The organism is Burkholderia sp. TSV86 (assembly GCF_001522865.1).
GTDB lineage: Bacteria > Pseudomonadota > Gammaproteobacteria > Burkholderiales > Burkholderiaceae > Burkholderia.
The window spans coordinates 1-85,190 of record NZ_LOWB01000039.1 but is presented as its reverse complement, the minus strand read 5'-3'; the positions used below and the strand labels follow the sequence as shown (position 1 = coordinate 85,190).

77 protein-coding genes, 3 tRNA genes and 2 pseudogenes are annotated in these 85,190 nt (G+C 63.1%); 38 read left to right on the top strand and 44 right to left on the bottom strand.

Features of this window, described 5'->3' with window-relative positions; all coding sequences use genetic code 11:
• Positions 1 to 448 precede the first annotated feature (448 nt).
• A complete protein-coding gene (locus WS68_RS06965; protein WP_059570089.1) occupies positions 449 to 922 on the top strand; it encodes an Ivy family c-type lysozyme inhibitor in 474 nt (157 codons plus the stop codon).
• A gap of 38 nt (positions 923 to 960) precedes the next feature.
• On the opposite strand, the gene WS68_RS06960 is transcribed toward WS68_RS06965, so the two are convergent.
• From WS68_RS06960 to WS68_RS06945, 4 genes are read right to left on the bottom strand one after another with little or no spacing between them, the layout of a single operon-like run.
• A complete protein-coding gene (locus tag WS68_RS06960; protein WP_059570088.1) occupies positions 961 to 2,508 on the bottom strand; it encodes a TolC family protein in 1,548 nt (515 codons plus the stop codon).
• On the bottom strand, positions 2,495 to 4,864 hold the full coding sequence (locus tag WS68_RS06955; protein ID WP_059570087.1) for an FUSC family protein: 2,370 nt from the start codon (positions 4,862 to 4,864) through the stop codon (positions 2,495 to 2,497). The genes WS68_RS06960 and WS68_RS06955 overlap by 14 nt, the downstream gene beginning before the upstream one ends.
• Entirely contained in the window at positions 4,845 to 5,894 is a 1,050-nt protein-coding gene (gene mdtN / locus WS68_RS06950; RefSeq protein ID WP_059570086.1) for a multidrug transporter subunit MdtN, read from the bottom strand. Before mdtN ends, WS68_RS06955 begins: the two co-directional genes overlap by 20 nt.
• Positions 5,891 to 6,184 (bottom strand): YtcA family lipoprotein, encoded by a 294-nt coding sequence (locus WS68_RS06945; protein ID WP_059570085.1) that lies wholly within the window; start codon positions 6,182 to 6,184, stop codon positions 5,891 to 5,893. The genes mdtN and WS68_RS06945 overlap by 4 nt, the downstream gene beginning before the upstream one ends.
• A gap of 422 nt (positions 6,185 to 6,606) precedes the next feature.
• Here WS68_RS06945 and WS68_RS06940 point away from each other — a divergent pair, with 422 nt between their 5' ends.
• Positions 6,607 to 6,864, top strand: coding sequence for a GlsB/YeaQ/YmgE family stress response membrane protein (locus WS68_RS06940; RefSeq protein WP_059519845.1), 258 nt, complete (start codon positions 6,607 to 6,609; stop codon positions 6,862 to 6,864).
• A gap of 157 nt (positions 6,865 to 7,021) precedes the next feature.
• On the opposite strand, the gene WS68_RS06935 is transcribed toward WS68_RS06940, so the two are convergent.
• From WS68_RS06935 to WS68_RS06920, 4 genes are all read right to left on the bottom strand, one after another.
• Complete coding sequence (locus tag WS68_RS06935) at positions 7,022 to 7,537, bottom strand: thiol-disulfide isomerase (protein ID WP_082709854.1); 516 nt, start codon at positions 7,535 to 7,537, stop codon at positions 7,022 to 7,024.
• Positions 7,534 to 8,814 carry a sialidase family protein gene (locus WS68_RS06930; protein WP_059570100.1) on the bottom strand — a complete coding sequence of 427 codons (1,281 nt, stop codon included), beginning with the start codon at positions 8,812 to 8,814 and terminating at the stop codon, positions 7,534 to 7,536. The genes WS68_RS06935 and WS68_RS06930 overlap by 4 nt, the downstream gene beginning before the upstream one ends.
• An 11-nt stretch (positions 8,815 to 8,825) precedes the next feature.
• Positions 8,826 to 11,198 carry a TonB-dependent receptor gene (locus tag WS68_RS06925; RefSeq protein WP_059570098.1) on the bottom strand — a complete coding sequence of 791 codons (2,373 nt, stop codon included), beginning with the start codon at positions 11,196 to 11,198 and terminating at the stop codon, positions 8,826 to 8,828.
• A 151-nt stretch (positions 11,199 to 11,349) separates the two neighbouring features.
• Positions 11,350 to 11,739 (bottom strand): DUF2946 domain-containing protein, encoded by a 390-nt coding sequence (locus tag WS68_RS06920; RefSeq protein ID WP_059570084.1) that lies wholly within the window; start codon positions 11,737 to 11,739, stop codon positions 11,350 to 11,352.
• 180 nt (positions 11,740 to 11,919) lie between these two features.
• Between WS68_RS06920 and WS68_RS28250 the strand changes: the two genes are divergently transcribed.
• Positions 11,920 to 12,066, top strand: coding sequence for a hypothetical protein (locus WS68_RS28250; RefSeq protein ID WP_173678657.1), 147 nt, complete (start codon positions 11,920 to 11,922; stop codon positions 12,064 to 12,066).
• Positions 12,067 to 12,327: 261 nt separating this feature from the next.
• On the top strand, positions 12,328 to 12,921 hold the full coding sequence (locus WS68_RS06915) for a chorismate mutase (RefSeq protein ID WP_059570083.1): 594 nt from the start codon (positions 12,328 to 12,330) through the stop codon (positions 12,919 to 12,921).
• On the opposite strand, the gene WS68_RS06910 is transcribed toward WS68_RS06915, so the two are convergent.
• A complete protein-coding gene (locus WS68_RS06910; RefSeq protein ID WP_059570082.1) occupies positions 12,882 to 14,060 on the bottom strand; it encodes an exonuclease domain-containing protein in 1,179 nt (392 codons plus the stop codon). The genes WS68_RS06915 and WS68_RS06910 overlap by 40 nt on opposite strands.
• Before the next feature lie 138 nt (positions 14,061 to 14,198).
• Positions 14,199 to 14,402 carry a cold-shock protein gene (locus tag WS68_RS06905; protein WP_059519850.1) on the bottom strand — a complete coding sequence of 68 codons (204 nt, stop codon included), beginning with the start codon at positions 14,400 to 14,402 and terminating at the stop codon, positions 14,199 to 14,201.
• Between the two features lie 403 nt (positions 14,403 to 14,805).
• Between WS68_RS06905 and WS68_RS06900 the strand changes: the two genes are divergently transcribed.
• Entirely contained in the window at positions 14,806 to 15,075 is a 270-nt protein-coding gene (locus tag WS68_RS06900; RefSeq protein ID WP_059570097.1) for a hypothetical protein, read from the top strand.
• A gap of 518 nt (positions 15,076 to 15,593) precedes the next feature.
• Positions 15,594 to 16,733 (top strand): porin, encoded by a 1,140-nt coding sequence (locus WS68_RS06895; RefSeq protein WP_059570081.1) that lies wholly within the window; start codon positions 15,594 to 15,596, stop codon positions 16,731 to 16,733.
• Positions 16,734 to 16,812: 79 nt separating this feature from the next.
• On the opposite strand, the gene greB is transcribed toward WS68_RS06895, so the two are convergent.
• Positions 16,813 to 17,376, bottom strand: coding sequence for a transcription elongation factor GreB (greB, locus tag WS68_RS06890; RefSeq protein ID WP_059570080.1), 564 nt, complete (start codon positions 17,374 to 17,376; stop codon positions 16,813 to 16,815).
• A 150-nt stretch (positions 17,377 to 17,526) separates the two neighbouring features.
• On the opposite strand from greB, the gene WS68_RS06885 reads away from it, so the two are divergent.
• Both WS68_RS06885 and WS68_RS06880 read left to right on the top strand, forming a co-directional pair.
• Positions 17,527 to 17,603: transfer RNA gene (locus WS68_RS06885), tRNA-Arg, on the top strand.
• Between the two features lie 62 nt (positions 17,604 to 17,665).
• Positions 17,666 to 17,742 (top strand) — tRNA-Arg (locus WS68_RS06880).
• 153 nt (positions 17,743 to 17,895) lie between these two features.
• Here WS68_RS06880 and WS68_RS06875 read toward each other — a convergent pair.
• The 4 genes from WS68_RS06875 to WS68_RS06860 form a co-directional block, all read right to left on the bottom strand.
• Positions 17,896 to 20,262, bottom strand: coding sequence for a RelA/SpoT family protein (locus WS68_RS06875; protein ID WP_059570079.1), 2,367 nt, complete (start codon positions 20,260 to 20,262; stop codon positions 17,896 to 17,898).
• Positions 20,263 to 20,323: 61 nt separating this feature from the next.
• Entirely contained in the window at positions 20,324 to 20,527 is a 204-nt protein-coding gene (gene rpoZ, locus WS68_RS06870) for a DNA-directed RNA polymerase subunit omega (protein WP_006025620.1), read from the bottom strand.
• A gap of 59 nt (positions 20,528 to 20,586) precedes the next feature.
• Positions 20,587 to 21,282, bottom strand: a complete 696-nt coding sequence (gmk, locus tag WS68_RS06865) for a guanylate kinase (RefSeq protein WP_059570078.1) — start codon at positions 21,280 to 21,282, stop codon at positions 20,587 to 20,589.
• Between the two features lie 6 nt (positions 21,283 to 21,288).
• Positions 21,289 to 22,212, bottom strand: a complete 924-nt coding sequence (locus WS68_RS06860; RefSeq protein WP_059570077.1) for a YicC/YloC family endoribonuclease — start codon at positions 22,210 to 22,212, stop codon at positions 21,289 to 21,291.
• 172 nt (positions 22,213 to 22,384) lie between these two features.
• On the opposite strand from WS68_RS06860, the gene rph reads away from it, so the two are divergent.
• The 8 genes from rph (at position 22,385) to WS68_RS06815 (ending at position 30,016) form a co-directional block, all read left to right on the top strand.
• Positions 22,385 to 23,116 (top strand): ribonuclease PH, encoded by a 732-nt coding sequence (gene rph / locus WS68_RS06855; protein ID WP_059570076.1) that lies wholly within the window; start codon positions 22,385 to 22,387, stop codon positions 23,114 to 23,116.
• Positions 23,117 to 23,201: 85 nt separating this feature from the next.
• A complete protein-coding gene (gene rdgB, locus WS68_RS06850; RefSeq protein ID WP_059570096.1) occupies positions 23,202 to 23,816 on the top strand; it encodes an RdgB/HAM1 family non-canonical purine NTP pyrophosphatase in 615 nt (204 codons plus the stop codon).
• Positions 23,813 to 25,030, top strand: coding sequence for a radical SAM family heme chaperone HemW (gene hemW, locus WS68_RS06845; protein WP_059570075.1), 1,218 nt, complete (start codon positions 23,813 to 23,815; stop codon positions 25,028 to 25,030). The genes rdgB and hemW overlap by 4 nt, the downstream gene beginning before the upstream one ends.
• Before the next feature lie 91 nt (positions 25,031 to 25,121).
• Positions 25,122 to 25,209, top strand: a tRNA-Ser gene (locus tag WS68_RS06840).
• A gap of 247 nt (positions 25,210 to 25,456) precedes the next feature.
• Positions 25,457 to 25,939, top strand: a complete 483-nt coding sequence (locus WS68_RS06835; protein ID WP_059570095.1) for a TonB family protein — start codon at positions 25,457 to 25,459, stop codon at positions 25,937 to 25,939.
• Positions 25,940 to 26,387: 448 nt separating this feature from the next.
• The gene (locus tag WS68_RS06825; RefSeq protein WP_231752962.1) at positions 26,388 to 27,737 is read left to right on the top strand and encodes an MFS transporter; all 1,350 of its coding nucleotides are present in this window, start codon (positions 26,388 to 26,390) and stop codon (positions 27,735 to 27,737) included.
• Between the two features lie 234 nt (positions 27,738 to 27,971).
• Positions 27,972 to 28,154 carry a hypothetical protein gene (locus tag WS68_RS06820; RefSeq protein ID WP_059570094.1) on the top strand — a complete coding sequence of 61 codons (183 nt, stop codon included), beginning with the start codon at positions 27,972 to 27,974 and terminating at the stop codon, positions 28,152 to 28,154.
• 188 nt (positions 28,155 to 28,342) lie between these two features.
• Entirely contained in the window at positions 28,343 to 30,016 is a 1,674-nt protein-coding gene (locus WS68_RS06815; RefSeq protein WP_059570072.1) for a chloride channel protein, read from the top strand.
• 117 nt (positions 30,017 to 30,133) lie between these two features.
• Here WS68_RS06815 and WS68_RS06810 read toward each other — a convergent pair.
• The 5 genes and pseudogenes from WS68_RS06810 to WS68_RS06790 form a co-directional block, all read right to left on the bottom strand.
• Positions 30,134 to 30,550 (bottom strand): annotated as a pseudogene (locus tag WS68_RS06810) (YXWGXW repeat-containing protein).
• 130 nt (positions 30,551 to 30,680) lie between these two features.
• Positions 30,681 to 30,935, bottom strand: coding sequence for a cell division topological specificity factor MinE (gene minE, locus WS68_RS06805; protein WP_004186076.1), 255 nt, complete (start codon positions 30,933 to 30,935; stop codon positions 30,681 to 30,683).
• Between the two features lie 12 nt (positions 30,936 to 30,947).
• A complete protein-coding gene (gene minD / locus WS68_RS06800; RefSeq protein WP_059519862.1) occupies positions 30,948 to 31,763 on the bottom strand; it encodes a septum site-determining protein MinD in 816 nt (271 codons plus the stop codon).
• 57 nt (positions 31,764 to 31,820) lie between these two features.
• The gene (gene minC / locus WS68_RS06795) at positions 31,821 to 32,651 is read right to left on the bottom strand and encodes a septum site-determining protein MinC (RefSeq protein ID WP_059570071.1); all 831 of its coding nucleotides are present in this window, start codon (positions 32,649 to 32,651) and stop codon (positions 31,821 to 31,823) included.
• A 149-nt stretch (positions 32,652 to 32,800) separates the two neighbouring features.
• Positions 32,801 to 33,448 (bottom strand): GNAT family N-acetyltransferase, encoded by a 648-nt coding sequence (locus tag WS68_RS06790; RefSeq protein WP_231752961.1) that lies wholly within the window; start codon positions 33,446 to 33,448, stop codon positions 32,801 to 32,803.
• Between the two features lie 1,020 nt (positions 33,449 to 34,468).
• Between WS68_RS06790 and WS68_RS25780 the strand changes: the two genes are divergently transcribed.
• Complete coding sequence (locus WS68_RS25780; RefSeq protein WP_156429382.1) at positions 34,469 to 35,170, top strand: response regulator transcription factor; 702 nt, start codon at positions 34,469 to 34,471, stop codon at positions 35,168 to 35,170.
• 318 nt (positions 35,171 to 35,488) lie between these two features.
• Here WS68_RS25780 and sctC read toward each other — a convergent pair whose 3' ends face one another.
• Together sctC and WS68_RS06775 are read right to left on the bottom strand one after the other, a co-directional pair.
• The gene (gene sctC, locus WS68_RS06780; protein ID WP_059570069.1) at positions 35,489 to 37,258 is read right to left on the bottom strand and encodes a type III secretion system outer membrane ring subunit SctC; all 1,770 of its coding nucleotides are present in this window, start codon (positions 37,256 to 37,258) and stop codon (positions 35,489 to 35,491) included.
• 50 nt (positions 37,259 to 37,308) lie between these two features.
• On the bottom strand, positions 37,309 to 38,733 hold the full coding sequence (locus WS68_RS06775) for a helix-turn-helix domain-containing protein (protein ID WP_082709852.1): 1,425 nt from the start codon (positions 38,731 to 38,733) through the stop codon (positions 37,309 to 37,311).
• Positions 38,734 to 38,990: 257 nt separating this feature from the next.
• On the opposite strand from WS68_RS06775, the gene WS68_RS06770 reads away from it, so the two are divergent.
• The 20 genes from WS68_RS06770 (at position 38,991) to WS68_RS06685 (ending at position 57,461) form a co-directional block, all read left to right on the top strand.
• Positions 38,991 to 39,578: an HrpB1 family type III secretion system apparatus protein gene (locus WS68_RS06770; protein WP_059570067.1), complete on the top strand. Its 588-nt coding sequence runs from the start codon at positions 38,991 to 38,993 to the stop codon at positions 39,576 to 39,578.
• Positions 39,579 to 39,597: 19 nt separating this feature from the next.
• A complete protein-coding gene (locus WS68_RS06765) occupies positions 39,598 to 39,990 on the top strand; it encodes a hypothetical protein (protein WP_059570066.1) in 393 nt (130 codons plus the stop codon).
• 44 nt (positions 39,991 to 40,034) lie between these two features.
• Entirely contained in the window at positions 40,035 to 40,919 is an 885-nt protein-coding gene (sctJ, locus tag WS68_RS06760) for a type III secretion system inner membrane ring lipoprotein SctJ (protein ID WP_082709851.1), read from the top strand.
• Positions 40,920 to 40,964: 45 nt separating this feature from the next.
• On the top strand, positions 40,965 to 41,705 hold the full coding sequence (locus WS68_RS06755) for a type III secretion protein HrpB4 (RefSeq protein WP_082709850.1): 741 nt from the start codon (positions 40,965 to 40,967) through the stop codon (positions 41,703 to 41,705).
• Positions 41,648 to 42,565, top strand: coding sequence for a type III secretion system stator protein SctL (sctL, locus tag WS68_RS06750; protein ID WP_331457842.1), 918 nt, complete (start codon positions 41,648 to 41,650; stop codon positions 42,563 to 42,565). Before WS68_RS06755 ends, sctL begins: the two co-directional genes overlap by 58 nt.
• A 14-nt stretch (positions 42,566 to 42,579) precedes the next feature.
• The gene (gene sctN / locus WS68_RS06745; RefSeq protein WP_197419545.1) at positions 42,580 to 43,908 is read left to right on the top strand and encodes a type III secretion system ATPase SctN; all 1,329 of its coding nucleotides are present in this window, start codon (positions 42,580 to 42,582) and stop codon (positions 43,906 to 43,908) included.
• Positions 43,908 to 44,414, top strand: a complete 507-nt coding sequence (locus WS68_RS06740; RefSeq protein WP_059570062.1) for a hypothetical protein — start codon at positions 43,908 to 43,910, stop codon at positions 44,412 to 44,414. Before sctN ends, WS68_RS06740 begins: the two co-directional genes overlap by 1 nt.
• Positions 44,411 to 45,211 (top strand): type III secretion system export apparatus subunit SctT, encoded by an 801-nt coding sequence (gene sctT / locus WS68_RS06735; protein ID WP_059570061.1) that lies wholly within the window; start codon positions 44,411 to 44,413, stop codon positions 45,209 to 45,211. The genes WS68_RS06740 and sctT overlap by 4 nt, the downstream gene beginning before the upstream one ends.
• Before the next feature lie 208 nt (positions 45,212 to 45,419).
• A complete protein-coding gene (locus tag WS68_RS06730; RefSeq protein WP_059570060.1) occupies positions 45,420 to 46,430 on the top strand; it encodes a hypothetical protein in 1,011 nt (336 codons plus the stop codon).
• 141 nt (positions 46,431 to 46,571) lie between these two features.
• Entirely contained in the window at positions 46,572 to 46,808 is a 237-nt protein-coding gene (locus WS68_RS25775) for a hypothetical protein (protein WP_082709849.1), read from the top strand.
• Positions 46,809 to 46,943: 135 nt separating this feature from the next.
• The gene (locus WS68_RS27320; protein ID WP_156429380.1) at positions 46,944 to 47,201 is read left to right on the top strand and encodes a hypothetical protein; all 258 of its coding nucleotides are present in this window, start codon (positions 46,944 to 46,946) and stop codon (positions 47,199 to 47,201) included.
• A gap of 111 nt (positions 47,202 to 47,312) precedes the next feature.
• Complete coding sequence (locus WS68_RS06725) at positions 47,313 to 47,768, top strand: CesT family type III secretion system chaperone (RefSeq protein ID WP_059570059.1); 456 nt, start codon at positions 47,313 to 47,315, stop codon at positions 47,766 to 47,768.
• 1,486 nt (positions 47,769 to 49,254) lie between these two features.
• Positions 49,255 to 50,325: a hypothetical protein gene (locus WS68_RS06720; RefSeq protein ID WP_059570058.1), complete on the top strand. Its 1,071-nt coding sequence runs from the start codon at positions 49,255 to 49,257 to the stop codon at positions 50,323 to 50,325.
• A 288-nt stretch (positions 50,326 to 50,613) separates the two neighbouring features.
• Positions 50,614 to 51,684: a type III secretion system export apparatus subunit SctU gene (gene sctU / locus WS68_RS06715; protein WP_059570057.1), complete on the top strand. Its 1,071-nt coding sequence runs from the start codon at positions 50,614 to 50,616 to the stop codon at positions 51,682 to 51,684.
• Between the two features lie 23 nt (positions 51,685 to 51,707).
• Entirely contained in the window at positions 51,708 to 53,801 is a 2,094-nt protein-coding gene (gene sctV, locus WS68_RS06710; protein ID WP_059570056.1) for a type III secretion system export apparatus subunit SctV, read from the top strand.
• Positions 53,802 to 53,815: 14 nt separating this feature from the next.
• Entirely contained in the window at positions 53,816 to 54,487 is a 672-nt protein-coding gene (gene sctP / locus WS68_RS25770; RefSeq protein WP_082709848.1) for a type III secretion system protein SctP, read from the top strand.
• Between the two features lie 85 nt (positions 54,488 to 54,572).
• Complete coding sequence (gene sctQ, locus WS68_RS06700) at positions 54,573 to 55,787, top strand: type III secretion system cytoplasmic ring protein SctQ (RefSeq protein WP_197419544.1); 1,215 nt, start codon at positions 54,573 to 54,575, stop codon at positions 55,785 to 55,787.
• The gene (gene sctR / locus WS68_RS06695; RefSeq protein ID WP_059570053.1) at positions 55,771 to 56,421 is read left to right on the top strand and encodes a type III secretion system export apparatus subunit SctR; all 651 of its coding nucleotides are present in this window, start codon (positions 55,771 to 55,773) and stop codon (positions 56,419 to 56,421) included. Before sctQ ends, sctR begins: the two co-directional genes overlap by 17 nt.
• Before the next feature lie 36 nt (positions 56,422 to 56,457).
• A complete protein-coding gene (gene sctS / locus WS68_RS06690) occupies positions 56,458 to 56,721 on the top strand; it encodes a type III secretion system export apparatus subunit SctS (protein ID WP_059570052.1) in 264 nt (87 codons plus the stop codon).
• Positions 56,718 to 57,461 carry a hypothetical protein gene (locus WS68_RS06685; protein ID WP_156429378.1) on the top strand — a complete coding sequence of 248 codons (744 nt, stop codon included), beginning with the start codon at positions 56,718 to 56,720 and terminating at the stop codon, positions 57,459 to 57,461. Before sctS ends, WS68_RS06685 begins: the two co-directional genes overlap by 4 nt.
• Positions 57,462 to 57,700: 239 nt before the next feature.
• Here the strand turns inward: WS68_RS06685 and WS68_RS06680 are convergent, their stop codons facing one another.
• From WS68_RS06680 to WS68_RS06580, 22 genes and pseudogenes are all read right to left on the bottom strand, one after another.
• Entirely contained in the window at positions 57,701 to 58,285 is a 585-nt protein-coding gene (locus WS68_RS06680; RefSeq protein WP_059570050.1) for a hypothetical protein, read from the bottom strand.
• A 284-nt stretch (positions 58,286 to 58,569) separates the two neighbouring features.
• Positions 58,570 to 58,824: a hypothetical protein gene (locus WS68_RS06675; RefSeq protein ID WP_059570049.1), complete on the bottom strand. Its 255-nt coding sequence runs from the start codon at positions 58,822 to 58,824 to the stop codon at positions 58,570 to 58,572.
• 210 nt (positions 58,825 to 59,034) lie between these two features.
• A complete protein-coding gene (locus WS68_RS06670) occupies positions 59,035 to 60,192 on the bottom strand; it encodes a DUF2827 domain-containing protein (RefSeq protein ID WP_059570092.1) in 1,158 nt (385 codons plus the stop codon).
• Positions 60,189 to 61,586: a class I SAM-dependent methyltransferase gene (locus WS68_RS28245; protein ID WP_059570048.1), complete on the bottom strand. Its 1,398-nt coding sequence runs from the start codon at positions 61,584 to 61,586 to the stop codon at positions 60,189 to 60,191. Before WS68_RS28245 ends, WS68_RS06670 begins: the two co-directional genes overlap by 4 nt.
• Positions 61,586 to 62,818, bottom strand: coding sequence for a hypothetical protein (locus WS68_RS28240; RefSeq protein ID WP_059570047.1), 1,233 nt, complete (start codon positions 62,816 to 62,818; stop codon positions 61,586 to 61,588). Before WS68_RS28240 ends, WS68_RS28245 begins: the two co-directional genes overlap by 1 nt.
• A 20-nt stretch (positions 62,819 to 62,838) precedes the next feature.
• On the bottom strand, positions 62,839 to 64,017 hold the full coding sequence (locus WS68_RS06655) for a UDP-galactopyranose/dTDP-fucopyranose mutase family protein (RefSeq protein ID WP_059570046.1): 1,179 nt from the start codon (positions 64,015 to 64,017) through the stop codon (positions 62,839 to 62,841).
• A gap of 128 nt (positions 64,018 to 64,145) precedes the next feature.
• Positions 64,146 to 64,670 (bottom strand): DUF4019 domain-containing protein, encoded by a 525-nt coding sequence (locus WS68_RS06650; RefSeq protein ID WP_231752960.1) that lies wholly within the window; start codon positions 64,668 to 64,670, stop codon positions 64,146 to 64,148.
• Positions 64,671 to 64,747: 77 nt separating this feature from the next.
• Positions 64,748 to 65,266 carry a hypothetical protein gene (locus tag WS68_RS06645; RefSeq protein ID WP_059570044.1) on the bottom strand — a complete coding sequence of 173 codons (519 nt, stop codon included), beginning with the start codon at positions 65,264 to 65,266 and terminating at the stop codon, positions 64,748 to 64,750.
• A 102-nt stretch (positions 65,267 to 65,368) separates the two neighbouring features.
• Positions 65,369 to 66,505, bottom strand: coding sequence for a DUF2827 domain-containing protein (locus WS68_RS06640; protein ID WP_059570043.1), 1,137 nt, complete (start codon positions 66,503 to 66,505; stop codon positions 65,369 to 65,371).
• Positions 66,502 to 67,740, bottom strand: coding sequence for a DUF2827 domain-containing protein (locus WS68_RS06635; protein ID WP_082709847.1), 1,239 nt, complete (start codon positions 67,738 to 67,740; stop codon positions 66,502 to 66,504). Before WS68_RS06635 ends, WS68_RS06640 begins: the two co-directional genes overlap by 4 nt.
• A 4-nt stretch (positions 67,741 to 67,744) precedes the next feature.
• A complete protein-coding gene (gene aqpZ, locus WS68_RS06630; protein WP_082709846.1) occupies positions 67,745 to 68,500 on the bottom strand; it encodes an aquaporin Z in 756 nt (251 codons plus the stop codon).
• A gap of 3 nt (positions 68,501 to 68,503) precedes the next feature.
• On the bottom strand, positions 68,504 to 68,902 hold the full coding sequence (locus WS68_RS06625) for an H-NS histone family protein (RefSeq protein WP_156429377.1): 399 nt from the start codon (positions 68,900 to 68,902) through the stop codon (positions 68,504 to 68,506).
• Between the two features lie 206 nt (positions 68,903 to 69,108).
• The gene (locus tag WS68_RS06620) at positions 69,109 to 69,369 is read right to left on the bottom strand and encodes a hypothetical protein (protein ID WP_156429376.1); all 261 of its coding nucleotides are present in this window, start codon (positions 69,367 to 69,369) and stop codon (positions 69,109 to 69,111) included.
• Between the two features lie 474 nt (positions 69,370 to 69,843).
• A complete protein-coding gene (locus WS68_RS06615) occupies positions 69,844 to 70,047 on the bottom strand; it encodes a hypothetical protein (RefSeq protein WP_059570040.1) in 204 nt (67 codons plus the stop codon).
• Positions 70,044 to 71,903, bottom strand: coding sequence for a tetratricopeptide repeat protein (locus WS68_RS06610; RefSeq protein ID WP_082709845.1), 1,860 nt, complete (start codon positions 71,901 to 71,903; stop codon positions 70,044 to 70,046). The genes WS68_RS06615 and WS68_RS06610 overlap by 4 nt, the downstream gene beginning before the upstream one ends.
• A 3-nt stretch (positions 71,904 to 71,906) precedes the next feature.
• On the bottom strand, positions 71,907 to 72,239 hold the full coding sequence (locus WS68_RS06605) for a hypothetical protein (RefSeq protein ID WP_156429375.1): 333 nt from the start codon (positions 72,237 to 72,239) through the stop codon (positions 71,907 to 71,909).
• The gene (locus WS68_RS06600; protein ID WP_082709844.1) at positions 72,236 to 72,928 is read right to left on the bottom strand and encodes an OmpA family protein; all 693 of its coding nucleotides are present in this window, start codon (positions 72,926 to 72,928) and stop codon (positions 72,236 to 72,238) included. Before WS68_RS06600 ends, WS68_RS06605 begins: the two co-directional genes overlap by 4 nt.
• 122 nt (positions 72,929 to 73,050) lie before the next feature.
• The gene (locus WS68_RS06595) at positions 73,051 to 76,053 is read right to left on the bottom strand and encodes a YadA-like family protein (RefSeq protein ID WP_059570037.1); all 3,003 of its coding nucleotides are present in this window, start codon (positions 76,051 to 76,053) and stop codon (positions 73,051 to 73,053) included.
• A gap of 72 nt (positions 76,054 to 76,125) precedes the next feature.
• Positions 76,126 to 78,687: a YadA family autotransporter adhesin gene (locus WS68_RS06590; protein ID WP_059570036.1), complete on the bottom strand. Its 2,562-nt coding sequence runs from the start codon at positions 78,685 to 78,687 to the stop codon at positions 76,126 to 76,128.
• Positions 78,688 to 79,203: 516 nt separating this feature from the next.
• Positions 79,204 to 79,293, bottom strand: a pseudogene (locus WS68_RS29545) (ESPR domain-containing protein); the annotation flags it as partial.
• A gap of 265 nt (positions 79,294 to 79,558) precedes the next feature.
• Positions 79,559 to 81,607 (bottom strand): YadA family autotransporter adhesin, encoded by a 2,049-nt coding sequence (locus WS68_RS06585; protein ID WP_156429374.1) that lies wholly within the window; start codon positions 81,605 to 81,607, stop codon positions 79,559 to 79,561.
• Positions 81,608 to 81,672: 65 nt separating this feature from the next.
• Positions 81,673 to 84,162, bottom strand: a complete 2,490-nt coding sequence (locus WS68_RS06580) for a YadA family autotransporter adhesin (RefSeq protein WP_059570034.1) — start codon at positions 84,160 to 84,162, stop codon at positions 81,673 to 81,675.
• 791 nt (positions 84,163 to 84,953) lie between these two features.
• Between WS68_RS06580 and WS68_RS06575 the strand changes: the two genes are divergently transcribed.
• On the top strand, positions 84,954 to 85,190 hold a 237-nt coding region (locus tag WS68_RS06575), incomplete at its 3' end, for a transposase (protein ID WP_156429362.1).

Genomic DNA, 85,190 nt, shown 5'->3' with positions numbered 1-85,190 from the left:
ACTATCGGCAGTTTGAGGACGTCGCCAAGGCGGCCTGACTCAAACAAATCGGTCTCCGATGAACCCGGGGCGATTCAAACCGTTGTTTTGTAACGCATAGTCATTTCATACGAGCATTCGTAATGCGAAGGTCGTAGGTTCGACTCCTATCTCCGGCACCATACAGAATCAAGGGGTTACAGCGCTTTGCCTGTAACCCCTTTCTCTTTTCAGAGTCTGCCAGGCCATCGTGTGATCGGACAAGCCGGTTCGCGGCCGACCCGTCCATCGCGCTGCCCGGCTCCCGCCGTTTGCCCGCAGCTGCCACAGCAACGCTCGCTCATCGCCAGGCAGCGGACAATCTCACTGCCCGCCGGGCGCCATCCCGAGTGCCGCCATCAGAACCGGAACTTTGACGCGATTCCCGCCACCAACAAGGCCCTTACACACTCGATGAGCACATACAGACATGCGAATCAGAATGTTGCCGGCCGCCGCGGTCATCGCGTCGTTCATCGCTCCGGCCACATGGGCCGATACCTCCGCCAACGCCAAACAATGGTCATTGAGCGCGATCTTCCATGATCGCGCCGCGAAGTCCGCTATCGACGCGATGCGCAAAGGCCGCGCGCTGCCGGCATGGGTAACGAAAGGCGGCACCGAATCGCCCGCGCATACCGTGTCGTTCGAAGGGCACGACGTCTACGTCATGGGCGCGTGCAAACCGCACGATTGCGGCTCAGAGAGCATCGCCATCCTTTACGATCCGCAGAACAAAGTGATGTACGGCGTGCTTTCCGTGGTCGGCCCGAGAGCCGGCACCGAGCGCCTGACATGGCTCAATATCGGCGGCGGCAACGAATCGATCGACGGCAAAACGATTCTCTATGCGCAGCTGACGGGCAGCTTGGAAAATCATCCCGGCGCGTTCAACTATAAATAACGCGCCGCCCTCGTCGCCCTCCCACGCGGGCCGCCGCGCTACTGCGCCGCTCCGATCGTCCCGGTCGCGAGCGCCAGCGCCGCGGCCGCCGACAACGCGCCGCTATAGCTGTCGACATACGCATTCGTCGCGACGAGCAACTGGCTTTGCGCGAGCGTGGCGTCGGTGATCGAGCCGACCCCGTTGCGATACGCGGTGAGCGCCGCGTCGTAGCTGGTGCGCGCCGCGTCGACGAGCGCCTTCGCCGCCTCGTGCGAGGCCAAGCTCGTCTGCAACGCGTTTTGCGCGGCTACGATCTGACGCACCGCCTCTTCCTTCGTGCGCTCGAGCCGGGCCCGCGCACTCTGCGCGTCGTTGCGCGCCTGCATTAGCACGGCCGAGCGCAACCCGCCGTCGTACAGTGGAATCGACACACCGATGAACACGCTGCCGCCGTAGCGGCTGCCGTTCAGATTGACGGTCGGCGCCTGCTGACCGATTGCAGGCAGCGCGGTGATTGCCGAGCGGCTCGCGTTGTACGACGCCGACGCCGACATGAACACCTTCGGCATGAACTCGGCTTGCGCCGCCCGAATCTTCGCGTCCCTCGCCTTCTCGGCCGCGTAGGTGCTCAGCACGTCGGGGCGGCGCGCGATCGCGGACGACACGATCTCGTCGACCGACGTGTGCAACGCGGGCGACAGCGGCTGCACTGGCAGCTCCGCGAGCGTGGGCTTCGACAGCGGCGAGATGCCGAGCGCGGACACGACGCTCAGATAAGCATCGCTATCGGCGCCCTGCGCCTCAACGAACGCGAGGTTCGCCTGCGCGCGGTTCTGCGTCGCCTGCGCCACTTCGACCACCGTGCCGGTACCCTGCTTGAATCGCGCGCGCGCGGCCGCGACGATCGCATCGGCATTGTCGAGCGCCTGCCGCGCGGAGCGCACGCGCGCGTGCGCGGCCTGATACCGGTAGTACGCCACGGTGACATCGTGGATCACCTGCTGATGAAGCGCGGTGAACGCGATATTCGCGACGATCGAGCCTTGCTTGGCGGCCTCGACGCGCGCCGCGCGCCCGCCGAAGTCGAACAGCAGCCATTGCAACGACAGCGCGGACACCGCGCTGCGCGACGTCGCGTCGACGCCGGAATCGCCTAGCTCGGTCGACGACGAGCTATGGCCGCTCAGATAACGCCCCATCGCGGCCACCGACAACTGCGGCAAATACGCGCTCTTCGCGATTCCCACCGCGAGCGCCGCATTGCGTGCGTCGTTCCACGCGATGCGGGTTAGCGGATTCGCCGATTCGGCGAGATCTATCAGATCGGGCAACGTGTAGGCACGCGCCGGATCGAGTTCGCTCGCCGGTGCGACGCTCCCGAGCGCGTGGTTCGCAGGCAGCGTGTAATCGTGGCGCCCGGTATCCGGCACGGCTTTTTGCGGCGCCGGCACGATCTGGCCGGCGGGCGTCGTCTGCGGCAGCCATGGGCGATCGGCCGCCTGCGGCGCGAGATCGATTGACGACGTCGCGCAACCGGCCAATCCGGCAGCGGCCGCGACGACAGCCGCGACGAACGACAAGGTTGGCGCTTCAGGCAGGCGCATGGGCGATGGACTCCTTCGGTGCGGCTTGACCCGCGTCTGCGGCAATGGCCGCGAGCCGCGCGTCGATCAGATTCAGCAATGCATCGCGCGACGCATCGGCCATGACGGGTTCGCGCATAGGTTGCGCCGGATGCGCGGTGGATGGCGCCGGCACGGCGTCCGGCGGCTGGATCGGGCGTCCTGCCGCATCGGCGTCGCGCCGGCCGCCGACTGCACCCGCATCGTCTTTCGTGGGTTGCGCGATGACGCTCGGCGGCAGCATGTCGGCGGCGGCGCGCGTGCCGCCACCGGGTTGCGCAATGGTCTGCGGCGGCATGCGGCCGGCCATATGCGCGCCGCGCTCCGGCGATGAGCTGAACATCGCGTCAGGTAACGGTGCGCCGTCGAGCGTGCGCGCCTCGCTGCCCGCGCGCGCATCCGCCTGCTGCCGCGCCACCTCCTGCGACAGGCGCAGCAGCCGCGCATCGAGCGTGGCGTCGCCCCGCGAGCGCTCGGCCAGCAGGAATGCCGGCCCCTCGAGCGCAGCCAGCTCCATGAGCCTGCGCCGGCGCTCGGCTATCCATCCGGGCGCGGGCCGCACCCACGCCGGCTCGTAGTGCATCAAACCCAGGTTCTGCGCGAGCGCGCCGCCGCGCGCGAGCGCGTCGGCCGCCAATGTGCGCCGCTGCGCGGGTTCGGCGACGCGCGCGAGCCGCCGCCACTGCTCGACGAGTGCCGCAAGCGCCGCATCCACTTGCTTGGCGATGCTAACCGGCCATACACGCGTGAACACCAGATAAACCACCACGTTGCCGAGCAGAATCCCGATCGTGCGGTCACGCGCGAGCGTCAGATCGAAGCCCGGCCCCGCGCCCTGGATCACGCAAAGGAAAAACGCGAACGCAATCTGAAAACCCGCATATCCGATACGCGGCGAGCCGAACGCCACCCACGCGGACAGCCACGCGCCCGCGAACACGAGCGCCATCAGCTCACCGATCGAAGTGAGCGACGGCACGACGAACACGAGCGCGGCGGTGCCAAGCAACGCGCCAACCATACAGCCCGCGATCCGCAGCGTCAGCTTCTCGACCGTCTCGGCCGTCGTGCCGAGCGACACCATGTAGCACGTGATGAAGCATGTATGAATGCCCGGCCAGTCGAGCTGCGAGTACAGCAGATAGCAGAACATCGCCGCGGCGGTGGTCTTCAGCGCATAGCGGATGTGATCGGGGTTGGTACGCGCATCGGGCAGGAAGAAGCCGCCTTTGCGGCCGGCGGCGGGCGCCGGTTTCGACTGCGGTTCCGACTGCGGCTCTAACTTCGCCTGCGGTTTTGGCTCCGGCGCCGCTTCGGGCGCGGCGCCGCCCGCCGCCCCGCGCTGCGCGGCCGGCAGCGCATCAGCAACGGCAAAGCCGGTGATCGCCGCATGCAGATCCGTCGCAACGATGCGCGCAAGCGGCGGCAATCCATCAACATCAGGCAACGCCAGTTGAATATCGACAGGATAGCCGCCTTGCTCGAGCATCGCGGCCATCTCGTCGAGCGTCGCCGCAAGCGGCGCGGCGAACGACTCCGGCAGCCTCGCATGCGGCTCGCGATCCGCAAGATCGGCCGCGATCAGAATCGCCGTGCTCGCCGCAACCGCATGCTGCAACGCCGCGACATCGGCAAGCGTCGACGAGCCTTCGAGCTTCGACAGCTTGAGCCACGTCGCCAGTTGCTGATCGCCGCCGCGCAAGCACGCGTCGAATTCGGCGCGGCCCGCCCCGGCATCGTTGCCGCGCAACCGTCCGCCCGCAAGCCGCAGTCGCCGCGCGAGTTGCACAGATGCCAAGCGCCGAGGCGAAGGCGCGAGCAGCAGATTGACGACGAGCGACATGCCGGCCGCAATCGCGACCATCAGCCATGCATACAACAGCGCACGCGTCGCGACCTCGCCGAACGGAACCATGCCCAACTTGTCGAGCCCGTAGCCTACGATCATCGCGAGAATCGCGCCGACCGGACGTAGCTTGCTCGCCGAGGTCAAATAGAGGAATCCGATCGAAAGCGCGACCATGCACGCGACGCGCAGCACCGGCGAGTCGACGCAAAAAATCGCGACGGCAATCACGAGCCCGATCACGATCGTGATGAGCAGCACCATCGCCACCGTCGTCAGCACGCTCGACACGCGGTCCGGCTTGATCATGAAGAACACCACGTAGGCCGAGATCGCCGCCTCTGGCGTGCCGTACAGGCTCGTGACGAGCACCGTCAGCGCGCAGATCAGCGCAACGCGCGACGCCATGGCCGCGCGCCCCGCAAACGGCGCGAGCAGCCGCAAAATCTCGCGCGGGCGAGGCGCCGCGACGTCAGCGGCAAGCTGAACCATGCCGGATCTCGATGATCGCGCTCGCGCCCACGCGCACCAGCTTTTCGTCGGGCTCGTCGAGCTTCACGCGAACCGGAAAACGCTGCTCGACACGCACCCAATTCACCGAGCGCTCGACGATCGGCAATGCGCGCGGCAAATCCACGCGGCCGGGGTCCGAGACGCCCGCGCCGATCCCCACCACGTGGCCGCGAATGGCGCGGCTGCGGTCGATCATCGAATAAACCGTCGCACAATCGCCGAGCGCGATCCGCGACAACGCGGTCTCGCGGAAATTGCCGACGGCGAACCATTCGCTCGCATCGACCAGCGTGAAGATAGACTGGTTCGGCCCGACCGTCTCGCCCGCCAGGATCGACAACCCGGTCACGTAGCCGTCGTGCGGCGCGCGCACCACCGTATCGTCGAGCGCATGCTGCGCACGCGCGAGCGCGGCCTCGCGCGCGTGCAGCGTCGCCACCGCGTCGGCGTCGTCACCGATCGTGCGCGACGACGCACGCTGTTGCTCCTGCGCCTGCTTCAGCGACACCGCCGCATCGCGCTGCGACACCTGCGCCTGATCGAACTGCTGCGTTGGCACGTACCCTTGCGCGGCCAGCGGCGCGAGCCGCTCGACGGTGCGCGTGGAGAGTTCGTAATGATGCGCTGCGCGCTTGACCTGCTCGGCCGCAACCGCCGCATTCGAGGTTTCGCCGATGATCGCCTTGTGCCGCGAATCGAGCGACGCGCGCGCAAGCTCGACGTCGGCCTGCGCCTGCGCGACCGAAAGCCGGTACGGCACCGGATCGATCTCGAACAACAGATCGCCTTTCGAGACCCGCTGGTTCTCGTGCACGGCGAGCCGGACGATCCGCCCGCTCACGGGCGTCGCGACGTGCACGACATCTGCGTCGATCGTCGCGGCATCGGTCGACGGATAGCGCACGCTGCGCTCGTATGCGTACCAGATGGCGGCAATGCCGAGCGCGACGATCGCAAGCGCGATCAGGCGGCCTTTCGGCACGCTTTTGCGAACACCTGCAAGCTTCATGACAGTTGCCCCGAACCGATCAACCAGACAAGCACGGCGATCACAAATCCGATCGCGGTACACACGGAGAGTTGAAACGGCACCGTCTGGGCCCAGCCGGTCGAGACGAACACCCGGTGCGCGACGATCGCACCCGCGACCCCGATGAGTGCGCTGACCAGCCAAAGTGGAAAATACGCGCCGAACAGCGCAAATGACGGCGCGCCACGCGCAGCGCAGCCTTCGAGCGGAACAACCAGCACACAGGCGGGCCCGATACGGACAAACGGATTCAGCATTGTTTTTTTCATGTGGATCGTTGAATTCGACGGACCGGGCAAGCACCTCAAACCGGCTCGCCTCGGATCTGTGATGATCGCCTCGGCTGGCATGACTGCGACCATACCCCAGATTCGTAGCAGGCGTCCCATGATAATTTAGCCGCCTGCCGGCCGCTACTCCCGCCGCCTTTAATGCCGGCCGCCGGCAACAAGCTTCGCACTGCTTGCAAAGAATGGTAAATGGAAACTTTCAATTATTTACAAAAAGAAATACGTGCGCTTGGCCACAAAACCCCCTGGCAAATCGGACTCGGGCCGCATAACATTACTTAACGATCCTGACCCGCCTATTGAAGTACATTGCGGGACAGCGCGGCGCGCCCACGCCGAGTCATCCAGCGGGGTGCCCCGTGTCGTTTCACTTGGAGTACTCACCAAAGGAGAGGACCACTATGGCAGCACATGGCTTGATTGCGTGGCTCATCATCGGCGCGATTGCCGGCTGGCTCGCCGGATTGCTCGTCAAGGGCGGCGGCTTTGGCCTGATCGTCGATATCATCGTCGGTATCGTCGGCGCCGTCATCGGCGGCTGGCTGGCTGGTTTGCTTGGCATCAGCTTGGGCGGCGGCCTAATCGGTTCGATCATCGTCGCCGTCATTGGCGCCGTGATCCTGCTGTTCGTCATCCGGCTGTTCAAACGGGGCGCCTGATCCTCCCTTCGCTGTAATCCGGCCCGCGTCCGCGCGGGCCGGCCCTTCGTTATCGTTGCCCTCACCGCGGCGGCGGCACTCTCCGCATACGCTCGGCCCCGCGCCGTTTGCCGGCGTCAGCCGAGCGGCCTGCGCCGAGCGCAACGCAGCAAATAAATCAGTGCGTATCCCGCAACCAGCCGTCGAGCACCGCTGGCGCGAGCAGCCCGCTCTTCGCCCGTCGCGCGCCGTTCGCACCGATCCATAGCGTTCGCGGCAATTCGCCCCGCCAATCGGGATCGAGCGCCACGCGCAAACGCTCCGGCATCGGTTCCGCATTTCCGTATTGCAATACGTCGGCCGGCAATTGCATCTGCGCCAGTGCCCGTTCCAACTGCGACGCCACCTCTTCGAGCGGATCGAGTGCAACGAGCGCGATTCGCACGTGCGGATGTGCGCGCCGCCATTCGACGAGATGCGCGACGTTTTCCCGGCAATATCCGCAATCGAGCGACCAAACTTCGACGACGAGCGGCGCGCCGCGCCCGCTTGCATAAAGCGGCCCGACGTCCGGCACCCGCAGCGGCCACGGCCGAGACGGCGAGACCGGGCGCGGCGGCGGTTCGGCTGCCACGCTCGCATATGCAATGCACCATGCGATGAGCGCCATTGATACGATGGTCGCGCGCCTCATCGTTGCTCCTCCACAGCGATCACGCGATAGCCGTCGTTGCGCGTGCGCCATGACAAATAGACACGCCCGTGATCGAGCAGAAGCTGCGGGTTGTCGCTCGCGCCGGCGGTTTGAGCCAGCGTGCGCGGCGCGCTCCAATGTGCGCCGCCGTCGTCGGAGCGGCGTAGCTTGATACGCATCGTGTCGCCGTCGAGCGCTTTCCATGCGAGCCATAGCGTATCGCGCCGCGCGACGAGCGCTGCATGCGAAGCCTGTTCGCCCGGCGCTGCAGGATCGTCTGCGAATGCGAAAGGCGCGCCGACCGGCACGCCTTTCGCATCGAGCCGCGAATAAAACACGCCGGCGCGGCCGTCGACGACGCCGAACCACGCCAGATGCCGCACGTCGTCCGGCGTAACTGCAAGCGCGGGCCCATGCTCCGGACACGCCTCGACATGCCACTTCGAGAACGTCGCGCGTACCGGTTCGACGGCGTGATCCGCGAGCGCAGGCAACGCCGCAAGCGCGTGATCGCGGATCTGGCCTGGGAACACGCTGCGCCAAACGGCCTGCACGCGCCCGTGCGAATCGACCGTCATCGCGATTCGACAGCATTCGCACGTGTGATCCATCACCTTGCGTTCCGGCTCGAATGTCGCGCCGCCGTCACTCGACACCGCGTAGTAGACGGCCGCGCCGTCATACGGCAGCCCTGCCCGCTGCGCCGCCACCCGGTCGCGCTTGTCGATCCACGCAACGAAGATGCGCCCTTGCGAATCGACCGTCAGCATATCGAAACGATGCGTGATCGCCTGCCGGTCGCGGTGGACGGTAAGCGGCACCGACCAAGTCGCGCCACCGTCGAGCGAGCGCGAAAAACGCACCATGCCGGTATAGGGCGCATCGAGCGGCATCGACCATGTCACATAAATCGCGCGGCCGTCCGGGCTTGCGGCGAGTTTCGGCCGGTTCTCTGCACTCGTGTAGATCGGCTCCGGCAGCGCGTTGACGCTTGAGGGCGCGGACAGCGTGCGGCCGGCGTCGTCCGAATGCGCGACCTGGACATGCTCGCCATCGACCCATGCAACCCACAACCGATGACGCGCATCGAACGCGGCGCCGGTCGCGAGCGGCGTTTTTTGCATGGCGCTCGCGCTCGCGGCATGCATCGCCATATGCGCCGACTGCGCTGCACGAGGCGCGGACGCCTGCTCGGCCGCCGATGCCGCCCCTGCTGCCGGCATCGGCATATCGTGCGCGTGCGCGCCGAACGCGAGCGCAAACGCCGTGCCGAACATCCCCCATCGTTTCAGATCGCCCATTTCAGCTCTCCATAAAACGTCCGCTCCGGATAAGGATGAAACACGTAGTAGCGGCGGTCCGTCACGTTATCGATGCCGAACGATGCAAGCCAGTGCCGATCGAACCGGTATTGCGCTTTCAGATCGACGACCGCATATGAACTCGTGCCGCCGTACACGTTCGGATTCACGTCCCGGTTGTCGAGCGTGTTGAACTGACGCCCCGAATAGCGAACGCCGAGACTCGTCATCCAGTGCTCGTCGAAGCGATACGACGCGAGCAGATTCGCACGCATGCGCGGAATCCGCGGCCAGCGTGCACCCACGTACGCAGCATTGGCCGCATCTGCAAGGATCTGCGCATTCGTCGCCGACACGTTTGCATCAACGTCGAGCCCCCTGAGCCCGACGTTCTGTCCGGAAAACGCCAGCTCGACGCCGCGCACGCGCACGCGGTCCACGTTCGAGATGTTCGTGTACGTCGCCGCGCCGGCAAGCGTCGTCTGGCTATAGATGGCGTTGCGCTGATCGCTCTGGAACACGCTCGCGCGCACGATGCCCACGCCGACGTCACGCTCCGCGGTGAAATCCCAATCGATCGCTTTTTCCGGCCGCAGGCTCGGGTTGTTGTTGACGATCGCGTTATTCGAGATCGTTCCCTGGAACAGTTCGGCGACGGTCGGAAAACGCGTGCCCGTCGCGAATGACAGCCTGAATCGCCACGCACCGGCGGGCGCCCATTGCAACGCAAGCTTCGGCGACAGCGCGTTCGCGCTGCGGCCGGCATAGCCGAGCGTCGAGTTCGCATTGCCGAGCACGCCGCCATAGGCATCCCAGCGCTCGTAACGCAACCCGAGCGTGGCCAGCCAGCCGGGTGCGAAACGCCACGCGTCCTGCGCGTACAGCGCCTGCGTGCGCGTGTTGCCGCGATAGCGACTGGCGAGCGCCGTCGGCACCGCGCTTTGCCAATCCGGCGTGTTGTAGGTCTCGTTGCTCAGGAAGTACGTGTCGAAGTGATAGCCGAACGACAGCCGGTGCCCGCGCACGTCGGCCGATTCCGCGCGCAGATCGACCGTGCGCCAGCCCGTGCCGTCGCCGTGGAACACCGTGCCGGCGCCGGCCGGCGAGACGCCCGACGACGCCCGCAACACGTCGCGCGACACGTCGTACCCAGATGCGACCATCGACAGCCTCCATCCCGATGCGAGCCTTGCGTCGAGCCCAAGCCCATACAGCCAGTTCTCCTGATCGCCGCTTTGCGGAGCGAACGCCGCGGGCGACACCGTAGAGTTGCGCCCGCCGAACGACACGTTGCCGCCGTACACCGGATTGCCTGCCGCATCGCGCAAGAACGTGTCGCCGTGCTGCCGGAAGTGATTCTCCCAATGACCGAGCGTAAGCGTCGCGTCGACATGATCGGTGAACGCATAGCCCAGGCGCAGCAACTCGTTGATCTGCTCGGTGCGCTCGATCGTCTGCGCGCCGACGATGGTGCGCGGCCGGCCGTTCGGATCGATGTCGGCGCGAGCGCCCGTCACCGGCACGCTCGCGCCGAGCTTCGGGTTGTACGCGGCGTTCGGGCTCGCGTACTGCATCGGCTGGCTGTCATTCTCGAGCCGGTCGAGCGACAGCGCATACCAAAAACGTCCGGCTCGATCGGCAATGCGCGCCGTCTGATGGTTGCCGCCGAAGCTGCCGGCATATCCGTAATCGTCGCGATAGCGCTGCGTGAAGAACTGCGTCGACACCGACGCCTCCAGCCGTTCGGGCTTGCGCGTCGTAATCTGCACGGTCGAGCCAACCGAGTTGCCCGGATACAGCGCGGAAAACGGGCCATAGAGCACGTCGACGCGCGCGATATCGTCCGGTTGGATCAGCGACCAGCGCGGCGGATACGAATAGCTCGAACCGAGCAGATTCGACAGCAGCAGGCCGTCCGCGTAGACGAGCCCGCGCGCGCTCTGCAACTCGTTGAAATCGCGGCCGGCGAACACCGAATTGCGATCGCCGATATAGCGCCTGCGCACCATTAGATTCGGCGCATATTTCAGCGCATCCTCGGTCGTCACGTTGACGTGCGAATCGATCCGCTCGCGCGTGAGCGATTCAACGACGCCCGGCGTGTCAATGGCAAACGCCGGCCGCCGCGCCGTGACGGTGACGACGTCGAGGGTGCGCGCGGGCGCCGTGGCCACAACAGTGCTCGGCGGGCGCGGCGAAACGGGCGGAAGGCCGGATGCGGTGGCGGCCGGCGAAGCAGACGACGAAGCCACGGCGGCGGCGTCATTGGCCCCCGCGTGGACGGCGGGCCACGCGAGCGACGCAGTGCACGCGGCCGCGAGCTGCCTGCGCGCGCGGCGCGCGGCAAGGGCATTGAGCATGATGAAACGAATCCTGAAAGCGAGGTCGGCGACGCGCTGCATGCGCGAGCAAGCGCCACGCTCGGCCACGACGAACGAGGCCAAACGGCGGCACCAGGCGCCGCGCGCGCAATAAAGCGCTCACGCGGACGCAGCACACGAGCGGGAAAGGTCAGGTCAACGAGGATTCAGGCGGCGCACGCGGCTGCGCGATGCGCATGCCGCGGCGCAAAAAAACGGTGCGTTGCTCGCTGCGGCAATCGCAAACGAACCGGCGCACGAAGCTCGGCAATGCAGGCGCGCTCGCGCCAAGCGCGACGTTCGCGGCAAAGCCCGGGCAGTAGACGCAATGCGCGGCGCCTGCATGCGCTTGCGATGCATCCCGGCCGCCTTCGTCGGCGATCGTGATGCGCTTTGCTCCCGCCGCACTGCACAATTCGAGCGTAAACGGCGCATCCGCGGTAGCCATGGCTGCGTCGCGTGCATAGCCGATGACGGGCGACAGTACGTTGAGTACCAGCGCCAGCCAAACGAGGCTCATCCATCGCGTCGACCGTTTCATTCGCAGTCCAAGGCAAAGAGGCGCGCAGTATAACAAGCCGATCCACGCACGCATCCGGCAGCCATCCCCACGCATGCTCCGGCGTGTACCGTTTAAGCAACAAAGACAAAATCTAACGATTGATTACTGGCAAGAACCGGAGCTTGAGATCGATAATTGTTTTATCCCAAGGAGAAAATCATGGACGAGAGACCGACCCGCATTCCCCCGCCCGAGAAAGTGATGAGCCCGGACCCGGAACCTGTGGCCGTCGAATTTCTCGCCGAGTTGCCCGATCATGTGCGCGCGTTTTTTGACGAGCAGCACAAGATGTGCGCGCCGAAATAAGCGCGTTGTTCATCTCACATTCGCACTGGCAAGCGATCGCAGCCGTCACCCATCGATGAGCGCTCTCGTGTGCGCCTTTGCGTCGCCGCTTCGGCACTCCACTCCGAACCCGGGTTCCGCCAACGGTCCGGGTTTTTGCCGTTCCTCTTTTCGCTTCACCCACTGATCTCCCGCTTGCGCCGCATCACTGCGCAGCATCTTCGCTTATTCTTCTGAATTTCCCGTCACCGGCCCGACTGGCCGGCATCGTCATTTGTCGCCATGAAACAATCGCTTCGCTCAAGTCTTGCTGCCGCCGCGCTCAGCCTCGCCATGACGGCCACTCCCCGCATCGCCTTCGCGGACGGCGACGACACGCCGCTCACGAATCTCGTCGCGCTCGTATCGCAGCGCCTCGCACTCGCCGAGCCGGTCGCACAGTGGAAATGGATCAACAAGAAACCGATCTCGGACCCGCCGCGTGAAGCGGCACTCCTCGCCGACGTCGAAAAACGGGCACAGCGCAGCGGCGTCGATCCTGCCTACGCCCGCGCGTTCTTCGAAGATCAGATCTCGGCGAGCAAAGCCGCGCAGAATGCGCTGTTCGCGAACTGGCGCGCAACACACGGCCCAACCGGGCCCGCCCCCGATCTGGCCACCAGCACGCGGCCGCAGCTCGACCGGCTGACGCAATCTCTACTGAGCGCCCTTGCGCGCGTCGCACCGCTGCACGATGCGCCGGATTGCCCGTCACGCCTCGCGCGCAGCGTCACGAATTGGAAAACGCTAACGCGCTACGATTCCAACCAGAAGAATGCACTCGATATCGCGCTATCTCACGTCTGTGCAGCAGGCAGCGCTAGTGCTGTCGGCTGAGTGCCGCCGGTGAAGCCCGCCAGTGGAATCAGTTGCAACCCGCACGCGAGATGCGTCTGCAGAATGCGGCGAACGGCAGACGCCCCGCCCGCGTCGGATTCCAGACGGCTTGCCTGCGCCGCGAGCGCCGCGGCCTGATCGATCGTCGGCGCCGCGCCGACATAGCGCCAGCGATCGATCACATGGAAAAAATCCACCGCACCGCGCTCCTCGAATGCGACCGGACCGTCAAACGGCCACTGCGCGCCAGCGCTAGAGTGGCGCGCGCCGCGCTCGGCCCGCCGGTTGAAAGCCGGCTGGAGCGCCGCAATCCATTCGGCTTCGGCAAGTAGCGCGCCAAGCTCGCCGCCCGTTTCACGCCACTCGATCCGCCTGACCTGCCGCGCGATCCGCATTTCCTTCGACGAACGGCGCTCGCCCGTCAACAGCGCACGCAACCGCTGCCGTAGCCTGACGCTGCGCCCCACGTAGAGCGGCGCGTCCTCATCTCCGAATAGCGCATAGACACCGCAGCCCGCAGGCACATCGTCCAGGCGCTGATCCGTCAGCCCATGCGCGAGCCGGAAATGGCGCGTCGCCAGCGCAATCTGCTCCCGCAAACGCTCGAGCGGCACGACGCTGTGCAATTCCTGCCAGAACTGCCAGACGAGATCCGCATCCGCGAGCGCGCGATGCCGCCCCATCGGCGTGAGCGCATGGCGCTCGATCAGCGCATCGAGCCCGTGCCGGGGCTCGCGCGGGAAAAGCGCGCGCGACAGCCGCACCGTACAAAGCACGTCAGGATCGAACGCAAAACCCGCGCGCTCGAATTCGGCACGCAAAAAACTCCGGTCGAAGCTTGCGTTGTGCGCAATGAAAAGCCTGCCCTCAAGCCGCTCGAACAACGCAGGCGCGATATCGGCAAAGGCAGGCGCATCGCGCACCATATCGTCGCTGATCCCGGTGAGTTGCTGAATGAATGGAGGAATGGGCTGCTGAGGATTGACGAGCGTCGTCCACGTCGACACGCGTTGCGCACTTACCTCGACGACGCCGATTTCGGTGATTCGATGCTCGGCGGCCGAGCCGCCAGTTGTTTCGAGATCGACGAATGCAAGAGGCATGTCGATCGCGGGGGTGTGCAACGGCAAGGCAGTCATAGGGGCGGGCTGATCGCGCTTTCTGTTTTTAGGGTACGCGCCGGCGAAGACCCGGCGCTTACAGCGCTATTCTACTCGCCATAAAAATCAAAACCCCCGCCTTGGCGGGGGCTTGCACGGCCCTCGGTTTTTAGGCGTTCAAAGCGCCTGAATATTCGCAGCCTGCTTACCTTTCGGACCAGTCTTCACATCGAAAGATACACGCTGATTTTCTTTAAGCGTTTTGAAGCCCTCCATCTTGATTTCGGAAAAATGGGCAAACAAATCTTCGCCGCCATTGTCCGACGTAATAAAGCCGAAGCCCTTAGCATCGTTAAACCATTTCACGATACCGGTATCCATATTCCTAGTTCCCCACTAAATTTAAATAACACACGGGCTACGCCCTTATACGGTCACACAAGGCTCCGATGCTCCCTGAATCTCCTGATGGACATGGCAGAAGCAACGCGAGCCCGCGTGCTGCTTTTATAAATTGAAAAATCCAACGCAGTCAAGAAAATTTTTAGTGACGCCTTATGCAGCTTGATGGAAATACAACTGGAATCGGTACACTCGCACCGGAAAATTAATAAGCCGCAACAACACCTGTCACAATTACCGGGATTAGCGGGCATATTTAATTTCAAAAAAGAAAAATCTACCGTGAACGAGATAATCGACGCCGGATCGGTATTTTTCCGGGTTGCGACAACCCAAAACTTTTGCAACGCTGGACAGCGCATTGAAGCAGCAGGAGATCGTCATGCTGAACGGTATCAAACGCTTCGCACATCGACTTGGAATTGTGCATCGCAGCAATCTAGCGGGACGCACTTCGGCAGCATCCGCGACGCCCGCCAGTGAATTCGACGCAACGTGGCACGGCGATCATTGGCAAAATTTGCTGTCGTCACCGCTCGATGCGCGTCATTACATCATGGAAGACTGGGCGCAACCGCTGATGCCGCTGCCTCACGAAGCCGCCGGCCCTCAACCACTCAAGCGCCGCCACCGGCGCCGCTACGAGCAATAATCGCGCGCGCAAAAAAAAAGCGCGACCAGAAGTCGCGCCGACAAAGGTTTGGAGATCTTTTCCGTCAACGAAAAAGTCTGCTTAAGTAAGCAGAATCTTCAGTATAACGACTTGACTCTCTTTTATTAGTCATAGTCCTGACAAACCTCTATTGTCGAAGCGACAATAATGAGCGGTTGCCGGCGATGCCAGTGCGCATACCTCTGTGGATTGTCGCCATCACGCAACGTCACGAGACATTTCATTGTAGTCAGATTTTTCCCACCTCCCCGCAAAGCCTTATAGGGTAAGGGTTGCCGGTCCCTTACCAATTATTTCTAAAACATAAACATAATATTTCTTAAATTGATTCCATCGGATTTCAGCAACATTCTCTTACACTCCGCATTGATTGATAACGAGCATCGATGCACGCTCGAAACATGCCCTCCCCGGCTCTGTTTCTCGTCTCAATCGCCGGGAACTTCGAAAAGCAGGTTGGACTGCCATCGGCCCTGTTTTAGACGGAGATAAACCCAATGAAAAAGACTCTTATCGTTGCAGCTCTTTCCGGCGCCTTCGCCACTGCCGCCCACGCGCAAAGCAGTGTGACGCTGTATGGCCTGATCGATGCCGGCATCACGTACACGAACAATCAAGGCGGCCACAGCTCCTGGTCGGAAACCTCGGGCTCGGTTAACGGCAGCCGCTGGGGCCTGCGCGGAACCGAGGATCTCGGCGGCGGCTTGAAGGCGATTTTCGTATTGGAAAACGGCTTCGGCATCAATAATGGCGCGCTGAAGCAAAATGGCCGCGAGTTCGGCCGTCAAGCATTCGTCGGCCTGTCGCAGACGCAATACGGCGCGCTTACGCTCGGCCGCCAGTACGATAGCGTCGTTGATTACGTCGCTCCCCTGTCGCTGACGGGCACGCAATTCGGCGGCACCGAGTTTGCTCACCCGTTCGACAACGACAACCTGAACAATTCGTTCCGGGTCAATAATTCAATCAAATACACGAGCGCCGACTGGTACGGCCTGCACTTCGGCGGCCTGTACGGCTTCTCGAACAGCAATCAGTTCGCGAACAACCGCGCATTCAGTGCGGGCGTGTCGTACAGCTACGCCGGCTTCAACGTCGGCGCCGGCTATCTGCAACTCAATAACGACACGACGCCGACGATCAATAACCAAGCGGGCGCCGTAACCGGCGACTACACGTTCGTCGGCAAGCGTCAACGCGTGTGGGGCGGCGGCCTGAACTATACATATGGCCCGGCGACGGCCGGCTTCGTGTTCACGCAATCGCGGATCAACAAGGCGCTTTTCATCAGCCCTGGCCAGTCGGGCGTGGCGAACGGCATTGCGCTCAACGGCACGTTCCTGCGCTTCAACAACTATGAAGTGAATGCCCGTTACGCAATTACGCCGGCTTGGACGGTCGCGGGCGCATACACGTATACGGCCGGCTATATCGACGGCCGTCACCCGGGCTGGAACCAGTTCAACCTGCAAACGGCGTATGCGCTGTCGAAGCGTACCGATGTGTATCTGCAAGGCGTCTACCAGCGCATCACCCAGGATGGTCTGAACATCGGCTCCTATGTCCTCGGCGCGGGCGGCGCGTCGTCGACCAACAAGCAGGTCGTCGTTACCGCCGGGCTGCGTCATCGCTTCTAGGCCGCGCGTTTCGGCACAGACGAAAGCGCCCCGGCCGGGGCGTTTTTTTTCGCCTGCGAATTGCAATACCGCCGCGCGGCTACGCGACACCCGGCGCGGGATAATGAACGTCGAGCACTTCGATAGGCTGAGGACCGAGCGGCGTCATCAGCGTCACTGTATCGCCGACCCGCGCCTTGAGCAGCGCACGCGCGACAGGCGAAATCCAGCTCACGTGCCCACGGTCCAAATCGACTTCGTCGATGCCGACGATCGTCACGGTATGCTCGGCGCCGTCCTCGGTAGCGTAATCGACGGTTGCGCCAAAGAACACCTGATCCGTACTTTCCTGCCGGCTCGCATCGACGACTTCTGCCAGATCAAGGCGCTTGGTCAGGAAACGGATCCGCCGATCGATCTCGCGCAAGCGCCGCTTGCCGTATATGTAATCACCGTTTTCCGAACGATCCCCGTTCGACGCAGCCCACGACACGAGTTTCACCACTTCGGGCCGCTCATCGTCGATCAAATGCAGCAGTTCGTCACGCAAGCGCTGGTGACCGGCTGGCGTGATGTAGTTCTTCGCGCCGGGCGGGATCGCCGCCTGCGCGTGTTCGAGATCCTCGTCGTCCCCGTCGGACTCCTTCACAAACGCCTTATTCATGATGCTCTCAACGGCTATCCACCAGAATTCGACAAGGTTACACGATCGGCACAGCGGCGGCGCGAACCAGCACGCACATCACGCTATCCAATAATTTGTGTTCAGGCACTTCCCTTTTTAAAGAAGTTTGCTATAATTTCGCTTCTGCGTGCGGCTGTAGCTCAGTTGGATAGAGTACTTGGCTACGAACCAAGGGGTCGTGGGTTCGAATCCTGCCAGCCGCGCCACTTTTTCAGGGCCTTCTCCCGGGAAGGCCCTTTCAATTCGAAGTAGTTGTACTGCTTTGCGTGCGGCTGTAGCTCAGTTGGATAGAGTACTTGGCTACGAACCAAGGGGTCGTGGGTTCGAATCCTGCCAGCCGCGCCATCTTTGAAGGGCCTTCCTCCGGGAAGGCCCTTTGTTTTTATGCACCACGCAAAGGTCTGCCCACCGTTGATTTCAACAGCGGCGCTGCAGCCTGCCTCGGATATTTAGCGCCTCCCTGCCCCGCCATCGGGTGGGCACCGCGCCAGATCACGCTCAATAGTCCTGCCGCTCGCGATCGATTCGCATCCCGCCATCATGGCGTGCATGCACCGCGTCATCATTCGAGCGCTCGCGCATCATCCGCATCACGTCAGGATTGGTCCGCACGCGGCGCATCACGTTGGCGAGATGCACACGATCGCTCACCTGAATAACGAAGCGCAGCACAGTTGATTCATGGGTCTGATCGTCGTCCATCGCGATATGGACGATGTTCGCATCAGCCGAAGTAATGTCCGCTGCGACGCGCGCGAAAATCCCCTTCGCGTTTTTCACAAGCACCTTCACCGCGACATCGAACAGGCGTCCGGGCTGCGGCGCCCATGCAACGTCGATCCAACGCCCCGGATCGCGCCGGTGAATCCGGCGCGCGACCCGGCAGGCAGTCGTATGAATCGCCATCCCGAGCCCAATGCCGATATAGCCCATGATGTCGTCGCCCGGGATCGGCCGGCAGCACGCCGACAACTGCACCGACATTCCCTCGGTGCCGGTGATGACCACGGGAGGCGCATGATTCGTCGCCTGGCGCTCGGCTCGCGAGCCGTCGTCGTCGGCGTCGCGGCCGCTCATCAGCACCTCGATGCGCTTGGCCATCACCGCGGCAACGCGCCGGCCCAGGCCGATATCCGCGAAAATTTCCTGCCGGCTCTTGTTACCCGTCCACTGAACGAGTTTCTCCCACACCTCGGGCGTCACGTCGGCCAGCGTGAAGCCGTAGCCCTTGAGGCTCTGATCGACGAGGCGCTCGCCCAATTGCACCGATTCGTTCAGACGCATCGTCTTCAGATAGTGCCGGATCGCCGAGCGCGCCTTGCCGGTGCGCACGAAGCCGAGCCACGCGGGGTTCGGCTTCGAATAGGGGGCGGTGATGACTTCAACGATATCGCCGCTCTTCAGCTCGGTACGCAACGGCAACAATTCGTTGTTGATCTTCACGGCAACGCACTGGTTGCCGAGATCGCTATGGATCGAATACGCGAAATCGAGCGCGGTCGCGCCACGCGGCAACGCCATGATCTTCGACTTCGGCGTGAACACGTAAACCGCATCCGGGAACAGATCGATCTTCACGTGCTCGAGGAACTCGCTCGAATCGCCCGCTTCACTCTGAATGTCGAGCAGTGACTTCAGCCACTGATGCGCGCGCTTTTGCACGTCGTTCAGATCCGCGCCGCCGTTCTTGTACAGCCAGTGCGCGGCAACTCCCGCCTCGGCAATCTCGTGCATCTTGCGCGTGCGCACCTGGAATTCGATCGGCGCGCCGAACGGGCCGACCAGCGTCGTATGCAGCGATTGATAGCCGTTGACCTTCGGGATCGCGATGTAGTCCTTGAACTTGCCCGGCACGGGCTTATAGAGCGAATGCAGCACGCCGATGCACGTGTAGCAATCGAGCGGATGCTCGACGACGATCCGAAAGCCATACACATCGAGCACCTGCGAGAACGACAGTTGCTTGTCGCGCATCTTCCGGTAGATGCTGTAGATCGTCTTTTCCCGGCCGTTGATTTCGGCTTCGATCTTGCCTTCGGCCATCGCGCGTTGCGCGGATTCGAGAATCTTGCCGATCACCTCGCGGCGGTTGCCCCGCGCGGCCTTCACGGCTTTCTCGAGCGTCGCGTAGCGATGCGGATTGAAATTCGCGAAGCTCATGTCCTGCAGCTCGCGATAGGTGTTGTTCAGGCCAAGGCGGTGTGCGATCGGTGCGTAGATATCGAGTGTCTCGCGCGCGACGCGGCGGCGCTTCTCCATCGGCACCGCGCCGAGCGTGCGCATGTTGTGCAGGCGATCGGCGAGCTTCACGAGAATCACGCGCACGTCGCGCGCCATCGCGAGCAGCATCTTGCGGAAATTTTCCGCCTGCGCCTCCTCGCGGCTTCTGAACTCCATTTTGTCGAGCTTCGACAACCCGTCGACCAGCTCAGCGACCTTGGGCCCGAAACGCTCGGCAAGTTCGCTTTTGGTGACACCCTGATCCTCCATCACGTCGTGCAGCAGCGCGGCCATGATCGCCTGCGCGTCGAGCTTCCAGCCGGCGCAAATTTCCGCGACGGCGACAGGATGGGTGATGTAGGGCTCGCCGCTCTGGCGATATTGACCGAGGTGGGCTTCGTCGCTGAAGTGGAACGCTGCCTTGACCTCTTTGATTTCGTCCGGGCTGAGGTAGTCGGCAAGCGCGGCGGTCAGTTTCGCGATCGAAACGACCCCGTGCTTGCGCGGCTGCTCCGGTGTCGCGGTCGGCCCGAACAGATGGCGAAACGACTGCTCGAGAACCGCGTCGATATATTGACGTGCAGGCGACGACGCAGTGGCTTTGGAAGTGGCCTCGGTGGAGGCGGACGATGGTGCGGTGCTCATTTTCGCCTCCTGGGTTCGCGCGTCGCGGGGGATTACATGGTTGACGAAATCCGGCCGTGCCTTAAACCGGCACTTTCTTCAGCATTTCGACGCCGACCTGGCCGGCCGCGATCTCGCGCAACGCGACCACCGTGGGTTTGTCGCGGCTTTCGATCTTCGGCGTATGGCCTTGCGCGAGCTGCCGCGCGCGATAAGTGGCGGCAAGCGCCAGTTCGAAGCGGTTCGGAATCTGCTTCAGGCAGTCTTCAACGGTAATGCGAGCCATGTTGGGTCGTTCCTTCAGAATATGGTGCTTATTCTACCTTATGCGCGCCGTTCGATCCGTCACTCGGCATGCGGCAAATGAATGCCGAGCTCGACGAATAGTTCGGTGTGCCGTGCATATTGCGACGCGAAGCGCAGGCGCGTCGCGGCGACGATGCATTCGAGCTCGGCAAGCGCATGCTCGAAGGTCTCGTTGATCACGACATACTCGGCCTCGGCCGCGTGCGCGATCTCGCTGCCCGCGGCAAGCAGGCGCCGCGTGATCACGTTCGGTTCGTCCTGCCCGCGCTTCTTGAGCCGCTCTTCGAGCGCGGCAAGCGACGGCGGCAAAATGAAAATGCCGACCGCGTTGCGGAACTGTTTCTTCACCTGCTGCGCGCCTTGCCAATCGATTTCGAGCAGCACGTCGTGACCGCTTTTCATTTGCTCTTCGATCCACACGCGCGACGTGCCGTAGTAGTTGCCGTGCACCTCCGCGCTTTCGAGAAATTCGTGCCGCGCGTGACGCTCGCGGAAATCCTCGACCGTCGTGAAATGATAATGCTGGCCATCCTGCTCGCCGGGGCGCGGCTTGCGCGTCGTGTACGAGATCGACAGGCAGATCGCCGGATCCTTCGACAGCAGCGCGTTGACGAGCGTCGATTTGCCCGCGCCCGACGGCGCGACCACCATGAATAGATTGCCGGGATAAACCCTGGCATGCAGCGTATGCGCGGGCGCGTGTGCGCCTGCGCCGTCGCGATGAGAATCGGTCATGTCACGTTACTCCAGGTTTTGCACTTGCTCGCGCATCTGCTCGATCAAAAGCTTAAGCGCCATCGACGCATCGGCAAGCTCCTTGGCCGCCGCCTTCGAGCCGAGCGTGTTCGCCTCGCGGTTGAGTTCCTGCATCATGAAGTCGAGCCGCTTGCCGACACGCCCGCCCTTGTCGATCACATGGCGCGTCTCGGACAGGTGCGCGGTGAGCCGCGACAGCTCCTCGGCGATATCGATCCGGATGCCGTACATCGTCACTTCCTGGCGAATGCGCTCGGCCGCCTCATCGCGCGACACGGCGGGCGCGCTGCCGTCCGGCGCCGCGACGCCCAGCGCCTCCTGCAGCCGCTCGACGATCTTCTGCTGATGCTTGGCGATCAACTCCGGCACGAGCGGCGCGATGCGCGCGACGATCGCCTCCATTTCCGCCACGTTCGCGAGCAGCATCGCCGCGAGCTGCGCGCCCTCGCGCGAGCGCACGACGACGAGTTCGGCGAGCGCCTCCTTGCCGCACGCGAGCACCGCGTCGCGCAGCGCGTCGGCGCTCACGCCGCTTTCGGCGAGCACGCCCGGCCAGCGCAGCACTTCGCCCGTGCGCAGACGCTCCGCGTCCGGAAACGCGTCGAGCACCGCGCGCTCGAGTTCGGCGAGCTGATCGAGCGCCGCGCGGTTCAGCGCGCCCGCGCTCACGCTCTGATCGCCGCGCTGCAGGTTGACCCGGATGTCGACCTTGCCGCGCGACAGCTTGTTCATCAGCATTTCGCGCAGCTGCGGCTCGCACACGCGCACGTCGTCCGGCATCCGGAAGTTGAGGTCGAGAAACCGCGAATTCACGGTCCGCAATTCGACCGATACGCTCGTGCCGCCATTGCCCGCGGCCGTCGCAAGCTCACGCGTCGCGCTCGCGTATCCCGTCATGCTGTAGATCATCGTTCGTCCCGTCGTTGAAAGGGCCATGCGGCCCTGAAGGATTCGAGGCGCCCGGCGCTTGGCAAGGCGCGGGACGCTAAACGCGCATTATCCCATTTTTGCCCGCGCCGGCCGCGGGTCGGCACGGCGCGCGCGCGGTAAAATCGGGGTTTCCCTCATGCGTATGGCTCCGATGACGAATTCCCCCTCACGCCCAAGCGCCCGCCGCGCCGACCAACTGCGCGACGTGCGCATCACGCGTCACTACACCAAACATGCGGAAGGCTCGGTGCTCGTCGAATTCGGCGACACCAAGGTGATCTGCACCGCGAGCATCGCCGAGCGCGTGCCCGAATTCCTGCGCGATCGCGGCCAGGGCTGGCTCACCGCCGAATACGGCATGCTGCCGCGCGCGACCCACACGCGCAGCGACCGCGAAGCCGCGCGCGGCAAGCAAACGGGCCGCACGCAGGAAATCCAGCGCCTGATCGGCCGCGCGCTGCGCGCGGTGTTCGATCTCGAAGCGCTCGGCGCACGGACGCTGCACCTCGATTGCGATGTGATTCAGGCCGATGGCGGCACGCGCACCGCGAGCATCACGGGCGCGTTCGTTGCCGCGCACGACGCGGTGACCAAGCTGGTTACGGCCGGCAAGCTCGCGCGCTCGCCGATCACCGATCACGTCGCGGCGATCTCGGTCGGCATGTACGAAGGCGCGCCGGTGCTCGATCTCGATTACGCGGAAGATTCCCAGTGCGATACCGACATGAACGTCGTGATGACCGGGGCGGGCGGCCTCGTCGAGGTGCAGGGCACGGCCGAAGGCGCACCGTTCTCGCGCGCCGAGATGAACGCGCTGCTCGATCTCGCGCAGGCCGGCATCGGCGAACTCGTGCGCCTGCAGCGCCAGGCGCTGGGAGTCTGACGTGAAGCAGCCTTCGCCTCCACCGAACGCCGGGGAAAACGGCCCGGTACATACCGGCGCCTCGGGTAAAGCAACACGCGCAACGCTGTCGCGTATCGTCCTCGCATCGAACAATCCAGGCAAACTGCGCGAGTTCGCGGCGCTGTTCGCGCCGCTCGACATCGAACTGGTGCCGCAAGGCGAACTCGGCGTGACCGAAGCCGACGAGCCGCACGTGACGTTCATCGAAAACGCGCTAGAAAAGGCGCGTCATGCGGCGCGCGCGACGGGCCTGCCGGCCGTCGCCGACGATTCCGGCCTGTGCGTGCCGGCGCTCGGCGGCGCGCCTGGCGTCTACTCGGCGCGCTACGCGCAGCGCGCGGGCCGCGACAGGAGCGACGCGGCAAACAACGCGTACCTCGTCGAGCAACTGCGCGACGTGGCCGACCGGCGCGCGTATTACTGCTGCGTGCTCGCGCTCGTGCGCCATGCCGACGATCCCGAGCCGATCGTCGCCGAAGGGCGCTGGGCAGGCGAAATCGTCGACACGCCGCGCGGCGCGCACGGTTTTGGCTACGATCCGCACTTCTTCGTGCCGGTGCTCAACGCGACGGCTGCCGAACTCGACCCTGCCGCGAAAAACGCGATCAGCCATCGCGCGCTCGCGCTGCAAGCGCTTGCCGGCAGGCTCGAACAAGCGATGCGCGAGGCGGCGCAATGAGCGAGGCTGCCGCCAACGGCACGCGCATCGTCGCAACGTTCACCGCACCCGGCAAGGTTCGGCTCGCGTCGCTGCCCCCGCTTGCGCTGTACGTGCATTTCCCGTGGTGCGTGCGCAAGTGCCCATACTGCGACTTCAATTCGCACGAATGGAAAGACGGCGGTGCATTGCCCGAGCAGGATTATCTCGACGCGCTACGCGCCGATCTCGAAGCAGCGCTGCCGCTCGTCTGGGGCCGCCACGTGCACACGGTCTTCATCGGCGGCGGAACGCCCAGCCTGCTTTCCGCGGCTGGACTGGACCGGCTGTTGTCCGACGTGCGCGCGTTGCTGCCGCTCGACGCCGACGCGGAAATCACGCTCGAGGCGAACCCCGGCACGTTCGAGGCCGCGAAGTTCGCGCAATTCCGCGCAAGTGGCGTGAACCGCCTGTCGATCGGTATTCAGAGCTTCAACGAAGCGCATCTGAAGGCGCTCGGCCGCATCCACGACGCCGCGCAGGCGCGCGCGGCAGTCGAGATCGCCGCGAAAACGTTCGACAACTTCAATCTGGACCTGATGTTCGCGTTGCCGAACCAGACGCTCGACGAGTGCCGCGCGGATCTCGAAACGGCGCTGTCGTTCGCGCCGCCGCATCTGTCGCTGTACCACCTGACGCTCGAGCCGAACACGTACTTCGCGAAATTTCCGCCCGCGGTGCCGGACGACGACGCCTCCGCCGACATGCAGGACTGGCTGCACGAGCGCACGGCGCAGGCGGGCTACGCCCGCTACGAGGTCTCCGCCTATGCGAAGCCGCACCGGCAATGCAAGCACAACCTCAACTACTGGCGTTTCGGCGACTATCTCGGGATCGGCGCGGGCGCGCACACGAAGCTGTCATTTCCGAACCGGATCCTGCGCCAGGCGCGCTACAAGCATCCAGCAACATTCATCGAGCGCGCGAAGGCCGGCGCCGGCGTGCAGGAAGAGCGCGAGGTCGGCCCGCGCGAGCTGCCGTTCGAATTCATGCTGAATGCGCTGCGGCTCGTCGAAGGCGTGCCGATCGCAAGCTTCGCCGAGCGCACCGGCATGTCGGTCACGGCCATCGAGCCCGCGCTCGCCGAGGCCGAACGGCGCGGCCTCCTCGCGCGCGACCATCTGCGCATCGCGCCCACGCCGCTTGGCCAGCGCTTTCTCAACGATTTGCAGGCGCTGTTTCTGCGCGACGAATAGGCGCGGCAATACGCATTGCGTGCGGCGCACGCGAAAACACCGTTGCTTCACGTTCGCCGCACGCGCCGTTTCGGTTACAATGCACGCCCGTGGAAGCGTGGCCGAGTGGTTTAAGGCACTGGTCTTGAAAACCAGCGACGGGCAACCGTCCGTGAGTTCGAATCTCACCGCTTCCGCCAGAACGATCCCGCCCGCGCTGCCTCGGCCTGGCGGGTTTTTTCGTTTCGGCACGAATATTTCGCGCGCCGCCCGTGCGAGCGATACGCTGAAGCCGCATGCGCGAACCGCGCGCCCGAGTCACGCGCCCGGCGCCCGGCCGAACGCCGGGCCGTCGGAACCATGCCGCCGCTCGCTTGTCCCGATGCATGCGCGCCGGCGGGCGCCTATCATGAAATCGACGGTCTTTCGCTCATCGAGGAGGCGATCATGACACCACGCACCCCCCGCCTCTTCGCCGCTTGGCGAAATGCCGCCGCGGCAGCCTGCGCGGCCGCGCTCACCGCCTGCACCATCACGCCGCCGAACGTCGGCGCGCCTGTGCCGGGCGTGCCCGCAACCGGAACAGCGGAGTACCGCATGAGCATCGCGCGGCGCATCGCCGAGCGCAATCCGGAACACGTGCTGCACGGTACGCCACAAGCGATGCTGCGCTCGCTCGTCGTCGTTTCATTCACCGTCGATCGCAACGGGCGGCTCGTCAACTCGTCGGTTTATCGCAGCAATGGCGACGACGAAGCCGAAGGCATCGCGCTCGCGTCGCTGCGCCATGCCGCGCCGCTGCCGCCGCCGCCCGCGAGAATCCTCGACGCCCATGGCGAAGTCGAGCTGATGGAAAGCTGGCTCTTCAACGACGACGGCGAATTCCAATTGCGCACGATCGCATCGCCGCAAGCGCAGACGCTCAACTGAGCGCGAAACGCGCAAGGCCGCGGCGGCCATATGACGTGCATGAGGTACGTGGGCGGCGTGCCTGAACACCCGCTGCGATTTTTTCGCGTAAGGCCGGACTTGCGGCGCGATACCTGAGCACGCGCTGCACAAAGCGGCACCCACAATACGAAGCGATATCCGCCAAACGGCCCCGACAAGCTCGCTATAATTGCCCGCACCGCGCTTTGGCCGCCAGGCCGCGCGCAAGCGGCAAGCCCGATCGGCCCGCCGCGCGATGCGCATCGACGCCCCGCGAGCGAATCGCTTGCGCGGCGCTTCGCTCGGGCCGCCGCGCCGTACCGCGTGCGATGCGGTCCCCTCGATTTGGAATCTGAGCCGCAACCCGGCTGCCGGCCGGCAGGCGATTCGCGGCCGCCCCCCGTCACGCACCATAAACGATGCGTAAAGACCATCCAAGGAGACATCGATGTCGCAAACCCGCTCGTCAATGGCCCAGACGCCGGCCCCCGGCCGATCCGAGCCCGCCGCTGCCGCCGCGCCGCGCACGGCCGATAGACGCGAGCAGCGGCGCATCGTGTTCGCGAGCTTCATCGGCACGGCAATCGAATTCTACGATTTCTATGTGTACGCAACCGCCGCCGCGCTCGTGATCGGCCCCGTGTTCTTTCCGCACGGCTCGTCGACCGCGCAAGCGCTGTCGGCCTTCGTCACGTTCGGCATCGCCTTCGTCGCGCGGCCGATCGGCTCGTTCCTGTTCGGCCATTTTGGCGACCGGATCGGCCGCAAATCGACGCTCGTCGCGTCGCTGCTGGTGATGGGCATCTCGACGACCGCGATCGGCCTCGTGCCCAGCTATGACACGATCGGCACGCTTGCGCCCGTTCTGCTGTGCGTGCTGCGCTTCGGCCAGGGCATCGGCCTCGGCGGCGAATGGGGCGGCGCCGCGCTGCTTGCAACCGAGTACGCGCCGCCCGGCAAACGCGGCTGGTTCGGCATGTTTCCGCAGCTTGGCCCGTCGATCGGTTTTCTCGCGTCGAACGGCCTGTTTTTCGCGCTCGCGCTGTCGCTATCGGATGCGCAATTCCGCGCGTGGGGCTGGCGCATTCCGTTTGTCGTCAGCGCGGTGCTCGTCGCGCTCGGCCTGTACGTGCGCCTGAAGATCGCGGAGACGCCCGCTTTCCAGGCAACGCTCGATCGCCACGAGCGCGTGCGCGTGCCGATCGCGGCCCTCGTCGCGCACCACTGGCGGCCGACGCTGCTCGGCGCGCTCGCGATGATCGTCTGCTACACGCTGTTCTATATCTCGACGGTGTTCTCGCTATCGTATGGCGTGACTACGCTGCACATGCCGCGCGAGCGCTTCCTCGGCCTGCTGTGCTTCGCGGTGCTGTTCATGGCACTCGCGACGCCGCTGGCCGCCGCCGCAGCCGATCGCTTCGGCCGCAGGCCGGTGCTGATCGCCGGGTCGGCCGCCGCGCTGTTGTCCGGTTTCGCGATGGCGCCGCTGCTCGGCAGCGGCTCGACGCCGCTCGTCGCGCTGTTCCTGACGATCGAGCTGTTCCTGATGGGCGTCACGTTCGCCCCGATGGGCGCGCTTTTGCCCGAACTCTTTCCGACGCCTGTCCGCTATACCGGCGCGGGCGTCGCCTACAACCTCGGCGGCATTCTCGGCGCATCGATCGCACCGTATATCGCGCAACTGCTCGCGGCGCGCGGCGGGCTGGCATGGGTTGGCGCCTATGTGTCCATCGCGGCGGCGCTCAGTTTGGTCGGCGTATTGCTGATGCGTGAAACCCGCGATACGCCGCTTGCCTGAGCGCAATGGGCGGGTGGTGGCCGCATGACGAAACGGATTCGCGTTGCGCGGAATCAGCCATATCGTTCGCCGGCCGACGCCCGCCGACGGCTTCACGTCAGCCGCGTTGTCACGCCCGTATCGCGGCCCGCGTTTGCGCCGCGCACCGGCGCGCCTATACTCGATCAGACGCTCGCCGGCGCTGCCGCAGCCGGTGAGCGGCCGTTGTGTTCCGGCCGTCAAGGGATTGTCGCCATGCATTTCATCCATCTGCAAAATTCCGACCTCGTGCTGATCGTCGCGCTGGCCCTCGGCTGCGCGCTGCTGCTGGCGGCGCGCTTCCGACCCCGAACCTGGCTCGGCGTCGCAGGCGAAGCGCTCGTGGCCAATCTCATGGCGATCGCGGCCATCGTCGTGCTCGAACTGCTGCTTGCCTAGCTCGGCAACGTTCGCGCTTTATATGGCACAGGCTGCCGGCCGTTTCGCCGGAGCGCGGGCGGCCGGCGACACGCGATTAGCCGTGGCGCCTGGGTTCAACTCATATTTCAACTTGATTACGCCCCCTCTCATGCAAAATCTCGCGTGCGACGCTCTCTATAATTGCAATTTTGTCAGCGCCGCCGCCCATGCCACGCCACCGCCTGCTCCCGTCCCTCGCGCGCCGCACGCAACGCATCTGGCGCCAGTACGGTGTGTTCTGGCTCGGCGCAATCGCCGTGGGCCTGATCGCCGTGCTGTATGCGCGGCTTATCGATCGCGGCTACGACGCGTTCCGTGCACTCCAGCATCGTTACGTATGGCTGCCTTTCGTGCTCACCCCGGCAATTGCGGCGCTATCGGTCTGGCTCACGCGCCGCTTCTTCCGCGGCGCGGAAGGTAGCGGCATTCCCCAGGTGATCGCCACGCTGCACGCGCAGCCGGGCGCGTTTGGTTCCCGTCTGCTGACGTTGCGCATTCTGTTCGGCAAGGTTGTTGTGTCGTTGCTCGGCATCCTCGGCGGCTTCACCATTGGCCGCGAAGGGCCGACCGTGCAAATCGGCGCGTCGCTGATGTTCAACCTGCGCCGCTTCTATCCGCGCTCGAACGCGCTAATCGAGCGGCAGCTCGTGCTCGCGGGCGCGGCGGCCGGACTGTCGGCCGCGTTCAATACGCCGCTCGCCGGCATCGTGTTCGCTATCGAGGAGCTGAGCCGCAGCTTCTCCGCACGCGCAAGCGGCGTGCTGATCACGGCCATCATCATCGCCGGCGTGATCGCGCTCGGCCTGAACGGCAATTACACGTATTTCGGCACGATCGAAATCGGCCCGCATTTCCCCAAAGCGCTTGCTGCCGCCGTGCTGCTGACGGCGCTCGTCACCGGCATCGCGGGCGGCCTGTTCGGCTGGCTGCTGCTGAACACCAGCCGATGGCTGCCGGCAAGGCTGCTGTCGCTATATCGCGAGCGGCCGATCGTATTCGCGGCCGGGTGCGGTTTGGCGATCGCGTTCGCCGGCCTCGTCTCGGGCGGCACGACGTTCGGCAGCGGCTACGCGGAGGCGCGCGGCCTGCTCGATGGCCATGAACAATTGCCCGCACTGTATCCGTTCCTGAAGATGATCTCGATGGTCGCGTCGTACCTGCCGGGCATCCCCGGCGGGATTTTCGCTCCGTCGCTGTCGATCGGCGCCGGATTCGGCAATCTGCTGCATTTCGTGTTCAGCGACATGCACCTGCCGATGCTGATCGCGCTTGCGATGGTTGGCTACCTCGCTGCCGTCACGCAATCGCCTATCACGTCGTTCGTGATCGTCATGGAGATGATCAACGGCCACGCGCTGGTGATCTCGTTGATGGCGACCGCGCTGATCGCCAGCCGCGTGTCGCGCTTTTTCGTGCCGCCGCTCTATGAAGCGCTCGCCGAGCGCTATCTGAAGCCGCCGCAGCCGGCGCACGCCGCCGCGTCCCGCGACGCCACGCCCGCCGGTATCACGGCGGTCAGGATGCCGGTGGATGCCGCATCGGCGCCCGCCGATCCGCTCGATACGTTGCGCGACGAAACCGACGCGGATGCGCGAGCCGAAGCCGAAGCCGAAGCCGAAGCCGAAGCCGAAGCCGAAGCCGGCAGTCATGCTAGCGCCGAGATCGACGCCCGCCGCTATGCCGACGGCGGAGCAAGCCCCGCCTTCCGAACTGACGCCCCCGCCTGCGCCGCCGATACGAATACGTCGCGCCACGCAACCGCGCCAGCGGCGAGCGCCTCGCCGCCTGCCCGCGACGGCATACTCCCTTCGGCCGACCCGCCGCCACGACCTCGTCAATAGATCACGACGGGCGCGGGCCGGTCATACACCGGCCACGCGGGCACCTCGATGCAACCGGCCAGCGTCAACGTGACAAGCGCGAGCACCCGAAACGTTCGTTTCATCGCGCGTTCCCGCTCATGCCCAATGACCGCCAACCCAGACCCAGTTCGGCCCGCGCGGCACCCAGCGCCCCGGCACCCAATGCATGCCGACGCGCTCGGCCTGTCAATGCCCTGCTATCCACACGTAGCGGCCATGATCCCAATGCCAGTGGCCGCGATCCCATACATAGCCGACGCGCGGCGCCGGCGCGACCTCATAACGCACGGGCGGTGGCGCGCTCGGCGCGACCACGATAACTTCAGGAGCCGCCGGCTCGACCACCACGCCGGGCACGACCTGCGCGACAACGATTTCCTCCGCGCTTGCGGCAAGCGGCGCAAGCACGCAAACAGCCGCACCGGCAACGGCAAGCGGCCACGCAACACGACGAATAGAGAACGACATCACCGCCTCCGAGAATGAATGAACGCGCGATGCGCGCGCATTCATTCAATGCTCGGAGGAGCGAAAAGGCGGACCGGCGCTCTATTACGGAGCGTCCGAGAGTGCAACCGGAAGTAAGACACGCGCGGCGCCACGGCGCCGCGCACATGGCGGACAACGAAGCGGCGGCGCGGCCTCAGGCCTGGGGAATCTCGATCTTCACCTCGAGCACTTCCAGATCGTCCTGGCGCTCGAGGCTCACGCGGATGTCATCGTTCGAAATCTTCACATATTTCGAAATGACGGCGACGAGTTCCTTTTGCAACGCCGGCAGATAATCGGCGGGCGGACGGCCGCCCACCCGCTCGTGCGCGATGATGAGCTGCAACCGTTCTTTCGCGACGGCCGCGGACTTCTTCTTCTCGCCGAGCAGAAACGACAGTATCGACATGGCGCGCCTCCGTTACTTGTTGCCAAAGAGGCGCTGCAGCAGGCCCGGCTTTTGGTAATCGATGAAGCGCAGCGGCTTGTCCTCGCCGAGAAAGCGCGCAACGATGTCCTTGTACGCTTCGGCGACGTCGGTGCCGTCCAGATGCACCGCGGGCAGCCCCTGGTTCGACGCGTGCAGCACCGCCTCGGACTCCGGCACGACGCCGATCAGCTTGATACGCAGGATCTCGCTGATGTCGTCGAGCGACAGCATCTCGCCTTCGCTCACGCGCTTCGGGTTGTAGCGGGTGATGAGCAGGTGCTCCTTGATCGGCTCCTTGCCTTCCGTCGCGCGTTTCGTCTTCGACGACAGAATGCCGAGAATGCGATCGGAGTCGCGCACCGACGACACTTCCGGATTGGTCACGATCAGCGCCTCGTCCGCGAAGTACATCGCGTGCAGCGCGCCCGCCTCGATGCCTGCCGGCGAATCGCAAACGATGTACTCGAAATCCATCGCAACCAGATCGTTGATGACCTTCTCGACGCCCTCACGCGTGAGCGCATCCTTGTCGCGCGTCTGCGACGCCGGCAGGATATACAAGTTCTCGCACTTCTTGTCCTTGATGAGCGCCTGATTCAGGTTCGCTTCGCCCTGGATCACGTTGACAAGGTCATACACGACCCGGCGCTCGCAGCCCATGATGAGATCGAGATTGCGCAGACCAACGTCGAAGTCGATCACGGCCGTCTTGTGGCCGCGCAGCGCGAGGCCGGAGGCAAAGCTTGCGCTCGTCGTCGTTTTGCCCACGCCGCCCTTGCCCGATGTCACCACGATGATTTTTGCCATTTACCTACCCTGTGTTCGTCAATGAGAACCGACCGATCCGTTTGCCGCGCCCGCCCATCACGTCAGGCGCAGCGGCTCGATCATCAGTTTTTCCTGTTCGAGCCGGATCTGCACCGATTTGCCCAGCACCTCGGCAGGCAGCGGATTCTCCGTCGTCCGATAGATACCCGCGATCGAAATCAGTTCCGGTTCGAGACACGTGCAGAAGATGCGCGCGTCGTGATTGCCGTGCACGCCCGCGAGAGCGCGGCCGCGCAGCGGCGCGTAGATGTGGATGTTGCCTTGCGCGATGACTTCGGCGCCATGACTGACCGGGCCGAGCACCACGAGGTCTCCCTTCGCGTATATCTGTTGTCCTGAACGCAGCGGCCGGTCGATCACGAGCGTCGCCGCGTATGGTGCGATGACGGATGCCGCGGATACCGCATCCGCCGCCGGCATGTCCGCTTCGGCGGCGCGCGCGGCATCCCCCGCCGCCGCTTGCCACTCGTTCGACTGGGCCGCCTCGCCCGTCGTGCCTGCCGCGGTCTCGCCGAGCGCGTCCTCGCCGGTCTTCGGCGCCGCGCCGCGCCGGTCGCGCGCCTCGAGCAACGGCAAGCCGGCGTCGGCAACCCATGCGTGCTGCGCATGCTGCGCGACCACGCCGACCGCGCGCATCCGCACGTCGCCCAGCATCTGGCGGATCGCATCGAGCGGCACGCGCTCGCCATCCGCAAGCCGGCGCACGTCGATCGCAACGACGTCATCCGCAAAAAATTCGGGAGTCGCTTCGAAACGTTTGACCAACTCGGCGCGCAGCGCATCGAGATCGGTGGTTTTCACGGTGAACAGCAACGTGTCGACCGAACCGCTGCGCAGTTCGAAGAATGGCGATTTTTTTAGCGACATGGACGTTCTGCAAAAAAATTTTGCGTATTTTACAGGGGTCCACGCAGACGGCCATATTTTCGGGCGCGCGCGGCCCAGCGCCGCCGATGGCGCTCCGCCGGGATACGGCGCTGCAAGGCTCGCGAATCGCGCGCACGAAAGATGCTTTCTTACACGCGCCGGCGGCAGACAAACAGCGATTTCAGCGCGCCGGGCACGCGCGCGATTGGCGCGCGCTCGCCGGTATCGGCAAAACCGACATGCTCATAGAAGCGGATCGCGACACGGTTCTGATCGGCAATCCATGCATAAACCTCGACGGCGCCGCGCTCGGCCAACCAATTGCGCGCCGTATCGACGAGCAGCACGCCGCCGCGCAGATGACGCACCGCATGCGCGACCCACAACTCGCTCACGAACGCGCGCCGCTCGGGCGTGGCGTTGAAATAAGCACCGATCATGCCGGCCGGATGGCCTTCGGTATACAGCACGAACGTCGTCGATTCGTCAGACGACGCGCGACGCTCCACGATCGCGGCTGCAGCGGCCGCATCGACTCTTAACTCGGCTTCGGGCGTCTCGCCGCTCGCAAAGGGCTCGCGCAGCGAAGCCGCACGCAGTTCGCGATACACACCGCCCTGATCCGCGGTAATACGACGAACAGTCAAAATCGAACTCATGCAGATACAGCCCCCTTCGGACAGCAAGCCGTTAGCTTCAACCGAAAGCAGGGCATGAGTCAAATCGTAATTTTCGAACACCTGTATAAATTTCGGGGGACATAAGACGTGCCGAGGACAAATGCTGCGACGCAACACACCCTGTATGAACGATAGCCGTCGAGCGCAGCGAATCCCGAGCTTCGCCGCCAGGCTGGCGGGCTCGCCGGCATCGGGGCGACTATACACTCCGGCAGACGCACGGGCAGCCAAGCCTGGCGCCAACCGTTGCGCGTAAAGTAGGTTCGCCGCGCAACGATGAGTTGACTTATGGCACGATGTCGATCAACTGATTAATTCATTTCACCCGGTTTCGGATTAAAAATTTCAAATCAACCCTGCATCGTCCGGCTTGATCAAATTTCACATCAAATACGTGACACACCCACCCAATCCCGCCAGAATCAATGCAACCAACAAAAATATTGCCACAATACACCGCAACCCACCTAAAACCTCCGCATATAAATACCACTATAATAACAATAATTATCATAAAAAATAAACGTCAACCATTGACAATCTGATTGACAATAGCGCCGGCAATTGCGTACAGTGACACAAGCAAAGAATTGCAACACGAGCTTTCGTAAAGACTCTGCTATTCAGAAAATTTGATGCAGCTTGCATGAGCTTGAATCGGGCGATACCGATATTTTTGTCATGCTCGATCCGTCCGCATCCGGCGGAACTCATGCTACGTCCGATCGAAACCGAGCCCTCGCAAACCAGACCATTTGCCACTGGCAGACGATTAGTTTCATATTAATTTTCTAGAACGGCATGCTCCAACTCACATCATGCGCCATCACATATGATAATTAAGTGAAAATAAGGATATCAATCAGATATGCATCACGGCACCATTGACACTCAAACATTTTCCTTCAAGGCGCAATACTCTTCAGTCAATCGGCCGGTACACCGAAAAATGCATCAAGCACTCACGGCATTCGTCCAAGCCGATCAAGGAGCACACAAAACACGTCAAAATTCATAACCACCCCCAATCGGTACCCACCACACATTGGCATCGCTCTTATTGATTCATCGTCGCACAGAAATCAAGCATCGACCGGAATCAAAATTTCCGTTAAAGTGTTATTGTTTTGGTTCATTATGGCAAAGATTGCATATTTAGAGTTCGGCTCACATGGTATAAAAAAAATTCAGCCGACATTGATCGCTCACGGATACAACTGCCTTCCCTTCGAAGACGGAGAAAGATTAATATCGAAGCTAAAGAGAAATAAATTCGATCTCCTGCTACTCAACTGGGATGCCCCATTTGTAACCGGCTACGATGTGTTGATGTGGGCAAGAAGCAATTTGAGCACACACGTTCCAGTAATTTTCTTATTGCATCAAAATCAGGAAAATTGCGTTGCCAAAATACTGGCGGCCGGAGCCGACGACTATATTATTCAGCCATTCGGCGAAACCGAACTCATTGCGAGAATCAATGTTCAGCTGAATCGTTCCAGACAAAGGAGAAAATCAGCGGATCAATCGATAATGATCGGTGATTATCTGATCGATTTGGCTAATAGACTTTGCTACTATCGCGGCGCTCCCATTTTGCTCACGCCGAAGGAATTCAAAGTCGCAGCACTATTCTTTCGGCATGCCGGCGAAATTCTTACTCGAGAGCATTTGATGGCAGTGATTTGGGGGTATGGTGGCAGCGTTGTTTCCCGATCTCTCGATACACACGTCGCCAAAATCCGCCTCAAGATGAAACTACGCCCGGAAAATGGAGTCCGGCTCGTTTCCGTGTACGGACACGGCTACCGAATGGATGTCATGGGAACGCAAAGCTGATGCTTTTTCAAGACATAGCCCTTGAAACATTTGCACAACTTCAATATCACCATGCCCTATCCATACGTTCGATATAAATCAGAGACAACAGACATCACCGACATGGAAATAAACTTAATGTTGGCCTCGATCGAACAATCCACGTCTTTGAATCTCTCCACCGCATCCGCGGCCATCAAAAATGCATTACAAACTCCCAGATGCCATCATCGCGAAAGTGTATTCAGCCTAGTGGCGAGAAAAATCCCGAATTTCAAGATGAAAATCTCGGCCACCGGCAATCAACCCCGACGCTTCACAAAGCGATTATCACCTTACTTAGAATGACAACACTTTCGGAGTAATCAAAAATATACGCTCCATTCGAGAATTTTCATTATCCCGGCTACGGAATAGCGCACCAAGAAACGGGATTTTAGACAGCACCGGCACACCATACTCAGCACTCGATTGCTTTTCCACCTTATATCCAGCAATCAGCAAACTTTCATTCTCTCCAACAAAAGCCTGCGTATTAATTTCACTTGTTTTGATAATTGGAATCTCCTTGACTTCCCCCTTCGTAATACTCCCTTCCTCAATATGCACATTGAGTTTGATTTTGGTTTCACCGCCGCTCTCCACAACCATAGGCAAAACGCGCAACGAAGTACCAACTGATACGTTATACAAGGCTCCGCCTGTATAACCCGACACGGGTATAAAGAATCGCGTCTTACTATCCATGATGGCTTCCACATTATCCAACGTGGCCACCTTCGGCGTCGCATCTATCTTTGCCTTTGAAGTTTGCTGGAACGCATTGATCCTTGCAAGCAGATAACGGCCCGCATTGCCCAATACCGCCGAGATCGATGCTCCTACCGGAGTAGCATCCAGAAAAGTAATATTATCGCCCGCCGTCCGTCCAAAACTCGGGTTGAGAGTTCCATCATAATTATTTTGCTGCCTAGTGCCTGTTCCTGTTTGCACGTCGACATGGCTACTATGCGCCCTCCAATCCACACCAATTTGCTTGAGCGCATCATCGTCTATTTCGATAATGTGTGCTTCTATTTCTACCAATTTAGGCTGCACATCCAGCTTTTCGATTATCGAAGAATACTGCTCGATACGCTGGGGTGTATCACGGATAAGCACCGAGTTGGTCATTGGATTCGCTTCGATTACCGGGAGCATCTTCTCGTTGGCGCTCTGGACTTCACGACTGCCGCTCACAATAATTTTTCCGTCAGCGGCATCGACATCCGGGCCACCAGCTGCAGGAGGCTTACCACTGAATAAGTTTGCCAATGAACCGTCTGGCGAATCTGGAAGTGTCGGTATCGGTGGCGGATACCCATTACCGCTGGGACTTCCATTTACGTCACTCAGTTGGCGTAGACGCCGTACATTCGATGTTACAACATTCGGCAGTGCCCCATCGCCAGAATTGCGCAACGTCGAACTGGATGCATACAGTTGGGACAATATGTTTGCCACTCCGGGTATGACAACGGCCTCGCCGTCAATTTGAACTTTATGATCAGCCGCCCATGCGTGGTTCAACTTGAACACGCGCACTACCGAGCCGGCCTGATTCGCTATGCTCTGATCGAGTTGTTGAGCGATATCGTTCACAAGCTGCACATATTGCGCCGGCCCTGTAACGATTGCGGTGCGAGCATCTTCAGCATAAGTCACCGGAAACCTCGAGTTGGACAGCTTCATCTTTTTCAAGGTCGCGGCCAACTGACGAGTGTTCGCGTAGTTCATCTTTATAACTTGGCGAGTCATTTCGTTCGCGTTGCTGATCGATAATACCGCACCGTCGTAAAACCATACGAAGCCAAAGCTCGCAGCAAGCGTGTCGAAAAACCGTTGAGGCGGCATATCGAATCGCCCAGTAACGGTCCCCTGCACGTTTGGAGCGATCTGCGCAGGAATGTTTTGACTGGCCGCGAAATCGCGCAGCACATCCTTCAGATCCTTGCCTTCAACAGAAATATGCACCACCTTACTAGGCCACTGGATCGGCCTCGCACTCGACTCACAAATCACACCGGCGAGCAAGAATATTGCCACTGCGATGGCTCGCAACAATGCCATGAGATTTCCCCGAAAATTTTGGTATATCTATTAAAATATTTAATGGATAGTCACGGCGCAAGCGTCTGCGAAGGGGCTTCATGAAACTGTTTTCGATATCCATTCAATAGCGTCGTGCAATTACGCACCCCCCAACGCCTCGCCACCTCTAATACATTGCGCGTCGGTTCATTCAGCAATTCCTCCCGAATACGCTCCATTCTCATATCGCGAATCAACTCTGTTGGAGACAAGCCGAGATATTTTCGGAACGCCCATTGAAGGGCTCGCTCCGTTAGATTGATTTCCGCGGCAATCTCACAGATCGACAGATCACTTCGATTCAAATTATCAATTATAAAATGATATGCTCGGCGATAGCGAACGGGCAGCCGGGCATCGATATCGTCTGCCGGGGTTCTTAATTTCGTCGCCCGATTTGGCAGCGGCGCCAACCGTGAATTTTCACGAAGGCACTGCATGGCAGTCAAAGTGTAGCGGCTGTACCACTGCCACGCCTTTTCTATATGGCCGCGGGCCTGTTCGGTCTTCGCGGTGCAGTACAAATAATCCAGCCTGGCATGGGCCGTCAGCTCTCTTTGCCCATCTCGATGCAACGGTTCAAGCACCGCTTCCGCAACCTGCGGAACACTACCAATCAAGCCTGCCATCGCGATTTCAAGACGCACGGTTCTTTGATAATTTTGCATTCCTAATTTACATGCCCAACATAAATGAACATTTGCCGAGCTCGCCGCGCTATACACGCCACTCATCATCTCTCTTAGTTTCTGCACGTATTCGATTCGGGCACGCAACACATTTGGCGATACGCTCGGCACCTTTCTCTGCATCCACTGGCCATCCACCGAATCGAGCCCAGAGCGCCAGTACGCATGATCGCTCAGCGCGTTTGAACAGTGCATTTCTATTTGAACGGTGATATCGAATCGTATCGCTTCTATCAAAGCCTTCCAGAGTTCATCCACCTCCGGACTTTCGTGAATTCGCTCCTCGAGCACACCGAGCGCCTCAGCAACTTCATCGACACGCCCCATAGCGTATAGCGCGCAGATCATGCCGAACCTAGCTTCCAACTCCTGCTCCAGTCCTATGTCCTCAGTCCAAGCGATGATGCGCGCGAAACACGATAGCGCCGTACTTGGCCGATAACGATACAGCGCCTGCCATGCGGCGTTGCGACAGGACGTGACTCGCAATTCCCGTTTTGAAGAACGAATCATGTGTTGGGATCGTTGATAATTCTCTTCAGCCTCCACTTCCATACCGAGGCAGACTTGCAAATCCGCAACCAGTTGCAGCACGCGCGACGCATGCGCGCCACTCCCCCCCTCCTCACTGCAACGGTGCAATACTCTGCTAGCCGTAAGAATTTGGCCGTCGAGCAACATGTCGACAATATGATCGGTTGGAATAGACCAGGACCGTATTGATTGAATATTAAGCAATGGAAAATATAAGATAGAAAACATCATTCATCACCTTTAACTACAACTCAAACATGTGGACTCCGAAGAGATCGACACTATACCTATTCAAAGTAGCCATGATTGCCAGCCAGTTTGTGAAAGATTGTGAATATTTCGCGAGCAAATAAAATTTCGTACTGCTAGATTTTTTTTCGCTCAACGATCAAATGTAATTTTCAATGATTGCTAGAGTTCAGGCGAAGTCGGCTTTTTCCATTTCGCGCCGGCGCTTATCGGCATGTTTCACCAAGAGGTCTTTCGCCATGACGGCTGTACAAGAACCCCAATATATGGATTGCCCCGCGGGCGTCGTGGGTGGATTGGTCGAAACGATATCCACTGCGCTGCTCGACAATTTCCCCAAGCTGTCTGCTGACGAAAGCGATATCGAGCTGGTACTCGATGCATTGCACGTGCTGCGTCCTCACGTCGCAGAAATCAATGCTCTGGATGGCGTTTTACAGATGACGCGCAGCAACTGGGATAGCGCAATTCACATACTTCGCGACGTTTGCGATGCAGCCCCCCAATTCGGTCAGGCCAGGGCCCTACTTGCATATTGTCTGTCGATGAAAAGCGATCCTGAATGGAAACGTTTTGCGGAAGAAGCATTGGAAATCTCTCCGAGCACCGATACCCGGTATCTCGTGCAGGCCCTCCAAGCAAGGGACGATTTGACGCGAGCAGTGGAAGCCGCACAGAACGGAGCGGAGTTTGTCGTACCGGACTCCGTTGCACGGCTCACTGCGCTCGCCAATACCGACGGCATGGCAGGAGAGCAGCCCGATACGGCGCAGGCGCAAACTCAACCCACGCCGGATGCGTCAATGTATTCATTCCGGCGAGCCTGAAGCCAGTGGAGTCATACAAATGAACGGATCTATAACAGATCAGTTGCTGCAAGCGGCAATCGAAAATATAGGGAAAGATGCCCAAGCGCCGCTCGACACGCCTTCATCACACCTTGTCGAGCGCTTTCGGACATTGATGCAGCAAGCTCCGATGGTTACGCCAGAACCGACTGAATACAACGGAACCTTTGTGCTGAAATTGGCACAGCTACACGATGGCCAACTTCAACAAGTTGTTAATCATATTAACCAACTATCTCACTCCATTCCTTATCTCACGACGAAAGAGGTCATAGCAAACTCGGCCTACATGATGAAAGAAATTGCCACTGTGCAAGCTAACATGTCGGTAAAGATCGCAGTAGTGCACTCCTCAAAATCGGCGCTCGACACGTTGATGCGCAACCAGTAATAAAACGAAATTTATAATTTCGCTTCCGCGAGCAGATTGTAATCATGCGAAATGCATTTTTTAAATATAGTAATCGCATTTTGCCAATTATTATATTTTCAACACTTATTTTTATATCCGGGTGTAAGAAAGAGCTATATACGGGCCTTTCGGAGCAAGACGCCAACGAGATTCTGGCTGTTCTGCTCGAATCGAAAATCGAGTCATCGAAATATCCGTCCTCGGACGGCAAGACCTGGTCGCTGGACGTCGATGACTCCAACTTGGTGCGTGCTGTGCAAGTACTGCGCGAGCATGGCTTGCCACGCAGCAAATTCAATAACCTCGGTGATCTGTTCCGTAAGGATGGCTTGATATCCACGCCAACCGAGGAACGGATCAGATTTATTTACGGCACATCGCAGGAGCTGTCGGATACCTTGTCGAAAATCGACGGCGTACTTGTTGCCCGCGTGCAGATCGTCTTGCCGAATAACGATCCGCTTGCTCAATCCATCAAGCCATCGTCGGCGGCGGTATTCATCAAATACCGTCCGGGAGCCGATGTCCGCGCGTGGATCCCACAGATCAAAACGCTCGTCATGCACAGCGTCGAAGGGCTGACATACGACCAGGTGAGCGTCATTGCGATGCCTGCGGATCTTGCCGACACCTCAACCAATGCTGTATCCGCTCCTGCCACCGATCACAATGTCTGGCTACATCGCACCTTGATCGCGACATTGGTCATCGGCTTAATCGTCGCGCTCGCCGTCATCCAACGAAGCTTGACAGCCAACTTAAGACAAATGGCCGGTGGTGATGCACAAATGCCGTTCAACATGTCCGGCCGTAGCCAAGAGCCCGCTTCAGGCACTGTTTCCAAGAAATGGTGGAACGACGGATTCTCATCGCTAGTCGAGCGCATCCGAAAAATACGATCACGCTAATTCGATGAGACCGGGCCGCGCAGTGTGCCCGCATCTTCCACTCATATGAAGACCCAACCGACCCGCCCGCCATCCGAACGCGCAGCCGCGCGGCGCGAAACGTATGAGGCCAACCTGTCGCACGCTGCACTATGGGCACACCCTTCCTGGTATATGGCCATACTGTGCGTCGATGAATCGATCGTCGAACAATGGCGTCACACGCTCGCCCATACAAGCAAACACGCACTTCATGCCTGTTCCCGCACGCTCGCCGAAGCGGCAAACGTCATCCATCCCGATCCCGATGCGTACCAACGGCCTGCGCTCGAAACGCCGGCAAACTCGCCGGCTCGATTGAATCTTGCACTTCTGAACATGTTGCCGATCTCCGTCGGGTTGCAGGTATTGTGCATGCGCGCGCTTGTTTTCCGTCGCATCGAACTACGCCGAATGATCGATAAACGCGTGTGGGCTAGACTGTCGGAATGGGCAGGCATCCATATCGAAACGCTCATCGCCGACGCGCCGCCGATGGACACACTCGAGACCGATCACGGCCTCCATTTGCCGATCGATGCATTGGATGCCCCAACGCTCGCCAACGAAGGGTTCGTATTGTTCACGCGTGACGGCTGCCACGACGGTCTGTCATATCGCCCTCTGCTGCAACTGGCGCTCAGGCACGGCGGCCATGACAGCGGTGCACCGGCGTTCATGCCCGGAAAGACCGATGCGAACGGCAGCGCATGGCTGTATTCACAGTTGCCGAACTGGCTTGGAACATGGTCATGGTTATTTGGCTAAGACGCAATGAGTCAGCAACGGCTCAGATCGGCGCAGATGCAATCAATACCGAGCTCGGCATAACCGGTGACGTCATTGCGCGTGACGCGTTTGGCAAACTGCTTGAGCTCGAGCAGGCGTATGCCATGCTCGCCGACGAGCGTGCAGCGGTTCTCGCAGACGCGCATGCGCAAGCGGCATCGATCGTCGCAGCGGCCGAGGACAAAGCCAAGCAGCTGCTCGACGTGGCCCGCGGGGATTGCGAAAGTGCGATAGCTCACGGCTATGCCGACGGATATGATCAAGCACGCACCGAATGGATGGAGCAAGTCGCGGCATCTGCCGACATGCAAACAAAAATGCAGAAGCGCATGTGCGCGCGGCTGGCCGAAATCGTCACGTCGGCAGTCGAGCAAATCGTACATGTCCAAAATCACGATGCGCTATTCGAACGTGCGTTATCCACTGTCGAACGGATGGTCGACGGTGCAACCTATCTGCATGTCGCCGTCAATCCTCAGGATTTCGAACAAGCGCGAACGACATTCAATCGACTCGCTGCGCGTTGGCGGGAGTTGGGCTATCCGATATCGCTATCGGTCAATATCGACAAACGGCTTGCGCCGGGTAGCTGCGTCTGCGACTCTGACTGCGGCACCGTCGACGCCAGTCTCGACACGCAGTTACGCGCCATGCGCAACGCGGTATCGCGCGCACTGAAACGGGCGGTCGATCGCACTGCCTCCACCACGATCTCAGGCGATACGTCCGATCCGGGTTCCCATGTCCGGCAACCTGCCGCCGCATCCGTCCCCGAAGCCGATATTTCCGACAGCCCGATGATCGAACATCCGCATGCGGATGACGGAGCGTTCGCATGAAGCCCGCATGGTCGATGGAGGTGCTCGATCTCGAGAAATTCGCGGCAGAAATCGAACAGGAACTCGGTGTTCAATCAACCGTCACCCGCACCGGCAAAGTCATCGAAGTAATCGGCACGTTACTCAAGGTCATCGGTGTGGATTTGTCATTAGGTGAGCTATGCGAATTACGCGACGCAAAAGGCTTGGTGCTGCAACGTGCCGAAGTCGTCGGTTTCACGCGCGAATATGCGTTGCTTTCGCCGTTCGCATCCCTGGAGCACATTTCACGATCGACACAGGTCATCGGGCTTGGACGCCCCATGTCCGTGAAAGTGGGCGATGCGCTGCTCGGGCGCGTGATCGACAGCCTTGGTGAGCCCATCGACGAAGGACCACCGATCGAGACAACGACGCTGCGTCCGATCCTGACCTCACCGCCTCCACCGATGAGCCGGCGCATGATCGAAATGCCGATGTCCACCGGCATACGCGCCGTGGATGCGCTTCTGACGCTGGCCGAAGGACAGCGGATGGGAATCTTCGCTCCCGCCGGAGTCGGGAAAAGCACGCTGCTCGGCATGTTTGCCAGAGGAACCGCCTGCGACGTCAATGTAATCGCGTTGATTGGCGAGCGCGGCCGGGAAGTGCGCGAGTTTGTCGAATTGATTCTCGGCCCGCAAGGAATGCAGCGTTCGGTTGTCGTCTGCGCAACGTCGGATCGCTCGCCGACCGAGCGAGCGAAAGCCGCCTACGTGGCAACGTCGATTGCCGAGTATTTTCGTGACCGCGGCCAACGCGTGCTGCTGATGATGGATTCATTGACGCGATTTGCCCGCGCCGTTCGGGAAATCGGCCTTGCCGCAGGCGAACCTCCCGCACGGCGCGGCTTTCCGCCTTCAGTCTTCGCCGAATTGCCAAGGTTGCTGGAACGCACCGGCATGGGCGAAGTCGGATCGATCACCGCCCTCTATACCGTTCTGGCCGAGGACGAAACCGGCAACGACCCCATTGCGGAAGAAGTGCGCGGCATCCTCGACGGGCACATGATTCTTTCTCGCGAAATCGCCGCGAAGAATCTTTATCCGGCCATCGACGTGCTCAAGAGCCTGTCCCGCGTCATGCCTCAAGTCATGCCGCCGCGCTATATGCAGGCATCGGGCCGCCTGCGCGAACTCATCGCCAAGTATCAGGATGTCGAAATGTTGCTGCAAATCGGTGAATACAAACCGGGCACCGATGCACTGGCAGATGAAGCCATCGAGAAACACGAAGCCATCCGTGCGTTCCTTTGTCAGGCCACGACACACTACGCACATGCATCCGATACGGAAAAACAGCTCTTCGCACTCGCGGGCAGCTGATGGCGTCTGTCTTCCTCATTCGGGCACTGAAACGTTCGATCGAGCGCGGGCAGCGATACGAAGAGCAACTGCGCCAGCAGCTTGCGACGCAGCGCGATGAGTATGCAATGCGCGCCGCGCATTGCGACGCCCAGCGCGAACGCGTGGAGAACGAACGGAACACGTTGGATAGATACATCCGCAAGATAGACGCGCTAGCCAGCGGCGGTCAGGCGTTTTCCCCCGAATTATTCAATGATTACCATACCTATGTGAATACCCTGACGGAGCGCGTCGATATGCAATGCCAGGAACTGCAGCGGCTGGAAGCGCTCCTGTCCGAAGCAGCCGAGACCGTTACTCAAACGTTCCGAGAAATTGCACGAAACACTGGCCGTATCGATCGCTGCCGCGATCGTCTACAAACGATGAAACGGACGCTCGAAATGGCGTCGGATGATGCGATCGATGAGGAAGCCGAAGAACTTTCCGTTGCCCGATCGCTCCGCAGAAAGGCCCTCCGATGAACGATACGCTGACCATTTTCCCCTATGGCCCGCTACTGGTTCAGTACGCGACGGTCATCGGCCTCTGTTCGCTCCGGTTTGCGGTGCCGGCACTCATGTTTCCGCCCATTGCCAACGGTTTGAGTGGCTCCGTCCGCACCGGAGTCGTTTTGTTGTTCGGGTCATTCGTCGCTTATGGGCAACCATTGTCACTGGGTCAAAAAATCCAAGGCATGGCGGCGCTTCTGATGACCGGCCGCGAGATATTGATCGGACTTCTGATTGGATTCGCCGCGTCGAGCGTATTCTGGGCCGTGGAAAACGCCGGCATCTATATCGACAATCTAACAGGCTACAACAACGCACAAGTTAGCAATCCGTTGCGTCAGGAGCAGTCGACGCCGACCTCCACATTACTATCGCAAATCGCAACCGTCGCGTTCTGGTCACTCGGCGGAATGACGTTTTTGCTCGGTGCGATATACGAGTCGTATCGATGGTGGCCAATCGCGGCGATCAAACCGATTCCACTCAATATTCTCGAATCGTTCGTCTTGACACAAAGCGATTCGCTGATGCAACTGACGACCAAGCTGGCGTTACCAATTGTGTTCATCCTGCTGCTGGTGGACTTTGCGTTCGGTTTCATCGCAAAGTCGGCGGAAAAACTGGATCTGGGGACATTCAGTCAGCCGATCAAGGGCGCGCTTACCGTGCTGATTCTCGCACTGTTCGCCGGGCTGGTGATCGACCAAACGCGCAGCCAACTGACGCTGCACGCGCTCGGCACGCAGCTCAAGTATTGGATCGGGCATTAGCCGCCAAACCGACCGGCGGACGGCTCTTGTATTCATTTATCGGGTATCGGCCGCAAGCTCCGCGAGCCGCCTGCGTCATACGGTTTCGCCTCGCCTATGAAGAATTCGCATCAAGCCGACGATATGATGTATCTATCACGTAACCTTGAGACAAGTTCGAATTGAGCATTATTGATTTCATGCGACTTGTCAAAACCTGGTACGGGCGATGAAGCTGTTACGCGTATTGACCGGCTTTCATGCCGGCGCACAACTCTGTATCGAACCTGGCGTCTATCGCATCGGCGCGCACGCCGATGCCGATATCCAGTTAATTGACTGGCAAGGAAGCGACGTGATCTTGCACGTCGACACCAACGGCGTCGTGACCGTGTCGCCGGAGCGCGACGAAACGGACGCTGGCGTCGCGGCTGCCGAGTCAGTGCCGCCGAGCCTGCCCATCCGGGCCCTGACCGATCTTGAGCCGGTTCAGTTTGGAGAAACGGTGTTATGCGTGGGAAACGAAACCCCGAAATGGCCGTCCGACGTCGAACTGCTTTCCACGTTGCTTGCGCGGCCGCATGAAACGCGTGCTCACGGCACGCGCTTCTATCGTCATGCGATTGCCGCAGCCGTCACATGTGCGTTGTTCGTATCCGCGACGATCGGTCTGTCGCTCGATACGGCGGAGGCCAGCCATGCGTCGACGCTCAATTTCACCAGCGAAAATGCGCAACAAATCCGCCGTGCGCTTGCGGCAGCACACCTCGACGGCCTGTATGTGCGAGCAATCGGCAACACCATTGCCGTATCCGGCATCGTATTGAACGACACGGACGATCGCGCGGCACGCAGGATTCTCGATCGATTCGGCTCGGCCAATACGATCGAGCGCAACTACGATATCGCACAAGACGTAACCCGCAGCATTGGCGACATGCTCGGTGTTAATGGCGCGTATGTCACGTATCTCGGCGACGCCCGTTTCGCGGTCAATGGGCCGGCCCTCGAGAAAGCCGCGCTCGAAACCGCTATCGCTCGCGTTCGTGACGATCTCGGCCCCAACATCACGGACGTTGTGTTGCGAACCAGCGGCCCGGATGCCGCAACTCGCCCAATCCCGCCTTATTCGGAAATGCTGGCCTCCAACGACGTGCGCTTTGCCCAAACCCCCGATGGCGTCAAACATCTCTTCAGCAGCACTGATCCGATGGAGAGTGAAAATGCGATGCCTAGATAGCAATACCGGATTGGCGCGTCTACCCGCGGCTCGAACGGCGCAGTCTGCGTTGCGATTCGGCATCGGCTGTCGAACGAGATTGGTTCGCCGCGCCAATCGCGCCGAACCGCATCAACGGCATTCAACCTGATTTGATTGAAAATGTACAAATTACTTGAATCACACTCATCGGAAATTGAAAACATTTCCAAAATCCTGAATCAAGACGACAACTCGCAGCGCATCGGCGAAATATGCCGGGCACTCGAAGAAACAGCTCAACGTATAGGCGAAACAAAAAGCACGACAGAGCTTGATCGCAGCAATCTCATCAAGCTGTATCGTGGATTCTTTGCTGCGTCACGCGTACTCCAGCAATTGCAGCATCGAGAAAGATAGGATGAGCCGGCCAAAAGCCGGGCATACCGACAGGCGGACATGAATGATCCGCCCAGCAAAATACCAGCCGCCGGAATCCATCGGTGGCCAGGTTGTAGTGGAGCGTCATGCTCATTTACTTTTAAGGAGATTAAAATGGCAGGCAACAACGGTGTCGGTCTTGGTACGAATCAAAACCTCAACCCCCTAAATAACACGTCCGATGTGAACGATATTCGAACGCTGCAAGATACCATGCAAAAATCTACGGAATTCCAAATGCAGACGATGGCCATGCAAACTGCATTCCAGAAGCAACTGGCAGCCGCGCAAGCGCAAGCCGACATGTACAAAATGGAAGCGGAAGTGACGAAGAAATCCTTCTCCGATACGGAACGGGTCGGCGGCCAATAACGGCCTAATCGTATTTCGTGGATATTCGAATGGATATCCACGAAATACCCCTTCATATGCGCTCGGCACTACCAAATTTATTTTTCGTACGAGCGCTATATCGGATAGATAGTGAGCAGCGAGCGTTATGTCGCATTGATCTCGGAATTATGCGAGACGGTTGGATTGACCGATATCGATCATGTCCTCAGGACACGCACCATCGAGGTCGACGGATTTGATGTGCGGCTCGAATATTTCGAGCATGATCTCGATGCGATGTACATCAACTTCAGCTTCGGCACGATGACTTCGGGCCGCACGCTGGTGGTATTCAGGCTGATGCTGGAAGCCAATCTTCTGATCTACGCGCAAGACCAAGCGCACTTGGGGCTCGACGCGGACACCGGCGGAATCATTCTGGCGCTGCGCTTCCCATTCGACATGGGCATTACCGGGCAAGCCATCGCCGAGCTGCTTGCACACTATGCAGGCCACGGCCGCTACTGGCGGCAGAATATTTTGGAATCGAGCGACGAGATGTTCGAAGGCATCGCATCCGGGGTGTTTTCCTGGCTGCGTGCATGACACGTTGCCCTCGAGCGCCACAGTGCGGCCAATCGATTCAGGAGCGCTTCCATGAGATCGTCATGGAAGCGCTCGCTCACCGCATGGGTTGCCGCAAGCCTAGCGTCGAGCTTCGAGATCGGCCGCACCCTCTATTACAGAGATCACCAAATCCGGTTTGTACAACACGCGAGTGTCGGCACGCATTCAGTCAATACGGCTTGCCGCAGCCGATTAGACTGCCTTTTTGGCCATACATGACACGTCGAACCATGTCAGCCATGACGTAACGGGTATCTCGTTACTTCCGGCAAGCGCTTCATTCGGCCTAACCATCGAACGCTGCCGGTGCTGGCTTCGGATTACCGCAATTCATTTCGCGAGCATCTCTTTCATCACGATTCTTCGCTCTATGATCAATTACGTGGAATCCAGTTCGGTAACCACATCATTCAATTCAACCGGAGAAATAGATATGTGTAACTGCTCCAAGGCTTCTCAAGCAAGCGGCGCTCAATCTCCCTCGCAAGATGCTGCGTCCTCGCCGGCCGTACAGCAACTCGTGCAAGCAGTCATGCAAGCCGTGCAATCGGCGCTTCAAAACCTCGGGACCAACAACGGCACCACTGGTGCCCAAGCTCCAGTGGCAGGCTGAGTTTCCCACCTAGCGAGACTCGATCCGGTGGAACTGGCTTTTTGGCAACCCAGTTGTTTCAATTTTGGAGATTCGATAATGGGTAAAGGTAGATGCAATGGCGTTCGCTCATCCTGCCAGGCCAGTTCTACTCGCTGCTCAGGCGCGGCTGGTCCGCAGATGAAACAGTGCAATCGTCAGTGTCAGACGGCTTGCCGCAACGTGTGCAAAGGGGCAAAACCCCAGATTTGCGCGGCGCCAAACAATCCGGCTCGAACCGCGCCGGCTATCGCCGCGCCTCGGCCGGGAATCGCCGCGCCGACGGCTGCTCCGCCATCGTACAAGCCCAGTGTCACGCCCGGCGCCGGTCCGTCCGCGTCGCTCGTTCCCAGCACTGGTATCGGTGCTGGCGCTTCCGCTTCGCAGGTTCCGGCGGTGGGTATCGGCAGTTCGGCATCGCGAGCCTATGCGGCCAGTATCGGGGCAGGCGGCTCCGCGTCGCAAGCGTCCGGAACAGGTATCAGCCAATCCGCTTCACAAGCTGGCCAAACCAGCATCGGCGCCGGCAGTTCCGCTTCGCAAATTTCCGGAACCGGCATCGGAGCCAGTCTATCCACGTCTCAAGCATATGGTTCCGATATTGGAGCCAACAATCCCGCCGCAGCCGTGGACGACCTCATCAGTCTTCTGGTGAACCTGTCCGATTCGATGACTTCCTGAACCACGCGTATCGCAACCGCCGGCATGCAGCCAAGCGGACGTTATCGGCAAATTTGAAAGGACCAGTGAGCGGTATCTATCCTGATTCAAATCCATGCCTGACATTAACAGCTTTCAATTTCAGCACTGCGAATTTATCTTAAGGACCTTATCATGGATAATCTATTAACGGCACCGGCAAATTATTTTCCGAATATCAATTCGGCTAATTTCGGCAATGCATCGCAGGTCTCGCCGAACCAGATGATGATGCTGGGTGTACTGGCTTATTTCATAGGCCGCTACATGTCGCAAATGCAGCAGAACGGATTCAAGCCCAACACGGCCGGTAACGCTCAGGGTTCGCCGACGAACGGCGCTGGCTACGGGCAAGCCCCGTCGACGAATCCGGTTGGCAGTCAAGCAAATTCTCCGGCAAATAATCCCGCCGGCGGCGCGGCTTCGCTGCCGTCTCTGTTTGGCGGCCAACAAGGTTCGCCGGCAAACCGCACAACCAACGGGCAAAACCCGCCAGCTTCGCCGTTTGGCCCTCAACAAGGCTCATTGTCGACCAGCGCTTATAACGGGAACGGTCAGGGCAATTGTGATTGTGGCGCGAACCGCCCGGCGAGCCCGGCATGCCCTGGTCAATCGCCTGCTCCGATTGGCTGCGCTCCGGATCGTCGCACGCCGGAAATTCAATCGTCGTTCTCGCTGAAACCGTCAAAGGACGGCTACAGCGGCTCAACCTCGATGACGACGCATGGCGGTTATCGCATCGAAGCCAATCAGCCGACGCAAAAAGGCGGTGACTCGGCGATCAATATTTACGGCCCCGACGGCAAAAAATTGCGAAGCATCTGGGGCGACCCTCATATCACTGATGCAAGCGGCAAAGGCAATATCTTCAAGGGTGCGGCAGACCTTCGATTGCCGGACGGCTCGCGGGTGCTCATGAACACCGAACAGGATCCGTCCCATCCAGGTGCGTATCGCGTCAAAAACTTCGGCGTGGTCGATCAAAACGCTTACGCGAGCGTCAACAACATTCAAGGCGGCGGTGCACTCAGCGTGAACTTCACGCGCGCTGGCGGCAATCAAATTGCACGTAACTTCGATGCCAATACCTCGCGCAATAATTTGCAATTGACCGCCGATGGCCGCGTGCTCGATCTCGTCACCAATCAGGACATCAACAATGGCGCGCCGATGGACAATGCCAAGCCGTTCGCGGCAGCGGCATGACCCATCATGCCCGGCGATGCAGCCGGATTAGCAAAACGGAGAGCGAAGCTCGATATCGGCACATATGTCGCGCCTACGTGCAGGCACGACATACGAGCCGAATCGATGCTCGATGGCTTGCGAGCGGCATGGATTGCATCCATGCCGCCCGTTTATCTTCAACTCATGAAACGTTGTCCGGAATCATCGGGGGGCCGCATGATTTCCAGCACGCAAGATGAATGCGCCGTCGCGAATGCGCGAAACGGACATAGCGCAACAAATAGGCAAGCTTTGGACAGGTAGTCGATGAGTGATGAAAAAACCGAGGAACCAACAGACAAAAAACTCCGCGACAGCCGCAAAGAAGGAAAAGTCTCGAATAGCCGCGACTTTACCGAGGCGATGACGCTGTTGGCCACGATCGTACTCCTGATCGTGATGGGCGATCATCTGGGCGATGCGTTTCGGAGCATCGTGAAAATTCCGCTTGGCCTCATTGACGGCGACCACTCGGTGGCGAATATTGTCGCGCAGGTCTACAAAATGGCCGTACTCATGCTCACCGCTACCGTGCCTTGTCTGGCCGCCGCCGTCCTTGCTTCGATCAGCGTCTCGGCCGCCCAGGTCGGCCTCCAGATATCCATGAAACCGGTCACGCCCAACCCCGCGGCCGTCAATCCGGCCAGCGGTCTCAAGCGGATATTCTCGATACGCACGCTGATCGATTTCGTGAAGATGGTTATTAAAGCGGCCATCATCAGCATCGTGATGTGGAAAAGCATCGAAGCGCTAGTTCCGTTGATTGCCGGCTTTCTGTACCAACCGCTGGCCGAGCTTCCCGGGTTGCTTTGGCAGATATTACTCAGACTGTTGATGATCGCCGCCGCCGTCTTTGTTCTGGTGGGCGTAGTCGATATCAAGCTGCAACGCGCTATGTTCATCAAAGAAATGAAAATGAGCAAGGACGAAGTCAAGCGCGAGTTCAAGAATGAGGAAGGCGACCCGCTGATCAAAGGGGAGCGCCGCCGCCTCGCGCGTGCGCTGGTCTCGTCTGCGCCTGCATCCAAGCGGGTTGAAACGGCGAATATGCTGGTGGTCAATCCCACCCATTATGCGGTGGCCGTGCGCTACCGGCCACCGGAGGATCTATTGCCGCGAGTGGTGGCCAAGGGCGTCGACGAAAGCGCCGCGCAACTGCGGCGCGTGGCAATGGAAGCCGGTGTGCCCATCATCGGCAATCCGCCGGTGGCACGGGAGCTATATAAAGTCGGCATAGACGAACCCATTCCGGAATCGTTGTTCGAGGCTGTGGCCACCATCCTGCACTGGCTCGGAACAGTCGGCCCGGATGCCGGCATCGCTCATAACGACGGTTGATTCCGCAAGAAAATCGAACATATATGTTCAAATCGCTCAAGCTCCCGGCCGGTGGTGAAATCGGCGTCGCGCTGCTGATCGTCGCGATCATCTCGCTCATGATTCTGCCGCTGCCGCCCGCCGTCATAGACATTTTGCTCGGCATCAATATCACGCTCAGCGTCACGCTTCTCATGGTCACGTTGTATGTGACCAATATCGTGTCGCTATCGGCCTTTCCTGCGCTGCTACTGTTCACTACGCTGTACCGCCTGTCGCTCAACATCGCGTCGACCAAATCCATTCTGCTCAAGGCAGATGCCGGACATATCATCGAAAGTTTCGGCAGGCTGGTGGTCGGCGGCAATTTGGTCGTCGGGCTGGTGGTGTTCGTGATTATCGCGACGGTCCAATTCATCGTGATTGCGAAAGGTTCAGAGCGCGTGGCGGAAGTCGGCGCGCGCTTCACGCTCGACGCATTGCCCGGCAAGCAGATGAGTATCGACGCGGATCTGCGCGCCAATCTACTGACCGCCGACGAAGCGCGCCGCAAACGCGCACTGCTCGCCATCGAAAGCCAACTGCATGGCGGAATGGATGGCGCGATGAAATTCGTCAAAGGCGACGCGATCGCCGGGCTCGTCATCACGCTGATCAATATCGTCGCCGGCATTGCCGTCGGCGTCGTTTATCACGGCATGACGACGGGCGAAGCGGCGAATCGCTTCTCGGTCCTATCGATCGGCGATGCGATGGTTTCGCAAATTCCGTCGCTGCTTCTGTCGGTGGCCGCGGGCGTCATGACCACGCGCGTCGTGGATGAAAGCCAGCCGCGTGCCGGCTCGCTCGGCGACGAAATCGGCCGGCAGCTCACGTCGAATTCGCGCGCGCTGTACTTCACCGCGGTACTGTTGCTCGGCTTCGCCGCGGTGCCCGGATTTCCTTCCCTGCTCTTCGTGATGCTCGCCGCCATTCTCGCAATCGCCGCCTATCATCTCAATGCGAAGCATCCGCACAACGCGCCGGGAGCCGAATCCGATGCGTTGCAATCGATGCAGCGCCCTGGCGCGAAGAGCGAAATGCCGGCCATTCTGACCAGCGCTCCGCCATTCGCATGCCCGATCGGCATTCGCATTTCGCCGGACGTGGTCCCCCGGCTGGCGATGCCCGCACTTGAGCGCGCGTTCGCACTCGAACGCGCGCGTCTGCAACAGGAACTGGGGCTGCCGTTTCCCGGCATTGCGATGTGGCCTCAACCCGCGCTGCCCGAAGCCACTGGCGAAATTCTCGTACACGATGTGCCCAAGCTGAAGATCGACCTTCCGCCCGGCAAGGTCATGCTGCCCGAACCCGAACGATGCGCGCCGTATCACCCGTTGAATGCGGCGAATGACGCAACGCCGCCGGCGCCGAATGCGGAAACGTTCGGTTCAATCGACGCAACGGGCACGCCAACGCGCTGGACGGACGAGCGCGCTGCGCCGCCCAAGTCGGAAGTCTGGCGCATCGAACGCGTGATCGCTCATGCGGCGATTGCGATGATTCGACATCATGCGCCGCAGTTTCTAGGCGTTCAGGAGACGCAATGGATACTGGATCAAGCCGCAGTCGACTATCCCGGCTTGGTAGCCGAAGTTCAAAAGGTGCTTCCGCCGCAACGTATCGCGGAAGTTTTCCGTCGGCTGCTCGAAGAGCAGGTTCCGATCCGTAATGTCCGATCGATCATGGAGAGCCTCATTCAATGGGGACCCAAGGAGAAGGATCTCCTGATGCTCACCGAGTACGTGCGCGGCGACATGTCTCACTTGCTGGCGCATCAAGCAGCTAATGGAGAGCCTGCGCTTTGCGCGGTGCTTTTCGATTTGCCCGTTGAGCAACATATTCGGCAATCAATCAAGCAAACTCCGACCGGCAATTATCTTGCGCTGCCGCCCGACGAAATCAACATCCTGGTCAACCAGGTCGAATCGCTGATTCATGATTCGCCTCGCAACCGGATCGCCGTGGTCACCTCGATGGATATCCGACGCTATGTGCGAAGAATGATCGAAACTAGGCTGCCGTGGCTGTCGGTTTATTCGTACCAGGAGCTTGGAGAGCAAATCGAACTCAAGCCACTCGGCCGGGTCACCATCTAAAGGCGAAACGTAGGATGGCAAACCATAACGCGGACCGCGTCGGCACACCGCACGCTCGACGTAAATCCGATGCGCCCCAGGAAACCGGCAGCTTCCCCGCCGGCTCCGTGTCGCGAAAACTCGCACCTGCGGAGAATCGTCTTACTCTGCTCGCCTGGGAACGCTCACGGCGCCGTTGCGCTTCGAGCGCAGGTCAGGCCCCCGGCTCGGCTCAGCCGCGAGAGCAACAGACCGCAACCGATGACGCAACGCTGGCCGCCGCCTCGTTGCCGCCCGCGGACGGCAACGACGATACCAATGACTATCGAACCGATGCCGGTTCCAATGCCAGCGCCGGCGCCGGCCTTTCGGATAAGCGAGCGAAAAAAATCGACATCGCCCAACGGCGCGTCATTCCTGCGGCATCCGTCGAGAAACTCGGCCAGCATATCGCATCGCTCTACAACGGCCTCGCCACGTTGGATTTCGGCGAATGGCACATTCATTTTCCGCTGGATGAAGATCATTTCGGACCGACCAGGCTGACTGTCTCGTTTTCGCCAATCCTCGTGCAACTTCGCTTCGATACTTCGGTGTCGCAAATAAAGCAGTTACTGTTGGACCATAGCGGCGCACTTCAACGTGAGCTTGATCAGACGCTACGCGCTTGCGGTGAAACGCGCCAAATCGAGATTTTCGTATGGTAACCAACTTGCATTGGCCTGGTTCGACGCTTCGAAAGCGAAAACCGAAAGCCTTGACGCCGCGGTGGACGAGATGAGGTCATCGCCAATGCCCATCGAATCGACCATTGACACGGCACAGTCTGCTGAAATCGAATCGCTGTCGCGCTTCGCGAGGATCGCTGACGTCGAACACCGTCCGTTGAACCTGCCCGCCATCGATTCGTCGATGGCGAACATCACGCGCATACTCTGCAACGAGCGACTGATTGCGTATATAGAGGCGTGCTGCGAGATCGCGCATCTGAGCATCGAACCGCTCGATCGGTTGCCTGAATGGCAGCATCCGGCGCTCGCGCGGCTTTCGTTCAACGTGCAATCAAGCGAGTTGACGGTGTCCGTCGGCTTCGATCTGGACGCATACCCGATGCTGGCTGCGGCCGTGGGAGACGATGAGTCGGCCGCGGCGCCACGCACCGGCACCGTAGGCGCCCCGCAACAGGCAATGCCGAACGCGGAATCGGCTCGATCGGATTTGAGGCAAGCGCTCGCACGCGCGTTGCTTGAGCCCATGCTGACGCTGCTGGCGCCATGCGGCTTGAGCCAACCGCGCGTGCATGCGATACACCGGCAAGCGCCGGCCGGCGAGCATGACCGTCATTCTTTGCTGATGCTGTCATGTCAGGCGCTCGGGCGCGGCCACGAATTCGTGCTGCATACCGACAAAACAATACAGGCGCTCGAGCGGTTGACCCCGCCCCTACCCGCCGCCCGGCTTGGTCCGTTGCGTCTGCCAGGGCGGCTCATCATCGGCGTCAAGCCGCTTGCATACGATACGTTGCGCGCGCTCGCACCGGGCGATGTGATCCTGCGCGCGCTGCATCCGTCATTGAATGCCAAATTACTCGATGCGTCCGACGGCCCCCGTGCGCCCGTTTTCGCAACGGCCGCTTGGGGAGCGCCGGGGTTCGTCCGCTTATGCGCCGCCGTCGAGTTCGATCGACAATCTTTCGTGCTTATCAAGGAGCCCGTCATGTCCAACGCATCCGAATCTGATCTCACCGGCTCGGCCGACGAGTTGATTCACATTGGAGAGCTGGAGGTGCCGGTTCAATTCGAAGTCGATATCGTCAAACTCTCGCTCGCTCAACTTGCTTCATTGAGGAGCGGTTATGTGATCGAGCTGGAAACCTCGGTCGACAAGGCCCAATTGCGTCTTGTCGCGCACGGGCAAACGATCGGTTATGGAGAAATGGTGACCGTTGGAGAACATCTCGGTGTTCGAATCCTACGGATGGCATCCGAATATGTTTCAACTGACTGATGTTACAGGGCTGCTGCTGATCGTCATCGCGCTCAGCCTGCTGCCGTTCATTGCGATGGTCGTCACCTCGTATGCGAAGATCGTGGTCGTGCTCGGACTGCTGCGCAACGCGCTCGGCGTGCAGCAGGTGCCGCCCAATATGGTGATCAACAGCATCGCCATCCTCGTGTCGATCTACGTGATGGCGCCGATCGGCATGACTGCGGCAAAAACGCTGGAAAACCGGCAAACCGGCATGCAAACGACACAGGTGGTAATACAAGCGTTCGACGCCGCGCGTGAGCCGTTTCGCAACTTTCTGAAAAAGCACGCGCATGAGCGCGAGAAGCGTTTTCTGTTGCGATCGGCGTCGGCGATATGGCCCAAGGAACAAGCCGACAAGCTGCGGGAAGACGATCTGATCGTTCTCGCTCCGGCATTCGCGCTGACGGAACTGGCAGACGCCTTCAAGATCGGCTTCCTGTTGTATATCGCCTTTATCGTGGTGGACCTGACCATCGCCAACATCCTGCTCGCGATGGGGCTCAACCAAGTCACGCCCACCAATGTCGCGATTCCGTTCAAGCTGTTGTTGTTCGTCGTGATGGACGGCTGGTCGACGCTCGTTCATGGCTTGATATTGACCTATCGATAGCATGCGTCGGCTAGTCCTCACGCTGAAGAGTCCGATATGGATATTCATACGCTCACGCGCTTCACCACCGAAGGCATGCTTCTGTGCCTGGCCATTTCGCTGCCGCCCGTCATCGTCGCGGCGCTGGTCGGGCTGGCCGTTTCTTTCCTGCAGGCCATCACGTCCATGCAAGATCAGACCTTGTCGCATGCGGCAAAACTGATTGCGGTCATGCTCGCGATCGTCGTCACTGCACCATTGGCATGCGCGGCCATCCTGCGCTTGGCTAATGAAATCATGCGCACCGCGATTCCGTCATGACTCGCATCCAGACAAGCCGCCCGGCCTTCTGCGAGCATGCCGGACGAACCGACTGCAAACGCGACGCCGGCAGCGTGCCCAGTCACGCCCAATTTTTCACGTTGTATCGAGGCAGCATCCGATTCTCATACGGGCGCGAGCCTTTGCGCAGATCATCGACGAACACCGCGCGCACAGGAAAAACGGTCAACAAATTGACTCGCCGGCGCACCAGACATGCGGCTGACGATTTCGACGAGCAATGTTGGAATGAATTGGAACTCGAGTGGCGCGACAGCCTCGATGCGCCGACGCCAAGCGACGGTGCCGGCGGCAATCCGAATCAGCAGGAGCAAGGTCAGGAGCAACGCAGACCGCTCAAAATGCTTTCGATATTTCGGAATGCGGACGACACCCCGGAAAAATCATCGTCGTCGATGGCGCTGCTCCACGATATCGGCGCGCTGGATGATCGCTTGTTCGCCGATGCGTGCCGTGACGTATTGCTGAACCACGGAGCGCACGCCTGCATGAATCTGGTCCGACTCCGGGGCCTTTTGAAAGGAACGGAGCATGCGCCGACGTTGGAATGTCTATGGGACCTATGCAAAGAACTGACGCCGCACGCACCTAGCGCGTACTTCCTAATGCCCCTGTTGTTCAAGGCGATGGACGCGCCTCTCACGTCAAAACAGCACGAGCGCGCAGTCTGCCTCACGTTGCTGAATTTGCCGCACGGCATCATTCGGCCACCCGAATGATTCAGATTCAATAAAAACGAATCGGATAAACCGGTTTCGCATGCTCAAGAACCTGACGGGTTGGCATCGTCGTTCCGGCATACTTCAGCCTGTCATCCATATGGCAGCGGTCCAACTCGGCGCAGCGGTCCCGCCGGTGCCGCAGCCGCGGCATCCGCTTGCGCGGTTTGCCGGGCCGCAGGCGATCCGAATACGGCAAAGACGTGCTGCCGATATCGGAGCGCCATTGCGCTGGGCTGTCAGCCCGCACACTCCCTCTTGCCGATGCTCGCCAGCGTTTGTTCGGTGGTATTCGCGACGAACGCGCTCGCCAAGCGGGCAGGCGTCGCGAACGAAACCAGCATCGCGGCGTTTCCGAGGACAGTTATCCCGCTTTCCAGCCAATCGACAGTGCGCCCGCAGGCAATATTGGTCACGCCCCGGAACATGCCCTGCGCCACGCCGCCACCGGCCTCGTAAATATCGCTGACGGTTTTCTCGATGCCGCTCTCGATACCCCGCTGGCATTTCCTCACGAGGCGCGCAGCATCCGGGCTCACCGCGTCGAGTACCGCATTGGGGATGGTCGTAACCAACGCGCTGGCGGTACGCACCATTGCGCCGGCCGTGCGTTCCGCATTGCGGACCCCGTTTTGCACGGTAGCGCCGAGATCGTCGAATGCGCGTCTGAAATCGCCGTGCAGCAGGCTATTGAGCACGTCGAACATTCCTTTGACGTTATGTTCGATGCCGCTGATCGTCGAAATTGCGATTTCCTCGATACCGCAACAAACGTCTTTCCCGCCTTGCGCGATCCCATCAGAAAGTTTTTTAAATGAATTCATGTCTTATTTCTTTTGTAAATTAAAAGCCATGCCGGCATGGCCGCATCTGGCCGGAAAACTGGCATCGTCTAGGGTTCCCGTCACCGGAATAGGCGGTCACGCATCAAAAATGTACGCGGCCTGGTGAAGCGCATGACGACAGTGATTTCGCCGTGAGTGAGCCGGCCGATCGAAGCCGCTTGCTGCCGTGATGAATAGCAGCGACAGAGGCAGCAGGCACGGCGCGGTCACGCGAGCCGGTATCGTCACGCCGCCGGCGAGTGCCGGCTCCATCGCTGCCGGTCTTACGGACTGCACGGCGGCTTGGCGCGACTGCACGCGCGCACGCGATCGTCGTTGAATTGCTGCGCACTCGTTTTCGGCGGAACCGATCGCGGCAACTCGCCCGGCTCGAAATCGCGATTGATTCTTTTATTTATTTCATCGAATGAGCGGTTGACACCGCCGCGCGCCTCTTTCTCAGAAGGGTTGTCGGCGTGCACGCAATCGAAAATCAAAAAACTAAAAACCGTCAGATATTTTAAATAATTTTTTTTCATGAAATCTCCATCGCACTGCCTTTCTGTGAGTACGTCCCGTTACACCGGATTGCGCAATGAAAACACCCTGGCGTCCGCTCGAACATACCGTTGAATCAAAGAAATTCCCGCGTTGAATCGCACCTCTCCTTTTGTGTTGATGCAGCAATGTAAGTGCTCCATTCATCACAGGAAAGCCGCCATACGAAAGCCTCTCCACTGCGGCGAAAGTCATGTGCGCCGCCGCGGGCCGCCGGGCGCGGCCATCAGCGCATCGAGCAGCGTATCGTACTCGGCGACGAGCGCGGGGTTCTCCGCCGTATACCGGCGCAGCAGCGTGCGCTGCCGCTTTGCATACGCGTCCCACTGCGCATCGTGCCGCCCCAGCGCGCGCTCGAGCGCCGCCGCGCCTTCGCGCACGTCATTGCCCGGATAGTAGTACCCCAAATCCGGCGCCAGCGCCGCGTTGTGCACCAGCGGATACCCCTGCCAGCATACGTCGAAGTAAAAGTAATTCAGCGGGTTCTCCCATTGATGCGATACCACCACGTCGGTATGCCATGCCAGAAACGTCGGCGTGTCATAACGCCCCACGAAGCTCGCGCGCCGCGCGCGCACCAGTTCCAGATATCCCATCAGCATCACGAACTCCGGGCTGCCCGTGGCGAGATGCTCGGCGTTCGTCACGTGCGTGAAGGCAATTGCATCGGGGTCGCGCCGGAATACCTCGTCGACAATCAACAACGGATACACACAGCATTTGACGACGTCGTGGTTCGGCTCCATGATCGTCAGCCGCTTCGCGCGCGCGCCGCTCGGCCGGTACTCGCCTGCGTGCGGCAGCGCGCGGGCGCGCTCGGTCACGCACAGCGGGTCCCACACGAACGGCACGACGCGCGCCGGGCAGCGCCGCAGCGATTGCAGGAACGGCAGCGACGACGGCGCGATCTGCGGGATCGCCCAGACCTCGTCGTAATCGCGGTTGATCCAGAGCGAATCCCACAAGCGCCGGCCGAACAGAATCGATTCGATCACGTTGATATATTCGACTCCGCAGCAATAGCTGACGAGCTTCACGCCGCGCGCCTTCAGATACGCGGTCTGCTCGCCGCTGATCTGCCCGCCGAGTTCGATCAACACGTCGAGCGCGTCTTGCGCGTCGGACCACGGCCGCGTGTCGAACACCCGGCTGTCCCACGGCAGCGCGTCGGTGATGGGCACCTCAGTGGTATTGACGAGCGTGACCCGATGGCCGCGCGGCGACGCCATCAGCAGCTTGGCCAAATAGAGCGCGTTCTGCTTGATGCCGTTGATCCACAGGCTCTCGTCCGGCGCACGTAAGCCGATCGTGATGCCGATGCGCCAACCGGGGGGCCGCGCCGCGCTCATCGGGACGTCTGCCGCGACGGCGCGGCCACGGCCCGCAGGCACGCGAAGCGCCGGGCGAGCGCGGCGCGCCAGCGCCGGATCACATGCCGCGCCGACGCGGCCTCGGCCGCGCGCAGTCGCGCGCGCAGCACGGCCAGCGCGGCGCCCTGCTCGGCCATGCGGACCTGCATGCGCCGCTGCCGGTCCTCGGCGGCGTCCAGCGCGCGATGGGCGTCGTCCAACGCCGTCTCGTAAGTCTGCTGGATTTGCTGCGACTGCACTTCCAACTGCCGCAGCCGTGCGCGCGTCGCGCCCAGCTCGGCGAGCGCCTCGCACTGGCTGGCGAGTTGCGCATGCAGTCGCGCGCGCTCATGCGCGGCCTGCTCGCGCTCCGCGCCCCACGCGCGCAGCCGCGCGTCCCGCTCGGCTAGCCGCGCCCGCAAATCCGCCCCCTGCTGCGCCTGCTCGGCCAAATGCCGCACGAGTTGCTCGCGCAGCGCGGCCACGTCCAAATTGCTGCGATGCAGTTCGCGCTCGGCCTGGCTCACCAGCCGATGCGCGGTGCCGGCATCGTGGCGCAGCCGCTCGAGTTCATCCTGGCGTGACGCAAGTTCGAGGTCCAGCGCATCGATGACGATCCGTTGAGTGACGGTGCTGCCCAGGCGCGCATAGATCGTATGCAGCGCCGTGCGGGTGCCGGCGTCGGCGGCAAACAGCCCGGCGAGCGCCGGCGGCGGCTGCGGGCCGACGCCGAGCACGCCCAGGCCGTCGTTGTGCGCCAGCGCGAACGACGGATAGCGCGCGCCGAGTTCCTGCCAGAGCCGCCACGTGCCGAAACCGGGCTGGCGCCGGTGGATGTCGTGGAGCACCACCACGGCACGGGCCGATAGCTTGGGCAGCCACGCGCGGAAGTCGTGCAGCGCGGCGTCGTAGTCGGGCCGGCCGTCCAGATGCAGCAGGTCGACTTCGCCGTCGGCGAAGTACGGCAACGCGTCGTCCGCGCACACCGGCAGCCGGCGCGAGATCGCCGCATAGTGCGTGTCGTGGAGCGCGGCGAGCAGCGTGCGGGCCTGCTCGGCGTGAAGGGGCTGGACGCGCGCGTCGTCGTCGCGGTCGCGTTGCCAGCTTCCCACGGCATAGCAGCGCGTCGCGAGATTCAGGCGGCCGACGGCCTGGCAGAAGGCCAGATAGGTCAGACCCTGACGCGCGCCGAGCGCGACGAGAATGCGCGGCGCCATCGCCTCGGTCAGCCAGAAGACGAACGGCGCGTGCTCGTGCGCGGTGCCGACGCCGCCATGCTCAGGCAGCCAGAACGATGCGGCGCTCAGGCCCGGCCACCGCCACGCGGCCGGCGCGCCTTCGCCGCCTTCGCCGCCGCGCGCCTCTGCGCCCGGTACGATCGGAAACGCGGCCATCAAGCACGCTCCCCGGAGGCGGTGCGCGCCCGGCGGCGGGACACGAGACGGCTCAGCACGTTGGTCATATGGCTCAGATGGTGAGCGTTCAGCGGCGCGGTGAACACCGAGCGCTTGAGCAACGGAAAGCCGCATTCGAGCATCACATCCCACAGGGCGTGAAACGGGTCGGTATCGCCGTGGCGCTCGAACCGCGCGCGGCGCCACGCATGAGCCCGGGCCGGATCGGCCGATTCGAGGATCTGCTCGTAGGTCCAGGCAGCCTGCATCGGTACGCCGCGCGCGCGCATGAAGCGCGAAAAACCGTGCTCGCAGCCGTTGAGCGCGCTGGCGCGCTCCAGCAGCGGCCGCCAGGCGGCCCAGAAATCGCGCCACGCGGCGCACTGCACGAGCTGCGGCGAGCAGTATAGAAAGAACGACGGCAAATGCCCGTCGTACAACCAGCCGTCGATCGCGCCGGTGAGCACGGCTTGGCTTTCGCGGGCCCGCGCGAAGAGCGGCGTGAGGCTGTTCATGGTGCCGACCACGCTGTCGTTGGTGAGCACGAGCGGGTGATGCGGCGTGAAGCCGTCGCGCTCGAGCAGCCGCAGACCGACGTGATACAGGCCCCAGTCGTGTGCGCGGTTGCGGGTCTGCACGATGCGCCACACGCGGCGTGCAAGCTGCGCGTGAGCAGCGGGCGCGAGCGGTGCGTCTTGCGTGACGAACAGCAGGCAGGTGCCCTGCTCGGCCAGCGCGTCGAGGTAATCGTAGACATAAGGGGTGATGCCGTCGTGGGTATCGTGATGGGCGAACAGCACGATCGCCTGCCCGGCCTCGGGCGGCGAGCCGACGCGCTGGTCGTGCAGCACGATCTGCCCGGCCTTGAAGCGCGCCAGCTCGTCGCGCGCGAAACGGGCCTCGCGGCTCAGCAGCCCGAACAGCTCTGCACGCCAGCGGGCGGGCGCCAGCGCGCGGCCATGCGTATCGTGCCATTGCCTCACCGAGAACAGCGCGTTGGGATCGCGGGGCGCGTCGCGCGTCTGCCCGCAGAAATGCTCGACACAGCGCATGCCGTCGGGCATCGACGCGCCATACGCGCGCCGATAGAAGTCCGGATCGAACAACGCATTGGGGCCGACGGCGTCCTGCTCGAGCAGGCACTCGCGCGCGGACAGCTCGGGGCGGCCGCTCGCGTCGCGAATCCAGTCGAGGTCGATCAGCGGATGGGGAGGATAAGTATCACGGCTCATGGTTGGCGCCTGGGTAGCAGTCACGCGCGCGCGCAAAACGCCAGCGCGGCACGGATGACCTGATGCATCCGGTCGTCGCGGTACTCGGCCAGGCGCCCGCCAAAGTGCACGTGGCCGGCGAGCGATTCGGCCGCATGCCGGTAACGCTGCAACAGCAGCGCGTTCCATGCGTCGTTGACCGGATAGTCCGGCGCTTGGCCCGGCTCGCGGGCATGCAGATAGACGCGGGTGATCAGCGTGCGCTCGGAGGCGGGCGCCCCGGCCGAGGCGCCCGGCGAACCCGCGGGCACCGCCTCGGGCAACGCGGTTGACGCCGCGCCGGCCGCCGCCCCCGCGCCTGCGGCGTCGAAGTGCTTGTGCTCGATGATGCGGGTGTACGGCACGGTGGATTCGGTGTAGTGGACGACGGGCGCGCCCTGGAAATCGGCCATCGGCAGCACCTCGCGCTCGAGGCGCAGCGTGCGGTACGCGAGCGGGCCGAAGCGCTCGTCGAAGAACGCATCGATGGGGCCCGTGTAGATCACGCGCGGGTAGCGCTTGAGCCAGTCGTCACGCCGGTAGAGGAAATCGATGCCTAGGTGCACGTCGCTGCCGGCGAGCATCTGCGCGATCATCGGCGTGTAGCCGTCGAGCGGCAGGCCCTGGTAGCGGTCGCTGACATAGCGGTCGTCGAAGCTCAGCCGCACCGGCAAACGCGCGACGAACGCGGCGGGCAACTGGGCCGGATGGCGGCCCCACTGCTTGACGGTATAGCCTTCGATAAAAAGCCCGTACAGCGTCGGGCCGAGCGTGGCCAGGCAGGCCTGCTCGAGCGTCTCGGGCGCCGCGCACGGAATGCGTTCGGCCGCGAGGCGCGCGTGCGCGTCGCGCGGCGTGCAGGTGCCGAACACTTGGTGCAAGGTCATCAGGTTGATCGGAAAGCTGTAGCGATGCCCGCCGTGCGCAACCTTGACGCGATACTCGTAAGGCCGAAACTCGGCGAAGCGGTTCACGTAGTCCCAAATCGGCTTGGCATCGGTATGAAACGCAGGAGCGCCGTACACGTACTCGTGACATCGCACCTCGGCGTGATAGCGGGTGTACGCATGGCCGCCGATGTGCTCGCGCTTGTCGAGCACCGTGCAGCGATGGCCGCGCCGAGTCAGCTCGTGCGCGCAGACCGCACCGTACAGCCCCGCGCCGACAATCAGCACCTTCATCGGCCGCCTCCGGCAGGATCGGGCGCGCCGGGCGCACCGGCCCGGCGCCCGCCATCGCGCGGGCTGCCGGGCGGGGCATACGTCGACGGCATCGCGTCCGCATTCGGCAAGGACATGGCGGCCGCGGCTCAAGAACGCGGCTGACTGGCGGGCTGCGCCGCGGGCGCTGGCCGGCGCGGCACGTAGCCCGTCAGGCGCCACTGGCCGTCGGGTTCGAGCCGGAAGCTCAATTGCTCGAAGACGACCTGCCCGCTCGCGAGCGTCGTCACGTAATCAACGTTCGCGTACATCCCTTCGGGCGCGCCCTGCGAGCCGGACAACGCGATGCGCGCGACGTTCGACCAGCCGCGCTGCGCCACGGGCCCCATCGCCTGACGTGCCTGCTTGATCGGCTTGACGAATTGCGCCTGCTTCATCTGCGTATGCACGAACGGCGCCATGTCGCGCCAGACCGCGTCGTATTGCGCGGCGTCGAGCTGCTTGACGATCGCGTCGGCGTCGCGGATCAGCGCATCGGCCGACGTGCCGGGCGAAGTCTGCGCGTGCGCGGGCGGCATGCTCCAGGCCGAGGCCAGCGCGACGCACGCGGCGACCCAAGGGGCGAAGCGAAAAAAACGAGGCGAAGCCAAAGCGAGTGAACGGGTGTGTTTCACAGTCATCTCCTGAGCTTGAGGTCATGCCATCCAGCGACGAACGCCATGCGGCCTCGCCCGAGGCCGCATGCGTGGTTTCATCCGCGTTCGCCCATTGCGCACGCGCCATCCGGGTCGATGACGGCCACGATCTCGATGCGCGCGTCGCGCACGCAGTAATCGAGCACGCAGCCGGGCACTGGCTCGGCGCGGCGCACGCCGGCGGCAGGGGCCGGCGGATAGAACGCGGGCCAGCGGGCGATCAGGGCCAGCACGGCATCCAGTTGGCGCAAGCACCAAACGGAATCGCGCTCGGCCGGACAGGCGGTCAGCCAGCGCTCGAGCTCGCGCAGCGCGCCGCGGCGCCAGACCACCGGCGCGGCGCCCGGCGCGGGCAGACGTGGCGCCGGGCGCGCCAGACCGATGCGGCGCGCCAGCGCCTCGAGCGCGCTCGGCGCATCGATCAGCTCGGCATCGGCCGGCTCGGCATCGAGGGCCGGCCGCGCGTCGCCGCCGCCAGCCGCTGCGTTCAGTTGCACGCTCAATTGCGCGCCGCGCGCGACTTGCCGCGCGAGGCTGTCCTTGTGCCGAATTTCGACCGCCCATCCCGTTGCCATCGCGACTCCCCCGTCGAGCGTGCGGCGTCGCATGACGCCGCGGGTTGTGTGCCGTCTGCCTGCGTGCTGCTTATTTCATTCGTGCTGCCTGCCGCCGCGCGTTCATCGCGGGTAATACAACGCGGCGATCGCCGCACGATACGCGGCGATATTCGCGTCGTGCTCCGGTGCCAGCGTGCGTAAAAACGCCTGTGCGGCGCTGCGATAGGCGTCCAAATTCAAGTCGTGTTCCGCGTGCGCGCGCAGCAGCGCACTGCCGAGCGCCTCGACATCGAACTCCGGATACCGATAGCCGCACGCGCCGATCATCGGCGAGTTGTGAATCAACGGATAAGCGCCGTGCAGCGCTTCGTAATACAGATAGTTCTGCGCGTTCTCCCACTGGTGGCTGACTACCGCGTCGATACGCGAAGCCGCGAGCTGATAGAACGGGTAGCGAGGCTCGAACGACGCCAGGCCGTGCCGCACCAGCTCGAGGCTCGCGGCGAACTCGGCGAAGCCCGGGCGCGAGCTCAGATGCGCGGCGTTGAAGACGTGCACGCTCTCGAGCCGCTCGGGCGCGAGCCGGTGCGCGACGTCGCAGCCGAGCACCGGCACGAAGCTCGTCTTGACCATGCAGAGGTTCGGCTCGAAGATTCCCGCCCGCCAGCGCGCGCGCCCAGGCCGATAGCCGAACGGCGTATCGGCGGGCAGCGCGGCGGCGGCACGCTCGAGCACCACGGGGCTCCACAAATGCGGGACGATCGTCACGGGCACGCGGAACGTATGCGCGAAATACGGCGCGCAGCTCACCTCGTATTCCGGCAGGGTCCAGACGCCGTGATACGGCGCGCCGGTGATCAGCAAACCCGGCTCGAGCTGAAACATCATGCGCTCGATGTCGATCACGTAATCATTGCCAACCCGCATCGAGACGATCTTGCCGCCCGCGTCGCGAAACGCGGCCACCCAATGGCGATCGAGTTGCGCGCTCATCTCGATCATCAAGTCGAGATGGTGCGCGGCATCGGCCATGCCGATGATCGGCACGGGAGCGTCGGCGAGAAAGCGCCGCGCGTCGTCGAGCGTGCCATCGCCGCCTCCCGCGACGAGGCACACCTGTTCGATGCCGGGAATGCGCTTGAGCAGCATCGCGAGGAACAGGCAGTTCTGGAAGATGCCGTTTTCCCACAGCGATTGCGGGCCCTGGCGCACGAAGATCGACACGCCGACGCGGCGTGGCAGCACGGCAACGCTCATGCCGAGTCTCCCGGCGCCGGGGCGGCCCGCGTGCTGCTCGCGGCGGACGACGCGGGCGCGGTGCCGGCCGTGTTCGCCGCGCCGGCGTGCGGCGGCTCGCCCGCCGTGCCCGCCGCACGCGCTCCCCCCGCCCGCTGCGGCGCGAGCCGCCACAACGCCCGCGCATAGGCATCCTGATTGGCGCGCGCGAGCGGGTCCACCTGCCGGAACACGTCGCGCGCGCGCGCCCGATACGTCTCGAGCCCGCGCGCGTGCGTGCGCACCGCGCTCAACAGCGCCTGCGCGCCCGCGTCGATCTCGAAGTCCGGGTAGTAATACCCCGCATCGCGCAGCCACGCGGCGTTGTGGATCAGCGGATAGTCGCCGTACAGCAAATCCAGGTGGTTGTAATTCTGCGCGTTGGTCCACTGATGCGAGACCACTGCGTCGGCGTGCTGCGCCATGAAGCCGACCACGTCGTGACGCCCGTGGAAAACCGCGCATTGCTGCTTGACGAGATCCAGCGAGTGCGCCAGGTGCAGCAGCGTCGGATGCTCCGTCATGTGCAGCGTGTTCAGCACGTGCATCGCTGCGACGGCGTCGGGCTCGGCGCGATACGCGGCGTCGCAGATCAGCATCGGCACGCACGCGGCCTTGACCACCGACACGTTCGGCTCGAAGATCGCCACCCGCAGCCCCCGCCGCGCGGGCTCGTAGCCATAACGCAAACCAAGCGCGCCGATCTCGGCCGCGCGGGCCGAGACGAAGCGCGCATCCCACAGATACGGCACCTGCTCGGCATCGCAGCGATACAGTGTGCGCAGCAGCGGCGCATGCCGCGCATCCTTCGGCAGATACCACACCACATCGCAGCGGTCGTAGCGCGCCGCGTAGTTCGGCCGCTCGAATACGATCGGCTCGACCAGGTTCACATAAGGCTGGCCGCAGCAGTGGAACACGACCCGCTTGCCGCGCGCGCGCATCAGATCGAGCCATGCGACATCCAGGCCGCCGCCCATCTCGATGATCACGTCGAGCGCGTCGCCCGCCTCGCGCGGCGCGACGAGCGGCAGCGCGCGCGCGCGCGCGTCGGCTTGCTCGGCAAGCGTGGGCTGGTCGCCGCAATTGAGCAGTAGCACGGCCTCGACGAACGGGATCTGCTGGAGCAGGTCGGCCAGAAACAGGATGTTCTGGCCGATGCCGTTCTCCCAGAGGTTCTGGCCGGCGTGCGTGAGCACGGAAAGTCCGATACGCATGGTCTCAAGCCTCGATCCGCACGCGCCGGCCCGCTGCCGTGCGCCGTCCGCCGGCCACGAGCACATCGAGCGCGGCCGCGAGCACCGCGCCCGCGCCCGGCGCGCACCAGAACAGCCATAACTGTTTGAGCGCGTCGCCGCCGACGATCAGCGCGGGCCCACTCGAGCGCGCCGGATTGATCGACGCGTTCGTGACAGGCATCGCGATCAGATACGCGAGCGCCAACGCCAAGCCCGCCGCCACCGCCGCCACCGGCGCGCTCCGTGTGCTCGCGCGTGCGGCGGGCGCGCTCACGCGCAGCACGACCAGCACGAAGCCGGCCGTGCATACCGTCTCGGTAAAAAACGCGGCGGCCATCGAATACTGCCCCGGCGAACGCGCGCCGTAGCCGTTGGCCGCCAGCCCGCTGGCGAGCACGTCGACGCCAGGCTTGCCCGCGGCGATCAAATAGACCGCGCCCGCGCCGAGCAATGCGCCGGCAAGCTGCGCGATCAAATACGGCACGAGATCGCGCGGTGCGAGGCGCCCGGCGAGCGCGAACGCCAAACTCACGGCCGGATTCAGGTGCGCCCCCGACACCGGGCCGAGCGCGCAGGCCATCGTCAGCATCGCGAAGCCGAACGCGAGCGACACGCCGGTAAAGCCGATGCCGGTCTCGGGATAGACGCTCGCCAGCACGGCACTGCCGCAGCCGCCGAACACCAGCCAGAAAGTGCCGATCAACTCGGCGCTGCAGCGTTGAATCATCGCGCTCGGCATCGTTCAATGCTCCTGTTCAGGGGGGGAGTCGTGCGGGCCGCCGGCCGCTTCGGCTTCGGCCTCACCGAGTTCCCCGGCGCCGCCGGCCTGCTGCGCAAGCGTCTTCAGGCGGAATTCCTCGGGATCGTGGCCGGCCATCCACCGCGGCCGCTTGCCGCGCCCGGACCAGGTGGCCCCCGTCTTCGGGTCCCAGTAGCGCGGCTCGACGCGGCGCCGGCGGCGGTCGCCGCTCTCCTCGGCAGCCAGCCAGTCATCCAGGTCCTGCACGCTGATCTCGTACTCGCGCATCAGCTTGAGAATCTGTTCGGTGATATCGCGCCGCCGGGTGGCGCGCACCGCGGCGATCTCTGCATCGAGCTGCGCGCGCTTGGCGAGCAGCTCCTCATACGGGTCTATCATCATCGTTGGCTCCTTCTTGCGTGCGCATCCGTCCGCGCATGGGCGGCCGGACACTCCCCATCTAAAAACGCGTGCCGAGCTGACAGCCGCCCGCCGCGGCGCCGTTCGTCGCGCTCGCCCCGCAACCCAGCACGCCACAGCCGGCGAGCGTGGCGAGCCAGAGTGCGGCGATGAGCGCGCGAACGGACCGGGCGCGCCGCCGCGCGGGCCTACGACACCAGCCAATGCAGCAGCGCATACAAACCCAAGGCGATCAGCAGTGCGACCGCAAACGGCGCAAGCGTGCGGCAGACCGTGGTCCAGAGGTCGGGAGAACTGCCGGAGGCCGCGCTGACGCGCGCGTCGTCCGCTACGCGCGCGCGTGGCCGGCACGGCGCCCGCCCGCGCGCCTCGCCGCCCCCGCATGCGCCGTGATGAAGCTCTCCCTGCTGCTGGACAGCCTTGCCGCCCGCTGTGCGATCCGCCTTCATGCACACCACTCCCCGGCGCGGCGCGCGCCGTCTCCCCATGCGCTGTCTGTCATCGATCCCGTGCCGCGCGCCCTATCGGCGGCTGCTCGCCACGCCCTTTGCGTCACCGTCACCCCTTCCATTACCGCTACCTTTTACGTCATGACCGCTATCAGCCTCGGCACTGCTTGCGCCGCACCGCCGCCTGCCTCAGTGCGGCTTTGACGTCACGGCTGCCCGTTGGCTTTCTGCCGTCTGTTGCTCGACTACCGGCTCCTGCGCCTGTGCCGCCGCTCGCATCACGGCGGCTCGCGCGCCACTGCCGGCTGCTGCCTCACTGCAACCGCTATGCCTCTACCCGTTGCCTTCCACCTTCCTGCCACCGCTTGCTCAACCACCACTCTTTGCCTGCCTGCCACCGCTCACGCCACGGCAACTCCCGTGCCTCCGAGCGCGCTCGCCCGCGCCGTCCTTGCCGACGTGCTGCACGGCGCATCACTGCAACGCATGCAACCCCACGTACAACGCCAGCACGACCAGCGACGCGATCACCCACGGCGCCGCCCAACGGCAGGCCGTCGCCAGTTCAGCGCGCCAGTCGAACCCGGCAGGCGGACGCGGCACGCCCACGTCCTTCATGTCCGTCAGGCCCCGCTGCTGCGCATCGTCGTGGCCCGGCTTGCGCGGCGCGTGCGTCATGTCGTGCCTGCCGCGTCCGGCGCCGTCTCGCATGCCGCCGCCCGCGCGCGCAGATCCCGCCCGAGCCGCTGCAGCACCGGCTGCCACGCGCCGAACGCCGGCTGCCGGTACAGCCGCATCGACGGATACCACGGGCTGTCGTCGCGATCCGTCAGCCACACCCAATGCGGATTCACATCCAGCAGCACCCAGGTCGGCACGTTCAGCGCGCCCGCCAGATGCGCGATCGACGTGCACACGGTGATCACCAGATCGAGCTGACTGACGAACGCCGCCGTCTCGTCGAAGGTCTTGAACGCCTTGGTGTGATCGATCAGCGCGAGCCCGCCGCGTCCGATCGCCTCCAGCTCCGCGCGCGTGGCCTCCACCTGCAGGTTGTAGGCCTGCACCTGCTCGATGCCCGCCAGCGCACGCGCCAACGCCGACGGCGGCACTGACCGGTGCGTATTGCGCTGATGCGTGCGGCTGCCGCTCCAAACCAGCCCGACCTTGAGCCGTGTGCCCGCCGACGCGCAGCGGTTGCGCCAGCGCGCCGTCTGTGCCGCGTCCGCCTTCAGATAGGGCGGTGCATAGCCGGACAGCGCGTCGAGCGACACGTCCAGCGCAAGCGGCAGACTGCCCAGCGGAAGCTGGTAATCGTGCGGCGGAATCGCCTGCGGCAACGACGGCGCGATCCGCTCCACCCGACCCGCGAGGCTGCGCGAGACGAGCGGCAGCAGATTCGGAAACGTGCAGTACGCCACCTCGCCGCCCGCGTCGCGCACGCGTTTCGCGAACGCCGGCACGAAGCGGGCGAATTGCAGCACGTCGCCATAGCCCTGCTCGCTCCATACCAGCACCGTTTTGCCCGCCACATCCTGATCGGCCAAGCGCGGCGCGCTCCAGTTCAACTGCACCGTGCGCAACTCCGGCGAGCCCTGCCAACGCGCCTCGTGGTGCGTCCAGCCGTTCGCATAGTCGCCGCGCACGAGCTGCAGCATCGCGAGCGACCACCGGTATGACGGGTGCTGCGGCTCCAGCGCGCACGCACGCTCGATCGCTTCGGTCGCCGCCGTCCAGTCCTGCAATTCCTTGAGCGCGTTCGAATAGCCCTGCCATGCGATCGCGTGACGCGGATTCAGCGCGAGCGCGCGCTCGGCCGCGATGCGCGCGGCCGCCGGATCGCCGCGCTTGAGCCACAGCACCGACAGGTTCGCCCACGCGAGCGCGTTGCCGGGATCGGCCTTCAGCGCCAGGTCGAGCTGGGTCTTGGCCGCCGGGTAATCGCGCTGGTCCAGATACAGCGCGGCCAGGTTGCTGCGCAGCATCGGCCGGTTCGGCGCGAGGCCCGCGCAGCGGTGATAAGCGTTGAGCGCCGCCGCGTGCTGCTGATTCAGTTGCTGCACGTAGCCGAGCCAGAACCACGCGTCGGCGTCGTCCTGCGCACGCCCGGCGTGCGTCTGCGCGACGGCGAGCGCCGTCTCGTGGCGGCCCGCCTGAATCAGCAGGTCGAGCCACTCGGGCACCCACGCCGCGAACTCGCCGGTATGCGCCCAGGCCCGCTCGAACCAGTCGAGCGCGTCCTGCGCATCGCGCTGCGCACAGGCGAGCCGTGCCCGCTCCACCAGCAGGCCGGCGTGGTCCGGATGCCGCTCGAGCGCGCGCTCAAGCGCCGCGCGCGCGTCCGGATAATGGCCGCGCAGCCGCAGCACGCGGCTTGCCAGCAGCACCACGTCCGGCTGCGCCGCGTGGGCCGCGTCGTGCGCATCGAGCAACAGCGCGGCCGTCACCAGGTCGCCTTGCGCGAGCGCTGCTTCGGCGAACGCGGGCCACGCCTCGGGCGCGGCAGAGGAAATCGATTCAATCACGGTTGCCATGGTTCAGTTGGAAACACGAAACAGCAGACTCAACACCACGCCAAGCGCGACGCCCAGCAGCCGGCCGCGCGCGAGCGATGCCGTACTCACCCCGCCTTCGAACGGCCAGCGCGGCCGCACGCACGCAGCGAGCATCGGCAACGCGAGCGTCGCCAGCGCGCCGAGCCCGCCGACGAGCGCGGCGTGCGCCGCCGGCGTCAGCTGCGCGAGCCACGGCTGCCGGCAAGCCGCGTGCGTGAGCGCCAGGTCGATCCAGCAAGTCGCGAGACTGCTGCCGAGCAAGTGGATCTTCCAGCGGTCGGGGTACGCCATCGCGCTCACACGTCCGCGGCTCATGGCCGCAGCTCGACGTCCGCGCGCCGGTTCTGCGCGCGGCCCGACCGGGTGCGGTTGTCCGCCACCGGATCGCGCGGACCATGGCCGCGCACCTGCAGCGCTCGCACACCACGCTCGCGCAGATACCGCGCCGCGGCCTGCGCGCGCGCGGCCGACAGCGGCTGGTTGATGCGCAGCGGCCCGGTCGAATCCGTATAGCCGTCGATGCGCGCGCCGCTCACCGGTGCGCTGCGCACCTGCTCCAGCAGCGCATCCAGCCGCGAGCGGGCCTCGTCGGACAACGTCGCCTGGTTGGTCGCGAAGTGCACGGTCGTCGTGAGCGGCGCAACCTTCGGCGCGGGCGCCTGCGGCGCGGCCTCGACAGCGGCCGCCGCTATCGGCGCGGGCGCGGGCGCCGCGCCGCACTGGAACGTGAGAATCCGTGCATCGGCCTCGCCGCCGCGCGTCTGGCCGAGCCCTGCGATCGTCTCGACCACGCGCACCGCTTGATCGCCGCAGATCTGCTGCGCCTGCTGCTCGCAGACCGAAAGGCCTTCGAGCAGGCCGTGACAGGTCACCTGGTACGTCGGCACGCCGTCGGCGCCCGTGAGCGTATAAGCGTTGAACGTCGGCCCCGACGCACTGGTGCAGGCTGTGAGCGCGGCAAGCAACGCGACGATCAGCCACATCGGATGGATAAGTCGTTTCATAAAAAAAGCGTCCTCAATGAAGGGTCAACAACCGGCTGCCCCGGCGGCCGGCCGGATCGGGCCAGGCCGGCCGCCGGGGCGAGAACGGCACGGGTGCCGTCCTCGCGGATCACGCGCGGGCCTCACCACTGGTACGACACCCCGCCGCCGTAAGCCTGCCCCGCCGCGCTGATTCCTACTCCGGCCTTCATCTTGATGTTCTCGGTCAGCCGCACGTTGACACCCAGCGCGCTCGCGCCGTAGCCCTGATAGCCGCCGCCGGCGATGCCCACCGCGATCTTCTTGCCCGGATCGACTTCGGGAATCATCGTCAGCGCGGTGGCCGCCGCAATGCCCGAGTACGCGCGGCGTGCCACGTCGGTGATGCTCGACTGCACCGCATTGAGCTGGTTCACGTTGACCGCGTCGGTGCCGTTGATGCCAGGCGCGACGTTGGTCAACCGCCGCTCGTGGCCCGGCGAGCCGAGCGACACCGTGTTGTCCTGATCCGCGATCGAGCCCGCGCCCAGCGCCACGGCGTTCGCTCCGCTCGCCGTCGCGTTCGCGCCCAGCGCCGTGCTGTTGTTGCCCGAGGCCGTCGCGAGATAGCCGTCGGCCTTGCCGTGGACGCCCGAGGCCACCGCCCCGGCGCCGACTGCCGTGCTGCCGTCGCCCGACGCCGTCGAGTTGCTGCCATACGACGAACCGCCATTGCCCGACGCGCTCGAACCGTTGCCTTGCGACGTGCCCGTGTTACCGTTGCCGCCGACACCGGCGCCGCCATTGCCGCCACCGCCGCCATTGCCGCCGCCACCACCGCCCACGCCGGTCGAGATCGACGCAAGGGTCACGTTGGTGTTGGCCAGCGTCGTCGACAGCGTCGCCACTTCGTTCGCGACCGCATACAACTGGCTGCCGTTGATCGCATCCGTGCTCGTCTGCGCAATCTGCCCGGCCGCCACGTTGACGATCTGCCGCGTCACCAGCTGCCCGCCCACCGTGCCGCCGCCCACGCTCACCACGCCAGCCGGCGACGCGCCCGCGAAAGCGCTGTACGTAATGCCGCCCACCTGCGCGTTTGCCGTCGGCACCGCCGCGCGCGTCACCGCGTTCGCGCCGAGCGCCACCGAATTCGCATCGCCCGCCGACGCACCGTAACCAAGCGCCACCGCACCCGACGCGCTCGCGCTCACCACGGCGTTCGGCCCGATCGCGACCGAGTTCGCCGCTTGCGCGCCGAGGTTGTCGTAGTTGCCTACATGCGTGCCGCCGTCGTTGACGCTCACGTAATGCCGTGAGCCCGACAGCGACGAGGCGATCGTCGCGACGTTGCTGTTGGTCGTCGTCAGCCCCGTCGACAACGAGCCGATCCGGCTGTCGACCGTCGTGAGCTGCGACGACAGCGTGCCGATACTCGTCGACGTCGACGTCGACAACGAACCGATACTGCTGTTGAGCCCGACGATTCCCGTCGACAGCGAGCCGACGCCGCTCAACGCCGTCGCAATGCCCGTGGAGGCCGACGTCGACAGCGTGCCCACCGCGTTCGCGACCTGGTAGAGCTGGCTGCCGTTGACCGCATCGGTGCTCGCCGCGTTGAGCTGGCCCGCCGCCACGTTGGTGATCTGCCGCGTCACCACCTGGCCGCCCACCACGCCGCCGCCCACGCTCACCACCTGCGTCGCGTTGTTGCCCGCGAAGCTGCCGTAACTGATGCCGGCGATCGTGATCGGCGCGTTGCCGGTCGGCTTGGCCGCCGCCGTCACCGCGTTCGCGCCGAGCGCCACCGAACCTGCATGGCCCGCCGACGCGTTGTAGCCCAGCGCCACGCCGCCCGCCGCGCTCGCGTTCACCACCGCGTTCGCGCCGATCGCCACCGAGTTCGGCGCGCGCGCGCCGTCGTTCGCATAGTTGCCCTGGCTCGTCGTGCCATCGCCGGTCACGCTCACGTAGTGCGGCACCGAACTCGAAATCGCCGCGAGGCCGTTGTTGAGATTCGCCAAGCCCGTGGACAGCGAATTGACGCCCGATTGCGCGCCCGTCACGCTCGTGGTCAACGCGCCCACGCTGGTCGAGGTCGAGGTCGACAGCGAACCGAGCGTGCTATTGGCGCCCACCAGCGTGGTCGACAGCGTGCTGATGCCGGTGCTGACGCTGGCAAAGCCCGTGGACAGCGAGTTGACGCGCGATTGCGCGGTGAAGATGCCCGTCGACGCAGAGGTCGACAGCGAGCCGAGCTGGCCGAAGTTGACCGCGTCCGTCGCATTGACGCCCGGCGCGACGTTGGTGAGCCTGACCGGCGCCGTCGCGCTCACGCCGCCGAGCGTCACGCGCGTGCGGTTCGAATTCGGATCGTATTGCACCGCGTTCGACAATCCCGTCGACAGCGAGCCGATGCTCGTTTGCGCACCGGCGAGCCCCGTCGACAGCGAGTTGATGCCGTTACCCACCGAAGTCGATAGCGACGCCAGGTTGCTGTTCGTCGCCACCAGCCCCGTCGACAGCGAGTTCACCCCGCTTTGCGCGGTCGACAGGCTCGTCGACAGGGAGCTCAGCATGCCTGTCGAGATCGAGGCCAGACCGCCGGCGATCCCGTAGAGCTGCGCGCCGTTGATGGCCTCCTGTGAATTCGGATTGATAGCGCCCGGCGCCAGCCCCGTGATCTTGTGGCGGCTCAGGTCGGTTTGAGAATTCAAGCGGATGCCATTCGCGCCATAGATCGAAACCGTGCCGGCCGCATTCCCGCCCACTTGGCCGACCTGTACATAGGCCGTGCTTCCCGCCCCGGTTCCGCTGTCCGACAATGCAACACCGGCGCCGCCGGTGCAGCCGGCATTTCCACTGCCCACGCCGTAGGTCCACTGACCTGCGCCCGGCCCTGCGAAGGCACTGCCGTATCCTGCCGTGCCATTGCAGTTGACGATCGTGCCCGCCCACGCGGCCGACCCGGCCATGCCCAAGCCCATTGCCGCCGCGACGCTCACCGCCAGATGCTTGAGCCGCGGCGCGCGCCGCGCGTCGATAACGTCGGACGTCTCCATCGCGTGCCCGCCGCGCGTTGCCTTGCCCTTCGTGCGCGTCAGCTCCGACACCACCACCCAGCCGCCCAGCGCTTCATTCCATACCGTCTTGTATGCCTTGTTCATTGCGTTTTCCTCTTCGTCCCAGCGGGACCATTCCTCATGCTTTCGATTCGCTTCGTTCCGCTTCCGGTCCCGTCACCACTGGTACGTCACACTGCCGCCATAGGTCTGGCTCGACGAGCTGATCCCCACCCCGGCCTTCATGCCCAGCCGCTTCGAGAAGCGCACGTTCACGCCCATCGCGCCTGCCAGGTAGCCCTGGTATGAACCCACTCCCGCGCCGATCGACACCCGCTTGCCTGCGTCCACCCCCGGGATCATCGCCAGCGCCGTCGCCGCCGCCACGCCCGAGTACGCACGGCGCGCCACGTCGTTGACGCTGCCCTGCACCGCCCATAGCTGATTCATGTTGACCGCGTCCGTGCCGTCGAGTCCCGGCGCCACGTTCGTCACCCGGCGCTCGTGACCGGGCGAACCCACCGACACCGTGTTCGCCTCCGACGCCACCGACCCCGCGCCCAGCGCCACCGAATTGCCCCCCGACGCGCGCGCGTTCGCACCCAGTGCCGTGCTGTCGTCGCCCGATGCGTTCGCCAGATAACCGTCCGCATTGCCGTTCACGCCCGATGCCACCGCGCCCGCTCCGGTCGCCACGCCGTTCACACCCGACGCCGTAGCGTTCGTGCCGATCGCCGCGCTGTTCGTGCCCGAGGCCGTCGCGCTCGAGCCATACGCCGCGCTGCCAGCGCCCGACGCGCTCGCGTTGCTGCCATACCCCGTGCTGCCGCCGCCCGTCGCGAGCGAGCCGCTCCCCCTGGCAGTGTTCGTCGGATCGCCGGCGGTGTAGCCTTGCTGCCGCCCAATTGCAGTCGACAGCGACGCCACCCGGCTCGCCGCCGCCGACACGCCCGTCGACAGCGACGCCACCGCATTCGCCACCGCGTACAACTGGCTGCCGTTGATCGCATCCGTGCTCGTCTGCGCAATCTGCCCGGCCGCCACGTTGACGATCTGCCGCGTCACCAGCTGCCCGCCCACCGTGCCGCCGCCCACGCTCACCACGCCAGCCGGCGACGCGCCCGCGAAAGCGCTGTACGTAATGCCGCCCACCTGCGCGTTTGCCGTCGGCACCGCCGCGCGCGTCACCGCGTTCGCGCCGAGCGCCACCGAATCCGGATCCGGCGCGAGCGCGTTCTGGCCCAGCGCGATCGCGCGCTCGCCGCTCGCCGCCGCACCCGGCCCGATCGCGACCGTGTTGGCCGCCGACGCGCCGTCGTTCCAGTAGTTGCGCTGCTGCACGCCGCCGTCGTTGGTGCCGGTGTAGTGATTCGGGAACGGTTGCAGCGCCGCCGTCGACAATGACGCGATCGTGCTGTTGGTCTGAATCAGGCCCGTCGACAACGTGTTGGCTGTGTTGTCCGCGTTGACCAGCCCCGTCGACAACGAGCCCAGGTTGGTCGAGATCGATGTCGACAGCGACGCGAAACCGGCCTGCGCGTTCGTCAGCCCGGTCGACACCGAGCCGAGCCGGCTGGACACGGTGGACAAGCCCGTCGACAGCGTGGTGGACACATTGCCGGTGGCCACGGCCACGCCGAAGAGCTGGCTGCCGTTGATCGCATCCGTGCTCGTCTGCGTCAGTTGGCCGGCCGCCACGTTGGTCAGTTGCCGCTGCTCGCTGGCATTGCCGAAGTTGACCAGCCCCGCCGGGTTGCTGCCGGCAAAGCCGCCGTAGGCGATACCGCCCACCGGCGCGCCCGGCACCGGCACGGCGGCGCCGACCGTGAGCGCATTGTTGCCGAGCGCGACCGAATTCGCGCTTCTCGCCCGCGCGTTGTGGCCAAACGCCACCTGGCCGGTCTGGCCCGCCACCGCGCCCGGCCCGATCGCAATCGCATTGCTCGCCGAGGCCGCGCCCGTGTTTCCGTTGTTGCCCTGCACCGTGCCGCCGTCGTTGACGCCGGTGAAGTGCTGCTTGCCGACCGACGACGACACCGAGCTCGACAGCGACGAAAGATGACTGCCGGCCACGATCAGGCCCGTCGACAATGAACCGATGCTGCTATGGATGGTGACGAGCCCGGTCGACAACGAACCGAGGCTTGTCGAGGTGCTGGTCGACAGCGAATTGACGCCGACCACCAGCGTCGAGACGCCCGTCGACACCGTCGCGAAGCCGGCGGCGAGGCCACCGAACGTGTTCGCCGCCGAGTCGACGCTGCCCTGCAACGGCTGGATGCCGGCTGACAGCGTGGTCGACAACGCCGTGAGCTGCCTGACGTTGATCGCATCCGTCGCGCTGCCGCCGTCCGCGACGTTGGCAAGCGTCACGCTCGCGCCCGCCTGGCCGAGCGTGGCGGAGCGATGAGTGCTGTCGTCGTACTGGGCCGTGTTCAACAGCGTGGTCGACAGCGAGCCGATGCCGACGTTGACCGCGCCCAACTGCGTCGACAGCGAACCGAACGTGGCCGGCAGCGTGCTGAACGCGCTCGACAGCGACGCGACGTTGCTGTCCGTGGTGGACAGGCCCGTGGACAGCGTGCCTACGTTCGACGACACCGTGCTGATGCCGGTCGATAGCGATGCGATATCCGTGAGCGCGGTGCCGACGGCCGAGCTGATCGACGTCGACAGAGAAAGCAATTGACGGCCGTTGATCGCATCCGTTGAATTCGGCGCAATCAAACCGTCGGCCAAACCGGTAATTCGGTTGCCTGTGAGATTGGTATCGCTTTTTAAATTAATTACCCTAGGCGCATTTATTTCTACGCGTCCTTGATATGGATACGCCCCAACCCCAATTGACGCCACGGTGCCCATTTTGTCATACGCGGCGCCCGTATTATCACTCACCTCGCTTAATGAAATACCAAAATTACGATACGTTGCAGCCTGATCTGGAGTGACATCATACGTAGTGCAACCACCATCATTGCCGTAACCCGTTCCATAGCTATTCAGACACATCGTGGTCGCACTATATTGCCAAGCCGCACCCAGGGAAAACCAGCCGTTGAATCGATAAGTACCAGTACCTCCCGCGGTGGGATTCTGTAATGGCGCCGTGCTGGTATGACCGTTGCCATTAAAAACCGTACCCGCGATCGCGTTCGGCGCCATTACACCCAAGCCCATCGTGGCCATCACCCCCAGCACGATTCGCGTGAATGCAAACTGCGTTACGCCTTCGCTTTGACTTACCACTGGCCGTTGTCCGCTTTTTCTTTTTGCATTGGCCAACTCGGACACTGCCACCCAGCATCCCAGCGCCTCATTCCAAACCGTTCGATATGCTCTATTCATGCATTCCTCACCTATCCAATCAGGACGACGTCCTGCTCGTTTCCCATCGAGCCGCCTGATTGGGCAGGCGCGTTGCCCAACGCCCCGCCATCAAGACTGCTTCCACCCCGTCCGCTCGACTTGCTTCGTTGTTTGACTACCTTGCGTATTCATTCACTGGCTTCTGGCTACCCTCCTTCCCTGATTGCTTCGCCCTGCTCATTCCTTATGGATACCTAATTAATTTCATGAGCGACTCGCCGTTGCGCACCCGGGACCTACCCCCTCACCACTCGTACCCGAGCTGCGCCCGCACGCCGCGGTCTCCCGCGTTCGTCGTCGCAAACCCCGCGTTCACCAGCCACCGGCTGTTCTCCGAGCGGTACGTCGCGCTCACCGCCGCCGCATTGCCGCTCTTGTAATTCGCCATCCCCACCGCCACCACCGTGCGGCCCGGCCCCGACGGCGTCAGGTTCGGCATCGCCAGCGCCGCCGCGATCCCTCCGTATGCGCCCCTCGACAAGTCATGCAGCGACTGGCTCACCGCGTCGACACGCTGATCCGTGTAGCGGTTCGCCTGGCTCACGCCTTGCCTCATGCCCTGGTTCAACTGATCCACGTTCACCGCATCGGTCGGCTCCGTGCCCGCCGCCACGTTCGTGATCTGCCGCTGCTGCGTCGCATTACCCACCGACACCACGTTGCTGCGTCCGTCATCGTTGGACCTTGCGCCGATCGCCGCCGAGTTCGTGCCCGGTGTCACCGCCGGTTTGTCCGAACCGTCGCCGCGCATGTCCGCCACCGCCGCCGTCGTGTTGCCCAGCTTCTGCACCGTCGTCGACAGCGTCGCCACGTTGTTGTTGGTCGTCGACAGGCTCGACGACAGCGTGCTGACATTGCCATTGGTCACGCTCAGCCCCGTCGACAACGAGCCCACTTGATTCGTCAGATTGACGATCGACGTTTGAGTCGACGTCGACAGCGTGTTGATGGCCCGCATCGCCGCGTACAACTGGCTGCCGTTGACCGCATCCGTGCTGTTGCCGCTCAATTGACCCGCCGCCACGTTCGCGATCTGTCGCTCGGCCCCCGGCGCACCGACGCTCACCACGCTCGCCGGGCTCCCACCCGCGAAGCCATACACGGCCCCGCCCAGCACGATGCTCGCGAACGGATTCGGCGCACCGGTAACGGAGCCCGCACCCAACGCCACGTCGCTCGCACGCGCCGCACGCGCGTTCACGCCCAGCGCGATGCCGCCCGCCTGCATCGCCATCGCCGTGTCGCCCACCGCGATCGCGCCGGCGGCCGTCGCCATGTTGGCGTGGCCGATCGCCACCGCCCCCTGGCCTTGCGCAGTGTTGCCCTGACCCAGCGCCACGATCCCGCCGCCGGAGAACGGATCGCTATTGAGCGTGCGCGCCGTGTTCTGCTGCCCGATCGCCACCAGGCCGCCGCCTTGCTTTGGATCGCCGGGCTTCACGCCGCCATCCGTCGTGTTGCTCGCGCCGATCGCCACCCCCTGGTTGAAGCCGCTCGCCGACGCCGCGCGGCCGATCGCCACCGACGCATCGTTGCCCGCGTTCGCCCCATCGCCCAGCGCCACTGCCTGCTTGCCGCCCGCCAGCGCGTTCGGCCCGATTGCGATCGCGTGATACCCGCTCGCGCCGTTGCTCCCGTAATTGCCCTGCTGGGCATCGCCGTCGATACTCACGAAGTGCGTCTGGCTCGATGACAGCGACGCCGCCAGCGCGGCCACGTTCTGATTGGTCTGGTAGAGCTGCGCGCCGTTGACCGCATCCGTGCTCGACGCGTTCAGCAGACCCTCCTTCAATTTCGTGATCTTGTTGCCGTTCAGGGACGTCGTGCCTTGCAGATTGATGCCGGCGGGGCCATAAAGCGTCACCGAGCCGGCTGCGTTGTAGCCGGTCTGTCCGACCCAGACATACGCCTGGCCCGCGCCGACGCCGCCGGTGCTGTTGTTTTCCTGAATCGTGATGCCCGTGCCGCCATTACAACTATCCGCGCCACCGCCCGAGATGCCCTTCGTCCAAGCGCCATTGCCCGAACCGGCAATCGCGCTGAACCAGCCTGACTGCCCCGCGCCCTCGCAATTAAAGATATTGCCCGCCCGCGCCGCCGGCATCGCCATGCCCATGCCCAGCGCCGCCGCGATGCTCAGCGCCATGCGCGACAGCCGCAGCGGATCGCGCCGCCCGGACATGCCGGGCAGCCCGCATCGCAAAGCGTGCGCCGCCACCAGGCCGCGCGCGGCCGAAGCCGGGCGCTTGCCCCATGGCTGCTGCCCCCAGCGTTGATCGATTGCATGCTTCATCGTCGTCACCTCGTTATCGCGCATCCCGTACCGCGCTTGGCACCACGCGGCAAACGTGGCTCGCATCACCATTGATAGCCGCCGCCAATCACCGCGCCATACGTTCCGCGCGTGTTCGCAGACATCGCCGCCTTCACCACCCACCGGTTGTTCGCCGTCACATGCGACACGCCGATCGCCTGCCCCGACTGCCCCCGGTACACGCTTCCCGCCACCGACACCATGCTCATCCCCGGCTGCGTCGGCTGCGGCAAACCCGCAATTGCCATCGCCGCCGCCACACCGCCGTCCGCATCCCGGCCCAACGAGTCGAGCCGGTTGTTCACATCGCGAATCCGCCCTTCCGTGTACGCATTCGCCTGGCTTACGCCCTGACTGATGCCCTGGTTCAGTTGCTCCACGTTCACCGCATCCGTCGGCGCCTCACCCGGGGCCACATGCGTGATCTGGCGCGCGTGAGCCGCGCTGCCCACCGATACCACGTCACCGCGCCCGTCATCCGTCGAACCCGAACCCAGCGCCACCGAGTGGCGTCCGCTCGCCGTCGCATGCGCGCCCAGCGCCGTCGCGCCGTCCCCCGACGCCGTCGCGCCATACCCATCCGCCTTGCCATTCGCCCCGGACGCCACCGCGTGCGCACCATATGCCGCGCTGTTCTCGCCCGACGCTATCGCCTGATAACCGCTCGCGACTCCGTTCACAGCCGAGGCCGTCGCGCCCGCGCCATACGCCGCGCTGTTATTCCCGGACGCGCCCGCCTGATAACCGCTCGCGACTCCGTTCGTACCCGAGGCCGTCGCGCCCGTACCGATCGCCGTACTGTTCGTGCCCGAGGCCGACGACTGAGCGCCCACCGCCACCGCCGAATCGCCCGACGCGCTCGCGCCCGTGCCGAACACCGTGCTGTTCGCACCGGTCGCGCCCGACGTCGTCGAGCCGAGCGCCACCGACAGCGCGTTCACCGTGCTGTCGAGCCTCGACAGCCCCGTCGACAACGACGCCACCTTCCCGTCGGTCACGCTCAGGCCGCTCGACAGCGTGCTCAGTCCCGTCGACAGCGCGCTCACATTCCCGTCCATCGCGCTCAGCCCGCTCGACAATGCCGTCGACAGCGACGCCACACGGGAATCGGTCACGTTCAGCCGGCCCGACAACGTGCTCAAGCCCGCCGCCGTCGACGTCGACAACGTGTCGACCGCCTGGTTCGTCGCATACAACTGGCTGCCATTCACCGCATCCGTGCTCACCGCGCTGATCCGGCCCGCCGCCACATTGACGATTTGCCGCTCGCTGTTCACGCCACCCACGCTCACCACGCCCACCGGCTGTCCGCCCACGAACGCGTAGGTCCGGTTGCCCACCGTTGCGCTCGCCACCGGCGCAGCCGCAGCAGCAGCAGCAGCCAACGAATTCAATCCCAGCGCAACCGAGTTGCCGGTCGAAACCTTCGCGCCCGCGCCCAGCGCCGTCGCGTTGGCCGCGCTCGCGCTCGCGCCCCAGCCCAACGCCGTACCCAGCCCGCTCGCCGAGGCCTGCGTGCCGATCGCCAGCGCGTTCTGTTGCGCCGACGCCTGCAAGCCCAGCGCAATCGCGCCCGTATAGCCAGGCGTCCCCGCGTTCGCCGACGGCCCCACCGCAATCGCGCCGAATCCGCCGCCGCTCGTATCCGCCTTGCTGTTCTGGCCGATCGCCACGTTGCCCGCGCCGTCCGTGCCCGTCGCGCTCACCGCGCCGGCGCCGATCGACACGGAACCCGAGCCGCCCGCCGTACTCGCCGCCCCCAGCGCCATCGACGATATTCCCGATGCCGTCGACCACATTCCCAGCGCCGTCGCCATATGCGCGACAGCGTTCGAATGCAGCCCGAGCGCCGTCGACGATTCGCCGCTCGCCACGCTCTGATTGCCGATCGCCAGCGCGTTGGTCGCACTGGCGATCGACGACGGCCCCAGCGCGGTCGCGTGCTCGCCGTTCGCCGCTGCCGCGTTGCCCAGCGCCACCGCCTGCCCTGCGCCCGCCGTCGCCGTCGATCCCACCGCGACCGCTCCGTCGGCGCCTGCGGTGCTCTGCGCGCCCAACGCCGCCGCGTTGGTCCCATTCGCATACGCCGCGCCGCCGTATGCCACCGCGTTCTGGCCTCTGGCTACCGATGCCCCACCCACCGCCGTCGCTTTCGCACCGTTCGCATTCGCGCCATCGCCTATCGACAGCGCAAAGCCGCCGCTCGCCGTCGTGTTCAAGCCGAACGCCTCGTTGTAGTTCGTCCCGTCCACGCCGGAAGTCGCCGGGAATGCTCCTCCCGACGATGCGCTGGAGTTGTACGACGAGTTGTCCGTGCCGCCCACCCCGCCCGACGCATAGTTGTACGCATGCGCCCGCGCCGCCGGCAGCAGTAATAACGCCGCCATCATCGTCAAAGCCGTTTTCGCGCCCGCGGGTTCCCCCGTGCACAGCACTTGCCCTGCCTCGCGCTGCACCGCTGCCTGCTTCCGCGCGACATGAATCAGCGAGTTCAGCCGACGGCTCCAAACCAATCGATAGCGTTTTTTGTTCATCTCTTTTGTATCCTCTTGCGTTTTTCTCAATGGCACTCGATCAAACTTCGTTCCATCTACGGCAACTCCCATTTATTTTGGATTCCTTAATTTATTGCATCGCCCCCGGCGCATCGTTCCTTGCGTCAGTCACTCAGCCGATAACCCGGTGGTCAGCCGTACACCAATGACAGCAACCGCCCATACCAACCGCTCGATAGCGACAGCCACGCCAGCCACACCGACCACGCCCGCGCGTCCTCTGTCGCGCCATGCGCGGGCTCACACGCCGCCTGCCCGCCCATGCCTCGCGCGACACCCCGCGCGTATACCCGGCACAGCTCAGCCTTCACGCTTCGACGCAGCCGGCACCAATCCCGGCCACGCTGCCACCCGCTTGCCGTCCGGCAAGCATGACGCGCCCACCACACCGCGGTCGTGCGCCACCAATACGCCTGCGCGAATGCTACACACAGCCACATCACCGCTCTCAAGCTCCACGGTCCCATCGCCCCACCCCCGTTTCTTGGAAGAAGACAACTTCTGCTCAGCTTTCATGCGCAACACCGCCCATCCCGCCCAACCGGGCAGAACGCGTCATGTGTCAAACAAGGAGAAACCCAGTGATCGAAGACCGGTTCGGATTCGCCGCGATATCAATGCGCGCCGCCAAAGTGCGCCGCCCATTGCATCTGGCTGATTCGACGCGCAGCATGACGCGCCAGCCCCCACTTCATTCCATATTCGTTGCCGCCCTCTCAGTGAATCGGCCCGGGTTTTTCGGAGACCTCAACCTTTGAGAGAATGGGGTCATGGAAACCTTAAAACCTGAAAGCAATGTAAAAAAGAAGGCCCAACCGAAATACTCGGCGGAGATGCGCGCACGCGCCGTGCGGATGGTGTTGGACCACCTGCGGGAGTACGAATCGGAATGGGCGGCCATCAGCTCGATCGCGGCGAAAGTCGGCTGCACGCCGGAGACGCTACGCAAATGGGTTCGGCAGGAGCAGAAGGATCGGGGCCAGCGCGCCGGCGCCACGACAGCCGAA

Bases quoted from the DNA above. Each gene is read 5' to 3' on its own strand.
- minC (WP_059570071.1), bottom strand. From the start codon at position 32,651: ATGTCGCTAAAAAAATCGCCATTCTTCGAACTGCGCAGCGGTTCGGTC.
- WS68_RS06730 (WP_059570060.1), top strand. From the start codon at position 45,420: ATGAAGCTGTTACGCGTATTGACCGGCTTTCATGCCGGCGCACAACTC.
- WS68_RS06910 (WP_059570082.1), bottom strand. From the start codon at position 14,060: ATGACTGCCTTGCCGTTGCACACCCCCGCGATCGACATGCCTCTTGCA.
- WS68_RS06720 (WP_059570058.1), top strand. From the start codon at position 49,255: ATGGATAATCTATTAACGGCACCGGCAAATTATTTTCCGAATATCAAT.
- WS68_RS06645 (WP_059570044.1), bottom strand. From the start codon at position 65,266: ATGGCAACGGGATGGGCGGTCGAAATTCGGCACAAGGACAGCCTCGCG.
- WS68_RS06905 (WP_059519850.1), bottom strand. From the start codon at position 14,402: ATGGATACCGGTATCGTGAAATGGTTTAACGATGCTAAGGGCTTCGGC.
- WS68_RS06680 (WP_059570050.1), bottom strand. From the start codon at position 58,285: ATGAATTCATTTAAAAAACTTTCTGATGGGATCGCGCAAGGCGGGAAA.
- WS68_RS06635 (WP_082709847.1), bottom strand. From the start codon at position 67,740: ATGCGTATCGGACTTTCCGTGCTCACGCACGCCGGCCAGAACCTCTGG.
- sctR (WP_059570053.1), top strand. From the start codon at position 55,771: ATGTTTCAACTGACTGATGTTACAGGGCTGCTGCTGATCGTCATCGCG.
- mdtN (WP_059570086.1), bottom strand. From the start codon at position 5,894: ATGAAGCTTGCAGGTGTTCGCAAAAGCGTGCCGAAAGGCCGCCTGATC.
- WS68_RS06930 (WP_059570100.1), bottom strand. From the start codon at position 8,814: ATGTTCGGCACGGCGTTTGCGCTCGCGTTCGGCGCGCACGCGCACGAT.
- WS68_RS27320 (WP_156429380.1), top strand. From the start codon at position 46,944: ATGGCAGGCAACAACGGTGTCGGTCTTGGTACGAATCAAAACCTCAAC.
- WS68_RS06685 (WP_156429378.1), top strand. From the start codon at position 56,718: ATGACTCGCATCCAGACAAGCCGCCCGGCCTTCTGCGAGCATGCCGGA.
- hemW (WP_059570075.1), top strand. From the start codon at position 23,813: ATGAGCGAGGCTGCCGCCAACGGCACGCGCATCGTCGCAACGTTCACC.
- minE (WP_004186076.1), bottom strand. From the start codon at position 30,935: ATGTCGATACTGTCGTTTCTGCTCGGCGAGAAGAAGAAGTCCGCGGCC.
- rpoZ (WP_006025620.1), bottom strand. From the start codon at position 20,527: ATGGCTCGCATTACCGTTGAAGACTGCCTGAAGCAGATTCCGAACCGC.
- WS68_RS06900 (WP_059570097.1), top strand. From the start codon at position 14,806: ATGCTGAACGGTATCAAACGCTTCGCACATCGACTTGGAATTGTGCAT.
- sctC (WP_059570069.1), bottom strand. From the start codon at position 37,258: ATGGCATTGTTGCGAGCCATCGCAGTGGCAATATTCTTGCTCGCCGGT.
- WS68_RS06940 (WP_059519845.1), top strand. From the start codon at position 6,607: ATGGCAGCACATGGCTTGATTGCGTGGCTCATCATCGGCGCGATTGCC.
- WS68_RS06640 (WP_059570043.1), bottom strand. From the start codon at position 66,505: ATGAGCGTTGCCGTGCTGCCACGCCGCGTCGGCGTGTCGATCTTCGTG.
- minD (WP_059519862.1), bottom strand. From the start codon at position 31,763: ATGGCAAAAATCATCGTGGTGACATCGGGCAAGGGCGGCGTGGGCAAA.
- WS68_RS06920 (WP_059570084.1), bottom strand. From the start codon at position 11,739: ATGAAACGGTCGACGCGATGGATGAGCCTCGTTTGGCTGGCGCTGGTA.
- WS68_RS06935 (WP_082709854.1), bottom strand. From the start codon at position 7,537: ATGAGGCGCGCGACCATCGTATCAATGGCGCTCATCGCATGGTGCATT.
- WS68_RS28240 (WP_059570047.1), bottom strand. From the start codon at position 62,818: ATGAGCCGTGATACTTATCCTCCCCATCCGCTGATCGACCTCGACTGG.
- sctL (WP_331457842.1), top strand. From the start codon at position 41,648: ATGGCTGTATTCACAGTTGCCGAACTGGCTTGGAACATGGTCATGGTT.
- sctN (WP_197419545.1), top strand. From the start codon at position 42,580: ATGGAGGTGCTCGATCTCGAGAAATTCGCGGCAGAAATCGAACAGGAA.
- WS68_RS06580 (WP_059570034.1), bottom strand. From the start codon at position 84,162: ATGAACAAAAAACGCTATCGATTGGTTTGGAGCCGTCGGCTGAACTCG.
- WS68_RS06600 (WP_082709844.1), bottom strand. From the start codon at position 72,928: ATGAAACGACTTATCCATCCGATGTGGCTGATCGTCGCGTTGCTTGCC.
- sctS (WP_059570052.1), top strand. From the start codon at position 56,458: ATGGATATTCATACGCTCACGCGCTTCACCACCGAAGGCATGCTTCTG.
- WS68_RS06955 (WP_059570087.1), bottom strand. From the start codon at position 4,864: ATGGTTCAGCTTGCCGCTGACGTCGCGGCGCCTCGCCCGCGCGAGATT.
- WS68_RS06825 (WP_231752962.1), top strand. From the start codon at position 26,388: ATGTCGCAAACCCGCTCGTCAATGGCCCAGACGCCGGCCCCCGGCCGA.
- WS68_RS06675 (WP_059570049.1), bottom strand. From the start codon at position 58,824: ATGAAAAAAAATTATTTAAAATATCTGACGGTTTTTAGTTTTTTGATT.
- WS68_RS06895 (WP_059570081.1), top strand. From the start codon at position 15,594: ATGAAAAAGACTCTTATCGTTGCAGCTCTTTCCGGCGCCTTCGCCACT.
- WS68_RS25775 (WP_082709849.1), top strand. From the start codon at position 46,572: ATGTACAAATTACTTGAATCACACTCATCGGAAATTGAAAACATTTCC.
- WS68_RS06875 (WP_059570079.1), bottom strand. From the start codon at position 20,262: ATGAGCACCGCACCATCGTCCGCCTCCACCGAGGCCACTTCCAAAGCC.
- WS68_RS06585 (WP_156429374.1), bottom strand. From the start codon at position 81,607: ATGAAGCATGCAATCGATCAACGCTGGGGGCAGCAGCCATGGGGCAAG.
- WS68_RS06625 (WP_156429377.1), bottom strand. From the start codon at position 68,902: ATGATGATAGACCCGTATGAGGAGCTGCTCGCCAAGCGCGCGCAGCTC.
- WS68_RS06740 (WP_059570062.1), top strand. From the start codon at position 43,908: ATGGCGTCTGTCTTCCTCATTCGGGCACTGAAACGTTCGATCGAGCGC.
- WS68_RS06770 (WP_059570067.1), top strand. From the start codon at position 38,991: ATGACGGCTGTACAAGAACCCCAATATATGGATTGCCCCGCGGGCGTC.
- rph (WP_059570076.1), top strand. From the start codon at position 22,385: ATGACGAATTCCCCCTCACGCCCAAGCGCCCGCCGCGCCGACCAACTG.
- WS68_RS06820 (WP_059570094.1), top strand. From the start codon at position 27,972: ATGCATTTCATCCATCTGCAAAATTCCGACCTCGTGCTGATCGTCGCG.
- WS68_RS06615 (WP_059570040.1), bottom strand. From the start codon at position 70,047: ATGACGCACGCGCCGCGCAAGCCGGGCCACGACGATGCGCAGCAGCGG.
- WS68_RS06915 (WP_059570083.1), top strand. From the start codon at position 12,328: ATGAAACAATCGCTTCGCTCAAGTCTTGCTGCCGCCGCGCTCAGCCTC.
- WS68_RS06655 (WP_059570046.1), bottom strand. From the start codon at position 64,017: ATGAAGGTGCTGATTGTCGGCGCGGGGCTGTACGGTGCGGTCTGCGCG.
- WS68_RS06605 (WP_156429375.1), bottom strand. From the start codon at position 72,239: ATGAGCCGCGGACGTGTGAGCGCGATGGCGTACCCCGACCGCTGGAAG.
- WS68_RS28245 (WP_059570048.1), bottom strand. From the start codon at position 61,586: ATGGCCGCGTTTCCGATCGTACCGGGCGCAGAGGCGCGCGGCGGCGAA.
- WS68_RS25780 (WP_156429382.1), top strand. From the start codon at position 34,469: ATGGCAAAGATTGCATATTTAGAGTTCGGCTCACATGGTATAAAAAAA.
- WS68_RS28250 (WP_173678657.1), top strand. From the start codon at position 11,920: ATGGACGAGAGACCGACCCGCATTCCCCCGCCCGAGAAAGTGATGAGC.
- WS68_RS06835 (WP_059570095.1), top strand. From the start codon at position 25,457: ATGACACCACGCACCCCCCGCCTCTTCGCCGCTTGGCGAAATGCCGCC.
- sctJ (WP_082709851.1), top strand. From the start codon at position 40,035: ATGCGAAATGCATTTTTTAAATATAGTAATCGCATTTTGCCAATTATT.
- WS68_RS06610 (WP_082709845.1), bottom strand. From the start codon at position 71,903: ATGGCAACCGTGATTGAATCGATTTCCTCTGCCGCGCCCGAGGCGTGG.
- aqpZ (WP_082709846.1), bottom strand. From the start codon at position 68,500: ATGCCGAGCGCGATGATTCAACGCTGCAGCGCCGAGTTGATCGGCACT.
- WS68_RS06945 (WP_059570085.1), bottom strand. From the start codon at position 6,184: ATGAAAAAAACAATGCTGAATCCGTTTGTCCGTATCGGGCCCGCCTGT.
- sctV (WP_059570056.1), top strand. From the start codon at position 51,708: ATGTTCAAATCGCTCAAGCTCCCGGCCGGTGGTGAAATCGGCGTCGCG.
- WS68_RS06670 (WP_059570092.1), bottom strand. From the start codon at position 60,192: ATGAGCGCGGCGCGGCCCCCCGGTTGGCGCATCGGCATCACGATCGGC.
- WS68_RS06925 (WP_059570098.1), bottom strand. From the start codon at position 11,198: ATGCTCAATGCCCTTGCCGCGCGCCGCGCGCGCAGGCAGCTCGCGGCC.
- WS68_RS06775 (WP_082709852.1), bottom strand. From the start codon at position 38,733: ATGATGTTTTCTATCTTATATTTTCCATTGCTTAATATTCAATCAATA.
- sctU (WP_059570057.1), top strand. From the start codon at position 50,614: ATGAGTGATGAAAAAACCGAGGAACCAACAGACAAAAAACTCCGCGAC.
- WS68_RS06860 (WP_059570077.1), bottom strand. From the start codon at position 22,212: ATGATCTACAGCATGACGGGATACGCGAGCGCGACGCGTGAGCTTGCG.
- sctQ (WP_197419544.1), top strand. From the start codon at position 54,573: ATGCCCATCGAATCGACCATTGACACGGCACAGTCTGCTGAAATCGAA.
- greB (WP_059570080.1), bottom strand. From the start codon at position 17,376: ATGAATAAGGCGTTTGTGAAGGAGTCCGACGGGGACGACGAGGATCTC.
- WS68_RS06595 (WP_059570037.1), bottom strand. From the start codon at position 76,053: ATGAACAAGGCATACAAGACGGTATGGAATGAAGCGCTGGGCGGCTGG.
- WS68_RS06965 (WP_059570089.1), top strand. From the start codon at position 449: ATGCGAATCAGAATGTTGCCGGCCGCCGCGGTCATCGCGTCGTTCATC.
- WS68_RS06765 (WP_059570066.1), top strand. From the start codon at position 39,598: ATGAACGGATCTATAACAGATCAGTTGCTGCAAGCGGCAATCGAAAAT.
- WS68_RS06755 (WP_082709850.1), top strand. From the start codon at position 40,965: ATGAAGACCCAACCGACCCGCCCGCCATCCGAACGCGCAGCCGCGCGG.
- gmk (WP_059570078.1), bottom strand. From the start codon at position 21,282: ATGACCGATTCTCATCGCGACGGCGCAGGCGCACACGCGCCCGCGCAT.
- sctP (WP_082709848.1), top strand. From the start codon at position 53,816: ATGGCAAACCATAACGCGGACCGCGTCGGCACACCGCACGCTCGACGT.
- WS68_RS06815 (WP_059570072.1), top strand. From the start codon at position 28,343: ATGCCACGCCACCGCCTGCTCCCGTCCCTCGCGCGCCGCACGCAACGC.
- WS68_RS06960 (WP_059570088.1), bottom strand. From the start codon at position 2,508: ATGCGCCTGCCTGAAGCGCCAACCTTGTCGTTCGTCGCGGCTGTCGTC.
- WS68_RS06620 (WP_156429376.1), bottom strand. From the start codon at position 69,369: ATGAAGGCGGATCGCACAGCGGGCGGCAAGGCTGTCCAGCAGCAGGGA.
- sctT (WP_059570061.1), top strand. From the start codon at position 44,411: ATGAACGATACGCTGACCATTTTCCCCTATGGCCCGCTACTGGTTCAG.